Genomic DNA, 115,343 nt, shown 5'->3' with positions numbered 1-115,343 from the left:
GTCCAGCCGTTAGCGGTCCAAATACGGTACAGTTTCTTGTACCGCAGAATCGGGTCAATCAGCGCCCAACGCTTCTCCCGCTGCGCCGGAATCGCATCCGCCCAACTCTTCAACTCCCACGAGCGCGTCGACTTCACCGACACCCCCGCAGACTGCAGAGCACGCAAAAGATCCTGCGGCGAATCCGGGTTCAACGACGGCATAAACAGCATGCGCTGAATCTGCTCCGCCAACTCCTGCATCTTCTGCGGACGCTCCCCAGGCGCCGGGCGCGGACCCAACAACTCGCACAGATGCTCATGATGCGCCTGCACATTAAACGGGATGCCGTAATAGCCAATCTCAGCCGCCACCAACGCGCCGGCAGACTCAGCCGCCGCCAAAAGACGTAGCCGCTCCGGGTGCCTCGACGCACCGATAGCGCGCGCCTGCGCCAGCCACTCACGCATCAGCACACGCACCACCGGATGCTCCGGCAGCAGAGTCACCGGGCCCGCCGCCAACTGCTGGGCAAAAGGCTCATGGGGTGCCGCCTCCAGGAAATCGGGGGAGGAATCTGCAGAGGAATCGGCGGGTGCGGCGGAAGAGGTGGCGGGGGCACTCAAAAAATCAGCGCCGAACAGCTCCTCCTGACCCTGAATCTGCCGCGCCACCGGCAGATACCCCTGAGGCTCCACCGCCTCACGCAGATCAGCAAGATCCAGCACCGGGCTGTACTCCACAAAATCGCTCGGATGCGTAGCGGCAGTCGCCAAAATTCGCTGCACCAGACGCAAATCATGGCACAGATGCACCCGCACCCCGCGGTGCAGAAGCAGCGGGTCAACGTGGCGGGTATCAGCCCAAATCCAGCGCGGAAAACGCGCCTCCGCCGACTCGGACGCCTGACGCTCCACCTCACGCACATACGCCGGAAGATTCGCCGCACTCACCCGGTCCGCACGCGTAATCCGCGGAATAAAGGTCGGGTCCTGCAACTGCTCAGCGGTCGGCGCCGAAAAATGAAAAGCACCCCACGACGTCACCGGCTGGGCACCGCGCGGCGAAGCACCCGCGGCAATAGCCGAGGTGACCGGGTGCGCGGGGGTGCCGGTCTGGGCGGTAATACCCGCGCCGGTGGCAGGACTGAGTAGAACGTACATTCTTCCATTATCGGTGACCGGGTGCGAAGGCGCGCGGTTTGCGGATGAGCGGGCACGGGATACGTGCGAAAAGTACTGTGGGTGCGAGAGGGCAGAACGCGCCGCGGTTTGTCATAAAAGCGCCGGATGCGTGCGTTTTGTTCGTTTGGGGCGCGTGCATCGTGGATATTTCGGGGTGCGCGAGGAGTTATCCACAGAACGCTCATTCTCTTAAAAATTTAGGATGGGCGCAATGCTCTCCTAGAGCCATGAACCCCACCAGAAATCCCGCCAGCAACACCGGTAGTCCCAATGGCTACCCGACCAGCGCCGTGCAGAATCTAAGCACACAGAGTCCAAGCACGCAGGTGCAGGGAACGAATCGACTGGGTGCGCAGAATGCAGGTGCGCGCTCACTGCCCGCCCTGCTCATCCCCGAAGACTACCGCGCCCGCGCCGTCGCCCTGCACGCCCGCGAGCTAATCCTGCGCTCGCCGCAGATGAGCGCTATCGCCCTGAACGGTTTTAGCGGTGGTTTTAGCGGTGGATTTGGCGCCGGGGTTGAGACGGCAGCGGAGCGCGCGCCCGCAGAGGGTGTAATCGCCGCGGGCAGCGCAAACACTGCGAGTGCTGCGGACGGTGGACTGCTCCAGGAATCCCAGCCCCTCCGCGAGATTCTCGAAAATGCCGTGGACGAGGCAATCTACGCCATCGACGGCGGATGCCAGGGGAATGCCTGGGGGAACGCGAACGCAGAAGGAACGGGCGCAGACGGAAGCAATGCAGCGAAGCTCCGAAAATTCCGCGCCAAAGCTGCGCCGTCCGCGCCCGCCTCCTGGAGCTACCCCAGCGTGGAATACGTGCCCGTCAACCGGCAGACCGCGCTGCGCTACCTCGCCGCGGAACTTTACGGCCTCGGCGTCCTCGACCTGCTCCTCGACGAGGGGCAACGCGCCGGAACCATCACCGATATTTACGTGAACTCGCCCTGCGATATCTGGGCGGGCATCAACGGAACCACCCGCCCCGTAGCGCTGAGCCTCGGCAATGAGCGGCGCGTGCGTGACCTCGCCGAGCGGCTCATCCGCAGGCACGGCGGGCAGCTGGACGCCGCGCATCCGGCGGCTGACATTAGCGACGAGCATGGTAGGCGCATCCACGCGATTATCCCGCCGCTGAGCGAACGCACCCGGCTCTCCGTGCGCCTACCCGCCCGCGAGCGCCCCACCCTGGCGCAGCTGCAGGCCGCCGGGCTGTGCGATGAGGCGACCGCCGCCTACCTGCGCCGCATGATTGCCGAACGCCGCGGGTTCCTCATTAGCGGCGGCACCGGCACTGGCAAAACCACGCTGCTCAACGCTCTGCTGGGTCTGTGTACGCCGCAGGAGCGCCTCATTTTGCTCGAAGATACCCCGGAACTTGCGCCGCAGCATGAGCAGGTAATCGCCCTCAAAACCCGCGCCGCGAACTCCGAGGGTGCCGGCGAAATCGGGCTGGGTGAGCTGATCGTGCAGGCGCTGCGCATGGGCCCGGATCGGCTCGTGGTGGGTGAGTGCCGCGGTGCGGAGGTGGTGCACCTGCTGACCGCCATGAATACCGGTCACCGCGGTGCTGGAACGACCCTGCATGCCAATAGTGCGCAGGCGGTGCCTCTGCGTTTGTGTGCTCTGGGTGCGCTCGCCGGACTGGATAGTAGAACGGTCGCTCTACATACGGCGACGGCTTTTGAACGCATTATCCACCTGGAACACCGGGACGGTCGCCGCCGCATCGAGGGTATCTACAGTCTGCACCCCGCCACGCAGGGGAGCGAAAAGTACCTGCAGGTCAGGCGTATTTCTGTCGAATCCAATGTTGGGTACTAGCCCCCGAAATGGGGGAAACGGAAAACGTGAAAGGAGGAAGCAATGAAGCAGAAAGAGAAGAGTAATGGAAGCCCTCGCGGACGCTGGGCTGAGTGCTGGGTTGAGCGTATCGCCGGGCCCGCCAGTGCCGAGGAAATGCGCATGTGGCCGCTCATGTTGCGCACCCTCGCGCTGAGCCTGCGCGCCGGTATTCCTCTGCAGGAAGCGGTGCACGCCAACCCGGGCTCCAGGCAACTCGGGGAGTCCGGGCAGTTCGGGGAGAACGAGCTGGTGCAGGGTGCGGGGAAAACGCACGCGAAGAAAACAACCGCCCGGAAAAGCACCCGACTCCGACGAGCGCGAAGCTCCTCGCCGCTCTCCGAAGACTACGGGCAGAAGCGGTGCGCCGAAGATATTCGCCGCTTCACGCAGGCGCTCGCCACGGTCACCTCCTGGGGTGCCCCAGCGCACCTCGCCTGCGCCCAACTGCTCGAAAACAGCGCCCGGATGCGCCCGCACAGTCGCGAGCGCCTGCACGACCTGCAGCTGAGCCTTCGTATGAGTGAGAGCGCCGGCGCGCCGCTCGCCACGAGCCTGGAACGCGCCGCCGAACACGCCGAAGAACGCATTGATGCGCTCCTGGGTAGGCAGAGCGCCCTCGCCGCACCGCGCGCCACCGGCAGAATCCTCTCCTGGCTGCCGTTGCTCGGCCTGGGTCTGGGTGTGCTCATGGGAAGCGACCCCGTGGGCGTGTTGACCGGCTCCATTCTCGGGGCGCTTACCGGCTTGCTCGGGTTGGGGCTCGCCTTTGCCGGGCGACGCTGGACCGCCGTGCTCGTGCATCGGGCTGAGGTGGAAAGCGCGGCAAGTAGTGGAGCCGAACAAACCTCGAACGTGCCGCCCGTCGATACCGCCCTCGTGCTGGAACTACTCGCCGCGCAACTACGCGCCGGGCTCGCACCGCTCGCCGCCCTGGGCACCCTCGCCGAGGCGCTCAACAGCCGACCGCTACACACGGTCTGCCAGCGCCTACAGATGGGCAGCGGCTGGGGGAGCGCCTGGTCGGGCTCCGCGGCGGGAACCTTCGGTGAGCTGCGGGATGCGCTCGCCCCCGCCTACACGGGCGGCGCACCCAGCACGGCGCTACTGCTCTCCCTCGCCGATGCGCACCGCCTCAGCGAGCGCCGCGCGGCAGAACGCGCCGCCGGAAAGCTCTCCGTCGCGCTCGTGGTGCCCCTCGGGCTGTGTTCGCTACCCGCCTTTATCTGCCTGGGTATTGTGCCCATCCTCATTTCGCTGCTACCCACGCTGACTGGCTAAAGAACCAAGCCCATAAGCGCTGTTGACTAGCTGAAATGCCGAAAAGTTTAGACCCTCGCTCTGCGCCTCGAAGGCAGAAGAGCACCCACCCCGCCCCGAATGACCGGGGCGCAACGAAAGGAAAACCAATGACGAACACCCTCTGCGAAGCAATCCGCCACGACCTGCACCCGGGCGATGCCCCGATTACTGCCCCGGTCGGCGCACCGCGTGAAATTCAGGCTCACGCACCCGGTGCTGAAGCGCAGACCATTCTGGGTCCCGTACCGCTGTCCGTTGCCATTGCAACCACCATGAAGCAGCTGCGCGAAGAATGCCCCGAGCTTTTTACCGATGTTGAACTTTTCACCGGCGCTGAGCAGAAGCATGCCGACCCTAGGATTGACCCCGCCGAAATGGAGATGGATATGAACACTGACCGCCTGAGCCCCGAGCAGGCGCTGACCATTGCCCGAGCGCTCGCCGAGGGCTGCACCCTGGACGAATGCGGCGCCACCTGCCGCAGCCTGGGTGAGCACGCGCCCGGCTGTGCCGAATACGTGCCTGCTGAAGGCGATGAAAAGACGCCCGCTGAGTATGCCCCGGCGGGTGATCCGGAGGAGGGCGCCTCCACCGCGGAGTACGGCATTGTGATGCTTGCGGCGGTCGGCTTTGCTGGTCTGCTGGTGCTGATTCTCAAGTCCGATGAGGTGCGTTCCATGCTCCTGGATATTGTGCGTAATGCGCTGTCTATTGCGGGCAATACGGGACTGCTCTAGCGCTTTTGAAAATTCCATCGTGGAGTTTTGCTCTAGATGCTATGCACCCCGAAAAATGAGGCAAGAAAGGAGGAATAAAGAATGAATGCTCATGTGAATTTGGGTGCTTGGTGGCATGCTCAATCCGCAGGTAAAACCGGGGCGGAATCGGTGCCCGATACCCCGCACGAGGACGCCGCAGAAGAGGGTGTCATCACCGCCGAATTTGCGGTCGCCCTACCCGCCGTGACGGTGGTGCTCGCCCTCTGCCTGGGCGCCGCCTCCACGGGGGTTGCGCAGCTCAAGGTGGAGGAATCCGCGCGAACGGCTGCCCGCGCCGCCGCCCGCGGAGATTCCGAGGCGCAGATTCGCTCCGCCGTCAGCCGCATCGACCCGGCGCAGAGCGTGCAGATTTCCGTTTCTCCTGATGATGTAGCCGCGGCAGAGGAGGGGCGCGCCTGGCAGGTGCATGTGCGGGTGAGCCGTCCCGCCCCCGGCGTGATTGGCTCGGCAACCGGCTGGGTGCTGCGGGCGGATGCCCACGCCCGCGTTGAAGGCGGCGGCGAAAACGATGCTGAAAACGGTGCGGGTCATGAGGGTGAGTAGAGCCGCTATGCATCCCGCCCCGAAAACAGCCTCCGAGAATCAGTGCCCCGAAGAGGGTAGCGGCACCGTCCTCGCCCTCGCCATTATTGCCGCGCTACTGGTGGTGACCGTGGTGATTGCCGGGCTCATCGGGGTGGTATCCGCGAACCGCAGGGCTTCCGCGGCCGCCGATCTGAGCGCGCTCGCGGCGGCGGACGCCTACCGCGGGCTCACCGAGGGGGACCCGTGCGCGGTCGCGGCAAATCTTGCCGAACGCCACGGTGCGCACCTGGAATCCTGTACTTTTCCGGATCGCCCCGAAACGGTGGAGGTGACGGTCGCCGTCCCCGTCGCAGGACCCATGGGCATGCTGGGGCCGGCGAGGGTGCGTGCCCGCGCCGGGGCTGAGCGCCCCGAAGAAGAGTATGCCGAAGAAGAGCACGCCGCGGCGGGCAATGCGGAGGAGCTGAGCCCCGATGAGGTCGCCGAGCTGGAGGAAGAGCTGGAAGCTGAGCAGGACTCAGCGCCCGAACCCTCCGAACCAGAGAACCCAGCCGACTAGGCTATTTATGCTCATCGGGAGTTCTCATCCCAGCACGCCCTACGCCTCCGCCATACTCCGCAGCATCGCCGTTAGTAGCGCCCGCGCGCCGTGCTTGCTGAGCGGCTCGTTACGTTTGCTGTGTATAGATATTTTTTGCATCTTTTTGGGTATATAAAGATATTAAAACGTGATTTAATATACAACGGTTTGAGAGGAGAGTATATGCTGTAACACTAAGTCATATTTGGTTTACTGCTAGGGTTGTAAGCCAGCCTAGAGGAGGCATGACCAAAATACTGGATGTTTTCACTGCCGTCAGGATAGACTCAGAGAGTCATATTCATAGGAAGGAGAACCTACAGTCATGGCTAGAGTCGAAGCCGAGACTGACATCTGGGTCAGTGGTCTCTTCAAAGAGGCAAATATCGTCGCGAGCCCCCAGGGGAGCGGAATTAAAGAAATCAATGATGCTCTTAAAACAGCATCAAAAAAACTTAACGGACAACACGGCGCGCCGGACTTTATCGGCGTTTCGAAAGATTTTCTTATCGTTGTAGAGAATAAGAAGTCCATAAGAGAGCATGAAAATCGGGGATCTGATGGTGCCCTGCTTACTGAAGCAAGGTCAATTGAAAAATATGCACTAAACGGTGCGTTGCATTATGCTAAAAACCTCGCAAAGAATACATCTTTCAACAAAGTATTTGCCCTTGGTGTTTCAGGTGACGGTAAGCAGCATCGGATTTCTCCAATTTTTGTAAATGAAAGAGGAGATTATAAAGAATTGGAAGAGATAGAAACATTTGTATCTTTTAGCCCACAGAATATTGATGAATATTATATGCGTGAGGTGCTGGAAGAGGACACTAATTATGACCTTGAGACTCGTCAACTAATTTTGGATGCAGCAACTCTTCATGAAGACTTGCGAGCATATGGAAGTATTAAAGATACCGATAAGCCCCTTATTGTTTCTGGAATCTTGCTTGCGCTGCGCGAAATTGAATTTGGAAATTTCGATATCGATAAACTTGTCGGAGACGAGGAGGTGACTGATGGTAAGAAGATTTATGATGCAATTGAAGCCAATCTAAAGCGCTCGAATGTATCTCCAGAGGTAAAGCGCGATAAAATGCTGACTCAGTTTCGTGTTATTACAGACACGGAGATGATTAACGTAAAAAATGATACGCTCGGCATGACTCCCCTTAAGCACTATACGCGGTTCCTGTACGAAAAAATTTATACGAGCATACGCTTTAGTAAAACTTCTGAAGACATTTTGGGTCGCTTTTATGGTGAATTTATGTCTTATTCTGGTGGAGATGGGCAATCGCTAGGTATTGTCCTTACTCCACGTCATATCACGGATCTTTTCTGCGAGCTTCTAGATTTATCAGTAGAAGATAAAGTCCTTGACCCAACTTGTGGTACGGCAGGATTCTTGATTGCAGCCATGCGAAATATGCTGGATAAAGCGTCTAACGATGCTCAGCGAAATAGTATTCGTAAGAAGCAGTTGATCGGCATTGAGTCCCAGTCTTATATGTTCACTGTGGCTACCACAAATATGATTTTGCGTGGGGATGGAAAATCAAATCTTGAGAATGTTGACTTCCTTGCTCAAGCTCCATCTGTTCTGCAACAAAAAGGATGTACTGTGGGTATGATGAATCCTCCATACTCTCAAGGAAGCAAGGCTCACCCTGAACAATATGAAATTAAATTTACAGAACATCTTCTTGACAGTTTGGTGGAAGGTGGACGCGCTGCTGTAATTATCCCGCAGTCTGCCTTTACTACGTTGTCAGCAGATCGCGACAATATGCTTAAAAAACATACTCTGGAAGGCGTTATTAATCTGCAGAAGGATACCTTTTATGGTGTAGGAACTGTTCCTTGTATTGCTATTTTTACTGCCCATGAAAAGCACCCGAGTGGCAAGAAAGTTAAGTTTATTGACTTTACTGATGACGGCTATAAGGTCTTGAAACATAAGGGCCTTGTTGAGACTGCTGTGGCAAAGGACCGGAAACAGTACCTGCTTGATGTATGGCATGGACGTATCGAAGCGCCGAATAAATTTATCGTATTGGCTGAAGTGAAGCCGGGAGACGAATGGCTTCATTCGTACTATTATTTTAACGATGAGATTCCCGCAGTTGCTGATTTTGAAAATACTATCGCTGACTTCTTGACTTTTGAGGTCAATATGATTTCTCATGGGCGTGGTAATCTTTTGGGGTCAATTTTTTCTGATGAGGTAGAAAATAGCAAGGAGAAGAGCTAGAGTGGCTTCTAAAGCAGATATTTTAGAAAATCAAAGGTGGAAAGTTTTTAAATTCTGCGGTGAAGGGGGAGTGTTTGATTTACGCTCTACTTCCAGTGGGTTGGATTTTGATAAATCTGATATTTCTAAAAAGGAAGTTCCATATATTACTAGAACGGCTAACAATAATGGATGGAAGACTGAAATATCTCTGAGTCAAAATGCTGCTGTGGAGCTTGATCCGGGTGACACAATTACCATTGGTCTTGATACGCAAACTGTTTTTTACCAGCCTCGAGAGTACTATACTGGACAAAATATTCAGGTTATATCACATCCAAGGCTGAATAGAGTGACTGCAATGTTTGTAATACCAGTAATTCGAAACCAGGTCGAAAAATTTACCTGGGGAGCTAATGGTGCTACTCTTGGTCGTTTGGAGCGTAGTAATATAATGTTACCCGCCGATGAAAATGGAGAACCTGATTGGGATTTTATGGAATGGTATATCAGTAATATTCAGGGTGAGAAAATTAAAGAAATTATCCGGTTTTATGAATTTAAACTTAAAGAGATGGATGCACCTGAAGAGCTGGTGCAAATTGAGAATTGGGGGGAATTTTCTCTAGGGGATATATTTAAGTTTATTAGGAGGACTTCTGTCCCTATGAATCAGCAGACTGTTGTTTCCACTGGTGGGACAAACTATGTTGCTGCAACTAATCGAAATAACGGCGTAAGTAATTATGTGAAGTCAAATCCTAATATTGAGTATCCAGGGAATACTGTCGTTTTTGTTCGTAATGGTGAGGGGTCTATGGGGTACTCTGTTTATAAAAAAGAGTCTTTTATTGCCACCTCAGATGTAACGGTGGGAACTTCAAAGTATTTAAATGAGTACAATGGTAAATTTATAACCACGATTGCTGACCGTGTTCGTAGTAAATATAATTATTACTACAAGAGAAGTGCTAAGCGTCTTAAGGCGGAGATATTGACACTTCCGGTCGATTTGGAAGGTAATGTTGATTGGCTCATTATGGAGGAGTATGTAAAATTTTTGGAGTCGCAAAAAATTATTGAAATATTAAAACATCTTCGCTCTCTGGTATAGGGAAATATAATTTAAATATTAATGTGATTCATCCTTTCAAATTACTCAAGAGTAATTTGAAAGGATGAATTATTATATAAATAAATGTGGAATGTTATTTGTTTTTAGAAGGAATTCAAGACTTTTATAAGCTCATATTCCGCAGCATTGCCGTTAGCAGCGCCCGCGCGCCCTGCTTGCTGAGCGGTTCGTTGCGGTTACCGCACTTGGGCGAGTGCACGCAGGAGGGACAGCCGTTTTCGCATCCGCAGCTTTCAATCGCTTCGAGGGTGGCGCTCAGCCACTGCGCAACCGCGTTGAAGCCGCGCTCGCTGATGCCCGCGCCGCCGGGTGCGGCGTCATAGACGAAAATGGTGGGCCTGCCGGTGTCCACGTGAAGCAGCGTGGAGAGTCCGCCCAAGTCCCAGCGGTCGCTGGTTGCGATGAGCGGCAGTAGTCCGATGGCGGCGTGCTCGGCGGCGTGCAGGGTGCCGGGGCCGTCCTCTTCGGTCACACCCGCGCCGAATAGGTAGCTGGGCTCGAAGGTGAACCAGACCGCCTCGGTCATGAGCACTTCCGGCGGCATGGGTTGCGCCTCTTCGCCCAGGTATTCGCCGCCGTAGACGGAGAAGCGCCGGTAGCCGGTGACCTGGTCGGTGACCTGAACCTGCCCGCGGTGCATGGTGAGCGGGGCGAGCTGCTGTTCGCTGGGAACAGGCTCGCCAGGAGCAGGCACACCGGGAGCAGTCTCACCGGGAACCGCATCCCCAGCGGTGTTTTGCGTACCGTAGCTGACCCGCGCACGCTCCGCCAGAATACGCACCTCGGTGCTCTCAATGGCGCGCGTGTAGTAGTCCGGGTAGACGCGGCTGAGCAGAATCACGCGCTCGCCCTCGCTGAGGGATTCGACCACGTACTGCGCGCTCTGGTGAATGTAGATTGCGCCCGGGTGCCCCTGGCTCATGGCGTGCGCGGCGTCCATGGTGCCAACCAGGGTGCCGTCTTCGGCGTCGATGAGCTGGTAGGGTCCGCCGCCGGTACCGCGGATATCGACCAGGTCGGCGGCTGATTCTGCGTGCGTCCAGTACCAGCCGTCTGGGCGGCGACGCAGGTACCCCTGCTGCACCAGCCGATCCAGCAGTGCGGCGGTGTGCGGCCCGAACAGGCTCAGCTCTTCGGTGCGGAGGGGTGCCTCCTGCGCGGCGGCGCACAGCTGCGGGGAGAGCACGTACGGGTTGGTCGGATCGAATACGGTCGCCTCAACCTCCTGCCCGAAAATTGCCTCCGGGTGGTGCACCAGGTAGGTGTCGAGCGGGTTGTCGTCGGCAATGAGCACGGCGAGCGCGTCCTGACCGCTTCGACCCGCACGGCCCACGCGCTGCATGAAGGAGGCGCGGGTGCCCGGCCAGCCCGCCACGAGTACGGCGTCCAGTCCGGAGATGTCGATGCCCAGCTCCAGCGCGGAGGTGCTCGCCAGGCCGAGCAGTTCGCCGTTGCGGAGTTTGCGTTCGAGTTCGCGGCGCTCTTCGGGGGTGTATCCGGCGCGGTACGCGGCGACGCGGTGGGCGAGGCCCGCCTCCACCTCGTCGAGGTAGCGTTGGGTCTTTTGCGAGAGGATTTCTACGCTGCGGCGCGAACCGGCGAAAACCAGGGAGCGGGTGCGGGAAAGTACCAGGTCGGTGAGCATTTGCGCGCCCTGCTCCACGGGGGAGACGCGGCGCGGCGCCTCCTGCTCCGCCTTCGACTGGACCGCCTGCTGCTGGGTGCTGCGGGCACCCTTGGCGAGCTGATCGTGCGCCTTGGGCGGCATGAATTCGGGCTCCCAGAGCGCGACGGTGGTTTCACCGCGCGCGGAGGTGGACTCGGTAATGGCGGTGACCGCCTGCTGCGGCACGCCAATGAGCTTGGAGAAAGACTCGACCGGGTTGGAGCTGGTCGCGGAGGCGCCGTAGAACACGGGCACGGTGCGGTAGAGCGCGCAGACGCGGCGCAAGCGGCGCAACAGATTGGCGATGTGCGCACCGAAAACGCCGCGGTAGCTGTGCGCCTCGTCGAGCACCACGTAGCGCAGTCCGCGCAGGAAGGACGCCCACTGCCGGTGGTTGCTCAGAATCGAGTAGTTGAGCATGTCCGGGGTGGTGAGGATGAAGTTGGCGTGTTCGCGGATCCAGCGGCGTTCGCCGACGGGGGTGTCACCGTCGTAGCTTGCCGCGTGGAGTCCGGGCAGGTTGTAGGAGGTGAGGGCGGTGAGCTGGTCGGCGGAGAGTGCCTTCGCCGGTGAAATGTAGAGAACGTTCGCTCTATTATTAAGGTTTTCCGCCCCGGAATACGCGGAAGTTGAGCTCGCCGGCTCACCGCATGATGCACGATAAATAGCGTCTAGAGTGGGCATCAGGTAGCTCAGGGTCTTGCCCGAGGCGGTACCGGTCGCCACAATCACGTGCCCGCCGCTACCGGTACTCTCGCTGCCGGTACTCTTGGCGTCTTCGGAGTGCGCGGGAGCCCCAGCCGCAACGCGCCCTGCCTGCCAGCCGTAGCGCGCCGCACTCGCCACCAGCGCCGCATCGAGGCCCGCGTGGGCTGCGTTCGCCGCCTGCACCTGGTGGGCATAGGGCTCGGCAATGCCGAGCGATTCAAAAGCCTCCACCACACGCGGATGCAACCACTGCGGCCAGGGCGCGTAGCTCGCCTCCCTGGCGGCAATGGTGTGAATATGGGTCACCTGCTCGGGCAGGGTTCCGGTGCGTTCCGCCTCCGGCAACAGGGACGCCAGCACTTGCTGTGCGCTCGCGGGTAGCTCGCGGTAGCGTAGCGTTTTTGGGCGCGCCGCAGACTGCCCCTGCTCGTGCCGGTGTGTGGGTAGCTGTTCGGGGTGCTGGTTGGTGTTCTGCGAGGAGGTGCTGTGCGGCATGGGTTCCATTGTAGAGCGGCGGGCTACACTCCGACCTGCCGCCGGTCACTCGCTACCCTGAACGCCGGCTCCGAATCCGGCTCCGAACCCGCTCGGATCCTGCCCCGACCCTGAGCCTAACCCCGCCCCAGCACCGCTTCTGTACTGCCGACCCCGTAGTCAGCGCGCACATATCAAAAAATTTGCATGCTTTAGACGTATATGACGATAAAATAGTTTCGTGGCTCAAAATAAGATTATTCTGTATTACCAGTTCGCCCCCATCGCCGACCCGCAGGCGGTCATGCTCTGGCAGCGTGCCCTCTGCGAGAAGCTCGGCCTGCGCGGGCGCATCCTCATTTCCAAGCACGGCATTAACGGCACCCTCGGCGGCGAAATCAACGCGGTCAAGGCGTACACCAAGGAAACCCGCAAGTACCCCGGCTTCAAGAACATGGAGTTCAAGTGGTCCGAGGGTGGCGCGGAGGACTTCCCTCGCCTGTCCGTGAAGGCACGCGACGAGATCGTGGCTTTCGGTGCTCCCGACGAGCTGCAGGTGGACGAGAACGGCGTCGTTGGCGGCGGCGTGCACCTGAAGCCTGAAGAGGTCAACAAGCTTGTTGAAGAGCGTGGCGACGAAGTGGTCTTCTTCGACGGCCGTAACGCGTTCGAGGCGAAGATCGGCAAGTTCAAGAACGCTATCGTTCCCGACGTGCGCACCACCCACGACTTCATCCGCGAAATCGAGTCCGGCAAGTACGATCACATTAAGGACAAGCCGGTTGTCACCTACTGCACCGGCGGTATTCGCTGCGAGATTCTCTCCGCGCTCATGAAGAACCGCGGCTTCAAGGAGATCTACCAGATCGACGGCGGTATCGTGCGTTACGGCGAGAAGTATGGCGATAAGGAACTGTGGGAAGGCTCGCTCTACGTCTTCGACAAGCGCATGCACATGGAGTTCACCCCGGACACCGTCACCATCGGCAAGTGCGAACAGTGCGGCGCCCCCTCGAACAAGTTCGAGAACTGCTCCAACGATTCCTGCCGCGAGCTGGTTCTGCTCTGCCCCGAGTGCGCAGCTGATGACGCGAAGCGCCACTGCGTGCCCGAGTGCTCGGTGGACCGCGAAGCAGCTAAGGCGAACGCCTAATGGCGTCCGCTAAGGGTGGCGCGGTTCAGATTTCTGAACCTCGCATTGAGGAGCACCCGGGGCTGGTCGTTGCCGGCGTTTCGCAGGTGTTCCCCCTGGATGGCGACTTCTCCTCGCTGTGGGATGAGCTGAATCAGAAGGCGTCCCCGGCGATGCTGGATGTTCTGAACGTGACCCAGTACCTGGGCGTGTGCACTCAGCCGAACCCGAAGGGTCAGGTCCGCTACACGGCGGGCTTCCTGGTGTCGGAGCCGGCGAGCGCGGCGAAGCTTGGTCTGGGCGTGCTGGAGTTGCCTGCGAGCACCTACGCGGTGGTTGAGGTGACCGGCCCGATTTCGGAGTCCATTCCGGCTGGCTTTGCGAGCTTTGAGGAGGCGTTCTTCGCGAAGAATCCGCAGTACCGCCCGGTGGGTGGCCTTGAGGTGTACGGTCGCGGCGATATGCAGGCGGCTGATTACCGTATGGAGCTGTGGGTTCCGCTGGCGAAGCGTTCCTAGGGCGGTTTGTTTCTGCTGTTATGGCTACAGTTTTTGCTGTTGATTAGAAGGGCCCGGCAGTGCGATGTGTTCGTGCTGCCGGGTTTTTCTGTGCCCTTTTGCGCCCATACTTTGCACCCATACTTTGCGCCTATATTTTCGCCAGTATTTTGCGTCAGTATTTGTGTTCCGGCGGGCGGGTGTGCCGTGAGGTCGGGGGAGTGGTGCTCTTTGTGTAACACCTCGAAACAAATACTTGACATGTAAAGTATTTGGGTTTAGATTTAAACCACCAGCCCGGCACTACACGAGTCCGAGCGCAACCCACAAAGGAAAAACCATGAACACCCCCAACAACCCCGGCACTCCGCAACTCGACGAATCCATCCGCATCAGCCACCTCGAGCCCATGCGCGGCGACGAGAAGAAGCTCGGCTTCCTCTCCTTCGGCCACTGGGCTGAGGTCCCCGGCTCCCGCGTACCCTCCGCCGCAGAATCCCTGCACCAGGCAATCGACCTTGCTGTAGGCGCCGAAGACATCGGACTGGACGGCGCGTTCTTCCGCGTGCACCACTTCGACCAGCAGCAGGCAACCCCCTACCCGCTACTCTCTGCAATCGCCGCCAAGACCGAACGCATCGAGCTCGGCACCGGCGTGATTGACATGCGCTACGAAAACCCGCTCTACATGGCAGAACTTGCCGCCATGGCAGACCTCATTGCGGCGGGTCGACTGCAGCTGGGTGTCTCCCGCGGCTCGCCCGAATCTGTCATCCGCGGCTTTGAGAGCTTCGGCTACTACCCGGCAGAAGGCGAAAACGAGAGCGATATGGCGCGCCGCCACCTCGACATTTTCCTCAAGGCAATTGAGGGTGAGGGCATGGCGCCCAGCGCTCGCGTGGCGGGCAAGTACGCCCCCATTCAGCCGCAATCGCCGGGTCTGCGCGACCGCATCTGGTGGGGCGCAGGCACCGATAGCACCGCCGTGTGGACCGCCCAGAAGGGCCTGAACCTAATGTCGTCAACCCTGATGCTGGAAGATAAGGGCATTCCCTTCGACCAGCAGCAGGCGCAGCAGATTCGCCTTTTCCGCTCCGAGTGGGTGAAGGCGGGTAATTCGGGTGTTCCGCGTGTTTCGGTCTCCCGCTCGGTGCTGCCCGTTATCGACGAAACCTCGGCGCGCTACTTCGGTCGCCGCGCCGCGGAGGACTCGCAGGATTACACCGGCATTATTGACAGCAGCTTCTCCCGCTTTGGTCGCAGCTATATTGGCGATCCGGCGGACATTGCCGAAGAGCTCGCCCGTGATGAGGCGGTCCAGGCGGCAGATACCGTGCTGTTGACTATCCCGAACCAGCTGGGTGTGGACTTTAACCTGAAGATGCTTGAGGCAATCGTGAAGGAGGTCAAGCCCGTGCTGACCACTAAGTAAAGGCCCTGAGGTGAAGACCCCGCAACACCTTCTGCGCCAGCAGGGTTTCGCGCCAGCGTGCCGCCGTCGCTTCCGTGATGGGCGGTGGTCGCTGATGAGCGCGAACTCTGCCGCCTCCCGAGGGCAAGGGTGCGGAGCACGTGCGGCAGCCCGCACAAGTGGACAATTGGTCAGTTATCACTGTATAGTCATCGTATGCTGACTATTGCTTCACGCCTCGACGTCATGAACCGGCTCGGCCGCGCCATGGCCGACCCGACACGTTCCCGGATTCTGATGACCCTCCTCGGCGGCCCGAGCTATCCAGCCGTGCTCTCGCGCGAGCTGGAGCTGACCCGCTCGAACGTGTCCAACCACCTGACCTGCCTGCGCGATTGTGGAATCGTCGTCGCCGAGCCCGAGGGCCGCCAGACGCGCTACGAGATCGCCAACCCGCACCTCGCCGCGGCACTGACGTCCCTGATCGACGTCACGCTCGCGGTGGACGAGGCCGCGCCGTGCATCGACCCGGCATGCTCGGTGTCGGGCTGCTGTGGAACGGCGGCGGGAGCATGAGCGAGACCCTGACCACCGCGCGCCGCGCGATGCTGCACCGGCGCGTCCGCTTCATCGTCGGCTTCACGATCACGTACAACGTAATCGAGGCAATCGTCGCAGTCTGGGCAGGTGTCCTCGCCTCGTCCGCGGCGCTCATTGGCTTCGGGCTCGACTCGGTTGTCGAGGTACTCTCGGCCGCGGCCGTCACCTGGCAGTTCACCCGCAAGGACCCTGAGCGGTGGGAAACGGTCACCGTCAAGGCCATCGGCATCGCGTTCTTCGCGCTGGCGGCCTACGTCTCGATTGACGCGGTGCTGGCCCTGGTCGGCCAGGAGGGCCCCGACCGCAGCCCGCTGGGTCTCGGTATCACCGCGCTGAGCCTGGTCGTCATGCCTCTGCTGGCGTGGATTGAGGTCCGCACCGGGCGGGAGCTGGGCTCCAAGAGCGTGATGGCCGACGCCAAGCAGCTCATCCTGTGCATCTACCTCTCCGGTGCAGTGTTCATCGGCCTCGTCCTCGACAGCCTGTTCGGCTGGTGGTGGGCTGACTCGGTCGCGGCGCTGGTCGTGGCGGTGCTCGCGGTGCGCGAAGGCCTGGAGGCCTGGCGCGGCGACGTCGAGTCGCCGTTCGAAGTGCTAGAGGACCTCGAAGACGACTGACCCGTCACCCGACGATGAAGAGCCAGTGCTTGCAACCCAGACATGCGCTACGAAAACCCGCTCTACATGGCTGAACTTGCCGTCATGGCCGATCTCATTGCGGCGGGTCGACTGCAGCTGGGCGTGGACTTCAACCTGAAGATGCTTGACGCCATCGTCAAGGAGATCAAGCCCGCGCTGACCACCAAGTAAAGACGCTGGCCATCAAGTAAAGACCGCGTGCCAAGCTGTTTCCGGCGCTCTATAACGCGCTGAGATGCTTGAGCCCACACAGCTTGAGCCATGCATACAGTAAGGCCCCGGCAGGTACCCGCAAGGGTTCCGCCGGGGCATTACTATGCTCACGTTTTTAGAAATCTTTCGTCTTTTCCCAAGGCTCAATAGAGCCCGGAACCACCTCAAACAGCGGATGCGCACACGCCGCCAACTCGCCGCGCGCGGCGAGGCGCTCGCGCAGCTGGTGCTCCCACTCGGGGTCACGCCCAGCCACCTTGTGCTGCAGGAAGGCGAGCTCGTACTCCAGCTGACCGAGAGGCACAGGAATCAGCGCGACCGAAGCGTACGGGTTTTCTGCCTTGTCAGTGCAGCTTTTGCCTACGCTTTCGTCTGCGCCATCTTCGCCCGTACCAATCAGCGCACGGTTGAAAGAATAGCCGCGGGCATCCGCCTCATCCGCCAGCCCGGACAGGTAGGCGGCAACCGCCTCCAACGGGTACGGATGCGCACGAAAACGAATCAGCTGCGGATGGTTCGTGTACCCGCGAGTCAGACCCCGCAAAACCTTCTGCGCCAGCAGGGTTTCACGCCAGCAGGCGACCAGAGCGCGCCGATCGAGCAGGGAAGGGTGAAGGGACCAAATACGCACGCTTAGCCCTGCTCTTCTGCCGTGTTTGCGGCAGTCGATTCTGCGCCCGCGTGCTCGTCGCTAAAGTGCAGGAAGCTCTTGAGTACCAGCTCGCGCACCGCGTGCAGCAGGGTATCGCGCGGATGCTGTTCCTGAGTTCCGCGCGCCGCGGCGGCAGCCTCGTCGTATTCGGGCCAGGACAGCAGCATGGCAAGAGCCGCCACAATCTGACCCACGGCAAGCTCACCATCGCTCGCCGACGCAAAGCCCGCCGTCTCGGTGGAGAGTAGCTGGGTGCGGCACAGACCCGAACCGGCACGCAGCAAAATGACGCTGGGGTGCTCGGCACCGGGGCGGCCGTGGCGTTCCTCGGTGACGTCCTCTGCGACCTCCAGGTGCGCGGCGAGGAGCGCCTCATCGTCCATGGCGGCGAGGCGGTCGTAGCGGCGCACGGACTCGGTGAGGGCGCGGGCGATGGGCTGCTGAATCGGGTAGGTAATCTCCTCGAAACGCTGCAGGGGCTCGGTCACGCCTGCCGCGGTGGATTCGCTCGGGCGGCGCAGCCAAATCATGCCGAACCCAATAGAATGAACGTTCCGGGAAGCGAAGTCGTTCAGGTACGCCACGTAGGTCTGCTCGTAGTGGCTGCGGTCGCGGTTCTCGCTCGCATCCTTCAGCCAGGTCTCCGCGTAGGAGGCGGGGGTCAGCGCTTCACGCTGAATAAACCACGCCTCGGCGCCGCCGTCGGCAACCCAGACACGCGGGCGCTCATCCCACGGACGCGGTGCTTCCGGGTCCTTAGAATCGCGAATAATCTCCCAGTTGCCCAGCATCTGCGCGCGACCACCGGGCACCAGCACCGACGGCAGCTGACGCACCATCGTGCTCACAATTTCGTCACCGGGCAGACCGCCGTCACGGTAGGTGAACTGTTCCTCGGCGCTCTCACCGGCAACGCGCGGGGTAATCACGAACGGCGGGTTCGACACCACAAGGTCGAAAAGCTCACCGGCGACCGGCTCCAGTAGGGAACCCATGCGCAGGCTCACGCGCGCCTGCGGGTTCTGCGGATCAATATTGAGCGTCTGCGCGTTCAGCAGCAGGGTAAAACGGGTGAACGCCAGGGCACGCTCCGAAATATCGGTGGCGGTCACGTGCTCGGCGTGGGCGAGCAGATGGAAGGTCTGAATACCGCAGCCGGTGCCCACATCCAGGGCACGCTTGACGGGGGTGCGCTCGGTAATCTGCGCCAGAGTCAGGGAGGCGTGACCAATGCCGAGCACGTGATCCTTGCGGAGCACTCCGGGGCGCTGATGCGCGCCCAGGTCGGCGGCAACAAAGATTTCGGTGCCGTCATCGGCGGCGTGCGGGCGCAGGTCAACGCTCGCGGTCCAGCGGGCAGAATCAGCCGCATCGCGCTCAATCAGCGCGGCATCCGCAAAATCCTGCAGGGTATCTGCGAAAACCTCGGCTGCCTCCGCCTCGGTGAGCGGGCGAGCCAGCAGGAAAAACGCCAACAGACGCGCCAGATTCTTCTCACCCGCGCTGTAATCACCGCGCAGAATGTGCTCCACACGCCACAAGCCCGGAACCACCTGGTCACGAGCCATCGCCTCAGCCGCCTCAACACCGAGCAGCTCCTGCACAGCGTCATAGCTGTAGTTCAACGCCAGCAGGCGTTCACGGATGCGGGTCAGGCGGGCATAATCATCGCTACGGGGAGCATCCGCAACGGCGGCGTACTCGGGAGCGAAAGTGGCGGCAGAAATAGTCATGCACACCATTCTACGCACCCGCCGCATCTGCCCGGGCGCGCCCACCGCGTATAGGCGGCAGCGCAATGACACAGCTCCGACCCACCCACTGACCAAAACCGTCATCTGCGCAAGAGCGCCCACCCCATCGCATACACTGAAACCATGAGTAACCTGTACCCCGATGAAAGTATCAGCGTCGACAAGTGCTGGGAGCGTCTGCACGCTAACACTCTCGGCCGCCTCATTCTCACTGACGGACAGCACGTCGATGTGCTGCCCGTGCTCTACGCCGTCGCACACCAGGGCGACAAGCAGGAAATCTACATCCGCACCACCCGCGGCAACAAGTTCTCCTCCGTGGTGGTCAGCCGCCGCGTCGCCTTCGAAATTGATGAAACCCTCGAAGACGGCATCCGCTCTGTCATCGTGGTCGGTATCGCCCACTGGCTACCGCCGGAAATGACCCCGCAGATCGTGCGCACTTTCGACCTGCCCGACTCCGAAACCCACGAAATGCAGTGGGTGCGCATTGCGCCGCAGACCGTGTACGGCCGCGAATACCCGCTGCTGCCCGCATACCTGGACGGCACCCACCCCGACTCTGACACCCTCACCAGCTAGAAACGCAGGTGAGCGGGTGCGGTGCGCCCCAGCAACCGCCCCCATGTATCCCGTGCACACACCACCGCTCCGGTACCGTATGATGTACCGAGTACCCTGCGCACTCGTGCAAGCTCAACACGCCCGGTCCTCATCAACCAGAACCGGGCCAGCTCGCCTCGCGCCGGGTTCCGTGCGCTCGCCGCATGAAACGAACCGAGCGCACCACATCAACCCAACATAAACTACACCCCCACCGATCACCTCACCCGCGTACAACCACACCCCGCCGGCGCCCACAAGCGCCCGCGTAGGTTATGGTTGAATACGTAGCTTTTCAACACACAGATAGAGGAGTGCCGTGCCCGCTCAGGCAAAGACCGGAAAAGCCCTGCTGATTGTGGAGTCTCCCTCCAAGGTCAAAACCATTAGCAGCTACCTCGGCGAGGACTACCTCGTCGACTCGTCCATGGGCCATATCCGCGACCTTCCGCAGCCCTCCGAACTGCCCGAAAACCTCAAGAAGAGCCCCGTCGGCAAGTTCGCTGTCAACGTTGAAGAGAACTTCGAACCCTACTACGTGGTCAACCCCGACAAGAAGAAAAAGGTCGCCGAACTCAAGCGCAAGCTCAAAGAAGTAGACGCGCTCTACCTGGCAACCGATGGTGACCGCGAAGGTGAAGCCATCGCATGGCACCTGAAGGAAGTCCTCAAGCCCAAGGTGCCCGTCTACCGCATGACCTTCCCCGAAATCACCCGGGAAGCCATTCAGCGTGCCTTCGGCGAACTGCGCGACATCGACCTGCACCTGGTCGACGCGCAGGAAACCCGCCGCATCCTCGACCGAATCTACGGCTACGAAATCTCCCCCGTGCTCTGGCGCAAGGTCGGCCGCGGCCTCTCCGCAGGCCGCGTGCAGTCCGTCGCAACCCGCCTCGTGGTTGAGCGCGAACGCGAACGCATGGCATTCGTCGCCGCCAACTACTGGGACCTGTCCGGACGCTTCCTGACCGTAGCCTCCGAAGGCTTCGACGCCAAGCTGGTCGCCGTAGACGGCAACCGCATCGCCACCGGCAAGGACTTCGCCGACGACGGCACCCTCAACACCTCCAAGGTCACCCACCTGAACGAGGAAGCCGCCCGTGCGCTCGCCGCAGCGCTGCAGTCCGCCGCGTTCTCGGTACGCTCCGTTGAGACCAAGCCGTACAAGCGCCGCCCGGCAGCGCCGTTCACCACCTCCACCCTGCAGCAGGAAGCCGCACGTAAGCTGCGTTTCTCCTCGCGCGTGACCATGCAGGTGGCGCAGCGCCTCTACGAAAACGGTTACATCACCTACATGCGTACCGACTCGGTGGCGCTGAGCGAGCAGGCTATCTCTGCCGCGCGCCGCCAGGCATCCGAGCTGTACGGCGCCGAGTTCGTGCCCTCCGCACCGCGCGTGTACACCTCCAAGAGCAAGAACGCGCAGGAGGCACACGAAGCAATTCGCCCCGCGGGTGACACCTTCCGCACCCCGGACGCTGTGCGTGGCTCCCTGTCCAACGACGAATTCCGCCTCTACGAGCTGATCTGGAAGCGTACCGTCGCCTCCCAGATGGCTGACGCGACCGGTTCTACCGCCTCCGTGCGCCTGGGCGCCGTGGCATCTAACGGTCAGGATGCCGAGTTCGCTGCATCCGGTACCGTCATCACCTTCCGCGGCTTCCTCGCCGCCTATGAGGAGGGTGTTGACGCATCCCGCGTGGCTGAGCGTGAGGCGAAGGACGCTGAGAAGCGCCTGCCGAACCTGACCACCGGCGAGGCGCTGACCGCCGAGGCGATTGAACCCGCCGGCCACGAGACCCTGCCGCCCCCGCGTTACACTGAGGCGTCCTTGGTGAAGACCCTGGATGAGCTGGGCATTGGCCGCCCGTCCACCTACGCGGCGGTTATTTCGACCATCATGGACCGCGGATACGTGAACGTTCGTTCTGGTTCGCTGATTCCGTCCTGGACCGCGTTCTCCGTGGTGCGCCTGCTCGAATCCAGCTTCGGCCCCTACGTGAACTACGAGTTCACCGCGCAGATGGAAGAAGACCTCGACCGCATCGCACGCGGTGAGGAGTCCCGCGTGGAATGGCTGGGCGAGTTCTACTTCGGCGGCGGTTCCAAGCGCGGCCTGAAGCCCATCGTCGACAACCTCGGCGAGATTGACGCCCGCAGCATCAACTCCATCCCGATCGCGGACGGCATTGTGCTGCGCGTGGGCAAGTTCGGCCCCTACCTGGAAGCCGAAGGCACCCTCGACACCGAGACCGGCGAACTGACCGAACCGGTCCGCGCGAACGTACCCGCCGACCTGGCACCGGACGAGCTGACCGAGGCGAAGGCACGCGAACTGCTCGAACAGGGCAAGTCCGACGGCCGCGTGCTCGGCGTTGACCCGGTCTCCGGCAACCAGATCGTGGCACGCGACGGCCGCTACGGCCCCTACGTCACCGAAGTTATCGAAGAGATGACCGAGGAGCAGATTCAGGCGTACCTGGACGCGCAGCCGACCGAATACTACAAGAACGGCAAGCCCAAGCCGAAGAAGAAGCCGAAGCCCGCTAAGCCGCGCACCGCGTCCTTGTTCAAATCCATGGACCTGGCGACCGTGACCCTGGAGCAGGCACTGCAGCTGATGAGCTTGCCGCGCGTGCTCGGTACCGATGCTGAGGGCGTGGAAATCACTGTGCAGAACGGCCGCTTTGGCCCGTACCTGAAGAAGGGCACGGACTCCCGCTCGATTGGCAGCGAGGACGAAATCTTCACGATTACGCTGGAGCAGGCGCTGGAGATTTACTCCCAGCCGAAGCAGCGCGGTCGTGCGGCGGCTAAGCCTCCGCTGGCTGAGCTGGGCGTGGACCCGGTTAGCGAGAAGAAGATTGTGGTGAAGGACGGCCGCTTTGGCCCGTACATCACCGACGGTATTACGAACATTACGGTTCCGCGTGCGGAGTCGGTCGAGTCGCTGACCCACGAGCGTGCGGTGCAGCTGCTGGCTGACAAGCGCGCGAAGGGCCCGGTCAAGCGTAAGACCGCCGCGAAGAAGACCACGACAGCTAAGAAAACTAGCACTGCGAAGAAAACTACGACTCGTAAGACTGCGGCGAAGTCTACTACCGCGAAGAAGACGACCACTCGTAAGACCGCGGCAAAGAAGACCGCCGAGTAGCTCTTCTACCTAAAGGCGCAGGATACGTCCCGAACCCCTTAGCGGGGTGGGGCGCCTCCTGCGCCTTTTGCGTGCTCGGGGGAATATTTGTGCCTGTGTTGTGCGCGCGAAACCGGTGCGCGCTTTTTAGGCTTGCGCTGTGCTGATGCTGGGCATCCGCCCGGATTGTTTGCGGAGTGAGCCGCGCCTCTGACAGACTGGAAGAGGCGCCGCACCTGCGGTACCGCACACAGACGATATCCCGCCGCGGGGCGGGGGAGGGGAGCGCATCGTGCGCCTGGGAGTTCTGGATGTCGGGTCGAATACGGTCCACCTGCTACTGATTGACGGCAGCCCTGGAGCGCGCCCCGAACCGTACGCGTCGCACAAGATTCCGCTGCAGCTCGTGCAGTACCTCGACGCTGAGGGCAACATTTCGCAGGAGGGCGCGGACGCGCTGACCCGCTTCGTGACTAGCGCCCGCGACTTCGCGATCGAGAATGAGGCGGAGGACCTGCTGGCGTTCTCCACGAGTGCTATCCGTGAGGCGGGTAATGGTGCGGCAGTGCTACATCAGGTGCGTGAGCAGACCGGCGTGAGCCTGAACGGTATTTCGGGTGATCAGGAGGCGGCGATTACGTACTTTGCTGTGCGCCGCTGGCAGGGCTGGGGCGCGGGCCGCATCCTTGATTTTGATATTGGTGGCGGCTCGTTTGAGTTTTCGACGGGTACGAATGCGTTGCCGGATGCGGCGATGAGCGTGCCGTTGGGTGCGGGCCGTTTGACGCGTGAGTTTTTTGATGAGCAGCCTCCGAAGCCGAAGCAGGTGAAGCGTCTGCGTAAGTATGTGCGTGAGCAAATCGTCCCGGTAGCGGAGAATCTGCTGCGTTATGGTGCGCCGGATATGACGGTGGGTACGTCGAAGACGTTCCGTTCGTTGGCGCGTATTTGTGGTGCGGCGCCGTATTCGGCGGGCCCGCATGTGAAGCGTGAGATGCATCTGCAGGATTTGCGCCTGTGGACTCGTCGCATGGAGGCGATGACGGTGTCTGAGCGTAGCGATTTGCCGGGTGTTTCGAAGGCGCGTGCGGAGCAGATGCTGGCGGGCGCTATCGCGGCGGAGGCTGCGATGGAGGCGTTTGGGATTGAGACGATGCGCGTGTGCCCGTGGGCGCTGCGTGAGGGCCTGATCCTGAAGCGTATTGAGCATCTGGCGGAGGGTACGGGTACTCCGGTCAACCCGAAGACCCTCCTGGGTGCGTAGAACATAATGATGAACCCCGCAGGCTGGTGCGTGTAATGGGCACCGGCCTGCGGGGTCACCGCTTTTCTTGTATATAACCCGCCGACAAAGATGTAGGAAAGGAACAATCACCGATGAAAATCCAAGAAGTTATTGACGAAGTCAATGAAGCCTGGGGCGAAGAGCACGAAGAAAAACGAAAAAAGATGCTTAGGAATAACGTATTTCTGATGCCGGGAGTACTAATTATTCTTGTCTCGATTGCTTATCTTTTTCCGTTGGTAATAATTGGGGCAACGTTTATTTTTTCATCTAATAGAACTTTTGATTTATCTTATGGGATAATTTCTGTGTATTTTAATATACCATATTATGTATTTGATCTTCGTGTGGGTACTATTGTATCCATTGCAAGTATTCTTTTAAGCCTGTATGTAAGTGTTGGGAAATATGCAGATGGGGCTGAAGGTGTATACGCTGAAGCTCGGCGTGCCGCATATCGACAGTTTGTGAAAATTGTCGGATTTATTATTTTTGTGGCGTTTATAATCAGCTTTTGGCATGGTCTTCTTGCTGGGTATCTCAAAGGCGAATCATTTGCTCCAGAGTGGTTTTTTCTACCTAGAGAGTGCCCTGAATGGGGCAGGTTGATGGTGCCAGCAGATATGGATTTATCGAGATATGGAGAAATGCCTTTATGGATTCTTATATTCTTTGCATGGGTCACTATCTCTTCTGCGTTAATGTTAACATACAGCGAAACAGATATTTTGATTCATAATGTTTCTAAGATTCGTAAATATAACCAAGGTGTAGTTCGTGATAATCACTCCGTCTTAAAGGCTTACTGTTTGGCTGAAGAAGCTTTTAACTATCCGGAGAAAGACTGTTTCACAAAAAATCTTAAGGATAGGTTTATTGGTAACTCTCAGAGAAGAAATCCTCTCCTTCCATCGCGATATTCATACTCTGGGTTTAGATTTAAAACTAATCTCAGTGGATTTCTTTGGAATACATCCATTATTAAAATGGTTTATGGGTTGCTGTTTATTTTGTGTATTTCAGGGGTCGTTTCGTCAATTTTATCTTTCCAGTATATTAGGGCTGGCTGGAATTTGGGTCTAATATTTATAATATTTGCCTGGGAATCAATATTCTTGTTCTTGGATGTTAATTACGTGTATAAAGGGGTATATAAGTCTAGGATGAAATACCTTTCGAGACAAGAAAAAGCTCGTGAGCGGGTCGATTTCTATGGAATTAGCGGTTTAAATGTATGGGTGCTAAGAATAATCCTGATCGTACCGGTGGTTTCTGTTTTTGGGTATCTCTTGTGGGTGGCTTTCACTGTGGGGCCGCAGTATCATGTTTGGAGAAATGAAGTTATTACTATAGTTTTGATTGATTCTGTGCTTATATTTTTTCTATACATCTTTTTCTTTAAAATTAAGCGTATTCTACAGATGTCTATCGAGTGTGAAATTCGAGCATGTATGTTGCAAGAGTTTAAGGAATCTATCTGTAATCCAGGCAGTGAACCGAGTGAGGAGCCAAATTATTTGCTTATTCCATATTTTTATTATTTGATGTTAGATGTTGAAAAAATTTACTCTGATTATAAATCTGAACACGGGGATAAAGGATTGAATGAAGGACGCAATTCATCTTCACGTGATTAAGTTTTATCTATTAATAGGTGTATATTGAGAATTTATATTTATTTGGGAAGTCTTAACATGGATAATCTATTGAAGTATATATAATTTTTTCTTTGGGTAAAATTTTTGGAAGAATAGCAGAGATAATAAATTTTCTCTGTGATAAGTGGGAAACAAAGGTGTAAGAAAGGAACAATCACCGATGACGAACCAACTACTGTTAGTGCAGGTGCTAGCTGAAGGATTCAGCTGGGATTATCTCTGGCATTGGACCCATGACCCGGATATTTGGAAGGCTATTATTCCCGCCTCTGCGACCGTTATTGCTTCGCTGATTGCTATTATCGGCGTTTGGCTGACAGCTCGTCGGACAACGCAACAGATTGAGCTCTCCAAACAGGGAACACCACCAGAGCTAACTCGTTATATAACATGGGTTGAAGCATCCGAAAAATATAAAAAGCTCATGGAATTTGAGAAGGGCAATAGTTTCGAAGGTTCCGAAAAGGAATATAAAGAAATTAAAGCATCCCGAAAGGCTGCTCTTCAGCGAGCTATATGGGAACGAAAGGTGATTTCTGCCTGTCCTGATATTCATGTACAGAAGCGAATTCTGAACATCCCTTATGTAATTCTACTAGGTAAGAAAATCGATTTCTTTTCATTGTGGCCCTGGCTTAAATCTAGGTTTGTGAAGATTCTTGAAGGTATGTTCTCTGTTTTTATTTCAATATGGCTAGCTGTGATACTTATTGAGTATTTTCAGGGTGTAAAAAATAAGCAAGATTTTTTTGTTAACGTGTTTTCTTTTGCGGTTACTACATATATCTTCGGTTATGTTTTGACCCTTCTTTCTGTAGAACATGGAGAAATGGATGCTGAATATCACTGTATTCAAATACGTATCGCAGAGACTGGCTCAAAGGGAGAAGAGCTAACTGGTTCTTTTTCAAGATATGTCGCAAATAGACGTCGAGTACGTTTCGCTTTCTCAAAGAGTGAGTATCGTGAATGGATATATTATCCAGGGTTTTCACTTCGGGGAAGACCGATTTGGCGATTTGTTATTCCGGTAACTCTATTTATCTATAATCTATTTCCGATTTATTGGGTTTTATGTCTCTTTAGTTGGGGTAAGTACGGGGAATGGAAAATGTATGGAGCGTATCGCCCCAGTGTTTTCGGCCTTGACGAGGAAGAAAAATCGAAGCGAGAATTATGGACTAAGCTATCCGAATCATTAAAAGGAAGAGTAAGAAGATTCAATAAAAGGGAAAAATAAAACGATATAAATAGCATCCTTGCTTGAGAGTTGAGAGTTGAGAGTTGAGAGTTGAGAAGCCACATGTGCTTCGAACAGCCACATCATAGGTGGCTTCTGGAAACACATGTGGCTTCTCGCTATGGGGGGCAGTTGTAACTCGCGCAGAATTTGTGCCATGGTTTAGCGTCTTCTGCCATGGTTTTTAACTACGACCAAAGACACTAACCTATGGCACAAATCCGTAACCCATGACCGGATCCCCCTTTGCGCCAGGCAGATGGGCGGGAACCGGTTATGATTTAGGTTTTTTGGTGATGGGTTAGTGACTTTAGGCTGGGGTTTTAACCATCGCTAAAGACGCTAAGCCATGACCGAAATTGCTAAGTCATTACCGAATTTCCACCCGCACCAAGTAACCCAAACGAAACAAGAACGGGCTTGGACGCGCATGCATCCGGGGCAGACCCCTCGTTTCTTAGGAGGATTTTATCGCCATTTTCATCTAATTGCAGAGGATATAATTAACAGAGAGAACAGGCGGAGTATACTAAAACATAGCAGAACTTTTTCGCAATAAAATTTAGTGGCGTGACAAGAGGAATAATCTCACGAGAGACTATTGGAGGTATCGATGGCTTTTCTAGGCTATAACAAAGACGAAAAGTTAGAATTTAACTATAAGAGGGCCTGCGGGTTGTGGCTGATTGTGGTGGCGGCAGTTATAGCAATAGCCACGTTGGTCGGAGGAAAACAAATAATAAACATGCAAGTATTCAGCATTGGATACGTCGTCAGTTTTTTCTCAATCAACATGAACAAGAAGGTGCTAAATAGACTATCCGATGGCCCTTCGAGCGAATTTCAAAAGAAAGTATCCTCGCGTTCCGTTATTCTATTATTTGTTTTAATGGTTTTGCTGGGCGGCCCATTCTTCGCAACTGAAAATTGGAGACTGATTTGGCTTGGAGCGCTGATGGCAACCGCGCTGCATTTCTTCCCATACTATTTTGTGCATGGAAAGTCAATGATATACCTGGGGCTCGCCTGTGCCATCAACGTGTTTGCAGGATATATTTTTACCAACATCCCGCTAGGGGTCATCGCATATATCGACGCGGCAATTAAGCTCGTATTCGGAATCTATCTGCTATTCCTTTCAAAGCCCTCAAAGCAAATTTAAGACAGTGCTTCGGCACAACAAATCAGAGCGGCCCCGGACGCACACACGCATCCGGGGCCGCCCGCCACCTGTCAGAATCTACTTCTTAGCACCAAACGCCCGCGTCCACGCCCAGCGGGTCAGCACCGCCGTACCCACCGCAACCGCCATCGGCAGCCACGCACTCGCACCCTGACCCGTAAAACCAATCAACAACGTCAACGCAGACAGCGGCGCATTCATCGACACACCCAAAAACGCCGCCGTACCCGTCAACGCCGCCGCATACAACACCATCGACGCGCCACCCGGCACCCCGCCCAAACCCGGGAATACCCACAGCACCAGCGCCGCCACACAAAACGCACCCGCCGCACCCAACGCCAAACCCGGCGTCAACGTACCGCCATAAGAACCGAAGCGCAGACTCAACACCACCACGGCAGCCTTCGCAACAGCCAACGCCAACACGTACACTGCCGCCGCCGCGGTCAAACCGCCCGCCGCCGCATCCAACGACACATTAAACGTGTGCTGAGTCAGCAGACGACCATTACCCAGAATCTCCGGAAGCCACAGCGAAACCACCGCGACCAGCGCAAACGCCACAGGAATACGCCACAGAAGAGAACGATCCTTCGCCTTCAACTTCTCCGCACGCTGCGACAACGCCCTAAAACCCAACGCCAACGGAGTCAACACCACACCCGTCAGCGCCGCCACCGTCAGCGTCGTCGCATCCAACGGAAGCTGCGGCACCGGGTACGTCGGCTCATTGACAATCACCAGATTCGCCGTGACCGTCGCCGTCCACACCGTCACCGCACCCACATACAGCGACCGCAGGCTCAAACCAACAGCCATCGCCTCCACAAGGTACACCACGCCACCAATCGGCACCTGATACACCGCCGCCAAACCGGACGCCGCACCCGCCGCCACCAGCAGACTACGCTCACGAACACCCAACAGCGCGGCACCGTCAGCGCCCACAAAACCAAGACGCTCCAGCAGATTCGAGGTACGGCCAGCCGCCAAAGCACCCAGCTCACGAGGCGCGACTTCCTTACCCACAGGAGAGCCCGCACCCACAGCAACGATCTGAATCACCGAATGCGAAATCTGCCGCCACAGCGACGGGGTACGGTCCTCCTCGGTAGCACCGGCAATCTGCGACTTCACGCCGACCACACGCCGCCCACCGGACTGCAGGTAGTACCACACCAGCGCCACAAACGGGCCCAGAGCCGCCAAAACCAGGGCACGACGCGCCGGGTCAGCACCATCAGTCACCATCGGGTGATGCCCCTCAGCCTGACCGAAAGTTAGCTCCTGCATAAAGTCCAGAACATAATGCAGAGCAATCGCACCCAAGCCGCTGAACACACCCGTGACCAGCGCGGCAAGGGTCAGCCCCAGCAGGAGGCGGAACGAAAAAGAACGGAAACCCGCAGGGTTCTGCGGGCTATTCGGGGAAGAATTCGAGGAAGAACCAGTATGAGAAGACATAGAAAAATTTGTGTGTTGCGTGCTGTGTGGTTTGAAGGCTTCATGCCCGGCACAAACTGCCGCGGGTGAAGCTGCTTTCATTCTACGCCCGCAGAATTACGCCCTCCCCGGCATGCCAGAACGTGAGAAGCGGAGCCTCGCGCATTGGGTTGCGGAGCATGAGGTGAAGCCGCCGCCCAGAAAACGCGGAAGAAACACGAGCCAGGTCAGATGCCCGTAGCCGCACCCGCTATGCTGGAAGGGTACGCCTCCATGCGCCCGCCGTGCACCGAACAGTAGCCCCCGGAACACACCGGCGGCACGCCTGCCGGCACCCGGCGCAGGCACCCCATTAGGAAGGATCAACGATGACCGCAACTATTGCTTTTCTCGGCACCGGCTCCATGAACGGCTCCATCGCCGCAGGTCTGCTCGCCGCAGGCCACGACCCCGCCCACATCCGCGCCACCGTGCGCAGTGAAGAATCCCGCGCCGCCCTCGCCCAGCGCCTCGGTGACAAGGTAGAAATCATCACCACCGGCGGCGAAGCTGACGGCAACCACAAGGCAACCGCCCACGCGGACGTCGTGCTGCTTGGCGTGAAGCCCTACGGCATCGTTGAGCTCGCCCGCGACATCGCGCCCGCCCTCGCACCGAACGCCGTCGTGGTGTCCGTTGCGGCTGGCGTGACCCTTGAAACCCTCGCCGCTTGCCTTCCCGCAGGTCAGCCCACCGTTCGCTGCATGCCGAACACCCCCTCCTCCGTGGGCAAGGGCGTGCTCGCCATCTCCACCACCGACACCGTGAAGGACGAGCAGAAGAAGCTCGTCGAAGAGGTCCTGGGCACCGTCGGCACGGTCGTTGAGGTGCGCGAAGACCAGATGGACGCGGTCACCGCCGTCTCCGGCTCGGGCCCGGCATACGCGTTCCTACTCGCGGAGGCGATGGCAGCCGCCGGCGAGAAGCTCGGCCTGGACGCAGACACCGCCCTCAAGCTCGCCAGCGCAACCGTTGCCGGCGCGGGCTTCCTGCTCGACACCAACCCGGATGCGCCCGCCCTGCGCCGCGCCGTGACCAGCCCGAACGGCACCACGGAACGTGCGCTGAACACCTTCGTGGACGGCGGCCTCTTCCAGCTGACCGAGCAAGCGATGCGCGCCTGCGCGGAACGTTCGGCAGAAATGAGCCAGCTGTACACCGCTGACGAGGACTAATCGGCGGGGACTAATACCGTCTGGCAGTATCCCTCTGACTAGGTGAAGCTACAGAGAAACAGCCTCCTCCCGGCAGAACGGGAAGAGGCTGTTTTTCTATTTAACGCTTATGTTCAAACGCGTGCCGTTCAGCGCAGGCTCCTCAAGGCGGCGAAGAAAAGTGCTCTTAGGGGCGCGCCGCAAAACGCTCGATTAGATCCACCTGACCGGACACAATCAGAATGTCACGCGAGTGAATGCGGGTGGTCGCATCCGCGTAGGTGAAGTCCTCACCGGGGGACTTGATACCGACCACGGACACGCCGTACTTGGAACGGATATCCGACTCCGCCAGGGTGAAACCGTGGGTTTCCTTCGGTGGGCGCATCTTCGCAATCGCGAAGTCGTCATCAAACTCAATGTAATCCAGCAGTCGACCCGAGACCAGGTGCGCGGCGCGGCGGCCGGCGTCCGCCTCCGGGTAGACCACGTGGTGCGCGCCAATACGCTCCAGAATCTTGCCGTGCGCGGGGGTAATAGCCTTCGCCCAAATACGCTCCACACCAATGTCCACGAGGTTCGCGGTAATCAGCACGGACGCCTCAACGGAGGTACCCACACCCACCACAGCGGAACCGAAATCATCCGCACCCAACTGGTGCAGCGTGTCGATATCGGTCGCATCCGCAGAGACCACGTGGGTCAGCACGCCGGACCACTTCTGCACCAGCTCGGGGTCCTTCTCAATGGCAAGAACCTCCTTATTCTGCAGGCGCAGCTGGGCGGCGACTGCGGAGCCGAAGCGTCCCAGGCCAATCACGAGGACGGGGGCGTTATGTGCACTAGCCAATGGTGGGCCTTTCTTCGGGGAACTTGTAGAGGCGGCGGCGTGAACGCAGCGCCAGGCCGGTCGCGGCGGTTGTGGTGCCCACACGGCCAATGAGCATCAGGCCGCTGAGCACGTAGATACCCGCCGGCGGCAGGCTGGAGGAGAGACCATTCGAGAGGCCGCAGGTCGCGAAGGCGGAGATGACCTCGAAAATCACTTCCTTGAGGTCCGCACCGCTAATAATCAGAATCGATGCGGCGCCGACACCTACCACGGTAGCACCCATAACAATCACAGAGATAGCAATGCGCAGGGAGGATTCGGGGATGGTGCGGTTGAACGCGACGACCTTCTGGTCACCGCGCGCCTCAGCAAGAATGGACAGGGCAATCACGGCGATGGTCGTGACCTTCACGCCACCCGCGGTCGAGCCGGAGCCGCCGCCAATGAACATGAGCATGTCCGTCAGGAGCGTGGAGACGGGGGTAATGCTGCTCATGTCGACCAGGTTGAAGCCGCCCGAACGCATCATGACGGAGGCAAAAATGGCATTCAGAACCTTGTCACCCGCAGAGTAGTCGCCGATGGTGGCGGGGTTATTCCACTCGAAGAGGCCCCAGAAGAACGCGCCAAAAGCGAAGAAAAACAGGGTCGTGACGGTGGTCAGCTTCGCGGTGAGCGACCAGTGGCTGGGGCGGAAAGGATGATGCTGAATCGCAATGAAAACGGGGAAACCGAGCGAGCCCAAGAACACCGCAACGCAGATAGGCACGAGCAGGAAGAGATCGTGGCCGTAGGGCACGATGCCGTCCGAGTGTGGGGTGAATCCGGCGTTATTGAACGCCGAGATGGAGTAGAAGATGCTGTGCCAAATCGCCTGGAACGGGTCTTCACCCAGGGTGAGGAAACGCGGAATCAGCACGAGGGCAATGATCGCCTCAATAGAGAACGAGGCGTAGGAAACGCTCTTGACGATGCCACCGACCTCGCCAAGGCGGCTGATATTCAGGTCTTCCTGCGCGATGAGCTTGGTGCGCAGGCCCATCTTACGGCCGATAGCCAGCGCCAGCAGCGAGGTGATGGTCAGGGTACCCAGACCACCCACCTGGCATGCCACCAGAATCATTGCCTGCCCAAAAGTAGACCACTGCTCGGCGGTGGAGACGGTAGTCAGACCGGTAACGGTCACCGCACTCGTAGAGGTAAAGAACGCGTGGTGGAAGGGCGCGGGCTGACCATCGTTAGAAGAGATGGGTAGCAGCAGGGTGAGCGTGAAGAAGATGATGACCAGGAAGAACGCCGTGATTGCGGTACGCGAGGGGGACGCAAGCACGGTCACATCGATGAAGTCGCGGAACCGTTCGAGGGTCTGCAGATTGAAGCCAATGGGCGCACGCTTGCGCTGAGTCTCGGAGTCATCGCTGGCGTGGTCGCGCAGGGCGGGCAGGCGGTCAAGATCAATGCCGGGCACACTCGTGAGGATGCTCAGGTTCTCCGCCTCGAGGCGGTCGCGTCGGCTACGGCGGACCTGCTGCTTTTGAGGTACGGATGTGGTGCCGCTGAGGGTTTCCCAGCGGCGGTTGAGCTGGCCCTGGGGGTGGTGGTGTCGGCGCCGGGTGCGGCGGAGTATGCGTCCCATGCGCCTCCTTCAGCTGGTCTGGGTGTCGGTGTGTTGGGCGGCGGATATGTGCCTGTTTTGACGCCTTCTAGTGTATCGCGCCGGGTGCCTACTGAGGGGGTTGAGGCTCTGGTGGTTTGGGGGTAAATATGTGAGCTTGGAGAAGGCGTGCGGTTGGTTTTGTGGGTGGAACCACGAAAACTATATATTCTGAATTAGCTATATAAGTATTGAGGGTCTGGGTGGCTCGCATATGCCTAGGATGAGATACAGGAAATCTCCACGAGATGTGATAGGCACTTCATGCTTTTCTCCCCTTCAGTGCTTCATATTGAGGTAGCATTCAGCGGTCTTTCAGAATTTTTGAAGGTAATTTCCGTATCAGCCTCATTCTAAGCTTGAGGCGTCACTTTATATGTCATAATCGCTATATGCATTCTGATGTTTTTTCTGTCATCGCGGATCCGACTCGCCGCCGAATTGTGCGTATTCTCGCTGAGCAAACCCACACGGTGGGTGCTGTGGTTGAAAAGCTGGGCATGAGCCAGCCGACCATTTCGAAGCACCTGAAAGTCCTTCGCGATGCAGATGTGGTCTCCGTGACCGTGGAGGGGCAGCGTCGCCTCTACTCCCTGAACCCGGATGTATTCGCCACTGTGACCGAGTGGATTAACGAGACCGTTCAGATTGCACGCCAGTCCAGTCAGGCGCATGTGCCCGTGGCGCTACCCGGTGGTGCCACTGCGCCGGCTGAGAACAAGAGCGCGGACAAGGTGCCCGAGAAGGCTGTTGCCGAGAAGCCCGCTGTTGAGAAGGTGGCGGCTGAGAAGCCCGCCGCTGAGACCGAGAAGAAGGTTGCAGAGGCTCCCTCCGCTGACGTTTCCTCCACTGAGGCATCTGAAGCCCTCTTGGTTGAGGCTCCTTCCGCTGAGGAAATTGAGCAGGCGCGCATTCAGCGTGCCCGCGCACAGTACCTGACCCCGAGCGCACGCATCTACTCGCGCCCCGCGGAGCATGCTTCTGAAACCGCCACCTCCGAGGCGGCTACTTCTGCACCCGCTGAGAAGGCTGAACCCGTTGCACCCGCCGCAACCGAAGAGGTTGTGGAGCGTACCCCGATGCGCCCCTTTACTCCCGCATCCTACGGTTACGATGTGGGGGCTACCCCCGCGGCGTCCGCAACTCCCGCTCAGCCTGCCGCTGTGTCTTACGGTATTGACCCGGCTGCGGTTGTGGGTGGCTCGATTCAGCCTATCGCTGTGACCCCCGAAGCTCCTGCTGCCGAGGAGCCCGCGGTGGCTGAGAATGCGGTCGAAGAAAAGCCCGCGGAAAAGGCTGAGGAGAAGACCTCGGTTGAAGAAAGCGTAGCTACCGAGAAGCCTGCAGCTGAAGAATCTGCACCCGAGAAGGTCGCTGCAGAAGAATCTGACAAGGCCGAAAGCAAGTCTGACACTTCCTCTGAGGAGACCGAGTACCAGACCATGCCCGCCTACGATTCGGTGTACCGCCCCAGCGTTGAGACGACCAACGCTGAGGCGAAGGACACCCACCGCGGTGGTCTCTTCGGCTTCCTGCGTGGTCGCCGCCGCTAAGGCGCGCCCTGAGCCGCAACCTCCGGCATAACCCATCGATAAAGCACACACACTCTCACTCACCTTTATCTAACCGAAAGACGCATTCACGTGGCTATTCATCGTAAAATTCTGCGCTGGCTCGAGAACGAACTGTTCGAGGGCAATATTCAGCTGGGTCAGGACCTGCCTAGCGATAGCGAGATTGCGCGCGCTATTGGTGTGGGTCGTTCCCGCACCCGCGAGGCTCTGCGCACCCTGGAAGATATGGACCTGGTGCAGCTGTACAACGGCCGCGGCAAGGAAATGCTGGTGCACTTGAGCGATGAGCCTGCCGCTGCTGCGAGTGCCGCTCTGCGCCTGCACATGTCCAGTTCGCGTTACCCGACTCGTGACCTGGTGCAGACCCGTATTCTGCTGGAGAGCTGGGCGATTGCGCGTATTGATCCGAAGACGGCATCTTTTGCGGAGATGGACGAGGTCCTGGCGCAGATGGAAGACTTCGACCTGTCGATTCGTGATTTCTTGGAGCTTCTGCTGACCTTCCACCACCAGGTGATGCGTTGCGCCGGTAACGAGCTGCTGGTGGGTCTGCTCGCGTCGGTGCGTCAGCCGAGCTTTGAGTCGATGCTGTCGCTGGTGGGTCGTATGCCGCTGTGGAGCAGCGCTGTGGAGCGTCTGCGTGCTGAGAGCCGCGCTATTGCTGAGGCGCTGAAGGCAGGCGACGCTGCGACTGCTCGCGCCATGGTGATTGGTCAGTTGCGCGGCATGTATGCCGATGCCGGTATTGACCTGGAGCAGGAGGCGACCTCGGCGAATGGTCTGCCGGGCGAGCCGATTGCGTCTGAGTTTGCGCCGGTTGATGTGGATGAGTTCGCCGCAGATGACTTTGATGATCTGCTGCAGGATGACCCGTCTTTCGCTGATGCGGAGGCTCTGCCCGCCGCGGATGCGCCTGTTGCGGCACCCGCTTCTGTGGAGCCTGCGGTTGAGCCTGTTCAGGTTTCTGCGCAGTCTTCTGCCGTGGAGTACACGGTACCTGAGGGCCATATCCTCTACATTGAGGAGACCGTTTCTGAGGCGCCCGCTGAGCGCGTTTCGGCTGACGAGTCTGCCGAGGTTCCTTCTGTCTCTGAAGCTTCTGACAAGACAGAACACGCCGTTCCTGCCCCCTCTCAGCCCGCACCTGTTGCGGCTCCCGCAGCCCCCGTGCAGCCTGCCGCTCATTCGGTGAGCGCGGATGTGCCGCTGAGCTTCGGTACCCCGCGCCGTAGCACCTCGGTATCGCAGGTTGCCCCAGTTGCTTCTGTGGCACCGGTTGCTTCTGCGGCGGCTAGCTCCCAGACTCTCGCTTCCCAGCCCTTCAGCTCCCAGACTCCTAGCGGTCAGCTGCCGAGCGTCCCTGCCGCCTACGCGCAGGAAGAGGCGGAGGGCCCCGCGAAGGTTCTGCGCGCCTCCACGGCGGCTCCGCGTCGTCGTAGCGGTCAGATTGTTTCCCCGGTGCGCGCGACCATCATTAAGCCGGTGGATCGTAGCAAGGTGCTGACTGCGCCTGCTCGTACCGCGCGTCCTGCGGCTGTTGCGGTGCCTGTGGAACCTGAGTCTTCTGAGAAGGTTCTGCGTGCCCCGACGCGCCAGGAGGAGCCCGCTACTCAGACGGCTGAGCCTACCCGTCTTGAGGCGGCCGCGACCATCCACGACACTTACGAGAAGCTTCCTCATGAGGAGCCGGTGCAGGAGCGCCGCGGCATCTTCTCGAAGATGAAGCGTTTCTTCGGTGTGGATGTGTACGAGCCTGAGCACGATGAAGCCCAGGAGAGCCCTGAGAAGGAGCAGGCTGTGAAGGCTGAGACGAAGCCCGAATCCCAGCCTGAGCAGCCCGTCATTGACGAGGAGGCGCTGGCTCGTGCCGAGGCTGAGCGTGCTGAGCGTTTGAAGGCGCTGCACGCGGCGGCTGAGGAGAGCACCGCTGAAGAGGTTTCTGTAGAAGAGCCGGTTGAAGAACCCGCTGAAGCTTCTGAGCCCGCGCAGGAATCGGCTGAGGTTGCCTCCGAGGCTGAGGAGAGCACTTCTGAGGGTGCTGTAGCTTCTTCCGGTTCGGTGCTGTCTCATGGCCGCGGTAAGGGCTCGAAGAAGTCGAAGAAGAAGCGCCGCTAGGGCTACCGAATCCCTATTTCGCCCCGATATACCCCGGATATACCCGTGGGAAAAGCGGAATTTCAGGGAAAAACTCCTGAAAAGCCGCTCTCGAATGGTGAAAATGGGGGTAAACCTAGTACTCTAGGTAGGTAGCGCTCTAAAACGCAAGGGTATTTCTGTGCCTAAAATGCGTTTTGGATCGGTTATACCGGTATAAATATCCCCGGGTAGCTACCGAGTCGAATGGCTCGGCCGGGTACGAGTAAAGTGAGGAAATCCTATGGGTTCCGTTATCAAGAAGCGCCGCAAGCGTATGTCCAAGAAGAAGCACCGCAAGCTGCTTCGTAAGACCCGCCACCAGCGCCGCAACAAGAAGTAAATAGACTTCTTTCGCCCCGCCCTCCGTTTGGAGAGGCGGGGTTTTTGCGTTTTGAGGGGTTATCTGTGGGTCACCTGTTTGGGGTGCGGCGCGCTATCTGAGAGACTGGGATTATGACTGAAACTTCCACCATTAAAGTTCACCTCATGCGTCACGGCGAGGTGCACAACCCCGAGCGCATTGTGTACGGTCGTCTGCCCGGCTACCGTCTGTCCAATAAGGGCCAGCAGATGGTGCGTCTGAGTGCTGAGGAGTTCGCGGCTCGTTCTGAGCGAGGCGCCCGTTTCGTGCACCTGGTCTGCTCGCCGTTGCAGCGTACCCGTGAGTCTGCCGCCCCGGTTGAGGAGCTGCTGGGTCTGACCGCGCAGCCGGATGAGCGCGTCATTGAGGCGGATAACTATTTTGAGGGTCTGCACGTGAACGCGCAGGAGCTGCTGAGGAACCCGCGTCACTGGACGAAGCTGTACAACCCGGCGCGCCCCTCCTGGGGTGAGTCGTACCTGGATCAGATTCGCCGTATGGCTGCGGCTGTTCAGGATGCGGCGCGTACCGCCTACGAGCGCGGCGGCGAGGGTGCGGAGGCGATTATTGTGTCGCACCAGCTGCCGATTTGGATTACTCGCCTGGGCGTTGAGGGTCGCATGCTACAGCATGACCCGCGTGCCCGTGAGTGCAACCTGGCGTCGATTACGACTCTGGCGTTTAGCACCACTGATTTTGAGCATGAGATGCCGCATTTTGTGGGGTATTCGGAGCCTGCGGCGCCGCTGTACGGTGGCGTGATTCAGCTGCCCGGTAGCTAAAACATCCGGTAGCTAGTTCCTGAAGCTGTTTTTGAGCATAGTAAGAGGCTGTGAGCCCATCCGTTACGGATGCGCTCACAGCCTCTTGCTGTAAACCTTGAGGGGCGCACGAGCTGCAAACCTAGCTGTCCTGACTAGTTCTGCCCGTTACCCTGATTCGGTGTGCCGTCCTCGGGATCCTTAAGCTCAGGATCCTTATAATCAGAATCCTGCTTGTTGTTCGAATCTGCTTCGCGGCTGCGGCGTTCGCGTTCTGCTTTTGCTTTGAGCCAGCGCAGGTACTCTTCGTCGTCGTCGGGGGAAGACACCGAGGGCGCCGGGGTGCTGCGTCGCTGACCGAAGCCGGGGCGAGGAGCGCCTGCTGCGGGCTGTGCTGCGGGTTGTGCCTTGGGGCGGCCCAGGATAAGCCACATGAGCGGGCCCACCAGGGGGAAGAGTAGGGTGACGAGAACCCACAGCCACTTGGGCAGGGTGCGCGCCTCGTGTGCGGGGGTGCGGACGGCGTCCAAGAGGGTGTAGAGGGTCAGCCCCACGATGAGGGCGGCGCCGCCAATAATCAGCATGGCTCGAATCATAAGCACTACTATGACATACCGCCGCATTATTGCGGAACTGTGAACCGGGTGCCCGCCAACGGCGTAATGGCGCGATAATCCGGCGCAGATTTGTACGTCGGCTTAGTAGCCAGTCTTAGCATCCGGTCTTAGTAGCCGGTGAACACCTGAACCTCGTGGCTAATAATGTCCAACGAGCCCAGCCACACGGCGAGGGCAAGAATCACGGAGTACACGAGCGCCACAATACCCGCCTGCTTGAGCACGGGAATCAGGTCGCGGCCGCCGCGCGTCCACACAGTCACGCAGGAGTGGATGGTCGGGCCGACCAGCAGGAAGATTAGCAGGAACCAGGGGTTCTCATCGAGCAGGAGCACACCCAGGCCCAGTGCCAGCGCCATCTCCACGATGTAGGTGATGCGCGACCAGCGTTCGCCCAGGCGGACCGCCATGGTCAGCTTGCCCGCCTCAATGTCGGTGGGAATGTCACGCACGTTATTCGCCATGAGCAACGCACAGGAAATCAGACCAATGCCGATAGCACCAACCCAGCCGAGCAGGGTCAGGGTGTGCGCCTGCGTGTAGAGGGTGCCCAGGGTCGCAACCAGACCAAAGTAGATGAAGACGAACACGTCGCCCAGGCCCATGTAGCCGTAGGGGTGCTTGCCGCCGGTGTAGCCCCACGCCGCGAAGACGCTGGAGGCACCAATCGCCAGGAACCACCACTGGTTCGCCAGAGCCACCAGGGCAAGACCGGCAAACATCGCTAGACCGAAGCAGGCGAAGGCGGCGTACTTGACGGAGCGGGGGCTTGCCACGCCGGAACCGACGAGGCGTAGCGGACCCACGCGGTCTTCGTCGGTGCCTTTGATGCCGTCGGAGTAGTCGTTGGCGTAGTTCACGCCGACCTGTAGGAAGAACGCGACGAGGAACGCCAAGAACGCGTAGAGCGGCTTGAATTCGTTGATCTCGTAGGCGGCAGCTGAGCCGGCAATAATGGGGGCGACGGCAAGCGGCAGGGTGCGCAGGCGAGCGCCTTCAATCCATTGGGCGGCAGTTGCCACGGGGGTTCCTTCCGGGTCTAAGTGCGTATGATGCGTGGGTTTTGTGCGTGACGGTCAGAGCGTGCGTGCGGGTGCGTGTACGGGGTGAAAACCCGCGGATGAGCCTGCTTTAGCCCTGACGATAGTCTCTGTCCAGGATACTGTATATTTCTGCGCGGTCCGGTTTGCCGGTGCTGGTGAGCGGGAAATCCGGCAGGATGCTCAGCTGCTTGGGTGCTGCGGGTGCACCGAGCTTTTCGGCGCAGCGGGCGCGCAGCAGGGTGCAGAGTTCTTCGGTGAGGGCGGGGCTCATGCCGTTGCCTGCGGCGGAGGGTGCCAGCGCGGAGGACACCAGCGTGACTGCGGCGGCAATGGCGGTACCCCAGCGGGCATCGGGCAGCCCGACCACGCAGGCTTCACGTACGGCGGGGTGCTCTTCGAGGACGGTTGCCACTGCGCGGGCGGAGATTTTTACGCCTCCGCTGATGAGTACGTCGTCGCTACGGCCGAGCACCTGCAGGCGCGGCTCACTACCGTGCGTAGCACTGTCGGGGCCGTTTGCGGGGCTGAGCAAGCCGTAGTCGTCGGTACGGTACCAGCGGGTGCCGTCGGCGGCGGTGAAGAAGTGCTCGGCGGTGCGGGCGGCGTCGCCAATGTAGCCGCTGGCGAGGTGCGCTCCGCTGATCCAAATACGACCCACCTGCACAGACTCTTCATTCGCCGACTTCCCCTCAATATCCGGCACGGCGGGCATACCTTCTTCGGGGACGAGCTCCACCCGCACGCCGGGCAGTACGGAGCCGGAGTAGACGCATCCGCCAGCGGTTTCGGCGCTACCGTAGGTGGTCACCGTGTTCAGCCCCAGGGCGGTGGCGGCGGTGAGCAGGTCGGCGCTGGCGGGGGCGCCTCCAAGCAGGATGCCGGTGAAGGAGCCGAGCGCCTCGTGAATTTCAGCGCCCAGGTGCGGATCGGCGTCCGCGCTTTCGAGCAGTTTATGGAGCTGGGTGGGTACCAGGGAGATAAACCGGCGTGCCGAGCTCATGTGCTCAACCGCCTGCAGGAAAACTTCGGGGCTAAAGTGCACGGGCTCAATGACGGAGCGGGCAATGACCGGGGCGGTACCGGCGAGTACGGAGCGGGCGAGTACCTGCGCGCCGGCAATATAGTGCGCCGGAAGAGCCAGGAGCCACTGCGATGCCCCATCGGAGTTTGAGCCGAAGAAGCGCTCGGTGGCTGCCGCACTGGCAGCAAGAGCTCGCGCAGTCAGTGCGGTGCGTTTAGGGGTTCCGGTGGATCCGGAGGTGCCCACCACCAGAGCGATAAGCTCCGCACCCGCAGCCGCATCGGCATCCGCCGCGTACCCGTCCAGCAGTTGCTCAAAGGCACTCAGCATGGCGTGCGGGTCGGCAGGCTGATCGGCGCGCACCTGTACCGCCTGTGGGTGCAGGGCAGCCTCCTGCGGGGCGGGGGAGGGCACGAGCCCGAGTACGGGGGTGTTAATCATGGCTAAATCCTTAGCGGCTGTTTGTCGCGGCTACGTGCTGTCATGCGCCGGTGTCATATGCCGGTGCGGCATCAAATGCGCCGGAGCCGGATTCTTAGCTGAGGTTCTCAGGGTTGAATCCGGCTCCGAGCCTATGCATCTGAAACTACTTCTGTAGATGGGGCTGTCTCTTAGAAGTAGTAGGGGTAGTTGGACCAGTCCGGGTCACGCTTCTGCAAGAACGCGTCGCGACCCTCCACAGCCTCGTCGGTCATGTACGCCATGCGGGTTGCCTCACCGGCGAAGACCTGCTGGCCGAGCATGCCGTCATCAGGCAGGTTGAAGGCGTACTTGAGCATGCGGATTGCCTGCGGGGACTGGCGGGCAATGTGCGCCGCGTATTCCAGGCCCTTGTTTTCGAGCTCTGCGTGGGGGACTACGTCGTTGACTGCGCCCATTTCGTACATGCGCTGTGCGTCGTATTCCTTGGCGAGGAAGAAGATTTCGCGGGCGAACTTCTGACCCACCTGGCGTGCGAGCAGCGCCGAACCGTAGCCTGCGTCGAAGGAGCCGACGGTTGCGTCGGTCTGCTTGAACTTGCCGTACTCTTCGGAGGCGATGGTCAGGTCAGCAACTACGTGCAGGGAGTGGCCGCCGCCTGCAGCCCAGCCGGAGACGAGGGCGATAACGACCTTGGGCATGGTGCGGATGAGGCGCTGCACTTCCAGGATGTGCAATCGGCCTGCGCGTGCCGGGTCGATGCTTTCTGCGGTGTCGCCGCTGGCGTAGTGGTAGCCGTCGCGGCCGCGGATGCGCTGGTCGCCGCCGGAGCAGAACGCCCAGCCGCCGTCCTTGGCGGAGGGGCCGTTGCCGGTGAGCAGTACGGTACCTACGTCGGAGGTCATGCGGGCGTGGTCGAGGGCGCGGTAGAGTTCGTCCACGGTGTGCGGGCGGAATGCGTTGCGGACCTCGGGGCGGTCGAATGCGATGCGCACGGTGGGCAGATCGCGTAGGATTTCGCCGTTTTCGTTGCGCTCAACCTGGCGGTGGTAGGTGATGTCGGTGAAGTCTTCGAAGCCTTCGACGACGCGCCAGTCGGCGGGGTTGAAGATGTCCGAGACCTTTTCGGGAAGTTGTGCAGTCATAGACCCTATTCTACGTTGCCCGGGCGCTGTCTGAGGCTGTGAACTTGGTTGCCCGGTATAGCGAATCAGGTTGCCTAGCATAGCGAATCAGGTTGCCGAGCATATAGGAAGGCCCGGACCGCGTGTGTGCGGCCCGGGCCTTAGAGATTGGGTAAGGAACCTTACCCAGTCTTGGTTACCTAGGGGCTACTTGACCTTTGCGAGCTCTACCGCGCGGTCGAACTCTTCGTCAATGACCTGGTTCTTCTTGTAGGTGACCAGGGAGACGATGATTGCGACCAGCAATGCCGACGCGAAGCCGGGAACCATTTCGTAGAGCACGGACTTCAGCGGGCTCTGGCCCCATGCGAATGCCACAACGGCACCGGTAATCATGGAGGCGAGTGCACCCTGGGTGGTCAGCTTACGCCAGTAGAGGGAGAGCAGAACGGTCGGGCCGAATGCCGAACCGAAGCCCGCCCACGCGAATGCGACTAGCTGCAGAATCGAGCTGTTCGGGTTCCACGCCAGGGCACCTGCGACCAGTGCCACGATTGCCACGCCTGCACGGCCGAGCCACAGGGACTTGGAAGCGCTGAGCTTCTTCGAGGAGAAGATGCCGTAGAGGTCCTCCACCAGAGCGGAGGAGCACACAATCAGCTGCGAGGAGAGGGTGGACATAATTGCCGCCAAAACCGCCGCCAGAATCAGACCGGCGATGAAGGGGTGGAAGAGGATCTGCGAGAGGTCCAGGAACACGGATTCTGCGGTTTCGGGGTTGGTGAGGGACGCCTCGGGGTGGCGTGCAAAGTATGCGATGCCCATGAACGCGCCGCTCAGTGCACCGAACACGGTCAGGACCATCCAGCTGATGCCGATGCGGCGGCCGGACTTAGCGTCTGCGGGGGTGCGCATCGCCATGAATCGCACGATAATGTGCGGCTGGCCGAAGTAGCCCAGACCCCACGCAAGGGACGAAACAATACCGGCGAAGGTGGTGCCCGCGAAGATGCTCAGCGCGTCGGGGCGTACCTGGCTGATGGACTCAACCACGGGGCCCACGCCGCCGAGGTCAATGATGGTGATGACCGGAACGGCGATCAGCGCTGCGAGCATGAGCAGACCCTGAACCATGTCGGTGTAGGATGCGCCCATGAAGCCGCCGAAGAGCGTGTAGAACACGGTGATGCCTGCCAGCAGGAGCATACCGGTGTGGTATTCCTGACCGAAGGAGGACTTGAAGAACAGACCGCCGGACACCATACCGGAGGAGACGTAGAAGGTGAAGAACACCAGAATCACGACACCGGAGACGATGCGCAGCACGCGCTTGGTGTCCTTGAGGCGGTTGCTCAGGAAGACGGGGACGGTCACTGCGTCGCCTGCTACTTCGGTGTAGCTACGCAGTCGCGGTGCCACGAACTTCCAGTTGCACCATGCGCCGATGGTCAGACCGACGGCGAGCCATGCCTGGGAGAGGCCGCTGAGGTAGACGGCGCCGGGCAGACCCATGAGGAGCCAACCGGACATATCGGAGGCGCCTGCTGAGAGAGCGGCGACGGTGGGGGAGAGCTGTCGCCCGCCCAGCACATAGTCGTCAAGACTGTTGTTTTTGCTATTTGCCCATAGGCCGATCGCAATCATGGCAACAAAATAAATCGCCAGCGCGATGACCTGGTATGTACTCGCGGCCATAATGTTCCTTCTCTCCTGGTGATAGTGTGCGCCTGTGTGTATTTATGCGCTACCCCATAACTTTATGAGTGGCATAGGATACAGTCTAGGCTCTGAAGGGCTGAAAATAAAGTCTATTTGACGCTAAAGAGCGCGAGTCTATGGAATAAATATGTATTTGCTGTGTAAATCATATGGTTGTACACGTGGGGTGCTGTGGGAGCATGTGCGAAAAAGTGCCCGAAAAACCCCTGAAATTCAGGGTTTCGGGCACTTCGGTGCAAGAGATGCAGTTTAAAAGCAACGCAAACGTTCAGAGCCGTATGCATCTGAAACGAATTAAACGAAAAATTTAAAAGCCGTTCGGAGTGTTGAACTGTTACACGACAAAGTCACAGAGGCTTAGAGATCCCTCACGACCCACGGCTCAGTAGCCATACGAGCAGGGTCAAAACGCTCCAAAATCGCCGCCGCATTGGGCACTGGAACATCCGCAGAATGGGCAGAGCCATCAGCGTCGTACACCGGAATAGACGCGGCAATCCACCCCAAAATCGTCGGAATCTCAACGCCCGCCTCACGCAACTGCGGTAGAGTCACCGCACCGTCACGCTTAGCGAGTCGCTTGCCCTTCTCGTTCAGTGCCAGCGGCACGTGAGCGTAACGCGGCTGCGCCAACCCCAAAAGCTGCGCCAAATACGACTGGCGGGGCGCAGAAGGCAACAGATCATCGCCGCGCACAATCTGCTCAACCCCCACAAAGGCGTCATCCACCACGGAGGTCAGGTTGTAGGCGTAGGTGCCGTCATTACGCACCAGCACAAAATCATCCACCAGCCCCGTGTAGGCACCATAAAAATCATCCTGCACGGTGTAGCTCGTGCACTCGGCGCGCAGGCGCAGAGCCGGCGGACGCTGGGCGCGACGCTCCTCTCGCTGCTCCTCACTTAGGTTGCGGCAAGTACCGGGGTAGGCGCCCGGTGCACCGTGCGGGGCGCTCGATGCCTCCTGAATTTCGCGGCGAGTACAGAAACACTCGTAGACGAGTCCCGCCTCGCGCAGCTGTGCAACCGCCTGCTCATAGGCGGCAAGGCGCGTGCTCTGATACAGAACGCTCGCTTCCTTGCTCTCGGTGCCTTCGCCGCCCTCGATGCGCTCTGCTGAAGCGCCGGGGCTCGCATCCCAATCCAGGCCCAGCGCTGCCAAATCAGCAATCTGGCGTTCCGCCGCGCCCGGGCGCACACGATCCAAATCCTCCACGCGCAGGTAGAAGGGCTTGCCGCCGCGGCGCGCCATAGCCCACGCCAAAATGGCGGTACGCAAATTACCCAGGTGCAAATCACCCGAGGGGGAGGGAGCGTAGCGTCCGGTGCCGCTGGGGAACGGGTGTGCCGAAGTATGAGCGGCTGAGACGCTAGAAAAAGAGCTGGAGGGAGAAGTCATACTCCTATCCTATAGGGCGCGAATTTCTGGTTCCTGCTCAGCTCCTTCACTGAATCCTCACTGACTCCTAACCGGCGCTGGATTAGTCGGGGGAATAGGCTATCTGGCTAATCAATCTGTGGAGGTTGTCAAGCATCACGTATCAGTTGTCCGTAGAGGCCGAATTGTGCAGAATGATGCACTTTTATCCCCTTAGAAGCGTGCAATAGTGCAAAAATATGTTCTCCAGAAGGCCGAATAGCCCCTCAGTTGCCAAAAATTACAGTAGGGTTGTATCTATGGCTCGTACTATTGAACTCGCAGACGGCGTGTACCGTATTGCGACCGACAATTACCGACTGAACACCGGACTGGTCCTCGGACTGGAACGGGCACTTGTCGTGGATACCGGCGCAGGTCCCCGTCAGGCAACCGAAATTTATGATGAGGTTCGCCGTCTCACGCGCCTTCCTATCACCGTCGTAAACACTCATGGACACTATGAGCGTTTCTTCGGTAACGATGTTTTCGCGGCAATGGGTGCCGAAGAATTCTGGGCGCATCCTCGCGCCGCGCGTGCAATTCGTAAATACGGTGAGGCGCAGCGTCCCTACGTCGAGACGCTCGAACCGGAAATGGCGCACCACCAGGGTGCAGCCACCGATATTATTGTCCCCAACCGCCTGGTCGCCAACAGCGGTGACGGCATTACCTTTACCCCCATTGACCTGGGTGAGCGTAGCGCAACCCTCATGTACATGGGTCCCGGCCACACCGACGGTGACATTCTGGTCGGCATTGAAGATGTGCTCTTCATGGGCGGTCTGATTGAAGAGGGTACCGACCCCTACTTTGAGGATTCTTTCCCCGACCGTTGGATCGATACCCTCGGTGCGGTGCTCGAATTTGATCGCTACCGCGTGTTCGTGCCCGGTAACGGTGAGCCGGTGGACCGCACCTTTGTGGAGCGTGAGCGTAACACCATGGTGACCGCTATTGAGTCGATTCGTTCCTCCACTCTGGACCGTGAGGATGAAGCAACTACCGCGGCAATGTATAAGTTGCCGTATGCGCCGGGTGCGACTCGCTTCCTGCTGGATCGTTTGGCTCAGCTGGAGAACGCACCGGTGGCGGCGTACCTCGATGCGGAGCACCCGGATACCAGTGGTTTCACGGGTCCGATTACTCTGGGTCAGGCATCGTACTAAACCCCGTATGCAATATGCATCATGGGGCATAAATACAGGTGAGGGCTGGTTTCTGTGATAGAAACCAGCCCTCACTTTTTATATGCCCTTAGCTGTTTACCTTCAGCGAGGTGACGTTTTTAGCGCTGAACGTACTGGGCGCGCATTGCCTCGCAATCAGCCTTCAGGGAGGCGGGAACCTCGCCCATTGCCTCGCACAGCTGAACGAAACGGTGGCGCCAATCCAGATGCTGCAGCGCCTGACGGATCTGCTGTTCACCCTGCTCCGGGGTCCAACGTGAAGCAGCCTCAGCAACCTGCGCGAGGCCCGCACGAGCATCCGCGTGATCAATGTCGATGGTCGCGCCATCCCAAAGGATCTCACGTACGGTGGTGGTGTTAGGTACCTTGCCGACAACGGTCACACCCGAAGCCAGCGCATCGGTCCAACGGCCGGTGATGTACTCCTTGGTCGGGTGAGTGTAGGGGGCGGGGCTGACCGAGGTGGAGAATGCCAGCAGGAACTTCGCGCGGTTCAGCGAATCCTGCAGATGCTGAGCCGACTCGCGGTCATTTGCACCGAAGGGCGGGCGGCCCTCAAAGCTCAGACCCAGCTCACCGGCAAGGGCGGCGGTCGCCTCGTCATCTTCGTAGGCGGCAGGCTGACGGCCCACGCGCAGCAGGTCGGTGCTCTTCGACTCCAGCGCAACCAGACGGTCGTTGAACTTGCTCCAAACATCCGCGCCCCAGGGCAGAACGCCGGGGTTCTTCACGCCCGCGGCAGTCCAGGGCTGAACGTCGTCAACATCCGCAACGAAAATGCGGTCGTAGGTGGAGGACTTCGCCACCGCGGGAATACGGTCATCCCAGAAGCTATCAATCACCCAGCCGTAAATCGCGCCGTAGCGGCGGAACGCGAAGGAACGCTGCGAAATGGCGTAAAGCTGACCGGGGTCAGACGCAATCACCAGGCAACGCTTAGAGCCACCCTTAATGCGGGGCAGGCGTGCCAGAAGCTTGGTTTCCTTGCTGAGGGATGCGCCCACATCTACGGTGTGGACGGTGCCGCCGGTGTAGCGGGCGAGAAGCTCCGCCATGGCGTGTACGGGAACCCAACCGGCTCCGGAGGGGACGGCAACAATAATATCGAGTGAGCTCATGAGAATCCTTGGGAACACAGCCCGCCGTATGCGCCCGGCTTACCGGGGCAAAACCCCGGGGCGCAGGCGGTATGCATCAGTGGCAAGACCGTGAATGTTGATCAATGATAGATATGGTGCCTCACCTGAGCAGGCGCGCAGAAAACGCGAAGGTAGCGGCGAGTGAAACCGCTACGACCGGCTAGCTTTTAGCCACGAAGGGCTACGGCACAGGTAGTTTTTAGTATATCGGTGAACCCCGCGTACGGGGCTTAGCCCACAGCCTTTGTGTGCGGCTTTAGGGTGTGTGAATGCGCACCTCAATGCCCGATTCGGTACCAAAACCGGCAGCCATACGCGCCAGATCAGTGTTCGGGGCGGCAGCCACCGTGAAGAAACGGTCTACAGCGGCGGTGAACTGCGCCTGACGAGCCATATCGCCGTGTTCAAGGGTCGTGAAAATACCGCCGCCGGCATCGTCAAAGACCTCAATGCGCAACTCAGGTAGGAGCTCCGTGTTCGGCAGGTTCAGCGACGAAACATCGTGCTGGAAAGTCAGGTCACCGCACAGCAGAGTCACCGGCAGGGCGGCACCACCAACGACCGGGCGGGAGTTCTCATCCACACCGGCAGGGTAGTAGCCCGACAGGGACACGCCAATAGCGGTCGCAATCGTACCGTCGATACCGGCAAGACCGCGGTTCGCAAACACGCGCGCGGGGGCGGGCTCACCCAGGGCGGGGGCCGCCGCATCCAAATCACGCACAAGGTTAGAGGAGCCCAACACCATGAGGCGACGCTGAGCCACCGCATCCTTCCAGACGCGGCGTGCGTAGGAGCGGCCAGCGGTACGGTTGCGGTAATCGGTGTAGTCTACGGAGCTCTCAGCTTCGGGATGCTCGTATACGGCAATGGCGCGCAGGCACTCATCCTGCAGCTTGCGGGCGGGCTCAACCCATTGATCCAGCCAGCTGAGTCCGTCAACGAGCTCATCAGCGGTAGTAGAGGATGCGCACGTAAACTCGGCAAGCTCGTGCGGGGTCGACAGCTCCACGAAGGAGCGGGCGCCCGGCTCGTACCAGCTGGCGCGGCGAGGGGCATAGAAAGCGCACTGAATATCCGTGCGTTCGAGCAGTGCCGTAATCGGGCGTGAGAGCGTCGGGTGTCCGAAGAGCACTACACGTTCAATCTGCGCGGCGGGCGCGAAGGACTCATCGCCGAGCAGCTGCGGATAGTGGGGGATAGAGGTCACGCCGTGGCGCGCCTCGGAGGAAGGCTCAGCGAACAGCGGCAGGTTCAGCACACGAGCGAACTCCGCGGCGAACTCACCGGCACCATCAGCGGCAACCACCACGGTGCGGTGCGCCGGGGTGAACTCCGCCAGGTCAGCCTGCGCCTCCAGGGAATCCAGGAGCCAACGCTGCTCAGCGCTGGAAAGTCCCGAACCCTCGGCACGGGCGGCGCGGGCGCGGCCCTCAGCCTGCGGGTCGTAATCCTCCAGCAGGCTCTGCGCCCACTGCGGAAGCATCTGCGCAAAACGACCCGAGGGGGTCAGCGGCGTATCAAAACAAATGTTCAGGTGCACCGGGCCAATCGGCTCAGCCGACTGCTTGCGCCAATGCTCGGCGCTACGACCGGTCAGCGCGTTCAGGCACGCCGCAAAAGCCTGAGTCTGCTCGCCCTCAACCTGCTCGGGGTAGGAGGTCAGATCAGCTTCAGCGCGCACAAAAGGATGGAAGAAACTCGCCTGGCGGGTCGTCTGATTCACGCCGCTACCGCGCAGACGCTCCGGGCGGTCGGCGCTCAGCACCGCCAGAGGCACGCCGGCGTGGTACGCCTCCATGACGGCGGGCATGTACTCACCCAGCGCCGTACCGGAGGTGCACACCAGACCCACCGGCTGACCGGATGCCTTCGCAATGCCCAGAGCGGTAAAGGCTGCACTTCGCTCGTCCACACGCACGTGCGCAATCAGGGCGCCGGCTTCAGCGGCGGCGGCAATAGCGTACGCAAGAGGTGCACTGCGGGATCCCGGAGACACGACAACATGCCGCATACCGGCACGAATCAGCGAATCGAGCACGGATACTGCGGTGAGCATGGCGGGGGTTGAGCGGTTTTCAGTCACCGTACCATTCTAATGCCGCGGGCTTTTTCCTTCAGTTTTGGTTACCCTTCACGACCTCATCGTTGCAGTGCTAACCGTTACAGATCAGCGGCGCGTTCCAGAACGCGGTAGCAGGCGGTGACGCGGTCCACCCACCACTGGCGGGTCTGCTCATCGGTGGCAAGACGCTCCAGACGCGGCGGACTGGGGGTGATGGCGCGCAGGTCCATGAACCCATCGCGGGCGATGAGCGACTCATCGGTGACGTCCTCCGCCATGAGGGAGACCGTGCCCAGACCACACCCGTACCTCAGCGTGGGCAGGGAAGCCGCCAGGGATGCACCGGTGGCAATGCCGACCGAAGACTCCAGAGCGGAAGAAACCACCGCCGGAAGCTGCGCCTGCTCCACCAGGGCGAGGGCACGGCGTACGCCGCCCAGCGGCGCCGCCTTAATAACCATCAGGTTGGCGGCATTCGCGCGAGCCACCTTCAGCGGATCCTCCGCCTTACGAATCGACTCGTCCGCGGCAATGCGGGCGGGTAGCCCCTCCTTGGCAATGGCGTAGCGGAGCGCCGCCATATCCTCAATGGTTGCTACCGGCTGCTCGGCGTAAATAATGCCGTACTCGCAGAGCTTGCGCAGCGCCTCAAGGGCACCGTCGAGGGTGTAGCCCATGTTCGCATCCACCTTCAGGCGCGCATTCGGGAGCGCTTCTCGCGCCGCCGCCACGCGGGCAATATCATCGGCGAGGCTCTGGCCCTTCTCCGCCACCTTGATTTTGAGTTCCTGAATCTCACCTTCGTACTTGGCGAGCACCTCCGGCACACGCTCGGCGGGTACCGCGGGCAGGGTCGCATTCAGCGGGATGCGCGTACGCACCGGCTCCGGTGCGGGCAACCACGCCGCCTCCAGCGCGCAGGCAAGCCACGCGGCAGACTCCTGCGCACCATACTCGAGGAAGGGCGCGAACTCACCCCAGCCGTGCGGGCCGCGAATCAGCGCGCTCTGGCGGCTATTGACCCCGCGGAAGGTCACGGTCATCGGAATTTCGACCGTGAAAAGGTTCTCCAGAACCTCCTGCAGGGGCGGCAGGGAAGTGTTCGTGAGGCGAAAACCGTAGCCGAGAGGCGGCACGCTCATGCTGGTATTCAAGGTATCTGCCCTTCTTCGATGCGCTATGAGCTCACCATAGCATTCCGCTCTGATGCGGGTGCGCTCGCAACCCGTTTCGCATTCTCTGGAAACTCTCAGGTTGTGGTCGAAAAAACTTTAGTTTTTCATAGCTTAACCTGGAATAGTAGATAGTTATTCGCCCGATGACTCGAACGATGTTACGCGCGATGCGGCAGCTTGGGGGCTGCCGCTTTGACAGCGGACATCGGCGGGCTCGGGGATATCTAACAGACATGAAGGCAAGAAGGTACGAAGGGCTATGAAGAAGAAAACACCGGCAAATACATCGGGTTCGGAAAACTCCGGTTGGGAGAGCTCCGAAAAGCTTGATGCTACCAGTGTGCTTCGCCCCGCTGACGTGCATGCAGCCGCCGCTGATAACGCGCCGACTACGGTATTTTCCTCTGATGAGACGCAGGTGCTCTCCGATTATCAGGACGCTACCCAGGTGCTCAACGCCCACGAGACTGTTGCGTCCGCTGATTCTGAAGACTCTACGGAAGTTATTGGCGCGACCCGCCCTTTGCCGCGCGCCTACCGCGCCCCCATTCAGATACCCGAGACGATTCCCTCCGCTCAGGAGCGCGCCTCCCAGGGGAACTACATCGCGGATGAGCCGATGCAGGCTACGCGTCGCCTTGACCCGCCGAGGCCTCCCGTAAGCGGTTACCCGCTGAACGCCAATATGGGCGCGGGACACATGGGTGCTCCTCAGATGGGTGCTGAACAGATAAGCGCCCAGCAGCCGCTTCCCCAGCGTGTGCCGCCGCAGGCGCCTCAGCAGGTACCTCAGCAACCTGTGGCTTATCCCCCTGAGGCGTATCCTGCCGCGGCTTATCCGAACGGTGCGTATGTTCAGACCGGTCAGGTTCCCGTGGATGCTTCGGGCCGCCCAGTGAATCGTCCAGGTGAGGGAGAAATCATGCATCTTCCGAGTACCGGCGTTCTGATGCGCCACATTATGGCGCTGCTGTTCCTGGGGCTGTCTCTGTACGGTGCGTTCGCGTTCTTTATTTATACTGCGACCGGCCAGCAGGTTGATGAGCAGGCGTACACCGAGTATGCGCATCAGTTCAAGAGCTACCGCGGCCCGACCCTGACGGCGCTGGATTCTTTGCCCACGATTGTTGGTGTGATTGCGGTGCTGGGCTTGATTGCGGTGCTGATTTGGAAGCACCGTTTCTTGCCGTCACTGCTTGGTGTGCTGGTGGGTGCTGCGGCGGTGACGAGCACGTACCTGCTTAAGCACTACCTGATCGTGAAGCCCGACCTGGATGTTCAGGAGGCGCTGAGCAACTCGGCGCCCAGCGGCCACACAACCTTCGCGGCGGCGGCGGGTGCGGCGCTCTTCCTGGCGGCGCCTCGTTTCTTGCGGCCCACGGTGGCTCTCTGCGCGGCATTGGCGACCTGCCTGACGGGTGCCTCCACGATTATTAACGGTTGGCACCGCCCGGCAGATGTGGTGACCGCTATTCTGGTCACCGCAATCTGGACCGTTGTGGGTATGGGCGTGCTGCGTTATGTGCGTCCGGCAGATTTTGCGGTGCCGGCGCGTGGTGGTTTGGTGCTGGTGCCGTTGATGACGATTGCGACGCTGTTCCTGTCGTTCTGCGCGGTGATCCTGTATCTGATTGCGATTTTTGCGCCGATTCCCGGCGGTGCTTTTACCGCGGCGACCTGCATGATTATTGCGGTGAGCTTTGGTACGACGGCGTTGATGGTGAACCTGTTGCGTCCGCGTAATAGTAATCGCTCCGCCTATTCGAAGGTGTGGAGTTACCAGTAGATGTTATTCCCTTCCCTGCTCGGGGTGTTTTAGTTCGGTGTGAGCTGAGGCATTGTCCCGGCGCGGGGAGGGGAATACAATATAAATAATTTAGTATTTTAAATACCAAATATAGGGAGGGGGTTGCGCACCCCCTTTCACTCACCCCTGAAGAGAAAGGTGCGTACCATGGCAGGTACCCATGAAGGCCGAGTCCTCGTATTCCCCCAGCTCACCGAAGCGCTGACCCCCTTTGAAGATAAGCCCCAGGCTCGCAAGATTGTGGACGCCGACGGCGGCAATCTGACCCTCATGGAGCTGGCGGCGGGCCAGTCCTGGCACGAGCACCACAGCGTGCACCCGATTTTCGTGCAGGTGCTCAAGGGCGAGGTGATCTTCCACGTGAAGGACCGCGATATTACCCTGGTGCCCGGCAAGCCGATTCACGTGACCGCCAAGCTGCTGCACTCCCTGCGTGCCGTGAAGGACTCCACCCTGCTGGTGACCATGCTGACCGGTGAGTCGCACCCCGAACCCAAGGTCAACATTGACGTCGAAGAGGTCTAAAAAACTGACCCAAAAAGCTCGCCGCCGCATCTGCACCGGATGCGGCGGCGAGCTTTTTATCTGCTTTTCGGCGCTCACATATGCCGGCGAGAATACCCTCACGCTACGCCCTGAGCTTTCTGCACGCCGGTTTAGCCCGCGCGGGCGTACCCTGAGAAGTACAGTCCCTAACATTCCAGGGAGCAACCCGAAAGGTTACGCAATGCCCAAGTCCCTGCAACGCCCCGTTGTTCTTCTCACCGGCGCCAGCTCCGGTATCGGTTACGATGTGGCGCCGCTACTGGTGCGCTACGGCTACACCGTCTACGGTGCCGCTCGCCGTGTTGAGAAGATTGAAGAGCTCGCCTCCGAGGGCGTGAGAGCGCTCAGCATGGACGTTACCGATGAGGCCTCCATGGAAGCCGCCGTGCGGCATATTATTGACGCAGAAGGCCGCATTGACGTGCTCATCAACAACGCGGGCTACGGCTCCTACGGCGCCATTGAAGATGTGCCTATCGACGAGGCACGCCGCCAGTTCGAGGTGAACCTCTTCGGTCTGGCGCGTCTCACCCAGCTTGTGCTACCGCATATGCGCGCACAGGGTAGCGGGCGCATCCTGAACATCTCCTCGATGGCGGGGCGCATTACCATGCCCCTCGGGTCCTGGTACCACGCCACCAAGTACGCCCTCGAGGCGTTCAGCGATGCTCTGCGCATGGAAGTTGCAGAGTTCGGTATTGACGTGATCATTATCGAGCCCGGCGGCATCAAGACCCCCTGGGGGCTTATCGCGGCAGACCACCTGGAAGAATCCTCCCGAAACGGCGTCTACGCGGCTCAGGCACAGCGCGTTGCGGCAAATATGCGTAAGCTCTACTCGCCCTCCTCCAACCTCTCGGAGCCTAAGGTTATCTCTAAAACTATTCTGCGAGCCCTGGAGGCGCGCCGCCCCAAGACCCGCTACCTCGTGGGTTTCGGAGCCAAACCCTCCGTGTTCCTGCATACCGTGCTGCCGGACCGTCTCTTCGACAAGGTGGCGCGTCGTATCTTCTAGGGCCGGAACAGCCTCGAACTAGAGCATTAAAAAGCGGGCGGTGCTGCGCGAAACAGAATGTTTCGTACAGCACCGCCCGCTACGTTTTTCAAGAGCTAGTACTAGTCTACTACGGCGTGGGTCGGATCGAGCACGCGCGCCAAGAACGCCTGAGTACGTTCGTGCTGGGGGTTGCCAATCACCTGATTGGCGGGGCCCTCCTCCACGACTACACCGTCAGCCATGAAGACGACCTTATCGGCGACCTCGCGGGCGAACGCCATCTCGTGGGTCACCACGATCATGGTCATGCCCTCGTCGGCAAGGTTACGCATAATGCTCAGAACCTCGCCCACCATCTCCGGGTCGAGCGCACTGGTCGGCTCATCGAAGAGCATCAGGTCCGGGTGCATGGATAGTGCACGCGCAATAGCCACACGCTGCTGCTGACCACCGGACAGCTGAGCCGGGAAGCGGTCTTCCTTGCCCTCCAGACCAACCTTCGCCAGCTGCTCGCGGGCAACCGCCTCCGCCTCAGCCTTGGAGCGGCCCAGAACCTTAATCTGAGCGATCGTGCAGTTATCCAGAATGTTCAGGTGACCGAACAGGTTGAACTGCTGGAACACCATACCCATGTGGGTACGCACGCGGTTAATGTCTACGTCCGGGTCGGTGACCTCGGTATCGCCCACCATGATGGTGCCGTCGTTCGGCTCCTCCAGCAGGTTCACGCAACGCAGCAGGGTGGACTTACCGGAACCCGAAGGGCCGATGAGGCACACGACCTCGCCCGGCTCGACCTGCATGTCGATGCCCTTGAGCACCTGAACCTTGCCGTAGGACTTGTGCAGGTTAGAAATGCGCACCGAGGAGGCGGCCATGGATGAAGTTGAAGCAGTCATAGTATCTTCCGTAATCCGTATCTGTCGTTGCGCTTACTTGCGGCCGGTCAGCTGGGTGCGGCGCTCAAAGTATGCGGAGAGCTGGCCCAGCGGAACAGTGATAATCAGGTAGCACAGGCCAGCAACCACCAGGGGAGTCAGGCCCGCGTTTGCGGCGGTCAGGCCTTCACGACCGAACTTTGCCAGCTCGTACTGCGAGACGGTTACGCCCAGCAGGTACACGAGGGAGGAGTCCTTGGTCAGCAGGATAACCTCGTTGGTCAGCGGGGGCAGAACCACGCGGAACGCCTGAGGAATAATGATCGAAATCATCGCACGGGTGTGGGACATGCCCAGCGAACGTGCTGCCTCCATCTGCCCCTTCGGGATCGCCTGCAGACCCGCACGCAGAACCTCACTAATGTAGGCTGCCGAGACCATACCCAGCGACAGGGTCACCGGAATCAGGTTATCCACGAAGCGAATCTTGAATGCCAGCGGAATACCGTAACCGAACGCGAAGAAGACCAGCAGCGCCGGGATACCGCGGAAAAGCTCCACGTACAGGGTCGCAATCCAGCGGTAGGGCGCGATGGAGGAAATACGCATAAGCGCCAGCAGCAGACCGCCGGAGAGGCCCACGATAAAGCCCAGGGTGGTGTACAGCAGGGTGTTCTTCAACGCCACGGTAATGACGTCGGGGAACTGCTGCGCCGCAACGTCCAGGTTGAATACCTGCTGGCTGAGGGTCTTCCAATCAGCCAGAAGAATGGCTGCCAGAGCGATAACTGCCAGAAGGGCGTACTGTGCGTAGCGGAAGAGCTTCTGCTTCTGACGGGGTGAGAGTTTAGAGGACATGCGCTTTCTTATCCATGTGCTGTTCGGTCAAGAGCGTTCTATGCGCTCACAAGGGTGAAGGCTGGAGGTTCCCCCAACCCAAAAGTATTAGGGTACTCCTGAATTGGGGGAGGGGCTAACCGGCTAGATGCTTAGGAAGCAGAGGAAGAGGCGCTCGCGGAGGAAGTGGCACCAACCCACTTAGCCTTCATCTTGTCGAGCTCGCCGTTCTTCTTGAGCTTGTCGATGGTGGCGTTAGCCTTGGTCAGCAGCGCCTTGTTGTTGGAGGAAACCGCGGCGGCAATCTGCTCGGTGTTCTCGGAATCCTGGTAGGCGATCTTGAAGGAGTCCGGGTCGTTGGTCAGTGCCTCAGAGACCACGGAGAGGTTCGCTGCGACTGCCTTGACCTGACCGGTCTTCAGGGCGGAGAACATGAGGGAGGTGTCTTCATACTGGATGACCTCGGCGCCGTTTTCCTTGGCGTAGGTTTCACCGCTGGTTGCCTGCTGGGCACCAACAGCCACGCCCTTCAGATCTGCTGCGGAGGTGATGGAGGAACCTTTGGGAACCAGGATTGCCAGGTTGTCGTCGAAGTAGACGGTGGTGAACTCCATCTTGCTCTTACGCTCATCGGTCACACCGATACCTGCCAGGGCGATATCGCACTGACCGGTGGCCAGGCCGGTGCCGGAATCCAGGCCCTCGAAGCTGATGGAGGTCAGCTGAGCCTTCACGCCCAGGTCGGAGGCGATAGCGTTGGCAATGTCTGCATCCAGGCCGACGATGGTGCCGTTCTCTTCGTATTCGAAGGGCTTGTAGGGGGTGTTGGTGCAGACGCTGAGTACGCCGGACTTGACGAGGCTGACCTCGCCGTTGGCGTCGGAGTTCTCGTTCGCGGTGGAGACGCAGCCGGTCAGTGCCAGGGGCAGTACTGCCAGCAGTGCGAGGGGCTTGAGGGATGCCTTCTTGAGGATTGCGGTGTTCATGATGTTCTCCTGTGTGAGGTGTGTTCTATGAAATCTATGGTCTATTGTGCGCCCCCATGTTAAAAAATGCAAGCATATACATAAATATTCATAAATTTTTGCTGAATATGCATAAATTCACCCTCGGGCAATGAATAAAACCCCGAACAAGCCGCTCAAAAATCACCCCGACGCGCACATTAGCGCGCCACATGATGCAACTACGGTTCACCCAACTATCGAATCCCCTAACCTCCATGCCACAATTGAGAGCGTGAACGCAGAGAAGAACACCCGCGCAACTCGCGCAACCCTGGACAAGAAAACCGGCGACATTGCCGCCATGTTTGATACCGTCGCTGAACGCTACGACCTCATGAACGGCATTCTCTCCCTCGGCCAGCACATCTACTGGCGTAAGCAGGCTGTCGCCGCCGTTGACGCACACCCCAGCCAGAAAGTACTGGACGTAGCCGCAGGTACCGGCGTCTCCTCCGAACCCTTCGCCGACGCAGGCGTAGACGTCATCGCGGCAGACCTCTCCGAAGGCATGCTCGACGTGGGCCGTCGCCGCCGCCCCGACATGACCTTCGTGCAGGCAGACGTCACCGCACTGCCCTTCGAGGATGAAACCTTCGACGCGGTCACCATGTCCTACGGCCTGCGCAACGTCGCCAACTACCCCAAGGCACTGAGCGAAATCTACCGCGTGCTCAAGCCCGGCGGACGCATCGTCGTCCTCGAGTTCTCCACCCCGACCTTCGCCCCCTTCGGCGCGGTCTACAAGAACTACATCATGAAGGCAATTCCGCCGATTGCCCGCGCGATCTCCTCCAACCCCGAATCCTACGAATACCTCGCCGAGTCCATCATCGCCTGGCCCAACCAGCAGGAACTGGCACAGAAGTTCAAGGAGGCGGGCTTCACCACCGTGCAGTACCGCAACCTCACCGGCGGCATCGTCGCCATTCACCGCGGTTTCAAGCCCGAAGCACACAACGCATAGACACCGCGTTCACACACCACCGAAGACACCAACACCAAGAAGATAGAAGACACCGTGAGCAACGCAGAGCAGCCCATTGCCGCAACCGACCTGCTGGGAGACCTCGACCTGAAGCTTCCCGCGGGCTTTGAACTCATCGCCGCCGACCCCAAGCTGGGTCCGCAGATTCTCTCCTCCCTGGCGCGTATTGAGGAGCGCCTGGCTGAGGCCATCTCCCAGACCGACCACCTGGCGGATGTCGCATCTCGTCACCTGCTCTCCGCGGGCGGCAAGCGCGTGCGCCCGCTGCTGGCGCTGCTCTCGGCAGCTGTCGACGGCGAAATCAACGATGAGGTCATCGAAGCCGCCGTGGTTGTTGAGCTGACCCACCTGGCAACCCTCTACCACGACGACGTCATGGACGATGCCCCCAAGCGCCGCGGTGTGGACAGTGCCCAGATGATTTGGGGTAACTCCGTCGCAATTCTGACCGGCGACCTAATCTTCTCCCGCGCGTCCCTGTTGGTGTCCGAGCTGGGTACCCGCCCCATGAAGATTCAGTCCCAGACCTTTGAGCGTCTGGTGCTCGGCCAGCTCTTCGAAACCACCGGCCCCCGCGAGGGACAGGACCTGCTCGACCATTACATCGCGGTCATCGAGGGTAAGACCGGCTCCCTGATTGCTGCAGCCGGCGAGTACGGCTCCCTGCTTTCGGGCGCTTCCGAAGATGTCATCTCCATGGTCAAGGCGTACGGCGAACTGGTCGGCGTGGCATTCCAGCTGGCTGACGACGTGATTGACATTGTCAGCGACGGCAAGACCAGCGGTAAGACCCGCGGTACCGACCTGCGCGAGGGTGTTCCCACCCTGCCGACCATCCTGCTGGATCGTGCGGTAGCCGCCGGTGACGAGTCCGCTGTAGCGGTTCGCGCCCTGCTGGATGCAGACCTCAGCTCTGACGAGGCGCTGGAGACCGCAGTGGAGGCGCTCGCCGCCCACCCGGTCACCCAGGAAGCATGGCAGATTGCTTACGACTGGGCGGATCGTGCGATTGCCGCGATTGCTCCGCTGCCCGAGTCGACCGCGAAGGCTGCGTTGGAGTCTTTCGCTCACGCTGTGGTGCACCGCGAAGGCTAAAACGCCTCGCCGTGTAGCGCATGCTTGAAAACTTTCACGTTCAAGCGTCTCATACTTCAAAACCCCCGCTGAATCTACCCGGATTCGGCGGGGGTTTTCTGTCTTTAGGCTAGTCAGCGCCGGTTTTTGGGAGAGCTAGGTGCAGTCCCTGCCTCCCGAAAAGTTCCGTATGCTGGGGTCTCCTTGACCGCCATATGCCTTTAAGGTAAACCTTATAGGCATGCCTGAGGTGCACATCCACCCCTCAAGCCTTCGACGGCTCCCACGCCCAACCTGTGTTGGAGAGCCGTTTACTATTTCTGGACGCGAGCAGAGCCCAGCCATCCGACGGGTTATTCTCGCACCAACCATCCGCGTCCCCACACATTCGAGGTTTACAACTATGGGAGCATCTACCCCTAAGGCGCCCGCAAAGCGTGAAGGCTTCTCGAGCCGTCGCGTCTTTATCTTTGCCGCCATCGGTTCTGCTGTTGGTCTGGGCAATATTTGGCGTTTCCCCTACATCGCATTCGACAACGGCGGCGGCGCCTTCATGATTCCCTACATTGTCGCTCTGCTGACCGCCGGCCTGACCTTCCTGTTCTTTGACTACGCGATTGGTCACCGCGCGCGTGCGTCGTCCCCGCTGGCTTTCCGCCGTCTGAACCGTAAGACCGAGTTCATCGGCTGGTGGCACATGGGTATTAACTTCGTGATTGCTATCTACTACGCCGCTATTGTGGCGTGGTCGCTGCGTTACATGGTTTTCTCCTTCACCAACGCGTGGGGCGATAACCCGAAGGCGTTCTTCCAGGGCGAGTTCCTGAAGGTTGCAGACACCCCCGGTGTCTCCCTGGACTTCAACATGAACGTCCTGATTCCCATGATTCTCGTGTGGGGCGTGCTGCTTGCCGTGATGGCTCTGGGCGTTCAGAAGGGTGTGGGCGCTGCCAACATCGTCTTTATCCCGCTGCTGCTGGTCATGTTTGTCGGCCTGGTGATTTACTCGCTGACCCTGCCCGGCGCTATTGATGGTCTGAATGCTCTGTTCACCCCCAGCTGGGATTCCCTGGCGAACCCGGACGTGTGGGTTGCTGCGTACGGCCAGATTTTCTACTCGCTGTCCATTGGCTTCGGCATTATGATTACCTACTCCTCCTACCTGAAGCCCAAGACTGACCTGACCGGTTCCGGTGCTGTGGTTGGTTTCGCAAACTCCGGTTTCGAGCTTCTGGCTGGTATTGGCGTGTTCTCGGCTCTGGGCTTCATGGCTCAGGCTGCCGGCACTCAGGTGAGCGAGGTTGCGACCAGCGGTATTGGTCTGGCGTTCATCGCGTTCCCGACCATTATTTCTCAGGCACCCGGCGGCGTGCTGATCGGTATCCTCTTCTTCGGCTCCCTGCTCTTTGCTGGTTTCACCTCCCTCATCTCGATTCTTGAGGTGATTATTGCGGGTGTTCAGGATAAGTTCGCGACTTCGCGTCTTGCTTCCACCGCTCTGGTGATTATTCCGGTTGCCGTGATTTCGCTGCTGCTGATGCCGACCACCACCGGCCTGTACGTGCTCGACATTCTCGATAACTTCGTGAACCTCTTCGGTATTCTGGCTGCCGGCCTGTGCGCCATCATCGTTGTGGCGTACGTGGTGCGTGCGCTGCCCGCCCTGGCCGAGCACCTGAACCGTTACTCCTCCATCAAGGTTGGTAAGATTTGGATGGCTCTGCTGGCCGTCGTGACCCCGCTGGTTCTTGGCTACTCCCTGATTCAGAGCGTCATCAAGCTGATTCAGACTCCGTACGAGGGTTACCCGGCAGATATGCTGGCCATCTTCGGTTGGGGTATGAGCGCGCTCCTGCTGGTCGGCGCGATCGTTGTGTCCCTCTTGCCCTGGTCGAAGAAGTCTCGTGCCGCTGAGAAGCCTCCGGCACCTCCGGTGATTGCCGGTCAGGTGGAGCACGACCATGTCGATACGACCATTACCCGTTAGGAGCCCTCATGTCTATCTCTGCAATTGTGATGCTGATTGTGGCCATCCTGATTATCTGGGGTGGCCTGGGCCTGGCGATGCTGAACCTGCACCGCCATCCGGACCTGGATGCCCTGGACGAAGCGGCTGAGGCTCAGGGCTCCGAGCTCTAGAGCGTAAACGCGAAATACGGTGATGCCCCGCCGGCTTATAGTTGGCGGGGCATCACTGTATTCTATGCGTGTGTTGAGCGTGCTGAAGGGACAGAACGGGGGAGGGAACTACTTGTTCTCGGAGCGCTGGGTTTGCTCCTGCTCTTCCAGAAGAATCTGCGCATCCTCAGCCTGTACGTTTTCCGCCTGAACCAGCGGAATCATGCCGGTCTCCGGGTCCGATAGCGCGGAAGCGCGGTAGGAGCGGGAGGCGCGTAGCGCATCCACCGTGAAGATGATGAGCGCAATCCAGATGAGGCCCAGGCCCAGCACCTTATCGGGGCTCATGCGCTCGTGCAGCACGGTGATGGCCAGAACAAACTGGATGGTCGGGCCCAGGTACTGCACCATGCCGATGACCGAGAGCGGCAGGGCCTTGGTAGCCGCCGCAAAGAGCATGAGCGGCACAACGGTGACCACACCGGTGGAAGCCAGGAGCCAGAAGTGCCCGGCACCCTCGCTGAAGAGGGTCATCTGACCCTGCGCGTTGAGGACGAAGAGCGCAATAACGCCGAAAGGAGCCAAGATTAGCGTCTCGAGGGACAGCGAGACGATGGGGCTCACCTCGTGGGCGATACGGGCCTTGAGCAGACCGTAAATACCGAAAGTAAAGGCCACGCCCAGGCCGGTCCACGGCACCTGCCCGTAGATAAGGCTCATCATCAGCACAGCGATACAGGAAATCGCCACCGAGACCCACTGCGCGGCGCGCAGCCGCTCCTGCAGAAAAATCACGCCCAGCACCACCGAAACCAGCGGATTGATGAAATATCCCAGCGACACATCAATCGTGTGGCCGGTCGTCGTCGCCACCACGTAGATGAGCCAGTTTGCGCAGATGAGAATGGAGGCGGCCGTCAGCACCAGCATGATGCGGCGGTTCCGCAGGGTTCGGCGGAAGTCGGCGGTTGCCCGAACAAGAGGTAGCAGCAGGGCGCAGAAGATGAGGGAGAAGACCACTCGCGCCACCACGATTTCGATAGGACCGGCGGGTGCCATGAGCACGAAGTACAGGGGGAGCATGCCCCAAATGAGGTAGGTGCCGATGATGGTGATAAACCCGTTGCGGGTGGTGTGCTTCTGCGTTTCTGACATGATTTCTTCTGACCTGATTCTTCTGATCTGATTCTGCGGTTACGTTCTTCTTTAGCTATTCATCGGGATGCGCCGGTGGGGTGCCCATCGGGGTATCAACGCGCACACTACTGTACCCGATACGGGGGTAGCGTACGCTAAAGACGCCACAGGCGCGGTACCACGAGGATACCGCGCCTGAAACGTCGCTGCGTATTCGGTTTAGAGGCCGAAGAAGCGGGAGAAGAAGCCCTTCTTCTTGGGCTGCTCTGCCTCGCGGCGTGCAGTTTCTTCCTGCTCGCGGCGGGCTGCCTCTTCGTGCTCTGCCTGCAGGTCGGGAGCTGCGCCAGCGTTGCGGATGGGCTCCACGTGCTGCTCCTCGTACTCTGCGTGCTCTTCGTAGTGCTCGGCCTCGGCGGGCTGCTCAGCAACAGGCTCAGCTGCGACCGGCTCCTCAGCGTACTCGGCGGAAGCCTCAACGGTCTCGTACTCGGGCTGCTCGGCCCCGATGGACTCGTCGGTGTAGACGCGAGCCTGCTCGGTCTCTTCTGCCTCGTACTCGCCGGGCAGGGTCTCCACGGTGACCAGGCCGGGCTCTGCGTGCTCTGCCGGTTCCTGATCGAAGGGAGCCTCGTCTGCGGGGTAGAGGTTCTCGGTGCTCTCGACGCCGGGCACCTCGGTCTCTGCGACCGGTGCGTGCTCTGCGATTTCGACAGCGCGCTCAGCCTCAGCCTCGGCACGTGCGGCGGCGCGTTCTGCCGCCTCCTGCTCACGCTGTGCGTTCTGTGCGGCTGCCTCAGCGGCTGCCACGCGCTCAATCTCGGTGCGCAGGGCGGCGAGGGATTCGCGGCGCTGAGCGGCAGCGGCTGCGCACTGCTCCAGAACCTCGGGGCCAACCTGAGGCTCAGCCTGCTCGATGCCGCTGATTCGGCCGTCGTCGAACCACAGGCGCAGCGCGCCGTCGGTTGCGGTCAGCACGGCGGTTGCCTCGGTGTCCCAGGCAATGTGGAAGCCGCGCTGCTGAGCGTAGGAGTCCACCGCCAGAACCTGGTTGTGAATCTCTTCGCTCTGCAGGGTCTTCGCGATGACACGGCCGATACCCTTGTAGGTCGGTGCCTCGAGGGTCAGCTCAGCACCCTCCAGCAGGGTCCATGCGCGCACGCCAGCACCCGCGGGTAGCGGGTAGTGTGCGTACAGGCCGCTGATGGTCTTGGTTGCCAGGGTGAGTCGGCGTGCCAGGGACTCGGAGAGGGGCAGTTCGTCGGTGGTCAGCTCGGTCAGGCCGTCACGCTCACCGGCTTCGCGCGCCTGAATAGCGGCAGAAACAACGGAGTCGGGGAAGTAGCCCAGCTGCTGCCAAGACCAAATCCAAGTACCGCGGTTCTCGGATTCGGTGCCCAGCAGGTGCGGCTTGAGCGAAAGCGGGGGCGTGGTCTCAAAGTCCAGAGACTGGGAGGTGAAGTCCACGTTCCACTCGGAGGTACCCACAAGCTCAGCGAGTCGAGCCTGGTACTCGGTGGAGATAAAAATCGATGCGTCGATAAGGTCCTGCAGAGAATTCGTCATGCTTCAAGATTATCAACCTTTTAGCGTTCACTATGCCGTGTATCCCCGGTTTCGGGGTGCGCTTTAGGCGTATTGGACGTTAAGAGGGTCGAATGGGCCGCCTAGAGAGGTTCAGGGGAGAGGTAGAGCATATATCTTTCGGCGTAAACTATCTGCGTGGAGTGCCCGTGTTCGTTAGAATCGAAGAGACGGCTTCTTCCGGCACCCTGTAAGCCGACACTACGACCGAACACGGATGCCTCCAGCCGCGCCGTATTCACACTCAAGGATGTATGAACTATGACTGAACCCCGCCTCGCCGAGACGAGTAGCCGCGCCGCGCGCATCCAGGACGCGCTGAACAACATTGGAAGCTGGCTGCTGGATGTCGTTAGTGTTGACCCCGGCTGGAGCGAAATGGTGCTGGACGTCAAGCCTCTAGCAGGTCAGATTTTTGTGCGCGTGCGTGAATTCCGCGACGGTGAAGAGTTCATTGGTACCATCGGCCCGCTCAAGGACGGCTCACCCATTATTGCTGAGGTCCGCAAGCTGCAGCGTGCCGCCTACGACGGCAACCGCGGCACCTGGTTCACCGCCTCCATCGTGGTGGCGGCTACCGGTTGGCCCAACCCGCAGTTCAGCGTGGGTGCCTCCTATAACCGTGATGATGAGCCCGCCAGCTGGAAGAACGAGGGTACCCTGACCGCAACCGACGTGCGTGAGCACCTGGCTGAGTTCCCGCGTGACGCATCGCGTATTCCTCAGTGGGCTCGTGAGCGTATGGAGGGCCGTGCCCGCCACTCTGCCGCCGCGGCGCTGTCTTCGAGCGAGCACGAGATTCCGAACCCCTACCTGGTCGCCGCCCTGGAAACCTTCCGCAACGATGTGCAGGAGCGAACCCTCATTAACGTGGTTCGCACCATGCTCGGCGGCGACGTTCTGCTGGATGCGACCGGCTCCCTGCTGATTCCGTCCGAGACCGACCCGATGGGCCCCGAATCGGTGCTGACCCACCAGGTCATTCGTATGCCCGAGACCGGCATGCAGGCGCTGTGCGTTTTCTCCTCCTCTGAGCACATTGGTAAGAGCTACGTGCGTCAGGAATCCGAGGGTGACGAGCTGATTCTGCGTGAACCGGCGATGAAGGTCTTCATCGACTTCCTCAGCAATGAGGCGCTGGATCTGATTGTGGTTGACCCCGGCACCGACCACGAATGCTACATTGAGCGCGCTCAGGTGCAGTGGATTGTCACCTCACCCCGTAATGACGGCGCGAAGATGGCGCTGACTCAGGACAACATGCAGATGCTGCTCGGCTCGCTGGTATCCCCGGCGTCCGTGCTGCTGGTGGGTGTTGACCCGGCTGACCCGTCCGGTACCTCCTTCGTCTTTGACCCGGATGAGAACGGTAACCCGCAGAGCCTGCTGGTGTTCACCTCGCCCATTGAGATTGCGGCACTGGATCCGCATATTGAGGTGCGTTCGGCGAACGCCCTGGATATTCTGCGTTACGCCCTGGAGATTGGCGCCCCGAGCGTGAAGGTGAACGCGATTAACCCCTCCACGGTGCTGACTGCGGCGCAGATCCGCGAACTGCTGGAGATTGTGGGCTCGCAGCCCCCCATGGGTGCTTAAGCTTCTCTAAGCTCCTGTATTGAATACTTAAACCGTTGAGGCGGCGACACGAGTTGTGTCGCCGCCTCAACGGTTTAAAAGCTCTCATGACCGAGCCTGCCCGGATTCCCAGGCTATAGGGTTATGCCGCCAGGATGCGCGCTGCCGCTTCCTGCTGGGTGCGGGCGAGTGCTGCCTCCTGCTCGGTCTGGCAGTCTACGCACACGCCCTGGTAGAGCACGTCTGCGCTGAAGAGTGCCATGCCGTGAAAATCGCTGGGGGTCAGGCAGGGTGCGGAGCCAACCGCGCAGTCCACGTCTTCGACCTTGCCGCAGCGTACGCAGAAGGCGTGGTGGTGGTTGTCGCCCGTGCGGGTTTCGTAGAGGGCGGGGGTTCCCGGCGGCTCGAACTTACGCAGCAGGTCGATATCGGTCAGGTCGGCAAGAATGACGTAGACCGACTGAACCGTGATGGCGGGGATGCGCTCGCGGACTGCCTGCACGATGGTGTCGGCGGTGGAGTGCGGGTGTTCCTGCACTGCGTGGAGTACGGCGAGGCGCTGCTTGGTGACGCGGCGGCCTTTGGTGCGCAGACCGGTGGTCCATGCTTCTTCGAGCTGTTCGGGGCTCATTGCTGAGAGCAGGGGCAGGCCGGTGGTGTGGGCGCAACCGGTGTTGTGATGGTCTGGGCTATGGGTCTTCTTCGTATCGGAGGTTGTCATTGCGTCGGTCATAGGTTTAAGTCTACACGTTATTATGAGAAATTCATCATTATTTTATGAAAAGCTCATAATAAGCCGGGAGGGTGTCCCTTTCATCCACTCTGTGGCGCCCCTCCTCACCCCGGCCTCGGGTGTGAAGAGATGCCGTACAATCAAAGAACCTAGAGTACCCGTACCGACGAGCATCATCAAGGAGGATAGGGCCATGGCGTACGACTTCACAAACCCCATCTACATTCTGCTGATGATTCTGCTCTTTGGTGTGCCCATCGTGACCCCGGTGATTTACGGTCAGTACCGTAGCACCACCACCGGCTTTGACTTGGAGGGTCAGCTGATGCTCGGCCTGCTCTTCATCCTTTTTCTGGGTGCTTACGGCACGATTCTTCTTCTGGGTATTTTTCCGACTGCTACGGCGCAGGTGCTGGAGCAGGTGCCCCTGGTGAATATCCCCGGCGCCATTCCCTAGTTCTTCTCGCACTTTCGGCGTCTGGGTGACGCTCTGGGTGAATCCGCGCGCCATAAGGTGCGCCCGCGGGTGCTTGCACGTATTCTATAGAGTCAAGTACACGCTGTACGCACTGACCTATTTGCTTAGGAGGATACCCATGCACAGTCATAACAATGGACTGAAAACTGCCCTGTTGATGTGCTCCATGGTGGGCATGATGCTGCTCATCGGTGGTCTGCTTTCGGTGAGCTTCCGTACCTCCATTTTCATCTGGATTATGGGCCTGGTGAGCTTGGGTTCGGTGGCGTACACCTACTGGAACTCCGATAAGCTCGCCCTGCGCTCCATGAATGCGTACCCGGTGAGCCGTGAAGAGGTCCCGGTGCTCTACGACATTGTTGAGGAGCTTTCCTCCCGTGCGGGTCAGCCCATGCCCGCCCTCTACGTGGCGCCGACCATGACCCCGAATGCGTTCGCGACCGGTCGTAACCCGCAGAACGCCGCGGTGTGCTGCACCGAGGGTATTCTGCAGCTACTGGATGAGCGTGAGATGCGCGGCGTGCTCGGCCACGAGCTCATGCACGTGTACAACCGCGATATCCTCACCTCGTCGGTGGCGGCGGGTATTGCCTCCATCATCGGTACGGTCGCGCAGTTCCTCTCGTTCGGTGCGATGTTCGGCGGTTCCAGCCGCGACGGTGAACGCTCGAACCCCATTGCCATGTTCGTGATTGCCCTGCTGGCTCCCATTGCTACGCAGGTCATTCAGATGGCTATTAGCCGTACCCGCGAATTTGATGCTGATGAGGACGGTGCACGTCTGACCGGTGACCCGCTGGCTCTGGCTTCGGCACTGCATAAGCTGGAGAGCGGCGTGTCCATGTATCCGATGGACCCGAACAACCGCAACACCGAGGCGGCGAGCGCCATGATGATTGCGAACCCCTTCGGCTCGCTGAAGAACATGCTTTCGACTCACCCGCCGATGGATCAGCGTATTGCGCGCCTGCAGCAGCAGGCTCGTGAGATGGGTCAGTACTAAGTCTTTTCTCTGCTGAATCATTCGGGTACTAATATGACGCTGTATGAGTATGGCCCAGCGTGACGATTGTGACCCGCGATGACGGGTTGGCAGACAAAAAATCCTCGGGGTGGCTACTGTGGAAGTAGCCACCCCGAGGATTTTGCGTATAGGCTTCCTAGGCGCCTCCCTCACCCATCACTGGGGGGAGTGCCGCCTGAGCTTAGCGGTAGTTGACGAACTGCAGGTCAATCTCAAGGTCGGCGGACTTGAGCATTGCGATAACTTCCTGCAGATCATCGCGGGACTTGGAAGAGACTCGCAGCTCATCACCCTGGATGTTTGCCTTCACGCCCTTGGGGCCCTCTTCGCGGATCATCTTGGAGATCTTCTTTGCCTGATCCTGCGCGATGCCTTCCTTGATGGAGCACTCGATGCGGGTTTCCTTACCGGATGCGTAGGGCTTGCCGGAGTCCAGGGACTTCAGGGAGATGCCGCGCTTGACCAGCTTGGACTGGAAAACGTCCAGTACTGCTAGGGCGCGCTCTTCGGCGTTTGCCTTGATGAGGATCTTGTCGCCGGAGTAGTCGATTTCTGCACCAACGCCGCGGAAGTCGTAACGCTGGGAGATTTCCTTCTGCGCCTGGTGCAGTGCGTTGGAAACTTCCTGCTTGTCCACCTTGGACACAATGTCGAATGACGATTCGCTAGCCATGGGCTTTCCTTTCGTGAATGAGGTGCTACTGGCACCGGTTAGTACTAGCCTACCGGGTTGGGGCTCTTGTTCACAGCTAACTACCAGAAATACGGGCCTGTTTTACAGGCGCCACTAACCTTAAAAGAGGACAATAGAAATATGACCACTCCTAACCTGTCCGCAACGGACCTGCGCACGAGCGAGGAAGCTCGCGACCTGCAAACCCTCCTTTTCATCGACCTGCATACCTCTCTGGGTGCTGAGCCCGAGGGTATTCCTGAGGCGGAGCGTCTCAACGAATCTGACCACCACGAGATTCATCTTGATCTGCACGAGGAAGATGCTGAGCCTTCTCCCTTTGACGGTATCGGTATCACTCTGACGGAACCTTCGCTGGTGGCGCGTTTCCGTGGCGTTCGCCGTGACCTGGAGCGTGAGATCGCCGGTGACATGTGCACCGTGGAGCAGGCGCGCCGCTACCTGGAGCACCTGGAGATCGTGCTTCTGCTCGAGCAGGACGGCGACACTCCGTCCCGCTCCTTCTAAAACTGCTGTAGGCGGTGGCGCTTTATTCACGGTTTTATTTCGTGAGGTGAGAGCGCGGGCGCTGCAATAGATATGTGCGGTAGATATGGATGCGCGATGAGCGTGCGCTCTTGGCTCTTTGGTGACTTGGGTGGCGAGAAACGATAAATACAGCCAGAAATATAACCTTCGTCACAAAACCCTGCGTGAAGTGTACAAGTCCCCAAAACTGCTGTAGAGTAGTCTCTGTTCGCGTGAGCGAGCAACTAGCACCTAGCTAGGCGGCAGGTTACCCGAGCGGCCAAAGGGGGCTGACTGTAAATCAGCTGGCACTGCCTACGGGGGTTCGAATCCCTCACCTGCCACAAATAGCCCGGTTACGAAAGTAACCGGGCTTTTGTGTATCTAAAACCGGTTTCTAAAACCAAGGGCGGCGAGGCACAGTCGCGCTGAGCATCTCGGCAAAACTCTTATACGGCACTCTTGTGCGGTTTGTACTCGCCGGTCGTTCCACCCGCCGGATGTGGCGCCTCCGCGGCCCGTTACAGGCACCTCGCTGGAGCCTCCGCGACACGCCCATGAACCGGCAGAATTAGCCGCGGAAAGAGCCAACTATGACGGTAAGTTGTCATATCTTTCACAATGTTTGAATCCCAGGGCGAACAATTCGCGATTGGGGTCTAGAGGGTGTAGCTTTATCTCATGGCTACTATTGAAATTACTCAGCAGAACCTGACTGCTACCGTCGAGAGCAACGACATCGTCTTCCTGGACTTCTGGGCAGACTGGTGCGGTCCCTGCAAGCAGTTCTCCCCCGTCTACGAGGCGGCTTCGGAGAAGCACACCGACATTGTTTTCGGTAAGGTCGACACCGAGGACCAGGGCCAGCTCGCTCAGGCAGCAGGCATCACCTCCATCCCCACCATCATGGGCTTCCGTGGCGGTATCCTGGTTTACCAGCAGGCTGGCGCACTGCGCGAAGACCAGCTGGAGACCGTGATCGGTTCGATTCGCGAGCTCGACATGGACAAGGTCCGTGCAGAGATCGCAGCAGCAGAGGGCTCTGCAGAGAAGAAGTAAGCTCACCACCACAAAAGAGCTTGAACGGGGCGCACCCGCCGGTACAACCGGTAGGGGCGCCCCGTCCCTTTTAACCTCGTTAGGGTGCGTTAGCGGTCGCGATGATCCTCAATGGTCATACGCGCCCCGTAGCGCTGCTTTGAGAAGCCAGAGGCGTGCATGAGCCGCACCAGACGTTGCCGATGCGGGCTGTAGGGTGCGAGCAGGGCTAGCATGCCCGCATCGTCGGTGCGCTTGCCGGTGAACAGCTCGCCGACCGCGTGCGCCAGGTGGTAGTCGCCTACGCTGATGGCATCCGGGTGCCCGCACACGCGCTGCAGAGCCTCAGAAATGCTCCACGGGCCCACGCCGCGCACCGTGTGTAGGCTCCGCGCCAGTAACGCGATGTCCCCGCTTGCCGCAATATTCTTGAGAGACTCGGCGGAACGGGCGTAGGCGTACACGGCGTCGTAGCGGCTTTTATCCACGCCCGCCCGATGCCAATCCCAGCTCGGAATCGTCGCCAGGGTTCGGGCGGTCGGGTAGACGCGCATCCCATCCGGCTGATGCCCCAACCCGGTCGACGGGGCGGGGGAGCCGTACTTTCGCAGAACCCAGCGCAGGGTTCTGAACGCCTCGGTCTGGGTGATGCGCTGCTCCACAATGGCGTTGAGCATCTGCCGGTCCAGCTGACCGGAAGCGCTGAGGCGGAGCCCCGGATTCTGTCGCCACGCCCGCTGAACACGCGGCGGAAGATCCTCAAAAGACGACAGCGCGCCGAAATGTTCGGCGGGGTCGTGCAGACCCAACCAGTACGTCATTTCCTGCGCCAGCGCCTGAAGGTCGGCTCGCACCTGCATCTGCTGGTCGGCGGCGGTGTAGGAAGCCCAGATGCGAATACGTACCGGGCGCATCAGTAGACGATGCAGGGCGGGCAAAGCCTCGGGAAGCTTGGTTGCCTCCGCAACTCGTTCGACGTACAGCACCGCCGGGAACTCGTGAAACGGCGTGCGAGCCGTCACCCAGATTCGCTCAGCACCATCCGCGCGGCTCAGCGCACGATACGAAAGATCCTGAGCACCGCGGCGCAACGATCCCAAAGTCTGCGCCAACTGCACCGGAACCTGCGGCTCAATCACGACCTCGCACGCCTCGGGTGCCAGAGCCCCCGGAAGAACCGAAGCCGCGGGGGAGAGAGTACGAACCTGAACGCGCGGCTGATGAGGAACGGTAGGCTCCTGAAGAATATCCGCGAGCGCCGGGGCATAGGGCACACCAGCAGCCGCCAGAGGATTCCGGGCGCGCTGAACACCCACGCCGGGGCTGCCGTTCGGGGATGCAGGAGGAATCGTACTCACCTCACCAGTCTATGCCCTCACCCAACGAGGTGCCCCCGCCTATACCCCGTCTATGACCACCAGCCTAAGAACATCAGCATAAGAACATCAGCTCAAGCGGCAGAAATACTCGGCAGGGCAGGTACACCGCTAATGCGATACCCTAAAAGGTAGAGCAAAAACGAACGCAAGCGCAGTCGTCGTCACGGCACAGGCTGCGCGTTCCGCCCCGCTCACAAGGGCGCCCACGCCCGGACACGCACCCCGGACATCACCCCGAGAGAAGGACGCCTATGGCACCGGAAGCACATGACGCACCCTCGATGACTGACGCACCTGAAAAGAACGGCACCGCTACAGGCGCGCGCCGCCAGCGTACCCAGAAAAAGCCGCGTCAGTCCTTCACGGAGCGCGTCAAGAGCATCCGCCCTCTCGAACTTCTGCCCGGTCTGCTCCTCGCCGCCGCCGTTATGGCGCTGTACACCTACTACTCGCTTCAGCAGATGAAGCACTGGGTGACCCCCTCCTGGGACCTGGCAATCTTCACCCAGATGGCGCAGGCGTACTCGCACTTCTCCGTGCCCATCGTGCCCATTAAGGGGCCCGACTTTAACCTCTGGGGCGACCACTTCCACCCGATTCTGGTGCTCCTCGGTCCCGTCTACGCGCTGTTCCCTTCACCGACCACGCTACTGGTCGTGCAGAACGCCCTGGTCGCTTTCGCAAGCTTCGCGATTGTGCGTTTTACTCAGCGTGCCTTCGCGCTCGGCCAGAAAGCTGAACTCGCTGCGACCGGTACCGCTGAACCCGCTCAGAACGCCAAGCCCGCAAAGTATCAGGGCGTTATTCCGACCATCACTGGTCTACTGCTCGGTGCCGGCTTTGCCCTCAGCTTCGGCGTTCAGCAGGCTATCGCCGCCCAATTCCACGAGGTTGCCTTCGCCGTGCCGCTGCTCGCCATGAGCCTCGGCTACCTGGTGCTCGCCTCGCGTGTGAGCGGCACCGAACGCGCACGCTACCTCGCCTACGCCTGCTGGTGGTCCCTGCCCATCGCCTTCGTCAAAGAAGATATGGGCATCACCGTCGCAGCTATCGGCCTCATTATCTTTATCCGCACCGGCTGGCTGAGTACCGCCGTTGACATCCTGATGCCGCGTCTCTCCGAAGGCACCCCCGCTCCCATGCGCACCCGCATGCAGCAGCTCTACTCCTCCTGGGCGCGTACCCCTGCCGTTGCTGAATCCACCATGGTCATGATTTGGGGTGTGTTCTGGTCGGTTGTTGCTATCTACGTGATTCTGCCCTACTTCAACAGCGGCGGTAACTTCGACTACGCCGACAAAGTGAACTTCTCCGCAGCCCTGGGCGACCCCTTCGGCTCGGTCCTGCAGATGCTCGGTAACAACACCAAACTGGCAACCCTCGGACTGCTCCTGATGACCGGCGCGCTCCTCTGGGTCATTTCACCGCTGGCGGCAATTGCCCTGCCGACCCTCGCCTGGCGACTGCTCTCCACCATGGAGTCCTACTGGGCAAGCACCTGGCACTACTCGCTCGTGCTCATGCCGGTCGTCTTCCTCGCCCTGCTGGACGCCGTCCTGCGTGTGCGGTACGGCGTGGTCCCCGCCGCGATTCCGGTACGCTCGGCCGCGCGCGCAACCGATAGCGCCTCCACTCAGGAAGCTGCCGCACCCGCTGCCCCCGGTCGCCTGAGCACCCTGGCACGCCGCATGCCCGTATGGGCTCTGCCCGCCGTGGCGCTCTTGCTTGCGGCGTCCCCGATCTTCGTCGCCGGCTCCCAGCAGCCCCTCGCCTCCCTGAGTAACGCACAGTTCACCGCCTCCGCTCTGACCACCACCGACCAGATGAAGCAGGACGCCGTGCAGAAGGTACCCGAAGGGGTAACGGTCGCATCTGACCTGTCGATTCTGACCCAGCTAATCCCCGGCCGCACCGTCTACTGGATCGGCCACACCGGTGAACCCGCCCCCGACTACGTGGTCATTGACCGCAAGAGCAACTCCTGGGGTGGCAACCCGCCGACCAACGCCGCACAGTACGCGGCTGACCGCTACGGCCACTCCTACGCTAAGTACGCGACCGTCGGCACGATTGATATTGTGCGACGCGTAGACTAGCCCTTCGGTTTAACTTCTCAATGAGCACCCACCCTCCGAAAGTGAGGGTGGGTGCTCGCCTTTAAGAGATGAGGTTTTAAGCACCTTTTTATAGCCCAGGCGGGGACCCTACTGTACACTGGATAGAACACGGGAACCCCCGATGAAGGTCTTGTGCGCACCCGGCACCCAAGGTGGTGCTGGAATTGTAGGTGCGCCGTACTCACCATCACCGATTGATACGCCCCATAAACTTGCGGTTCACACCGTACACGCGGGCTTCTCTTAACGATCTCTGGTCCAGCGTCTTTGCTGCGTCTGCTGTAACAGACACACCACCGCCGTAGAGCGGGAAGGCGAACCACCAGGAATACGTGACATTGCATGTGAGCATTACCCACCCTGTACACCCCTGAATCACAGGGACTACTGTGCGCTGAGCGCAGAGTACGAGCAGGCGTGCGGATAATGTGCCGAGAAATTCAAGACCACCCCCAGCAAAAGCCGCTACCCGCAGCATCCGCAGAACACCTCTGCAGAATGCGCCGGTAACGGAGGACCCCTGGACGTTCTACTCCCCAGGGGATGATGTGTGGCTGGGCCGTGAAGGGGACACCCGGTAAGCGCCGAAAAGCGTGCGCTTCCACCCCTACCGTATAGAGGAAAAATTGACTGAGAATACTGCTACCCCGGCCGAACTGAACGCCGAGGCAGAGACCGTTGTGACCACTGAGAACATCACCGAGAACACCGTTGAGAGCCCTGCTGTAGAAGCAGAAGAAACCACCGCAGAAGCTACTGCAGAAGCACCCGCCGAAGAAACCGCCGACAAGGCTGAAGAAGAAGGCGTACGCTTCACCGATCTGGGCCTGGACGCTCGCGTCCTGGCAGCTCTGGAAGAAGTAGGCTACGAGAAGCCGTCCCCCATCCAGGAACAGACCATCCCGCTGCTGCTCGAAGGCCACGACGTGGTCGGTCTGGCACAGACCGGTACCGGTAAGACCGCAGCATTCGCGCTGCCGGCACTGTCCCGCATGGCTGAACTCGCCGACATCAACGGCATCTCCCGCGACACCCAGGTTCTGGTCCTGGCACCCACCCGCGAGCTGGCTCTGCAGGTTGCAGAAGCCTTCTCCTCCTACGCAACCCACATGGAGGACTTCACCGTTCTGCCCATTTACGGTGGCTCCCCCTACGGCCCGCAGCTGGCCGGTCTGCGCCGCGGTGCGCAGGTCGTCGTCGGTACCCCCGGCCGCGTGATTGACCACCTCGAAAAGGGCTCCCTGGACCTGTCCAACCTGCAGTACCTGGTACTGGACGAGGCAGACGAAATGCTGCGCATGGGCTTCGCCGAAGACGTGGAGAAGATCCTCGAAGGCACCCCCGACAGCAAGCAGGTTGCACTCTTCTCCGCAACCATGCCCAACTCGATCCGCAAGATCGCTCAGCAGTACCTGAACGACCCCACCGAGATCCGAGTCAAGGCTAAGACCACCACCAGCGCAAACATCACCCAGCGCTACATGCAGGTCATGCACTCCCACAAGCTGGACGCAATGACCCGCGTGCTCGAGGTGGAGAACTACGACGGCATCATCGTCTTCGTGCGCACCAAGAAGGAAACCGAGGAAGTTGCCGACAAGCTGAAGGCACGCGGCTTCGCGGCAGCAGCTATCAACGGTGACATCCCCCAGCAGCTGCGTGAGCGCACCGTTGACGCCCTGCGTGACGGCCGCATCGACATCCTCGTGGCAACCGACGTGGCTGCACGTGGCCTGGACGTTGAGCGTATCTCCCTGGTCGTGAACTACGACATCCCCCACGACACCGAGTCCTACGTGCACCGCATCGGTCGTACCGGCCGTGCAGGTCGCGAAGGTGCCGCAATCCTGTTCGTCACCCCGCGTGAGAAGTACATGCTGCGTCAGATCGAGAAGGCAACCCGCCAGAAGGTCGAGCCGATGCACATGCCCACCGCAGAGGCAGTGAACGAGACCCGTAAGCAGCGCTTCGCACAGCAGATTACCGAGACCATCGAGTCTGAGGACCTGAGCTTCTTCCGCCAGATTATCGAAGACTACGAGAACGAGCACGACACCACCGCTGAGGACATCGCAGCCGCACTGGCTGTTATCGCCCAGCAGGGTCGACCCTTCTTCCTTGACGAGGAAGAGGACATCGCACGCAACTCCCGCCCCTTCTCCGACGACGATTCGGACCGCGGCGGCCGCAAGGCAAAGCGCGCACACAACGACGAGGGCATGGTCAACTACAAGCTGAACGTTGGCCGTTCCTCCCGCGTGACCGCAGGCGCTATTGTGGGTGCGCTGGCTAACGAGGGCGGCATTAAGGGCTCCCAGATTGGCTCCATCGACATTCGCCAGCACTTCACCATTGTTGGCCTGCCCGAGGACCTGCCCCGCGACTTCTTCGATCGCCTGCGCGACACCAAGATCGCTGGCGAGTTCATCAACATCCGCAAGGACAACGGTCCCAAGGGTGGCGGACGCGGCTTCGGCGGCGGCCGTCGTGAGGGCGGCTACCGTGGCAACCGTGAGGGTGGCCGCGACTTTGGCGGTCGCGATAACCGTCGCGAGGGCGGCTACCGCGGTAACCGTGACGGTGGCCGTGACTTCGGTGGCGACCGCGACTTCAAGCGTGGCAGCCGCGATTTCGGTGGCAAGCGCAATGACCGTGACTTCGGTGGTCGCGACTTTGGCGGCCGTGATAACCGCCGCGAGGGTGGCTACCGCGGTAACCGCGATGGTGGCCGCGATTTCGGTGGCCGCGATAACCGCCGCGATGGCGGCTACCGCGGTAACCGTGACGGTGGCCGTGACTTTGGCGGCCGCGGCAAGCGCTACTAAGATTCCGGCTAAGCCTGGATTTGCGGTATGAGGGGCTTGCTGAGGCTATCGGCTAGCAGCCTTGTCATCCGCATGTGATTCAAAGACCGGCAGGGGAGTGATGAGCTCTCCTGCCGGTCTTTTGTATTTGTGTGTTGATGTGTTTGCGTCAGCTGTTGCGGTGGTGCCTGGTCATTAGTGGGGCGCCTGGTCAAAGCTGGGCTCTCGTGCGGCAGCGTGGAGAACAGGAAAACATTAAATGTGGTGCATGCCATAGCTTCTCCGCTTGCGAGCGTTCTTGAAGACCTGTATAGTTTTACCTGTTGCCCCGATAGCTCAGTGGTAGAGCGCCATCTTGGTAAGATGGAGGTCCCGGGATCGATTCCCGGTCGGGGCTCTCTCATTAATTCATGCGAGAGCACGTATTAATGATGTGGCGGTGTAGCTCAGCTGGTTAGAGCGCACGACTCATAATCGTGAGGTCGACGGATCGAGCCCGTCCACCGCTACGCCCCGATAGCTCAGTGGTAGAGCGCCATCTTGGTAAGATGGAGGTCCCGGGATCGATTCCCGGTCGGGGCTCAGATAAGCCTGTCTCTTCGGAGGCAGGCTTTTTTGTTGCCCAATTTTGTGTACTTAAAACCCGGTCTGCAGGCGCTCAGCGCACGGCTCCAACGTCGAGTAGAGCTTACCGGGTAGAGCATGCCGGGTAGAGCAAAGCCCCCGAGAAAAACTCGGGGGCTTCGTCTTTATGCTCTTACAAAGGCATTTCTTGCAAAGGCGCTAGGAGGCGCGGCGCACCACCGGCAGCTGGGACAGCAGCTCGTAGGAGCGCAGGCGGTCCTCGTGCTCCCACGCCTCGGTCATGACGATGAGCTCGTCAGCGCCCGTGCGCGCCACCAGGTCCTCAATACGAGCCTGCGCGGTGGCGGGAGAGCCTACGATTGCTTCGGCGGTCATACGTTCAATGTGCATCTTCTCCGCCTCGGTCCAGATGGTGTCCATATCTTCCACGGGAGGTGCGAAAGACAGATTGCCGCGTACCACGCCCAGGAAATGCTGCTGCTGGGTCGTGTACAGGTAGCGTGCTCGCTCGTCGGTATCGGCGAGCATTGCGGTTGCGCCCACCATGACGTAGGGCTGTTCCAGATGCTCCGAGGGCTTGAAGTTTGCGCGGTAGGTGTCTACCGCCTCCTGTAGCATCGCGGGCGCAAAATGCGAAGCGAACGCGTAGGGCAGGCCCAGCTGCGCGGCAAGCTGCGCACCGAACAGGGACGAACCCAGAATGTACAGGGGCACCTTCGAACCCTGACCGGGAATGGCGTGCACGCGGTGCATGGGGGAGGGCTCGCCCAGGAAACGCTGTAGCTGCTGCACCTCGGCGGGGAAGCTCATGGCGGCAGAATCGTCGCGGCGCAGAGCGGAGGCGGTCATCGGGTCGGTGCCGGGTGCGCGGCCCACACCCAGGTCAATGCGACCGGGGTGGAACGCGTTGAGGGTACCGAACTGCTCCGCCACCACGTAGGGTGCGTGGTTAGGGAGCATAATGCCGCCTGAACCCACGCGAATACGCTCGGTTGCGGCGGCGATCTCCGCCATGACCACGACGGTCGCCGAGGACAGCAGGGAACCGGCATTGTGGTGCTCGGCGACCCAGAAACGCTCGTAGCCGAAGGACTCAGCCGCGCGGGCGGCATCGATGGTGTTGAGCATAGTCTGGTGCTGACGCTGATCGGGTCGATGCGGCATCAGGTCAAGCACCGAAATTTTTACACTGGAAGACACAATTTTTCCTTCTGAAATAGATTGCGGGTACCCACTCAGCCTACGCCTGCTCAGGCTGTAGGGGTAGGGGTGCGCCGGGCATCTTCGCTAGTAGGTAAAAATGCGACGAAATACTGCACGGCTACATTCCGGTTGCCTGCATGCCGGCTACCTGCATAGTGGTCTGTCCACTCTATGCGTTCGAGCTGAACACTGTGCACAAGAGCGGTAGACTGAAATCATGAGCATTAACCCTGAGATTGTGGGCAGGGTCTACCCGTCCGAGAACACCTACGTTGTCGGTCGTGAAAAGATCCGCGAATTTGCCCGAGCAGTTCACGCAGAAAACCCCCTCCACCACGACGTTGAGGCAGCCCGCGCGGCAGGGTACGCAGATGTGATTGCCCCGCCGACCTTCGCCATTATCCTGGCGCAGGCAGCTGACGTGGCACTCATCAACGACGATTCCGCCGGTATTGATTTCTCCCGCGTGGTGCACGCCGACCAGCGCTTCACCCACCACCGCCCCATCGTTGCCGGTGATGAGCTGCGCACCGAAGTTCACGTGGACTCCGTGCGCGTGATGGGTGCCGGCGCAATGCTGACCACCCGCGAAGAAATCGTTGACGCGCAGGGCGAGCCGGTCACCACCTGCATTTCTTCCCTGCTGGTTCGTGCTGAGGAGGAGAACTAATGGTGCGTTTTGAAGATCTTGAAAAGGGCCAGGAGATCGGTTCACGTACCGTGGAGCTTTCCCGCGCTTCGCTGGTGCGTTACGCTGGCGCATCCGGCGACTTCAACCCGATCCACTGGAACGAGCGTTTTGCTCAGTCGGTGGGGCTGTCCGGCGTGATTGCTCACGGCATGCTGACCATGGGTACCGCTGTGCAGCTCGTGAGCGACTGGGTGGGCGACCCCGGCGCGATTGTCGACTACCAGACTCGCTTTACCAAGCCCGTTCCCGTGGCGGATGCGCCCGGCGGCGAAAACCCCGACACCCCCACGAACGCCCTGACCATTAGCGGTAAGGTGGGTGCCCTGAACGAGGAGGAGCGCACCGCCCGCATTGACCTGACTGTCACCGCTCGTGACGAGGAAGGCAAGGAACAGAAGGTTCTGATGAAGAGCCAGGCTGTGGTTCGTCTTTCGGCGTAGTCTCTTGGCGTAGAGTTTCTGCGCTCGCAGATAGCTTGCGTGAAGGCCTCGGTGCTACCCGATGCGGTGGTGCCGGGGCTTTTGCGCGCTCACCGATTTTGTGCGCTTATCGGCGGGGTGGTGGCGTTTTTCTGAGAAAGGTGCGGCGGAAAATGAAGGCAAAATCACCATAAGGTTTTCGTGACTTTAACGCATGGTGGGTGTCGACCCCGCACAACGACCGGTATTCTTAACCTATGACTGAAAAGCTGTTGAGCGAACTGACCACCGCCCAGGTAGGCGGCCCCGCTAAGACCTACGTCCGCGCCACCTCCGAAGCAGAAATTATCGAAGCAGTCTCCGCTGCAGACGCCTCAGGCGAACCCGTCCTCATCGTGGGCGGCGGCTCCAACCTGCTGGTTTCCGACGAAGGCTTCAACGGAACCGTCGTGCACATCGCCTCCGAAGGCGTAGAGGTTCTGCCCATCCCCGCATGCGGCGGCGCAAACGTGCGCGTACAGGCGGGCACCATCTGGGATGACTTCGTCAAGCTCAGCATCGAGAACGAATGGGTCGGCCCCGCGGCCCTCTCCGGCATTCCCGGTACCGTGGGCGCGACCCCCGTGCAGAACGTCGGCGCGTACGGCGTTGAGGTGGGCGAATTTATCGCCTCCGTACGCACCTGGGACCGCGAAAAGAACACTCAGAAGACCTTCGCGAGCGCAGACCTGCGCTTCGGCTACCGCGACTCGGTACTCAAGCGCGCAACCGTCAACGGTTCGCCCCGCTACGTGGTGCTGACCGTTGATTTCCAGTTCACCCTCGGTAGTCTGTCCTCCCCGATTCGTTACGCTGAGCTGGCGAAGAGCCTGGGCGTTGAGCCCGGTCAGCGCGCCGAATCCGCCCTGGTGCGCCAGAAGGTGCTGGAGCTGCGCGGCTCCAAGGGCATGGTGCTCAACCCCGAGGACCGTGACACTTTCTCCACCGGTTCCTTCTTCACCAACCCGATTGTTCCGCGTTCTACTCTGGAGTCTCTGCCCGAGGGCGCCCCGAACTTCCCGGTGGTTGTGAAGACTTCCCCGTTCACCGCCGGTGTCGAGGACCCTGATCACGTGAAGCTTTCGGCTGCTTGGCTGATTCAGCATGCAGGCTTCGATAAGGGCTTCGGTCTGGAGGGTGAGTCCCGCGAGATCGCTCAGGGCCGTGCAAGCCTGTCGACCAAGCACACCCTGGCGATTACGAACCGCGGCGGCGCCTCCGCTGAGGACATTTTCGCGATTGCCCGCGCCGTGCGTGACGGCGTGCGCGAGCGTTTCGGTCTGACCCTGGTTCCCGAGCCTGTCGTGGTCAACGGCGAAATCTAGATTCTCAACTTCTCGCCTTTCGTAGCGTGAGGACGCATAGAATAAACACTTCAGAATAAACGCTTCGGGCGGTCTCTTCATCGGGAGACCGCCCGAAGCGTTGTATTGACCCGCTGAGCTAGTGGCGAGGCGAAGAGACGCGCGCCTGCCCCGGCAGGTACGGCCTGCGCTTGGGCGCTGTGCGCGTTGCTGCCAGGGGAGCGGCGGGTAGGTGCTCCATCAACACCTGAACCGCCAGGGGAAGCTTCTGCGGCGGGCTGGGGGCGTGGAAAATCGGCTTATGGCGCGTGGGCCGGTAGGGGTAGTATTCCGCGTCCTCGCTGTGGGACCAGACAAGGTTGCCGAACTCGCCGGGAACGGGGGAGAGCACGTTGGCGTAGTAGGCGCGTGCCTGCAGGTCGGTGCGCTCGGAGGTGCCGGTAGATACGTTGCCGGGCACGCGGTCCTGCTCGATGACGAGGGCGCGGACCATGCCGCCTACGGTGCTGACCGCGTTCACGTGTAGGGCGAGCAGGTCCCCGTCCTTGTGATCGACCTGTACCTGCCCATCCGCAAGGATTCGGGCGCCCATTGTGATGCTGCTGGCGATTCCTTCGCAGAGGGCGCGGATGAGCGCCATACGTGCCGGGTAGAGGTCAGCGATATCCCAGCCGATGAGGGCTGCGGAATTGCCCGCGTACTCCTCACAGGATTCGTAGGAGGCCACATCCACGTAGCCGCGGGCGATAGGCTCATGGTCGTAGGGGCGGCCGTCGCGCTGCTCCCAGAAGCTGAGGGCGGTGGCGGTGAAGACCGCTTGACCGTCGCGCACGGCGACGCTGAGTGTGAAGTCCTGCGGGTAGCCGTTCTTGCTGCGCGGGCGCAGGGGAACGGCTCGGGTGTATTCGGTGAATTCCTCGGGCCAGTCCAGGTAGTAGCTCATTCGTGCCCCGTCGCTACGGTGCACGGTGAGTTCTCCCGGTAGCAGCATGGCTTCGGGCACACCACCGGCGCGTTCGGCGGCGTAGTGTTCGCTGACGGGCCAGGGGTTGAACTCCGTGCGGTAGGGGCTGGAGAGGAAGGAATCGAGCATAGACGTTATCCTCTCATAGTTTGAGGTTTTGGTGCATGGATATGCGGCTTTTATGACAAATGAACTGTCCCCTCTGAATGCTCGGAAAGAGTGTTCAGAAGGGACAGCTCATAGTGTGGGGTGGGCGGCTCGTTTAGAGGGACTCGCCGCGGCGCTCAGGTAGCAGGAACACGGTGGTTGCCGCTACCAGGAACGCGGTGGAGAAGAGCGTAAAGAGCAACGGGGTTCCACCGAAAGCGACCAGCGGCGGCACAATGAGCGGCGCCGCGATGGAGGCGATACGACCAATACCGGCGGCGGCACCGGTGCCGGTTCCGCGCAGGTGGGTCGGGAAAATCTCCGGGCTCAGGGCGTAGAGGGCGCCCCACGCACCGAGGTTGAAGAAGGAGAGCATGCAACCGGCGAGGATGATGAACACCTCGGTGTGCGCCATACCGTACCCAGCCGCTGCGAGGGCGGAGCCGAGCAGGAATGCGGCGAGGGTTGCGCGGCGGCCCCACTTTTCGATGAGGTAGGCGGCGACCGCGTAGCCGGGCAGCTGGGCGAGGGTCATGATGAGGGTGAACGCGAAGGACTTGACGAGGCTGAAGCCCTGGGCGCTCAGCAGAGTCGGGATCCAGATGAACGCGCCGTAGTAGGAGAGGTTGATGCAGAACCAGATGACGCACAGGGCGATGGTCTTGCGGCGCTGACCGGCAGCCCAGATGGAGTGGACCTTGGCGGACTCGGCGTTGTCGGCGCTTTCTACGGCGCCGTGCTCCGCGGAGTCCTCTGTCTTCTTAGCGTTGGGGAAGAGAGAGGGGGACGCCTCGAAACGCTCGACGACGCGGCGCGCATCATCGTGCTTACCGACGGATTCCAGGAAGCGCACGGACTCGGGGGTTCCCAGGCGAATCACCAGCGAGTAGATGGCGGGGACCAGGCCGATGGCAAGCGCCCAGCGCCAGCCGTTTGCCTGGGGAACAACGAAAGTACCGATGAGCGCGGCGAGAATCCAGCCGACAGCCCAGAACGCCTCAAGGGCGACCACGACGCGGCCACGAATAGCGCGCGGCGAGAACTCAGAAATCAGGGTAGATGCCACCGGCAGTTCCGCGCCCAGGCCCAAACCGACCAGGAAGCGGAAGATGAGCAGTACACCCAGGGAGGTGGCAAGCGCGGAGGCGCCGGTCGCCAGACCGTAGATCAGCAGGGTGAGCGCGAAGATGTAGCGGCGGCCGAGCTTGTCGGCGAGCAGACCGCCGAAGGTTGCGCCGAGCGCCATGCCGGCGAAGCCGATGGAACCGAGCCAGGAGGCTTCGGTGGGGCTCAGATGCCATTCCTTGATGAGGGCTGCCATGACGAAGGAGATGAGGCCGACGTCCATGGCGTCCAGTGCCCAGCCGAGACCCGAGATGCCCAGGAGCTTGCCGTGGGCGCGGGTGAAGGGGAGGTTTTCGAGGCGCTCATTGAGCGTGGGAGGTGCCGTGCGTTCCGCGGTGGATGCAGTGGTGCTGGCGGGCGCAGCGGCGTTGGTGCGGTGTGAGTCCGTCGATGCGGGACGTGAGGAGGACACGGTAGTGGGTCGCTTCCTTAGTGTTTAGGCACAAGTGCCGGGTGAATTGTTCCATTACAGTGTATAAAGGTACTTTCGACTTGAACACTATTGAAACGAAAAAACTTTGAAATGACGAAAAAATCTCAACATGAAGAAATCTTTCACAGCACCCACCCAGCGGCGGGTGCTATTCTCTAACCACCGCCGCCTGGTGAAACTCACCTACGGCACGTTTGGAAGGACCAACCCTGAAAACCCTCGAAGATGAAGTCAAGGAAAGCGAAACCAGTCGCTTTCACCGCTGGCTCGAAGCCCGCAAGGAGCGCATGCATGCGCATCCGGTCATGCGTCATCTCTACAAGCCCCTCGTCATCGGTGTGGGTGCCTTCTGCTTTATTGCCGGACTGATTATGCTCGTCACCCCCGGTCCCGGCTGGCTGTTCATCTTCATTGGCCTGGGCATCTGGGGCACCGAATTCACCTGGGCACGCCGCGCCAATATTTTCATGAAGCACGTGGTGCTCACCGCCTGGTACCGCTACCGCGCCTGGCGACAGCAGCGCAAAGAACGCAAAGCCGCACGCAAGGCAGAACGCAAAGCCGCCGCCGCGAACCAGCGATAACCAACGCTAACCCGGCTCGCGCTCAGCCCGCACAAGCTATACCCAGACACAGAAAGCCCTCGCTCCCATCCGATAAGGATGGTAGCGAGGGCTTTTATATAGGCTTGTCAGTGAGCTTTAGAGCTTGCCAATAGCAATCTGCAGCATACGGCGAATCGGCTCAGCAGCACCCCACAGCAGCTGGTCACCCACGGTGAACGCGCTAATGTACTCGGGGCCCATAGCGAGCTTACGTACGCGGCCGACCGGAATCTCCAGAGAACCGGAAGCAGCCACGGGGGTCAGCTGCTCCATGGACGCCTCACGCTCGTTCGGCACGAAGCGAACCCAGGGGTTATCCTCGGCGATGATGCGCTCGATCTCCTCCAGCGGCAGGTCCTTCTTGAGCTTGATGGTCAGCGCCTGAGAGTGCGAGCGCATCGCAGCGATACGGACGCACAGACCGTCCATGGTGATCTTGTCATCTTCGGAGCGGCCCAGAATCTTGTTGGTCTCAACCTCAGCCTTCCACTCTTCGCGGGACTGGCCGTTACCCAGATCCGAGTCGATCCAGGGAATCAGGGAGCCGGCGAGCGGCACACCGAACTGGGAAGAATCCAGCTCACCGGAGCGCTGCTTAGCAAGGATCTTGCGGTCGATGTCCAGAATTGCGGATGCGGGGTCGTTCAGCTCCTCGGAGACCTCGTTGCCCAGGTCGCGGAACTGCGCGAGTACCTCGCGCATGTGGCGGGCACCGCCGCCGGATGCAGCCTGGTAGGTCATGGAGGTTGCCCACTCGACCAGGTCGTTCTTGAAGAGGCCGCCCAGGCCCATCAGCAGGCAGGAGACGGTGCAGTTACCGCCGACGAAGTCCTTCACGCCGGATGCCAGGCCGCGGTCGATGACGTCGCGGTTAATGGGGTCCAGCACGATGATGGAGTCATCGTTCATGCGCAGGGTGGAAGCGGCATCAATCCACAGGCCGTCCCAGCCGGCTGCACGCAGCTTCGGGTGCACAGCCTCGGTGTAGCCACCGCCCTGAGCGGTCACAATAATCGAGTGCTTACGCAGCTCATCAATGTCGTATGCGTCCTTCAGCTCGGACGGCTCAATTACGCCGTCGAAGGTGGGCGCAGCGCCACCAACATTAGAGGTAGTGAAGAAGACGGGGGTAATGCCCTCGAAGTCGCCTTCCTCAACCATGCGCTTCATGAGGACGGAGCCCACCATGCCGCGCCAGCCAACAAAACCTACAGAGTCACCGGGATTAAAGTTCATGGTTCCCAGTGTACTCTCAGGCTGGCGGGTGCGGACTAACACCGTACAAAAAATTTGATATTCGGAACGGGATACCGTGTGAAGAGGCGGGGTTTATTACCGGGGCACCGGGAGGCGCATTAAACACTCAAGCCCGCGGTACTCCGGGTGGAGCAACCGCAGACTTGAAATGCATGTCTATATCAGCGAGTGAATGAGGGAAGCTTGAACTAGATACGTTCGAGCCGCTGGAACGAGAAGTACATGGGGTTCTTCGTGCCCGACTCATCGATCAGGTAGCCCTTCTCGCTATTTTCCCAGGCACTCTCGGAGGTGACCCGCCAGCACCCGTTCGGGGAGCTGCCCTCGCAGTTACCCGCAGAATTTGCAAGCTGCAGTTCGGGCGCTCGCGTATCGCCGGTAATCTCGTTGCCTTCCTGGCAGTAGAAGAGGGTCCGCTCCACCGTCTTCACCCGACCGAAGGCGGGCAGATTGGTGCGGGAGAGCGCCTCCGCGTAGACGGAGCCGCCACCAAGAATCCAAGCATCAACTGCGGCGGTATCTGCCGGGGTAGCTTCGACCGGCGCGCCCACGGCGTCACGAGCCGCGTACAGCGCCGCATCCAGCGAAGGAACCCACAGGGCGCCATCACGCTCTTGCGCCTCGGCCACAGAACGGCTAATCACAATATTCGTACGGCCCGGCAGAGGGCGAAAACGCGGCGGGAAGGACTCCCACGTGCGGCGACCCATAATCACCGGAGCACCCAGCGTCACCTTCTTGAAATGCACCAAATCCTCCGGGACGCGCCAGGGCATATCCCCGTCACGACCAATGATGCCGGCATCGGTTTGAGCCCAAATAGCACCCAGACGATACATCATGCCTCCTAGAACTACCTACAGTTAGACCGCAATCGGTGCGGCAATACCGGGATGGTGCTTATAATCCACCAGCTCAAAGTCTTCATACTCGTAATCGAAGATAGAAGGCTTCTTGGTCTTAATAACCAGCTTCGGGTACGGGTAGGGTTCGCGCGGCGGGTAGGGGTTACCCTCCGGGTCGGTGCCGTAGCCCAGCTGCTTCTTCACCTGCTCCAGGTGGTTCGAGTAGATGTGGCAGTCGCCGCCGGTCCAGATGAACTCGCCCGGCACCATGCCGACCTCTTCAGCAATCAGGTAGGTCAGCAATGCATACGAGGCGATGTTGAAGGGCACGCCCAGGAACATGTCGGCACTACGCTGGTACAGCTGGCAGGACAGCTCCTTCACACCGTCCGGACGCTCGTACACGTAGAACTGGAACAGCGCGTGGCAGGGCGGAAGCGCCATGCTATCCACCTCGGCGGGGTTCCACGCCGAAACAATATGACGGCGAGAGCTCGGGTTGTTCTTCAGAGACTCAATAACCTTCGCAATCTGGTCAATCGTGCCGCCATCGGGGGTCGGCCACGAACGCCACTGCACGCCGTACACCGGGCCCAAATCGCCGTTCTCATCAGCCCACTCATCCCAAATGGTCACGCCGCGCTCCTGCAACCAGCGCACATTCGACGAACCGCGCAAGAACCACAGCAGCTCAATAGCAACCGACTTGAAGTGCACACGCTTGGTGGTAATCAGCGGGAACGACTCACGCAGATCAAAACGCATCTGACGGCCGAAAACACCGAAGGTGCCGGTGCCGGTACGGTCGGAACGCTGCGCATCCGCCGTAATGGCGTCCTTGTTCTCCTCGAGGATTTCGCGCAGAAGATCTTCATAGGGCGTGGGGATTGCGTGAGTCATAAGAAAAACCTTGAATCCTGTCAGTAGACGTGAGAGACGGCAAAGAAGCAACCGCCCCTCTATTGTAAAACCCGCAAACGGGGTGCAGGTAGAGCAAACGCGTTGAGCATAAAGCCCAGCGCGCTCGCCGTTAGAAGATAAAAGATATGGATGCTAGTCCAGTGCCGCGCGTACACGCTCCACCGAGACAATACGCGGGTCATCGCCCTCGGTCACCTGCAGGACCAGGGCATCGCCGGGCTCCAGGTACGGGTCCTCAGTCGGAAGGACCTCCGCGGAACCCTCAAACAGGTACTCGCGCAGAACATCCATCACCTGCGGCAGTACCGGGCGGTGGGTGCACAGCAGGGATGAAGAATCCTTATCGAACAGCGAAGCCACCACGCGGGCAGTACGCGCCGGGTGACGCTGAGCGCCAGCCTCCGACAGGGACTTCTTCTCCTTCACCGACACACCGTAATCCACCGAGTACGGGGTCACCGTCTGAACGCAACGCAGCCACGGGGAAGAAATAATGCGGCTCGGAGCCCACGCCGCAAAGAGACGGCTCGAAGCCAGCGCCTGACGCTTGCCGGTCGCCGCAAGCGGACGGTCATCCTCAGCGGCAGCCCAGTTTGAACGCGGCTTAGCCTTCGCGTGGCGGGCAATCAGCACCGGGCGGGTGCGCAGCGCATCCGCCTCAGCCAGAGCCTCCAGGGACTCCAGGGGTGCCAGGTCGTCCTCGTTGGTCAGAAGGGCGCGAGCAACCTCGGTGGATACCCAGCGCAGCTCATCCACTTCACCCTCATCCGCCAGGGCGCGGGAGCCTTCCGGAAGCTCAGCAGACCAGTAAAAAACATCCTTGGGACGGCCGCCCACCGGGTAGGAAGTCACCGCCAGGGGCACACCCAAAACAATCTGCAGGCCGACCTCTTCGCGAATCTCGCGAATAGCGGTCTCCGCCAGGGACTCGCCCGGATCCTGCTTGCCCTTAGGCCAGGACCAGTCGTCATAGCGAGGGCGGTGAATGATCAGAACCTCAAGCGCACCATCGCGCATGCGCCAAATCAGTGCGCCAGAAGCAACAATATCCGCAGTGTTCGCGGGGGTGCGGTCAATGCTGTTGACCGCGTCAAAACGTCGTGCCGAGTAGTAGATGGAGGGGGAATCCAGCGGTGCCATATCTCTCTCTGAACCTCTTCGCTAGGCTTGCGCACAATGCCAGAGGGCACCATGCTCCGCGTCTAATTGTAGGCGAGAGAACGGTCAAGTTGTAATCTCAACGTAACCTGTTGTTCACTTTTGCGCTAAGTGCACTAGTCCACCGCACGTTTTTACACGACACGCGGAAAACCCCGCCTGACCCACGCCATAAAGCGCGAGAACAGACGGGGTTCACGACCAGAAATCACCGGTAGGTCAGCGGCGAAGTCTTAGACCTTATCGACCACGTTCTTACGGGAACGCGAGCTCAGGTAGTACGACTGCACGTCCTGCAGCGGGTTGCCCTGATCATCGGTGTCGTGGCGGGTCCAGTTGCCCTCAGAATCCAGGTGCCAAGTACGCGAAGAATCACTCATGTAGATGGTGAACATGTCACGCAGGTACTTCACGTGGCGCGGATCCTTCACCGGCACGAGCGCCTCAATACGGCGGTCAAGGTTACGGTGCATCATGTCGGCAGAGCCAATGTAGACGATCGGATCGCCGCCGTTCTCGAAAGCAAACACGCGCGAGTGCTCCAAGAAACGACCCAACACCGACCGGACGCGAATATTCTCGCTCAGACCCTTAACGCCCGGACGCAGAGCACAAATACCGCGAACCACCACATCCACCGGCACGCCAGCCTGCGATGCGCGGTACAGCGAATCGATTACGGCCTCATCCACCATGGAGTTGCACTTGATCTGAATCTTCGCCGGGCGGCCCGCCTTGTGGTTCTCAATCTCCTGATCGATGCACTCAATCAGGCCGCTACGCAGAGTACGCGGCGCCACCAGCAGCGACTGGTAGTTGGTCTTCGGCGCGTAACCGGACAGCTGATTGAACAGGCGGGAGACATCCTCACAAATCTGCTCGTCGCAGGTGATGATGCCCAGATCCTCGTAGAAACGAGCGGTCGACGGGTGGTAGTTACCGGTACCAATGTGCGCGTAACGGCGCAGGTGGTTACCCTCGCGGCGCACCACCAGCGACAGCTTGCAGTGAGTCTTCAGACCCACGATGCCGTACACCACGTGCACGCCGGCGCGCTCCAGCTTACGGGCCCACGAGATGTTGGCTTCCTCATCAAAGCGAGCCTTAATCTCGACCAGCGCCACAACCTGCTTGCCAGCCTCAGCCGCCTCAATCAGCGCATCCACGATGGGGGAGTCGCCACTGGTGCGGTACAGGGTCTGCTTAATCGCCTGAACACGCGGGTCAGCGGCAGCCTGAGCCAGGAACGCCTGCACACTGGTTGCGAAGGAATCGTACGGGTGGTGCAGCAGCACGTCGTGGTCGCGGGCGGCAGCGAATACATCCGCGGCCTTCGCGGTCTCGGTGGCGTTGAGCCAGCGGGAGGTGTGCGCAATGTGCTTGGGGTAGTGCAGAGCCGGGCGGTTCGCACGAACAATCGCACTCATACCGCGCAGATCCAGCGGAGCCGGCAGACGGTACACCTCAGACTCGTCAATGTTCAGCTCAGAAATCAGCAGATCCAGGATGGTCGGGTTGATGGTGTCCTCAACCTCCAGACGGACCGGCGGACCGAAACGGCGGCGCAGAAGCTCCTTCTCCAGGGCCTTCAGCAGGTTCTCTGCATCGTCCTCTTCCACCTCAAGATCCTCGTTACGGGTCACGCGGAAGACGTGGTGCTCCACGACCTCCATGCCCGGGAAGAGGGTGTCCAGGTGCTCAGCAATGATGTCTTCGAGCGCAATGTAGCGGCTCTCGCGGCCCGCAGTATTAGCGGCGCGGGAACCATCCACAGAGACCATGCGGTCCAGCTGATCGGGCACCTTCACGCGGGCGAACAGCTCCTTGCCGGTCTGCGGGTTACGCACCAGCACCGCAAGGTTCAGCGACAGACCCGAAATGTAGGGGAAGGGGTGCGCCGGGTCAACCGCCAGCGGGGTCAGAATCGGGAAGATGTCCTGCATGAACTCCTGACGCAGGCGCTGCTTAGCGTCCGCATCCAGGTCGTCCCAACCGACAATGCGGATGTTCTGCTCCTCCAGAGCAGGCAGAACCTGGTTGTGGAACACATCGGCGTGGCGCTCCTGCAGCTTATGGGCACGCTCAGCAATCTCTTCCATCTGCTCCTCGGGGCTCAGGCCCGCCGCCGAAGGAACCGCCAGACCGGTCGCAATGCGGCGCTTCAGACCCGCCACACGCACCATGAAGAACTCGTCCAGGTTAGACGCCACAATCGACAGGAAGTTCAGACGCTCCAGCAGGAACAGGTTCGGGTCCTCCGCCAGCTCCAGCACGCGGGTGTTGAAGTCCAGCCAGCTGCTCTCACGGTCGAAGAAACGCTCCGGGCCGAACTCCTCTTCCAGACTGAAGTAGGAGCGCTTCTCGCCCTTCTCAATGCGGTCGCCGCGAGACTCGGCACGCTCAATCTTCGAAATATCGTGGCCGATATGAATGACACCGGTCATGGGTGCCGGCTCAGACGGCTTAGGCTTAGGCGCCTTATTCAGGCCATTGGGGGCGGGTACCATACTGTACTTGCCTTTCTGATCGGGGATAAGTCGTGAAGAAGCACGCCAACTGTGGCGCACCAAAACTAGGCGGCAGGCTCAGCCTGCTGGGCGGGGGCGTACATGCGGTCAACCGTCGCCACACCAAAGCCCAAGGAAGTGTACAGGGCGTAGGCGGCATCATTATCGGCGTCCACGTACAGATCAATGGCGCGCAACGGCTCGCCGTTCTCGTCTTCAGCGCAGGCGAGGTACGCCAGGGCGCGCAGGGTGAGGGTTCGGCCCAGACCGCCTCCCTGAGCCTGCGGGTTCACGCCCACCACGTAAATCTCGCCGGAGGGGGACAACTCGCCCTGCTCCTGACCGGTCGGGATTTTCGTCCAGGTGAACGCCGCAATAGCGGAATCATCATCCACCTCGGAGGCGATGAAGAAACCCTCGGGACGGAACCAGGGGGAGCCGGTGCGCTCGCGCAAATCGGCGAGGGTGAGCTTGCCCTGCTCGGGGTGGTGCGCAAAAGCGGCGGCGTTTACGCGAAGCCAGGGGAATTCGTCCGCTCCGGTGAAGGTGCGCATCCGCAGGTTCTCGGGGAGGGTTCGCGCATCGGAGCGTTCCACGAGCTCTTCGCGGGTCTGCGCGTCCAGGGGCAGAACCATCTTGTACAGCACACGTACCGGCTCGAAACCGTGCAGGGTCGCGAATGCGTGGGCGGGGCTTTCAATGCCGGTGTCGGTGGCGCTACCGTGAACCCAGAGGCGGTAGCGTACGGCGTCTTCACCCAGCTGGCGGACGGCGTGGTCGAAGAATGCGCTGCCGGCGCCTCGTCCGCGGTATTCGGGTGCGACGGCGGCCTCAATCACGCCGGTATCTTCGTCATGGGTGGGGGTGAGTGCCACGAAGACAGCAGCGATAGTGCCGTTGTCCTCGGCGACAAAGAAACGCGGAGGGGTGAGGGTGCTTTCGCGTAGCGCCTTGCTCAGCTCGATGCGGGTCTGCTCGGAGAACGCCGAAACGCCGTCGTGCTTGGCAACCGCCTGGGCAAAGGAATCGAATCGTTCCAGCAGCTCTTCGGTGAGCTGCGGTTCCGCGTAAACAAGGGAGCTTTCAGCGGGCAGGGTGGAGGGATTGGGTGTCTGACTGTGTACCATCATCGCCTTCTTTCGTAGCCTTCTGATTCAACTCTACCGGGGATGATTGCTCTTTGAAGAGTTTGCTCTTCGTCTTGGGCGAATATGACAAGAACCGGAACATTTACACATTCTGGTACCTGGTTCAGCGGCGAGTCTACTCGAGAACGGGCACACCAAAACAGCGGTTGGTACCGCAAAATTTAGCGGGTGCTGTTGAAGGAATAGCCCACGTTACGCACGGTCGAGATCATCTGTTCGTACTCGGTGCCGAGCTTGGAACGCAGACGACGCACGTGCACGTCCACGGTGCGGGTGCCGCCGTAGTAGGAGTCGTAACCCCACACTTCAGAGAGTAGCTGGGCGCGGGAGAAGACGCGTCCGGGGTGCTGGGCCATGAACTTGAGTAGTTCAAACTCTTTGAAGGTCAGGTTCAGCGCCGCGCCGGAAAGGTGTGCCGAGTACGCCTGAGTGTCAATGACAAGGTTGCCCGCGCGCACGATGCGCTCTTCGGAGCTTTCTTCTTCCGCAGCTGCGTCGCTCTTGATGGCCAGGCGCAGGCGCGCATCCATTTCGGAGGGGGACGCCTGGTCAGAGACGATATCGTCCACCTGCCAGGAGGCGGCAACCGCCGCCATGCCGCCCTCGTTTAGGAGTGCGATGAGCGGCAACTGTACACCGGCTGCGCGCAACAGCTGGGCGCATTGGCGTGCCTTGACGAGGGCGGTGCGGGCGTCAACCATGAGCAGGTCAAAGGTCTCGGATTCGAGAGCGGTGTGGGCGGTGTCGAGGGGGAAGACGTGTACCTTGTGGCTGAGCAGGCTCAGCGAGGGGATCATATCCTGCGCGGCGGTGTCGCTCATGAGCGCAATACGGTACACACCCTCTCCTTTCCCATGTATTTTTCGTGTATTTCCCGTGTAAAACTTTTGGGCTCTTTCTAGTGTACTCGCCAGGCTGTGACGCGGCTGTGGGCGCCGGTGTAGACCGGGCCGAATATCGTATTCCGGACTGTTCGTACAGGCTTCTCAGATGGCTATGATGGGGCACCTACCCGGATTCTGCGGGGCTATTATTTTGCTGGTGCCGGGCGGGGCGTATGCCTGTTGGGAATCGTGCTGTTCACTATGTTTCTGCCGCTGATTCTGCGCCCTTTCGGGGCGGGTCTATGGTAGGTTTAAGGCATGGAAAACAATCTTATGGCTCTTGAAGCTCTCTTCATGTCGCTGATGGCTATCATCTCCGTGTGCATCGGTATCGGTGCATTCGCAGTGTTGCGTGGCCTCTTCAGCGGCCAGAAGTAGTCTTCCCGCACAGAGCAGAAGCATCGCCCACACAGGGCTTTAGGCGGTCGTACGGTTCGTACCGCCTCGCCAATGACGGCGTGAACCCCCACCCGGTCCCCTCCGGTTGGGGGTTTTCTATATGCCCGGTACTGGGCTGGTAGGAAGGCCATCCCGTGCCGAGGGCGAACGAACAGGGCGCTGGCCCGCCTCCGGGTACTAAAATGGGAGGTATGGCTATTGAAATCCCTACCAACCTAACCCCTGAACTTGTTCCCTTCGCATGGTTGCTCGGCACCTGGGAGGGTACCGGAACCATGTGGTACGAAGGCCAGGAGAACACCCCCTTCGGCCAGATCATTACTTTTGAGCAGGATGGTCTGCCCTTCATCGAATACCGCGCTGAGTCTTTCCTGCTCGACGACGAGGGTCAGAAGCTGCGCCCCATCACCGTTGAGACCGGCTTCTGGCAGATTGACCGCCCCCTGACTGACGCCGACGGCGGCTTCGGTATCGTTCCCAAGGACGTTATTCCCGCCTTCGCTGACGCGGCAAGCGTAGAGACTCTCCGCAATGCCGACGACGGATTCTCCCTGCTGGCGACCATTGCGCACCCCGGCGGTATTAGCGAAAACTACGTGGGCATGGTCAAGGGCCCGGTCATTCGCATGCAGACCGGCAACCTGCTGCGCGACGATATTTCTCACGACTACGCCGGCTCCGTGCGCCTGTGGGGCCTGGTCAACGGCAACCTCATGTGGGACTGGGAGGTCGCAGACGCTGAGGGTAAGCTGCACAAGCACGCCTCCGCTGAACTGCGCAAGACCTCCTCGATGACCGGCGATTCCCTGGGCACTTCGATGTTCGGTTCCCTGGATGGCGAAGAGCCCACCGGCGAGCCCGGCTCCGAGCCCACCGCCTAATAACTAACTTGTGTCTGCCCCGCCGGTCGGCGGGGCAGACTCTTTGCGTGAAAGGTGCACCTTCCGTGACTGAATCTTCGCTTGAAGCGCCTCAGGCTGAGGCACCCCAGCCCGATGCCGCCCGCCCGGTGAGCCCCCTGCTGAGCCTGCACGGCGCTTTTGCCGCCTCCGGGCTGGATGCCGGCGTCGCCGCACACTACGGCAACCCCATGCTGGAGCAGCGCGCCCTCAGCTTCGACCGCTCCGCCGAGGCAAGCGAACCGCTGGTGCTAGTGGACCGCTCCTCCCTGGGCGTGGTGCGTGTTGAGGGGCCGGACCGCCAGACCTGGCTGACCTCCATCGCCTCGCAGATTCTGAACGGTATGACCGCCGGGGAGAGCCGCGAGTTCCTGCTGCTTTCCCCTCAGGGCCGCGTGGAGTACGCACCTGCCGCAATTGAAGACGGCGAGGCACTCTGGCTGATCGTGGAGGGCAACCAGGCACAGCCGCTGACCGATTACCTAAACCGTATGAAGTTCATGATGCGCGTTGAGGTGCAGAACCTCAGCGACGAGTATGCGGTACTGGAGAGCGCCCGCAACCCGATCCAGCAGGACGGCTCGGTACATCCTGCGCTCGCTGAGGGCAAGCCGCTGGTGTGGGAGGACCCTTGGCACACTCCGGCACCGGGTAGCTACCGTTACGATGAGGCAGGCGATGCTCACCCGGGTGCGGACTACGTGCGTTTCTTGAGCATTGTGCCGCGCTCTGTTCTGCCCGCCCTGGCTGAGTCTTCGGACGCGCGTTTTGCGGGTCTGTGGGCTGCGGAGGCTCTGCGTATTGAGGCGTGGCGCCCCCGCTACGGCACCGAGGCTGACGATAAGACCATCCCCCAGGAGCTGGATTACACCCGTACGGCGGTGCATTTCGATAAGGGCTGCTACAAGGGTCAGGAGACGGTGGCTCGCGTGCATAATCTGGGTCGCCCGCCGCGCCGCCTGGTGTTCTTGGATATTGACGGTTCGGAGCACACCCTGCCGGCGGCAGGTAGCGAGCTATTCGTGGAGGGCAAGTCCCGCCCGGTCGGTCGTATTACCTCGGTGGCGTTGCATCACGAGGCGGGCCCGATTGCTCTGGCTGTGATTAAGCGCGGCGTTGACCCGCAGGTGCCTTTGCGTGCGGTTGATGGCGGCGACTTCCTGCCCGATGGTTCGCCGGCGCCGGCGACCGAGTACGCGGTGGCTCAGACGACGGTGGTTTCGCCGGAGTCCGGTGAGGTGGCGCGTCGTTCTTTGGCGGGTCAAGACTTCTTGAAGCGTTAGAGCATCTGGCTACCCATATAAAACCGCGGAGGCGGACACTCGTTGTGAGTGCCCGCCTCCGCGGTTTTAGTATGAGTGCTCAGCGAGCTTGCTGAGCCTGCGGGGTTTAGCGGCCGAAGAGGACGGCTGCTTCTTCCCAACGTTCCTGAGGTACGGACTTCAGACCGTCCAGTGCCTCTTCGAGGGGTACGTACTTGATCTCGGTGCCCTGCACGGAGACCATCTTGCCCCACTGCTTCTGAGCGACCATGTCGACTGCGCCCATGCCCAGGCGGGTTGCGAGCACGCGGTCGTAGCCGGTGGGTGCGCCACCGCGCTGGATGTGGCCCAGGATGGTGTTACGGGTCTCGACGCCGGTCATCTTCTCGATCTCGTGGGTGATGTACTCACCGATGCCACCGAGGCGGGGACGACCGTCCTTTTCGGTACCCTTATTTGCCATGACGTCGTCGAAGCCTTCGGGGATGAAGCCTTCAGCAACAACAACCAGGGGAGAGCGGCCGCGGTCGTGTACTTCCTTGACCCATTCAGCAACCTGCTCCATGGAGACCTTGACCTCGGGGATCAGGATTGCGTGTGCGCCTGCAGCCATACCGGAGTGCAGTGCAATCCAGCCGACGTGGCGGCCCATGACCTCTGCAACCATGCAGCGGTGGTGCGATTCACCGGTGGTGCGGATGCGGTCCATAGCCTCGGTTGCGATGGACACTGCGGTGTCGAAGCCGAAGGTGTAGTCGGTTGCGCGCAGGTCGTTGTCAATGGTCTTGGGGACACCGATGACGGGCAGGCCTGCGTCTGCCAGGCGCTTTGCGCCTGCGAGGGTGCCTTCACCGCCGATAGCGACGATTGCGTCGATGCCGTGGCGTTCCATCATGATTTCGATGTTTTCGGGGCCACCGTTGGGGCCGTCGAAGGGGTTGGTGCGGGAGGTACCGATGATGGTGCCGCCCTGGGCTGCCAGGCCGCGGACCTTCTGACGGGGCAGATCCATGTAGTCGCCTTCAACGACGCCGCGCCAGCCATCACGGAAGCCGACGAACTCGTAGCCGTACTTCTTGACGCCGTTGAGGACAGCGCCGCGGATGACAGCGTTCAGGCCGGGGCAGTCGCCGCCGGAAGTAAGCAGACCGATCTTCATATTGGCTCCTAATGTCTGCGCGTTTTAGGTGTTGTGCGCGCGTGTATATAACTATGACCTCCACGAATTCGGCACGCGAATGTTCGCCGGTCGGGAGGTCGTTCTCTTGGTCTCTATTTTAGCGATGTTTGGGTTGTGTGGGTAGTGGTGGAAAGCCGTGGGAACGCCGGTTTTGGTGCTGAAAAGTTCAGGTTTTTAGTACCTGTATGTTTGGGTTTGAAATACAAATAGCCGCCCTTTCCCACCTATGGCACCGAAGAGGCGAATGAGGCTTCCTCACATCTGTAAAGATGCGGGAAGCCTCATTCGTTTTAAAAATATTTTTAAATATTTGTGGGATTCTCCGTTTTTAGGGCAAAAAACGGTCAATAGTCCTGTGATTGATCGTTTCGTACCGGTTTATCCCACGTCTGAACCGCTTCCCACGGGGTGAGTTGCAGGTTTAGCAGGCGCGCTCAGAGGGGGACGGAACTAGTCGCGTGCCTGACCGAGGAACTTCTGCAGGCGTGCCAGGCCCTCTGCCAGGTCCTCGTCACTCAGAGCGTAGGAGAGGCGCAGGTAGCCGCTGGGGCCGAATGCCTCGCCGGGAACTACGGCAACCTCAGCCTTTTCGAGGATGAGCTCGGCGAGCTCTGCGGAGGTCTGGGGGCGTACGCCCGCGATTTCCTTGCCGAGCAGTTCGCGTACGTCCGGGTATGCGTAGAACGCACCGGTGGGTACGGGGCAGTGCACACCGTCAATAGCGTTCAGGCCGTCGACGATGGTGCGGCGGCGGCGGTCGAAGGCGGCGTGCATGATTTCCACGTCGTCCTGCGGACCGGTCAGAGCGGCAAGAGCTGCGCGCTGGGCGATGTTGTTGACGTTGGAGGTCATGTGGGACTGCAGGTTGGAGGCTGCGGCGATGACGTCGCGCGGGCCGATCATCCAGCCCACACGCCAACCGGTCATGGCGTAGGTCTTTGCCACGCCGTTGAGGATGACGCACTGGTCTGCGAGCTCGGGCACTGCCTTCAGGATGGAGACGGATTCGGTGCCGTCGTAGGTGAGGTGCTCGTAGATTTCGTCGGTCAGCACGAAAATGCCCTTGGCAAGTGCCCATTCGCCGATGGCGCGGGTTTCTTCTTCGGTGTAGACGGCACCGGTCGGATTGGACGGGGAGACGAAGATGAGTGCCTTGGTGGCGGGGGTGTATGCAGCTTCGAGCTGCTCGACGGTTACCTTGTAGTGCTGGTCGCTACCGGCGAAAACCTCGATGGGGTTACCGCCGGCCAGGCGGATGCACTCGGGGTAGGTGGTCCAGTAGGGTGCGGGCAGCAGTACGTCGTCGCCTTCGTCGATGACGGTTGCGAATGCCTGGTAGACCGCCTGCTTGCCGCCGTTGGTGACGATGACCTGTGCGGGGTCAACCTCTACACCGGAGTCACGCAGGGTCTTTTCGGCGATGGCCTTCTTCAGTTCGGGAAGGCCGGAGGCGGGGGAGTAGCGGAAGTTCTTGGGATCGTTGAGCGCTTCGCGTGCTGCGTCCACAATGTGCGCAGGGGTGGGGAAGTCCGGTTCGCCTGCGCCGAAACCGATGACGGGGCGTCCCTGAGCCTTGAGTGCTTTTGCCTTTGCGTCGACGGCGAGGGTTGCGGAGGGTGCGATGGCACCGATGCGGCTTGAAATACGCGCCATGGGGCTCTCTTCTCTTTCTTCGTGTGCGCTGCCGGCGTGAAGTCGACAAAGATGTAGGTGATGGGAATGCGCATGTGGGACCATTCGCGCGTGATGGGCGCGGGTGTGAGCGTCGTTCCTTGTTATAGGATACGGTCCACTAGTAGTGATGCGGAACCCCTCGTCAAGGTATCTCAAGAGGTTTTTCGAAAAAATATTACATTCTGAAGTTGCGTCGGCCCCGAAAGATGGTTTACAGTTAGTTCTGCACCCGCAAGGGTGTAATTGTTTGCCCCTCTAAAGCCCACGGCTTGCGAGGCAATAGAGGAGTGAACGAGTGAGAAGCAACTCTCACGCCTGAAGTTAACGCTTCAAAGGGTGGTGGCTCAATTGGTAGAGCAGCGGTCTCCAAAACCGCAGGTTGCAGGTTCGAGTCCTGTCCGCCCTGCTTTTATTGCCTCAATAAATAATTTGTACGCCCGCACTCCGGGCGTACTTTTTTAGACTCAGAAAGGGGCAGAAGAAATGGCATCGTCTGCTACCGCCGAGAAGGTTGTTCAGCCCGGCGCATCGTCGAAGAGCGATAAGAAGCTCGGTTTCTTCGGCCGTATTTTTGCATTCCTCCGTGAAGTTTTTGCGGAGTTGAAGAAGGTTACTACTCCCACCGGACGTGAACTGGTTGGTTACTTCTTCGGAGTTCTGTTCTTCGTCGTGGTGATGCTCCTTCTTATTTCTGGTCTGGATTATCTTTTCGGCCAGGGAGCATTCTGGATTTTCGGTAACGGAACCATTCAGCGTAACTAGTACAGGCTGCATCCTTATCTGGGGTGCCCCATCAGTGATTCCCCTCAGCGCATTGGCGAGTGGGAGTCCCCTCTAGATGATTAACGATAGAAAGTAGGAGCGACGTGTCCGAGCAGGAACTGGTATCCGAGATTGAAGAGGTCGAGGTAGCCGCTGCTGAGGCTACTGAGGAGTCTGCGGCTATTGAGCAGCAGGCTGAGGAAGCTACCGAGGCTGTCGAGGTAGCTGAAGCAGCTGCTGAGGCTGCTGAGGAAGTCGACGCTCTGGAAGAATTCAAGTCCAAGCTGCGCCGTCAGATGGGCGACTGGTACGTGGTTCACACCTACTCCGGTTACGAGAACAAGGTGAAGACCGGTATCGAGACCCGTATCCAGAATCTGGAAGCTGAAGATGAGATCTTCGAGGTTCAGGTTCCCATGGAGACCGTGGTTGAGTTCAAGAACACCGTGAAGAAGACCATCCGCCGCGTGCGTGTTCCCGGTTACGTTCTGGTTCGTATGGAACTGACCGACCACTCGTGGGGCGTTGTCCGCCACACCCCCGGTGTGACTGGCTTCGTGGGTCAGGATGCGTACAACCCGGTCCCGCTGCGCATGGACGAGGTCTTCGACATGCTCCTGCCGGTCTTCGAAGAGCAGCAGCAGAGCCAGGGCCTGCCTGTTTCTAAGCCCGTTATCGAGTCCGACTACACTGTGGGCGAGAACGTCCGCGTGAAGTCCGGTGCTTTCGAGGGTATGGACGCTACCGTTTCGGAGATTAAGGGCGAGTCCCAGCAGATTGTCGTGATGATTTCCGTCTTCGGCCGCGACACCCCGGTGACCCTGAGCTTCACCGAGATCGAAAAGATTTAACGCTTCTAGCGTGTGAATATGAGCCTCGCACTTCGGTGCGGGGCTCATATTGCGTATGGGCTTCGTGAACTGTGCGAGCTGTGTGGGTGGGGTTTACTCTTTCTACTAGCTGGCGCTGGATTAAGTCGCTGATTAACGCTAGAATGTTGGTTTGTGTATGCGCATGTCACGCTTTCATGCGGATGCACGGGTGACCGCGCCACGGTCACCGTCTTGCCGGCGTACGCTCCTGTGCGTCGGTTCCCAGCTAAGAAAAGGACCCTACATTGGCTCCCAAGAAGAAGGTCACTGGCCTCATCAAGCTGCAGATCCAGGCAGGCGCCGCTAACCCGGCTCCCCCCGTCGGCCCCGCACTGGGCTCGCACGGTGTGAACATCATGGAGTTCTGCAAGGCATACAACGCTGCAACTGAGTCGCAGCGCGGTAACATCATCCCCGTTGAGATTACCGTCTACGAGGATCGCTCCTTCACCTTCATCACCAAGACCCCTCCGGCTTCCCAGCTGATCAAGAAGGCTGCTGGCGTTGCTAAGGGCTCCGCTGTTCCTCACACCACCAAGGTTGGCTCGCTGACCGAGGCTCAGGTGCGCGAAATCGCTGAGACCAAGATGCCCGACCTGAACGCAAACGACCTGGATGCAGCATCCAAGATCATCGCAGGTACCGCTCGTTCCATGGGTATCACCGTCGAGTAATTTCGGTTCGCCGAATAGCCGAGTAATCGGCACCGTAGATTTTTCTACACAGAACTTGTAAATGCCCGTCGTATGGACGGGATGTGGCAGAGCCGAGCGCGGCTCACGAGACCACAACTGCATAAGGAGAAAAGCAGATGGCAAAGCGCAGCAAGGCGTACAAGGCAGCTGTAGCCAAGATTGAAGAGGGTAAGCTCTACACCCCCGCTGAGGCAGTTGCCCTGGCGAAGGAAACCTCTTCCACCAAGACCGACGCAACCGTTGAGGTTGCAATGCGTCTGTCCGTTGACCCCCGTAAGGCAGACCAGATGGTTCGCGGTACCGTGAACCTGCCCCACGGCACCGGTAAGACCGCTCGCGTGGTCGTTATCGCAGCAGGCCCCAAGGCTGCTGAGGCTGAGGCAGCTGGCGCTGACTACGTTGGTTCCGACGAGCTGATTGCAAAGATCGCTGGCGGCTGGACCGACTTCGACGCAGCGGTTGCAACCCCCGACATGATGGGCAAGGTCGGCCGCCTGGGTAAGATCCTGGGTCCCCGTAACCTGATGCCGAACCCCAAGACCGGTACCGTGACCATGGATGTTGCAAAGGCTGTTGCAGACATCAAGGGCGGTAAGATCGACTTCCGCGTTGACCGTAACTCCAACCTGCACTTCATCATCGGTAAGGCTTCCTTCACCGCTGAGCAGCTCGAGGAGAACTTCCAGGCAGCTCTGGAAGAGGTTAACCGTCTGAAGCCCTCTTCGGCTAAGGGTCGTTACATCTCCAAGGCAACCGTTGCTACCACCTTCGGCCCCGGTATCCCCGTTGATCCGGCTGCCGTTGCTGCCTAAGGTATGCACCTGTAGCTTCTAGCATTCGCTAGTGATCGCCCCCGACGTTTAGGCGTCGGGGGCGATTTTTTGTGCATGATTTTGTCTGTGTGAAGATTCAAGACACAGCGTTAAGATTCAAGACATTGCGTGAGCGGTGTCAGTTAAAGTACGTCACGGACTTCCAGCTTTTATAGGCTTAAAACATAGAATGATTTTCGAGCTCCCCGGTTCCTTGGGCCTTGTCCATGCCCGGGCACCGTCGAAACAAATACACGGGGTTGCACGCCCCTATTCTGCCCTACAACCATGAGAGGTAAAACCTAATGCCTTCTTCCCTCCAGAGCGAGCAGAGCGCCCGCCGCGGCCTCAGCGTGCCGGTCAATTATTTTGCGGTGGCGCTGGGCACCGGCGCATTGGGTGCCGCTTGGCGTACCGGTGCGTCGAAGGGAATGGCGCCCGATTGGGTGGGCGAGAGCATCCTGGCTTTTAACGCCGTGGTGTGGTTGCTCCTTATGGGTTTTCTGGTTCACGCGGTGGTGAAGTACCGTGCGTGGGTGCGTGGTTTTTGGGAGCATCCGGCGCGTACCTGCTTCTTTTCGCTGATTCCGGCGACGACCGCGCAGGTGGGTGCGGCTCTCTACCCCTATGCTGAGGCTCCGGCTCTGACCCTGGTTGTGCTGGGCGGAGTGGGGCAGCTGTATTTCGCTTCTCATCGTATCGCCGGTACGTGGCGTGGCGGGTATGCTCCCGAGGCCGCCTCGCCGGTGCTGTACCTGCCGACTGTGGCGACAAATTTTGCGACCGCTACGGCGATGGGTTTTGTCGGATGGCGCGATATGGCGATGCTCTTTTTCGGTGCGGGCCTGATTTCGTGGTTCAGCATCGAGGCTGTGATTCTGAGCCGCTTGCGCACCCTGACTCCGCTGCCTCAGGGGGAGCGCGGCATTATTGGTATCCAGATGGCACCGCCTTTTGTGGGTGGTAACGCGTACTTGGCGGCTAATGGCGGTACGGTCGATTGGTTCTTCCTGGTGTTGACGGGTTACGGCATTCTGCAGCTGATTTTCCTGATGCGTTTGCTCCCTTGGACGCTTGAGGGTGGCTTCTCGATGAGCTTGTGGGGCTTCTCGTTCGGCATGGCTTCTATGGTTGCGAGCGGTATTCGCTTGACGGCAGCTGGCTCGCTGGGATTGGTGGGGCCTGTCTTGACGGTGGTGGGTACGGCTTTCCTCATCTTCCTGTGGGCGGGCACGCTACATCTGGCGTTGAAGGGGCGTTTGCTGGTACGCCCGAGCTAGGGGGCTCACATGAAACTCTGGTACGAGGCTTGCGCACCGTTTTATGAAGGCGCTTATCTTCTGCGCCCGTGCCGGACGTGAGTTTCGGTGATAATGGGGGAATGACTTCTGCATCCTATTCTTCTGCCGCGGCGGAGCCCTTTGAGGGACTGCGCATTCGAGGCGTCGCTAAGACCTTCGGCACCGATACGACGGTTCTGAACGAGATTGACCTGGATGTACACCCCCGCGAGATGATTTCCCTCGTGGGTTCTTCGGGCACGGGTAAGTCCACTCTGCTGCGCATTATTGCCGGTCTGGAGGAGCCGAGTGCGGGTCGGGTGACCTATGCCGGTCAGCCTCTGGAGCGCGGTTCGGTGGGTGTGGTTTTTCAGCGTCCTATTCTGTACCCGCACTTGAGCGTGAAGGACAATATTCTGTTCCCGACCCGGCTGAGCGCGTTCTCAGGTGGGGTCGATATGGACTACTACCGTGAGCTACTGGAGGCTCTGAAGCTTGAGGGGTTGGAGTCTCGTAAGCCTTCGCAGCTGTCGGGTGGTCAGGCGCAGCGTGTGGGTATTGCGCGCGCTTTGATTCGTCGTGCTCCGGTGGTTCTTTTTGATGAGCCCTTGGCCAGTGTGGATGAAGAGATGAGCGCGAGTATTCGTGCCGATATTGTGCGCCTGCACGAACGCTATGGTTTTACGGGCCTGTACGTGACCCATGATCAGAATGAGGCGCTCATGCTGGGGCAGCGGGTGGCGGTCATGGATGCCGGTTACCTGGTGCAGGTGGATACTCCGGAGCGCCTGCTGGCCCATCCGCATACTCTGCAGGTGGCGAAGCTTTTGGCGGCGCCCGCGCTGAACCTATTGGCTCTTGAGGACTCGGAGTTTCTTCCTGCCGGGTGCGAGTTGGCTATTCGAGCAACCGCGTTGCATCCCGTGGCGGCAGATACCGCACACGCCTTTTCGGTGCAGGTACTCGGTCACCGTTACCTAGTGGGCGGCATGCTGTATCGTGGGCGTCTGCTGGAGGCGCTCCCCCTGCCTTTGAAACCCGAGCGGGCTTCTGTGGGAGCTGAGCTGAGCGCCCAAATGTATGCCCGAGTGCGTGCGGGTCAGGAGGTAGAGTTCTTTATTCCCGATGCGCAGGGCCCCATCTTGAGCGGTGCATCCTTGAGCGTGGGGGAGCGGGTGTACCTGGGGGTGGCTGCTGAGCGTTGTTTCTTGTTCTCGGGCGGAAAGCGTTTTTACCTCTAGAACACGGTTTGGGCCTGTCGGCCGGACCTTTCAGACGGGAGAAAGAGCGGGGTTAATCGGCTTAAAGAGGGGCTTTAAGTGATTAACCCCGCTTAATCACGTTTTTAACTTGCGACTCGGGCTTTAACCTGAGATGATGAATGAACCAAAGACCGCCGGTCTAGAACTATGTCCTTTATCGCCACCTCGATGGAGACGAAGAACAGAGTTCTGATAAGAGCAGATTTCACTAGAAATCGCCGCCCGCGTAGGTAACTCGAAGTGAATAGCCGTTGCCCTCATTCAGGGTGCCGTCTATCGTGCCTCGTACGCCTACGCGTCGGGGCATTTTTTATTGCTTGCAATAAATGCTTCGAGGCTCTACCGGCGACCTTACAAGAATCGGAAGAAGGAACTACCATGGCGACTCAGGAAAAGATCGCTGCAGTATCCGAGCTGAAGGAACTCTTCGAAGCTTCGAACGCAGTCATCCTGACCGAATACCGCGGTCTCACTGTTGCACAGCTCAAGGAGCTGCGCCGCGCACTCGGTGCAGAGACCGAATACGCCGTGGTGAAGAACACGCTGGCTGCTATCGCAGCTAAGGAAGCTGGCATCGACGCATTCGAAGGCCACCTCCAGGGTCCCTCCGCACTGGCATTCATCAAGGGCGACCTGATTGATGCTGCTAAGGGCCTGCGTGACTTTGCCAAGGCTAACCCCCAGCTGATCGTGAAGAACGGTTACTACGAAGGTGCCGCTCTGACCGAGGACGACGTCAAGCGCTACGCTGACCTGGAATCCCGCGAGGTTCTGCTGTCCAAGGTTGCAGGTGGTGCAAAGGCTACCATCGCACGCATCGCACAGGTTGTGGACGCACTGCGCGTCAAGCTGGAGGAGCAGGAAGGCGCAGCTCCCGCTGCTGCCGAGGAAGCTTCGGAAGAGGCATAAGCCCCTTTCGTGCTACTGCACCAGCGCTGAGATATTCAGCAGCGTGAACGCGAATAGCGTGTAACGCACCCTAAATTTGACCGACCCTTTCGGGGTGGGTACTGAAGATTTACACCGCGGGCGTCAGCCCGCACCAGATAGTGAAGGAGCCAAACAATGGCTAAGCTGTCCATCGAAGAACTCATTGCAGCATTCAAGGAACTGTCCCTCGTTGAGGTTTCCGAGTTCGTCAAGGCATTCGAGGAAGAGTTCGACGTCACCGCAGCTGCTCCCGTTGCAGTTGTAGCAGGCGGCGCAGCAGGCGAGGCTGCTGAAGAGAAGTCCGAGTTCGACGTTGTCCTGGAGTCCGCTGGCGACAAGAAGATCGCAGTGATCAAGGAAGTTCGTGCCCTGACCTCCCTCGGCCTGAAGGAAGCAAAGGACCTGGTTGACGGCGCTCCCAAGACCCTGCTCGAGGGCGTTTCCAAGGAAGACGCTGAGAAGGCTAAGGAGCAGCTCGAGGCTGCTGGCGCAACCATCACCCTCAAGTAATCGACTTCTTCTCGATTCTTACGCGGGCGGTGCATCCATTGGATGCGCCGCCTCGCGGCATTTAACGGCCCCGAACCCGCCCCGGCATGAAGACTGGGGGAGGTCCGGGGCCTTGTCGTATCTGCTCTTTTCTCCTGTAGCAAACGGCGGGCTCGCCTAAGCTGTGGCTAGTTGCCTGTAGAGGCCGCTGTGACCGCCCTGTGCTTCGAATAAGAGAGGCTGAGAGCACTGTGGTTCCTCTCTCCTAGAGCCCGGCAACGGGGGAGAGGTGCCGTATGATGGGATGAGACAACCCAGACATTCCTTTGCACGAAAACGGATAGACATGAGCGAGCAGAAGAAAAAGAAGAAGAGCGCAACCGAGCGACCCGCCCGCGACTTGGCGGCTGAAGCACAGCAGATCCTGGATGCCTTCGGCGCTGGCGTGCGTGAAGACCGCGACTACCCGGCACTGCACCTGGCACCTCCGGTAGGTCGCCTGAATGACCCGAACGGCCTGGTCTTCGACGGTAAGCGCTACCACGCCTTCTACCAGTACTCGCCCCTGCACCCGGAGCGTATGGTCTACTGGCGCCACGCCGTGAGCGAGGACCTGACTCACTGGACTGATGAGGGTACCGCCCTGGTTCCCGATAGCCGCTACGATTCGCACGGCTGCTACTCCGGATCCGGCATTAAGGTTCCCGGCGGTTTTGAGTTCTTCTACACCGGTAACGTGAAGGACGAAGAAGGCAACCGCGAAACCTACCAGATTCTCGCAACTGCGGGTGAGGACGCGAAGCCGACCCGTCAGCTGCCCCCGCTGATTTCCGGTCCCGAGAAGGGCTACACCGCGCACTACCGCGACCCGCACGTCTTTGAGCGTAACGGCGAATGGTGGATGGTCATCGGTGCTCAGCGTGAGGATCTGACCGGCGCCGTGGTCGTGTACACCTCCGCCGACCGCCGCGAGTGGACCTTCCGTGGCGAGCTGGGTATCAAGGACAAGAGCCTCAAGGGTACCTACATGTACGAGTGCCCCTCCCTGCTGAGCATGCGTGATGAGCTGACCGGCGAAATCCGTGACGTGCTGATTTTCAGCCCCCAGGGCATGCAGCCCCTCGGCGAGAAGTACAACAACATTTTCCAGAGCGGCTACATTGTTGGTTCGCTGGATAACGAGACCCTCAAGTTCACCGTGGAGACCCCCTTCACCGAGCTGGATGCAGGTTTCGAGTTCTACGCACCGCAGACCATCTCCGGTACCGGCCTGACCGCTGACCCGAAGGCACCGCACACCGTGAGCGGCGATGCCCCGGTGATGATTGCGTGGCTGGGTAACGCTGACCAGGACGATCTGCCCTCGTGGAGTCACCGCTGGGTGCACATGTTCACCTACCCGCGTGAGCTGCACCTGCGCAACGGCAAGATTTTCCAGCGCCCGGTGCCGCAGCTCAATGACGCGATGGAGATGAAGCCGCTGTACCGCGAGGAGGAGAAGGGCAAGCTCGTGGAGCTGAAGAACGCCCTGACCTTCCGCCTGCGCGGCCGCGTGAACGTCTCTGATGAGCGCGTGAAGCTGAAGATTAAGGACACCCACGGCGTGGCACTGAGCATCGTCCTGGATAAGGACTTTGTGCAGATGGACCGTGGCGGTACCCGCTACACCGAGGGCGGTAGCCTGCGCCGCCGCACCCTGAAGCGTTCGAAGATTCGCGAGTTTGACCTGCTCGTGGACGGCTCGGCAACCGAACTGTACGTGGGCGGCAAGCTGGTCGCATCCATGGGTGCTGAGGTCATGACCGCTCGCACCTTCTTCAAGGGCGATAAGCGCCGCGTCCGACTGACCGGTGGCGAGGTGCTGTCCCTGGAGTACGGCCGCCTCTAAGCCGTTTTCTAGGCGCTGGTTCTAGGTGCTGGGAGCTGCCCGCACGGGTGGTTTTACGGTAATTTCTGAATATGTCTGAGGGCTCACTCTCCGTGTGGAGGGTGGGCCCTCGCTTTTAAGAACTTTCCCGTGATACCATGTTTTACATCCGATATGTCAAACGTATGACATATGCATGACATGCACACACAGACATATCTCACCTCATTCACAAAGCATCATCCGGTGGTGCTCCAAACAAAGGAGAGCGAGCGTGGACCACAAGTCAGTGGCACAGCGCGTGCTGAAGGACGTCGGTGGCGTCGGCAACATCCTTGCTGCCGCGCACTGCGCAACCCGCCTTCGCCTCGTCCTGAAGAACCAGGACAAGGTCGACCAGGCAGCAATCGACAACGACGAGGATCTCAAGGGTAGCTTCCTCAACGCTGGCCAGTTCCAGATTATCGTCGGCCCCGGCGACGTCAACGAGGTGCACAAGCACCTGATTGCCGCTGGCGCACCCGAGGCATCCAAGGATGACCTCAAGAGCATCGCCGCGAAGCAGGGCAACATTGTCTCCCGCTTCATCAAGACCATTGCCGACATCTTCGTGCCGCTGATCCCGGTGCTGGTCGGTGGCGGTATGCTGATGGCACTCAATAGCCTCCTGACCTCTAAGGGTATTTTTGGTCCCCAGGCAGTTATTGAACTTTACCCGGAATGGGCTGACTTTGCGGACATCGTCAACCTGCTCTCCGCAGCTCCCTTCGCCTTCCTGCCCGTGCTGGTTGGCTTCTCCGCCACCAAGGTCTTCGGCGGTAACCCCTACCTGGGCATGACCATGGGTGCCGCAATGGTGTCCCCCGCCCTGATGAACGGCTACAATGTTGCTGCCTCTCTGGCAGGTGCCGAGGGTAGCGACCCGATGAAGTACTGGAACCTCTTCGGTCTGCAGGTCCAGCAGGCGGGCTACCAGGGTACCGTGCTGCCCATCATGCTGGTTGCCTTCATCCTGTCCCACATTGAGAAGTTCTTCCACAAGGTCCTCAAGGGCACCATCGACTTCATCTTCACCCCGACCCTCACCATCCTCATCACCGGCTTCCTGACCTTCATCTTGGTCGGCCCGCCGATGTTCCAGCTGGGTACCTGGCTGGGTGAAGGTATTAACTGGCTCTACACCGTTGCTGGCCCGCTCGGCGGTCTGATCTTCGGTACTTTCTACGCATTCATCGTGATGACCGGTATGCACCAGGCATTCCCGCCCATCGAGATGAGCCTGTGGGCAACCGGCGGTTCCTTCATCTTCGTTGTTGCCTCCATGTCTAACGTTGCTCAGGGCGCTGCCGCAGCCGGTGTCGCGCTGACCACCAAGAATAAGAAGATCAAGGGTATTGCTTCGGCATCTGCACCCTCTGCATTCCTCGGCATTACCGAGCCCGCAATGTTTGGTGTGAACCTGGCTCTGCGCTGGCCCTTCTACATTGCAATCGTCTCCGCGGGTATTGGTTCGATGTTTACTTCTATTCTTGGAATTAAGGCGGGTAAGCTTGGCGCCGCTGGTTACCTTGGCTTCCCCTCGATTGAACCGACTGTTGGCGCTGGTATTCCTGGCTTCTTCGGCTGCCTCATCCTGACCACCGTCATCGCTTTCGTTGCCTCCTTCATCTGGGGCAAGAAGGTCGAGGCTGGCAACACTGAGGAAGCTGAGGCACCCGCTGCAGCTGCTCCTGCTCCCGCTCCTGCTGCCACCGCAGCCGCTCCCGCTGCTGCTGTAGCAACTGAGGCTGGCGAGAGCGTCGAAATCGGCTCCCACATGGTCGGTTCCGTGGTTCTGCTGGCTGACGTCAAGGACCCCACCTTCTCCTCCGGCGCACTGGGTGCAGGCACCGCAGTGGAACCCACCGAAGGTAAGCTCTACGCACCGGCTGACGGCAAGATTACCGTTGCATTCCCCACCGGCCACGCATACGGTCTGCGCACCGAGGATGGCCTGGATCTGCTGATGCACATCGGCATGGACACCGTTGAACTCGACGGTAAGCACTTCGAGCCCAAGGTTGCTAAGGGTGACACCGTCAAGCGCGGCGACGTCATCGCCGAGTTCGATATTCCCGCCATTAAGGCTGCCGGTTACCCGCTGGCAACCCCCATGGTAATCACCAACTCCAAGAAGGCAGCTACTTCGGTTGAAGATGTCCAGGCTTCGGGCGCATCTGTGACCAACGCAGATTCGCTCCTGAAGGTTGCACTGAAGGCAAAGGCTAACGCATAGTCTGCACTCTTAGTGAGTAGATAACCTCAACGTGATGTACACCCCGTACCGCTCTTCCTAGAGCTGGTGCGGGGTGTTCAATTTTTCCTGCAAAAGCGTGAAAAAAGTGTGTGAATAAATATGCGTAAAAATTATGCATAATGGTGCAATATAAGCCGACACACATTTAATGCATGACCATGAAAAATGTATTGATAAGGCACAATTTATTAGCCAGGAGTGAATAATCCAGCTAATATTTATGTATACTTTCAAGCTTTTGTAAAGGGTGAATATGACCTTAGCTTCCTATACTGTCCGCACCGCCGAGCCTCATGAATATGCTGACGCGCTCGAAGTGCTGATTGCCGCATTCGACGGTGACCCCGCCATGATGGCAGTCATCGCGGGCGGTAGCCGCCGACAGGAGCTCGCCAAGCTCCGCGCCATTATGACCCTGCAGGTCTACGGCAACTTCCAGGACCGCGGACGCATCGACATTGGCATCGACGAATCCACCGGCAAAATTGTCGGCGTCTGCCTCTGGAGCACCCCCGAATCCCACGAAGGATCCTTCCTCAACGAACTCAAGCAGGTAGGCGCCTACTACAAGGCTCTCGGCTGTAAAACCCTGCTGCGAGCCATCACGATGGAGCTGCATCTGCTCAAGTACCGCCCCGCGTACAAGCACTGGTACCTCTTCAACATTGGTGTTCTCGAAGAGTACCGAGGTCGCGGTATCGGCTCGCAGCTACTCGACTACGGTACTGAGCGCATCGGCGACTACCCCGCCTATCTCGAAGCGTCGACCTACGATAGCGCACGCCTCTACGAGCGCCGCGGATTCTTCTCCCTCGGCCCGCTCCACGGAATCTTCTCCAAGGCACACGCCGTCGGCATGGTCTACCCCGGCACCGGTCCCACCGAGATTGTGCAGCGCACCTCCTAAACTTCCGGACGCGCACAAAACCGATAAATGTATATGCAAAATCCGCCCCACCGTGAGCACTCGCACGGTGGGGCGGATTTTTATCGTCAGAAGAGGAGCCTCTTATTGGAGCTCGTCCGGGGCGGAGGTGTCAGGCTGGATCTGATCCAGATCCGGGATAGAACGCACCGTAGCCCCCAGATGCAACTCAACGGGGAGCACATCCTCGGGCTGGGTAATTGGGGGAGTGGCATCCTCGGGGGAATCCTCCTGCTGTAGCTCAATGAGCTCCAGCAGACGCTGCGCGGTACGCTTCGCCATGCCCTCAATCGGCTGAACCACGGTCGCCAACTCCGGCATGAGCAACTGAACGCTCTGCGTGCCATCGTAGCCAATCACCTGGAAATCCTCAGGAACGCGAATACCGCGTGCGCGCGCCCAGCCCAGCGCCAATGCGGCGTAATTATCGTTGGAAGCGAAGACCGCATCCACCGGCTCCGGGCTATCGGCGCGTTCGTCGAGGTAGCGGTAGAGCACCTCACGCTTAATGCCCAGGGAGGGGCGGAAGCCCAGCTCCAGGAACTCCGGCATGAGTCCGGCTTCGAGCATTGCCTCGCGGTATCCGCGCTGACGCTCATTGTGCTCACCCAGGGTCGACGTCACGTGCACAATATTCTGCGCACCCGTGGCAATCAGATGCTCCGTGGCGGCGCGGGCGCCTCCGTAGTTATCGGAGCGGACATTCGGGTAAAAGCCGCTTTCGAGGCGATCCACGGTCACCAAGGGAGCCTGGGCGTGCGGAATATTCACCAGCGCGTCAGAGTGCGCGCCGCTGATAATGCCGTCCACCTGGTTGGAGAAAAGCATCTCCAGGTAGCGCTTTTCCTGCTCGGGGTGGTCATCGCTATTGCAGAGAATGACGCGGTAGCCTGCCTCGGCAAGGTAACTTTCGAGGCGGTACACCATCTCCCCGTAGAAGGGGTTTGCGACCGTGGGGAAGATGAGGCCCACCATCTGCGAGCGCTGACCCTGCAGGCTGCGGGCGATGGCGTTGGGTCGGTAGCCGAGTTCCCGCATTGCCTCGTGGACCTTGGTGCGGGTGCTTTCGCTCAGGTAGCCGCGGTTATTGAGCACGCGGGAGACCGTGGTGGGGGAGACTCCCGCCAGGGCCGCAACATCGCTGAGTTTGGGCTTAGCCACGGAGGCTCCCTTCGGTATGCTAAACGATTGACATATCTCTCTACTATACCCCGACCGCATACCTCATAAACATTCCAACGAGGGAAAATAGCGCCTTACTACAGCACCGGAATAATCGGAACCCGAGCCCCCACCTCATGAGCGGAACCCCGAACCGAAGAATCATCCAACACCGCGCAGTGAGTAGCCGCCGCCAACGACGACAGCATATGCGACGCAGACTTCGGCAGAGGATACGCCACACCATCACGCACCGACACAGGAAGCAGGCGAGCCCCCGCCGGCTTACGCAAAGTATCAACAGGCTCACCCAGAACCGCAGAATCCAGCTCCGGCAGAGGCATATCCCTCATACCAGCCAGAAGCGGCGGCAAATACGAATACAGGGCAGTGTAAGCCGCCAAAGGATTACCCGGCAGACCCAACACAAAACGCTCACGACCCGAATTCGGGCCAGTCTCCGGAACCGGCAGGCGCGCAGCCAGCGCAGGATGACCCGGACGCACATCCACCGACTCAAACAGATACGTCGCACCCATATCGTTGAGCACCTTACGCACCAAATCAACACCCGAGGTGCTCGACCCACCCGTGAACACCAGCACACGAGCCGTCGACGTGGACAAGAACGTGCGGAACTCAGACTCAACATCCGCCAGGCGAATCGAAGGGCGCGCCTCACAGCCAGCAGAAATAATCGCATGCTCCATAAAGCCGCCAAAGGCATCACGCACCTGACCCGGCGCAGGCACACCAAACGTAATGACCTCATTACCCGTAAACGCACAACGCACCGGAATCGGCGCATACACCGGCAACTCATCAAAACCATTCGTGCCCAAGAACGCCGCCATACGCGCAGAAATGCGGTCACCGTGGCGCGCCAACAGCTCGCCACGCTCCAGCTCAGCACCGGCATGGCGAATATCCGCACCCGGCGCCGGAGGCTCAAAACCTTCCGCCATATCCAGGTAATGAATGCTCGACGCAGTCTCCAAATGAGCGCTCACGCCCGGACGCGAAGAACCCTCAGCACCCTCATACAGGCGGGAATGCTCCTCACGCACAATCGCCTCAGCACCCTCCGGGATCAAACCACCCGTCAGAATCGGAGTCGCCTCACCCGGAGCAATCGGCACCGTCAGACGGTGAATATTTGCGCGAGAATCCTCCGGATACGCCGGGGTCACCAGACGCCACGGAGGCGCACCCGCCACAGCATAGCCGTCCATCGCCGAAGAGCTGTAGTGGGGCACCGGCATCATCGAATAAACGTCGTCCGCCAAATAGTGGCCAATCGTCGCCAACAGCGGCAAAGACTCCGTCTTCACATGGTGAGCAATCTCCAGACCCTGCTCATGCAGAATCTGGCGGGCCTGTTGCCACGAAACAGAAGGAATATGGTGAGACATCGTACCTCGTAAAAGTGTGTGCGGGACGCGCAACAGCGCGCGAGCTCAAAAACATCGCCCGGTCGGGCGTTAAGAACTGAGACCTACCACTAGGGTACTCGTAGCTTGGCAACTAGCGCTCCCGCGCGCCTCAGCTGCTGATAACCCCGTGCTAATAACTCGACCAGAGCGAGGTCGTATAGCCGAGAGCCTGCGCCTGCTCCCACGTATCAACATCGGCGGTGTCAGCGGCAGACATCTCCACCGCCGCAGGGTTCAAACGGCGCAAAAAAGAACGAACAGAAGCGTCGGTCGTGCCGGTCGAAAAGACCGAACGGATCGCCTCAAAGCGGTAAATACCCACCAGCGGCTGATAGATGCCCTCAGAGACACCCCAGAAGCCCTCAGAAGCTTCAGAGTCACTGGGCGCTTCAGAACCGGTGGGGGAGAGGGTAGCCGCTACCTGCTCAGCACTTCGTGCCGCGGCAATCAGCTGCTGAACCGCCGGAGCAATACGCGGAGTATCCACACCCAAAATCAGGCACCAGCCCGGCAGCGGGACCTGCGAGCGCTCGCAATCCGCCGCAATACACTCCAACCCGGCGTGAATCGCCGCGGCAGGACCCGAAAACGGCGGATCCTCACGAGTACGCAACACCCCGGTAGGCAACGGCAAGCTCTCAGGACCCACCACCACACGCGGGGACGCGGCGGCCACCGCCTCCAGGGCGCAATCCAGCAGGGTGCTCGTGCCATCAGACAGGGACGCCTTCGGTACGTGGTTCAGGCGGCGAGAAGCGCCTCCGGCAACAACGACCGCGGCGCACGAAAAATCACCCTCGGCAGGGAGCACGGAATCGGGCATCTTATCCGCCGGCATTATCCACCCGCAAAGGGAGGCAGAACGTCCACACGGTCGGCATCCTGCAGGGGAGCCTCCGCCTCCGAGCGGGCACCGTTGACCAGGAACGAGCACTGCTCCATCACCTGGGCAAGAGTCAGACCAGAAGGAGTCGTACCCTCCAGGGTCCGACCCAGGTGCTCAATGAGCGCGCCAAGAGTCGCGGACGGCAGCTCAGCCAGAGGCACCGACAGCTGCGCGGTACCCGCCGCAGAACGCGCGGCAGCGAAAAAATGAACCTGCATCATGCTCCTCAAACCTTGAATAGGGATAGCCGAAAGCCAGGGGCGTCAGGTGCCAGTAAAAGACCTTGTCCCACGCATATCTGGCTGTACATTCGGCTAATAAATAGGGTAGCTTCTTAGCCACCAATAGCGCTCATCGAGCGGCTCGCCTTCGCGAACTCCTCAATATCGAAGTCAGCGTCTTCCTTACCGTGGGCGCGCGGCTTAAACCACATGCCCTCACGCCAGCGCAGAGCCAGCTCCTTATCGTCAGCGCCAGAACGCAGAAGCTGCATCAGATCAGTCTCGGTATCGGAGAACAGGCAGGAGCGGATCTTACCGTCCGCCGTCAGACGGGTACGGGTGCACGCATTGCAGAACGACTCCGTCACCGACGCGATAATGCCCACGCGGCCCAGCGACTCGGTACCGTCAGCCGGGAAGCCCGCCTCATCCAGGGCAGTACCGAGTGGGTACACCTCCCACAGCTGAGCGGGGGAGTCACCACGCGCCTCAGCCACCGAACCCAGGACGTACTCAGCCGATAGCTTCTCGCGAATCTCGGCGGCAGTAATCGTGCCCTCGCGGGTCCAACGGTTATCGGCATCCAGCGGCATCTGCTCAATGAAACGCAGCTGATAGCCGCCCGCCAATGCCCAGCGCAGAAGCTCCGGAGCCTGATCATCGTTCAGGCCCGGCATCAGCACAGCATTAATCTTGATGGGCCACAGGCCAGCCTCAGCAGCGCCGTCAATGCCCTTCAGCACGGCGTCGAGCTTATCGCGGCGGGTCAGCTCGGCAAAGGTCTCACGGCAAATCGTATCCAGAGAAACATTGATGCGGGTCAGACCAGCCTCCGCCAGGGCGGCAGCACGCTTCTCCAAACCAATACCGTTCGTCGTAATAGCAAGCGGAATATCCGGATGCGCCTGATGGATGCGGGAAATAATGTCCACCAAATCGGCGCGCACCAGCGGCTCACCACCGGTAAAGCGAATCTCCTCCACGCCCAGCTCAGTAATCGCAATATCGGCAAGGCGCGCAATCTCCTCGGCGGAGAGCAGATTCTCCTTCGGAAGCCACTGCAAACCATCCGCCGGCATGCAATAAATGCAACGAAGATTACATTTATCGGTCAGAGAGATACGCAGATCCGTCGCCACACGCCCCCAACGGTCCAAGAGCGGACCGCTGTTCGTAATATTAGGGAGCTTACGCGCAGG

General features: G+C 59.8%; 96 protein-coding genes, 5 tRNA genes and 1 pseudogene (2 of these 102 cut by a window edge). 61 read left to right on the top strand and 41 right to left on the bottom strand.

The features are described from left to right. Window positions 1-1,142, bottom strand: partial view of a bifunctional 3'-5' exonuclease/DNA polymerase gene (locus tag RWZ58_RS01885; protein WP_314657018.1) — the 5' portion only. 865 nt of this gene lie to the left of the window's left edge; 1,142 of the gene's 2,007 nt are visible here — the first part of the coding sequence; its start codon is at window positions 1,140-1,142; the stop codon falls past the left edge of the window. Window positions 1,143-1,390: 248 nt separating this feature from the next. Between RWZ58_RS01885 and RWZ58_RS01880 the strand changes: the two genes are divergently transcribed. The 7 genes from RWZ58_RS01880 (at window position 1,391) to RWZ58_RS01850 (ending at window position 9,534) form a co-directional block, all read left to right on the top strand. Then, window positions 1,391-2,986: an ATPase, T2SS/T4P/T4SS family gene (locus RWZ58_RS01880; RefSeq protein WP_314657016.1), complete on the top strand. Its 1,596-nt coding sequence runs from the start codon at window positions 1,391-1,393 to the stop codon at window positions 2,984-2,986. 42 nt (window positions 2,987-3,028) lie between these two features. Next, a complete protein-coding gene (locus RWZ58_RS01875) occupies window positions 3,029-4,285 on the top strand; it encodes a type II secretion system F family protein (RefSeq protein WP_314657014.1) in 1,257 nt (418 codons plus the stop codon). 128 nt (window positions 4,286-4,413) lie between these two features. Further along, window positions 4,414-5,043 carry a DUF4244 domain-containing protein gene (locus RWZ58_RS01870; RefSeq protein WP_314657011.1) on the top strand — a complete coding sequence of 210 codons (630 nt, stop codon included), beginning with the start codon at window positions 4,414-4,416 and terminating at the stop codon, window positions 5,041-5,043. 81 nt (window positions 5,044-5,124) lie between these two features. Then, the gene (locus RWZ58_RS01865; protein WP_314657010.1) at window positions 5,125-5,628 is read left to right on the top strand and encodes a TadE family type IV pilus minor pilin; all 504 of its coding nucleotides are present in this window, start codon (window positions 5,125-5,127) and stop codon (window positions 5,626-5,628) included. Between the two features lie 7 nt (window positions 5,629-5,635). After that, complete coding sequence (locus RWZ58_RS01860; RefSeq protein WP_314657009.1) at window positions 5,636-6,169, top strand: Rv3654c family TadE-like protein; 534 nt, start codon at window positions 5,636-5,638, stop codon at window positions 6,167-6,169. A gap of 346 nt (window positions 6,170-6,515) precedes the next feature. Continuing rightward, window positions 6,516-8,441: an N-6 DNA methylase gene (locus tag RWZ58_RS01855; protein ID WP_314657007.1), complete on the top strand. Its 1,926-nt coding sequence runs from the start codon at window positions 6,516-6,518 to the stop codon at window positions 8,439-8,441. A gap of 1 nt (window position 8,442) precedes the next feature. Further along, a complete protein-coding gene (locus RWZ58_RS01850; RefSeq protein ID WP_314657006.1) occupies window positions 8,443-9,534 on the top strand; it encodes a restriction endonuclease subunit S in 1,092 nt (363 codons plus the stop codon). A 124-nt stretch (window positions 9,535-9,658) separates the two neighbouring features. Here RWZ58_RS01850 and RWZ58_RS01845 read toward each other — a convergent pair whose 3' ends face one another. Beyond that, the gene (locus tag RWZ58_RS01845; protein ID WP_314657004.1) at window positions 9,659-12,433 is read right to left on the bottom strand and encodes a Zn-binding domain-containing protein; all 2,775 of its coding nucleotides are present in this window, start codon (window positions 12,431-12,433) and stop codon (window positions 9,659-9,661) included. 211 nt (window positions 12,434-12,644) lie between these two features. On the opposite strand from RWZ58_RS01845, the gene RWZ58_RS01840 reads away from it, so the two are divergent. From RWZ58_RS01840 to RWZ58_RS08700, 6 genes and pseudogenes are all read left to right on the top strand, one after another. Then, entirely contained in the window at window positions 12,645-13,556 is a 912-nt protein-coding gene (locus tag RWZ58_RS01840; protein WP_070665991.1) for a rhodanese-related sulfurtransferase, read from the top strand. Further along, window positions 13,556-14,053, top strand: a complete 498-nt coding sequence (locus tag RWZ58_RS01835) for a GyrI-like domain-containing protein (protein WP_314657003.1) — start codon at window positions 13,556-13,558, stop codon at window positions 14,051-14,053. Before RWZ58_RS01840 ends, RWZ58_RS01835 begins: the two co-directional genes overlap by 1 nt. Before the next feature lie 319 nt (window positions 14,054-14,372). After that, on the top strand, window positions 14,373-15,464 hold the full coding sequence (locus RWZ58_RS01830; protein WP_314657001.1) for an LLM class flavin-dependent oxidoreductase: 1,092 nt from the start codon (window positions 14,373-14,375) through the stop codon (window positions 15,462-15,464). 195 nt (window positions 15,465-15,659) lie between these two features. After that, the gene (locus tag RWZ58_RS01825) at window positions 15,660-16,019 is read left to right on the top strand and encodes a helix-turn-helix transcriptional regulator (protein ID WP_254755868.1); all 360 of its coding nucleotides are present in this window, start codon (window positions 15,660-15,662) and stop codon (window positions 16,017-16,019) included. Further along, on the top strand, window positions 16,016-16,660 hold the full coding sequence (locus RWZ58_RS01820; RefSeq protein ID WP_049331681.1) for a cation diffusion facilitator family transporter: 645 nt from the start codon (window positions 16,016-16,018) through the stop codon (window positions 16,658-16,660). The genes RWZ58_RS01825 and RWZ58_RS01820 overlap by 4 nt, the downstream gene beginning before the upstream one ends. 39 nt (window positions 16,661-16,699) lie before the next feature. Beyond that, window positions 16,700-16,786: pseudogene (locus RWZ58_RS08700) on the top strand (luciferase); the annotation flags it as partial. A 223-nt stretch (window positions 16,787-17,009) separates the two neighbouring features. Here RWZ58_RS08700 and RWZ58_RS01810 read toward each other — a convergent pair. Then, a complete protein-coding gene (locus tag RWZ58_RS01810; protein ID WP_314656997.1) occupies window positions 17,010-17,525 on the bottom strand; it encodes a pyrimidine dimer DNA glycosylase/endonuclease V in 516 nt (171 codons plus the stop codon). Between the two features lie 2 nt (window positions 17,526-17,527). Further along, window positions 17,528-19,279, bottom strand: coding sequence for a methyltransferase (locus RWZ58_RS01805; protein WP_314656996.1), 1,752 nt, complete (start codon window positions 19,277-19,279; stop codon window positions 17,528-17,530). Between the two features lie 144 nt (window positions 19,280-19,423). On the opposite strand from RWZ58_RS01805, the gene RWZ58_RS01800 reads away from it, so the two are divergent. From RWZ58_RS01800 to RWZ58_RS01775, 6 genes are all read left to right on the top strand, one after another. Further along, window positions 19,424-19,882 carry a pyridoxamine 5'-phosphate oxidase family protein gene (locus RWZ58_RS01800; RefSeq protein ID WP_303975570.1) on the top strand — a complete coding sequence of 153 codons (459 nt, stop codon included), beginning with the start codon at window positions 19,424-19,426 and terminating at the stop codon, window positions 19,880-19,882. A gap of 340 nt (window positions 19,883-20,222) precedes the next feature. Beyond that, a complete protein-coding gene (gene topA, locus RWZ58_RS01795) occupies window positions 20,223-23,057 on the top strand; it encodes a type I DNA topoisomerase (RefSeq protein WP_314656995.1) in 2,835 nt (944 codons plus the stop codon). A 271-nt stretch (window positions 23,058-23,328) separates the two neighbouring features. Further along, on the top strand, window positions 23,329-24,300 hold the full coding sequence (locus RWZ58_RS01790; RefSeq protein ID WP_314656993.1) for a Ppx/GppA family phosphatase: 972 nt from the start codon (window positions 23,329-23,331) through the stop codon (window positions 24,298-24,300). A 113-nt stretch (window positions 24,301-24,413) separates the two neighbouring features. Then, complete coding sequence (locus tag RWZ58_RS01785; RefSeq protein ID WP_314656991.1) at window positions 24,414-25,958, top strand: hypothetical protein; 1,545 nt, start codon at window positions 24,414-24,416, stop codon at window positions 25,956-25,958. Between the two features lie 181 nt (window positions 25,959-26,139). Further along, window positions 26,140-27,219: a hypothetical protein gene (locus tag RWZ58_RS01780; protein WP_314656989.1), complete on the top strand. Its 1,080-nt coding sequence runs from the start codon at window positions 26,140-26,142 to the stop codon at window positions 27,217-27,219. Window positions 27,220-27,832: 613 nt separating this feature from the next. Continuing rightward, window positions 27,833-28,381, top strand: coding sequence for a DUF6609 family protein (locus tag RWZ58_RS01775; RefSeq protein ID WP_314656988.1), 549 nt, complete (start codon window positions 27,833-27,835; stop codon window positions 28,379-28,381). 78 nt (window positions 28,382-28,459) lie between these two features. Here the strand turns inward: RWZ58_RS01775 and RWZ58_RS01770 are convergent, their stop codons facing one another. Beyond that, the gene (locus RWZ58_RS01770; RefSeq protein WP_314656987.1) at window positions 28,460-29,869 is read right to left on the bottom strand and encodes a chloride channel protein; all 1,410 of its coding nucleotides are present in this window, start codon (window positions 29,867-29,869) and stop codon (window positions 28,460-28,462) included. Between the two features lie 347 nt (window positions 29,870-30,216). On the opposite strand from RWZ58_RS01770, the gene proC reads away from it, so the two are divergent. Continuing rightward, window positions 30,217-31,062 carry a pyrroline-5-carboxylate reductase gene (gene proC, locus RWZ58_RS01765; protein WP_314656986.1) on the top strand — a complete coding sequence of 282 codons (846 nt, stop codon included), beginning with the start codon at window positions 30,217-30,219 and terminating at the stop codon, window positions 31,060-31,062. Window positions 31,063-31,228: 166 nt separating this feature from the next. Here proC and RWZ58_RS01760 read toward each other — a convergent pair whose 3' ends face one another. Together RWZ58_RS01760 and RWZ58_RS01755 are read right to left on the bottom strand one after the other, a co-directional pair. Further along, on the bottom strand, window positions 31,229-31,891 hold the full coding sequence (locus RWZ58_RS01760; protein WP_005504725.1) for a TrkA family potassium uptake protein: 663 nt from the start codon (window positions 31,889-31,891) through the stop codon (window positions 31,229-31,231). Continuing rightward, the gene (locus RWZ58_RS01755) at window positions 31,884-33,509 is read right to left on the bottom strand and encodes a potassium transporter TrkG (protein WP_314656984.1); all 1,626 of its coding nucleotides are present in this window, start codon (window positions 33,507-33,509) and stop codon (window positions 31,884-31,886) included. The genes RWZ58_RS01760 and RWZ58_RS01755 overlap by 8 nt, the downstream gene beginning before the upstream one ends. Before the next feature lie 410 nt (window positions 33,510-33,919). Here RWZ58_RS01755 and RWZ58_RS01750 point away from each other — a divergent pair, with 410 nt between their 5' ends. The 4 genes from RWZ58_RS01750 to RWZ58_RS01735 all read left to right on the top strand — a co-directional run bounded on the left by RWZ58_RS01750 (window position 33,920) and on the right by RWZ58_RS01735 (window position 38,380). Continuing rightward, entirely contained in the window at window positions 33,920-35,080 is a 1,161-nt protein-coding gene (locus RWZ58_RS01750) for a metalloregulator ArsR/SmtB family transcription factor (RefSeq protein WP_314656982.1), read from the top strand. Window positions 35,081-35,170: 90 nt separating this feature from the next. Beyond that, a complete protein-coding gene (locus RWZ58_RS01745) occupies window positions 35,171-37,216 on the top strand; it encodes an FCD domain-containing protein (protein ID WP_314656980.1) in 2,046 nt (681 codons plus the stop codon). A gap of 262 nt (window positions 37,217-37,478) precedes the next feature. Continuing rightward, on the top strand, window positions 37,479-37,577 hold the full coding sequence (locus RWZ58_RS01740) for a 30S ribosomal protein bS22 (protein WP_005504750.1): 99 nt from the start codon (window positions 37,479-37,481) through the stop codon (window positions 37,575-37,577). Window positions 37,578-37,690: 113 nt separating this feature from the next. Next, window positions 37,691-38,380, top strand: a complete 690-nt coding sequence (locus RWZ58_RS01735) for a histidine phosphatase family protein (protein ID WP_314656978.1) — start codon at window positions 37,691-37,693, stop codon at window positions 38,378-38,380. 134 nt (window positions 38,381-38,514) lie between these two features. Here the strand turns inward: RWZ58_RS01735 and RWZ58_RS01730 are convergent, their stop codons facing one another. The 6 genes from RWZ58_RS01730 to gluQRS all read right to left on the bottom strand — a co-directional run bounded on the left by RWZ58_RS01730 (window position 38,515) and on the right by gluQRS (window position 45,701). After that, window positions 38,515-38,955 (bottom strand): PLD nuclease N-terminal domain-containing protein, encoded by a 441-nt coding sequence (locus RWZ58_RS01730; protein ID WP_298699946.1) that lies wholly within the window; start codon window positions 38,953-38,955, stop codon window positions 38,515-38,517. 128 nt (window positions 38,956-39,083) lie between these two features. Beyond that, entirely contained in the window at window positions 39,084-39,998 is a 915-nt protein-coding gene (locus RWZ58_RS01725) for a 1,4-dihydroxy-2-naphthoate polyprenyltransferase (RefSeq protein ID WP_314656976.1), read from the bottom strand. Window positions 39,999-40,107: 109 nt separating this feature from the next. After that, a complete protein-coding gene (locus RWZ58_RS01720) occupies window positions 40,108-41,481 on the bottom strand; it encodes an AMP-binding protein (protein ID WP_314656975.1) in 1,374 nt (457 codons plus the stop codon). Between the two features lie 170 nt (window positions 41,482-41,651). Beyond that, a complete protein-coding gene (locus RWZ58_RS01715) occupies window positions 41,652-42,605 on the bottom strand; it encodes a 1,4-dihydroxy-2-naphthoyl-CoA synthase (RefSeq protein ID WP_070633744.1) in 954 nt (317 codons plus the stop codon). Window positions 42,606-42,791: 186 nt separating this feature from the next. Next, a complete protein-coding gene (gene putP / locus RWZ58_RS01710; protein ID WP_314656974.1) occupies window positions 42,792-44,279 on the bottom strand; it encodes a sodium/proline symporter PutP in 1,488 nt (495 codons plus the stop codon). A gap of 381 nt (window positions 44,280-44,660) precedes the next feature. Beyond that, window positions 44,661-45,701: a tRNA glutamyl-Q(34) synthetase GluQRS gene (gene gluQRS / locus RWZ58_RS01705; RefSeq protein ID WP_314656973.1), complete on the bottom strand. Its 1,041-nt coding sequence runs from the start codon at window positions 45,699-45,701 to the stop codon at window positions 44,661-44,663. Between the two features lie 278 nt (window positions 45,702-45,979). Here gluQRS and RWZ58_RS01700 point away from each other — a divergent pair, with 278 nt between their 5' ends. After that, complete coding sequence (locus RWZ58_RS01700; RefSeq protein WP_314656971.1) at window positions 45,980-46,888, top strand: MBL fold metallo-hydrolase; 909 nt, start codon at window positions 45,980-45,982, stop codon at window positions 46,886-46,888. 119 nt (window positions 46,889-47,007) lie between these two features. On the opposite strand, the gene RWZ58_RS01695 is transcribed toward RWZ58_RS01700, so the two are convergent. The 3 genes from RWZ58_RS01695 to RWZ58_RS01685 form a co-directional block, all read right to left on the bottom strand. Next, window positions 47,008-48,027, bottom strand: a complete 1,020-nt coding sequence (locus RWZ58_RS01695) for a glycosyltransferase (protein WP_314656969.1) — start codon at window positions 48,025-48,027, stop codon at window positions 47,008-47,010. 277 nt (window positions 48,028-48,304) lie between these two features. Beyond that, the gene (gene menD, locus RWZ58_RS01690) at window positions 48,305-50,134 is read right to left on the bottom strand and encodes a 2-succinyl-5-enolpyruvyl-6-hydroxy-3-cyclohexene-1-carboxylic-acid synthase (protein WP_314656968.1); all 1,830 of its coding nucleotides are present in this window, start codon (window positions 50,132-50,134) and stop codon (window positions 48,305-48,307) included. A gap of 77 nt (window positions 50,135-50,211) precedes the next feature. Next, window positions 50,212-51,255: an o-succinylbenzoate synthase gene (locus RWZ58_RS01685; protein ID WP_314656967.1), complete on the bottom strand. Its 1,044-nt coding sequence runs from the start codon at window positions 51,253-51,255 to the stop codon at window positions 50,212-50,214. Between the two features lie 292 nt (window positions 51,256-51,547). On the opposite strand from RWZ58_RS01685, the gene RWZ58_RS01680 reads away from it, so the two are divergent. From RWZ58_RS01680 to RWZ58_RS01670, 3 genes are all read left to right on the top strand, one after another. Beyond that, window positions 51,548-53,074 (top strand): phosphatase PAP2 family protein, encoded by a 1,527-nt coding sequence (locus RWZ58_RS01680; protein ID WP_314656965.1) that lies wholly within the window; start codon window positions 51,548-51,550, stop codon window positions 53,072-53,074. Between the two features lie 168 nt (window positions 53,075-53,242). Further along, window positions 53,243-53,620, top strand: coding sequence for a cupin domain-containing protein (locus tag RWZ58_RS01675; RefSeq protein ID WP_049327511.1), 378 nt, complete (start codon window positions 53,243-53,245; stop codon window positions 53,618-53,620). 202 nt (window positions 53,621-53,822) lie between these two features. Continuing rightward, window positions 53,823-54,656 (top strand): oxidoreductase, encoded by an 834-nt coding sequence (locus RWZ58_RS01670; protein WP_314656962.1) that lies wholly within the window; start codon window positions 53,823-53,825, stop codon window positions 54,654-54,656. Window positions 54,657-54,757: 101 nt separating this feature from the next. Here the strand turns inward: RWZ58_RS01670 and RWZ58_RS01665 are convergent, their stop codons facing one another. The 3 genes from RWZ58_RS01665 to RWZ58_RS01655 all read right to left on the bottom strand — a co-directional run bounded on the left by RWZ58_RS01665 (window position 54,758) and on the right by RWZ58_RS01655 (window position 57,339). Continuing rightward, complete coding sequence (locus RWZ58_RS01665) at window positions 54,758-55,537, bottom strand: amino acid ABC transporter ATP-binding protein (protein ID WP_314075159.1); 780 nt, start codon at window positions 55,535-55,537, stop codon at window positions 54,758-54,760. 33 nt (window positions 55,538-55,570) lie between these two features. Next, window positions 55,571-56,374 carry an amino acid ABC transporter permease gene (locus RWZ58_RS01660; protein ID WP_070629955.1) on the bottom strand — a complete coding sequence of 268 codons (804 nt, stop codon included), beginning with the start codon at window positions 56,372-56,374 and terminating at the stop codon, window positions 55,571-55,573. 131 nt (window positions 56,375-56,505) lie between these two features. Then, complete coding sequence (locus tag RWZ58_RS01655; RefSeq protein WP_298699974.1) at window positions 56,506-57,339, bottom strand: ABC transporter substrate-binding protein; 834 nt, start codon at window positions 57,337-57,339, stop codon at window positions 56,506-56,508. Between the two features lie 253 nt (window positions 57,340-57,592). Here RWZ58_RS01655 and RWZ58_RS01650 point away from each other — a divergent pair, with 253 nt between their 5' ends. From RWZ58_RS01650 to RWZ58_RS01635, 4 genes are all read left to right on the top strand, one after another. Then, entirely contained in the window at window positions 57,593-58,324 is a 732-nt protein-coding gene (locus RWZ58_RS01650; RefSeq protein WP_314656959.1) for a demethylmenaquinone methyltransferase, read from the top strand. A 54-nt stretch (window positions 58,325-58,378) separates the two neighbouring features. After that, window positions 58,379-59,440 (top strand): polyprenyl synthetase family protein, encoded by a 1,062-nt coding sequence (locus RWZ58_RS01645; RefSeq protein WP_313969467.1) that lies wholly within the window; start codon window positions 58,379-58,381, stop codon window positions 59,438-59,440. Window positions 59,441-59,822: 382 nt separating this feature from the next. Continuing rightward, window positions 59,823-61,406, top strand: a complete 1,584-nt coding sequence (locus RWZ58_RS01640; RefSeq protein ID WP_314656957.1) for a sodium-dependent transporter — start codon at window positions 59,823-59,825, stop codon at window positions 61,404-61,406. An 8-nt stretch (window positions 61,407-61,414) separates the two neighbouring features. Then, window positions 61,415-61,558 (top strand): methionine/alanine import family NSS transporter small subunit, encoded by a 144-nt coding sequence (locus RWZ58_RS01635; RefSeq protein WP_080974908.1) that lies wholly within the window; start codon window positions 61,415-61,417, stop codon window positions 61,556-61,558. Window positions 61,559-61,666: 108 nt separating this feature from the next. Here the strand turns inward: RWZ58_RS01635 and rarD are convergent, their stop codons facing one another. Both rarD and RWZ58_RS01625 read right to left on the bottom strand, forming a co-directional pair. Then, window positions 61,667-62,692, bottom strand: a complete 1,026-nt coding sequence (gene rarD, locus RWZ58_RS01630) for an EamA family transporter RarD (RefSeq protein WP_314656955.1) — start codon at window positions 62,690-62,692, stop codon at window positions 61,667-61,669. Between the two features lie 201 nt (window positions 62,693-62,893). Then, the gene (locus tag RWZ58_RS01625; protein ID WP_314656953.1) at window positions 62,894-64,237 is read right to left on the bottom strand and encodes a DUF6882 domain-containing protein; all 1,344 of its coding nucleotides are present in this window, start codon (window positions 64,235-64,237) and stop codon (window positions 62,894-62,896) included. Between the two features lie 279 nt (window positions 64,238-64,516). Here RWZ58_RS01625 and RWZ58_RS01620 point away from each other — a divergent pair, with 279 nt between their 5' ends. Then, window positions 64,517-65,851: an SseB family protein gene (locus tag RWZ58_RS01620; RefSeq protein WP_314656951.1), complete on the top strand. Its 1,335-nt coding sequence runs from the start codon at window positions 64,517-64,519 to the stop codon at window positions 65,849-65,851. Between the two features lie 121 nt (window positions 65,852-65,972). On the opposite strand, the gene RWZ58_RS01615 is transcribed toward RWZ58_RS01620, so the two are convergent. Beyond that, window positions 65,973-66,563 carry a Fur family transcriptional regulator gene (locus RWZ58_RS01615; protein WP_314656949.1) on the bottom strand — a complete coding sequence of 197 codons (591 nt, stop codon included), beginning with the start codon at window positions 66,561-66,563 and terminating at the stop codon, window positions 65,973-65,975. Between the two features lie 193 nt (window positions 66,564-66,756). Between RWZ58_RS01615 and RWZ58_RS01610 the strand changes: the two genes are divergently transcribed. Together RWZ58_RS01610 and htpX are read left to right on the top strand one after the other, a co-directional pair. Next, window positions 66,757-67,020 (top strand): hypothetical protein, encoded by a 264-nt coding sequence (locus RWZ58_RS01610; protein WP_303949388.1) that lies wholly within the window; start codon window positions 66,757-66,759, stop codon window positions 67,018-67,020. Between the two features lie 139 nt (window positions 67,021-67,159). Continuing rightward, on the top strand, window positions 67,160-68,044 hold the full coding sequence (htpX, locus tag RWZ58_RS01605; RefSeq protein WP_314656948.1) for a zinc metalloprotease HtpX: 885 nt from the start codon (window positions 67,160-67,162) through the stop codon (window positions 68,042-68,044). Between the two features lie 202 nt (window positions 68,045-68,246). On the opposite strand, the gene RWZ58_RS01600 is transcribed toward htpX, so the two are convergent. After that, window positions 68,247-68,738: a YajQ family cyclic di-GMP-binding protein gene (locus tag RWZ58_RS01600; RefSeq protein WP_005504808.1), complete on the bottom strand. Its 492-nt coding sequence runs from the start codon at window positions 68,736-68,738 to the stop codon at window positions 68,247-68,249. Between the two features lie 141 nt (window positions 68,739-68,879). Here RWZ58_RS01600 and RWZ58_RS01595 point away from each other — a divergent pair, with 141 nt between their 5' ends. The 3 genes from RWZ58_RS01595 to RWZ58_RS01585 all read left to right on the top strand — a co-directional run bounded on the left by RWZ58_RS01595 (window position 68,880) and on the right by RWZ58_RS01585 (window position 70,325). Then, on the top strand, window positions 68,880-69,266 hold the full coding sequence (locus RWZ58_RS01595; protein ID WP_070846795.1) for a hypothetical protein: 387 nt from the start codon (window positions 68,880-68,882) through the stop codon (window positions 69,264-69,266). 262 nt (window positions 69,267-69,528) lie between these two features. Next, window positions 69,529-69,610, top strand: a tRNA-Tyr gene (locus RWZ58_RS01590). A gap of 337 nt (window positions 69,611-69,947) precedes the next feature. Further along, window positions 69,948-70,325 carry a co-chaperone YbbN gene (locus RWZ58_RS01585; RefSeq protein ID WP_049353817.1) on the top strand — a complete coding sequence of 126 codons (378 nt, stop codon included), beginning with the start codon at window positions 69,948-69,950 and terminating at the stop codon, window positions 70,323-70,325. 89 nt (window positions 70,326-70,414) lie between these two features. On the opposite strand, the gene RWZ58_RS01580 is transcribed toward RWZ58_RS01585, so the two are convergent. Further along, window positions 70,415-71,662 carry a 3-methyladenine DNA glycosylase gene (locus RWZ58_RS01580; protein ID WP_314656945.1) on the bottom strand — a complete coding sequence of 416 codons (1,248 nt, stop codon included), beginning with the start codon at window positions 71,660-71,662 and terminating at the stop codon, window positions 70,415-70,417. Window positions 71,663-71,934: 272 nt separating this feature from the next. Between RWZ58_RS01580 and RWZ58_RS01575 the strand changes: the two genes are divergently transcribed. From RWZ58_RS01575 to RWZ58_RS01555, 5 genes are all read left to right on the top strand, one after another. Next, window positions 71,935-73,779, top strand: a complete 1,845-nt coding sequence (locus tag RWZ58_RS01575; RefSeq protein WP_314656944.1) for a DUF2079 domain-containing protein — start codon at window positions 71,935-71,937, stop codon at window positions 73,777-73,779. A gap of 647 nt (window positions 73,780-74,426) precedes the next feature. Next, on the top strand, window positions 74,427-76,625 hold the full coding sequence (locus tag RWZ58_RS01570) for a DEAD/DEAH box helicase (protein ID WP_314656942.1): 2,199 nt from the start codon (window positions 74,427-74,429) through the stop codon (window positions 76,623-76,625). Between the two features lie 304 nt (window positions 76,626-76,929). Continuing rightward, a tRNA-Thr gene (locus tag RWZ58_RS01565) sits at window positions 76,930-77,001 on the top strand. Window positions 77,002-77,039: 38 nt separating this feature from the next. Further along, a tRNA-Met gene (locus tag RWZ58_RS01560) sits at window positions 77,040-77,113 on the top strand. Window position 77,114: 1 nt separating this feature from the next. After that, window positions 77,115-77,186: transfer RNA gene (locus tag RWZ58_RS01555), tRNA-Thr, on the top strand. A gap of 201 nt (window positions 77,187-77,387) precedes the next feature. Here the strand turns inward: RWZ58_RS01555 and RWZ58_RS01550 are convergent. Further along, window positions 77,388-78,389 carry an LLM class flavin-dependent oxidoreductase gene (locus tag RWZ58_RS01550; protein WP_314656939.1) on the bottom strand — a complete coding sequence of 334 codons (1,002 nt, stop codon included), beginning with the start codon at window positions 78,387-78,389 and terminating at the stop codon, window positions 77,388-77,390. A 220-nt stretch (window positions 78,390-78,609) separates the two neighbouring features. On the opposite strand from RWZ58_RS01550, the gene RWZ58_RS01545 reads away from it, so the two are divergent. The 3 genes from RWZ58_RS01545 (at window position 78,610) to RWZ58_RS01535 (ending at window position 80,866) form a co-directional block, all read left to right on the top strand. Then, window positions 78,610-79,062, top strand: a complete 453-nt coding sequence (locus RWZ58_RS01545; protein WP_314656937.1) for a MaoC family dehydratase N-terminal domain-containing protein — start codon at window positions 78,610-78,612, stop codon at window positions 79,060-79,062. Next, a complete protein-coding gene (locus RWZ58_RS01540; RefSeq protein ID WP_049353811.1) occupies window positions 79,062-79,523 on the top strand; it encodes a MaoC family dehydratase in 462 nt (153 codons plus the stop codon). The genes RWZ58_RS01545 and RWZ58_RS01540 overlap by 1 nt, the downstream gene beginning before the upstream one ends. A 236-nt stretch (window positions 79,524-79,759) precedes the next feature. Then, entirely contained in the window at window positions 79,760-80,866 is a 1,107-nt protein-coding gene (locus RWZ58_RS01535; protein WP_314656935.1) for a UDP-N-acetylmuramate dehydrogenase, read from the top strand. Window positions 80,867-80,984: 118 nt separating this feature from the next. On the opposite strand, the gene RWZ58_RS01530 is transcribed toward RWZ58_RS01535, so the two are convergent. Both RWZ58_RS01530 and RWZ58_RS01525 read right to left on the bottom strand, forming a co-directional pair. Then, window positions 80,985-81,938: a histidine kinase gene (locus RWZ58_RS01530; protein ID WP_314656933.1), complete on the bottom strand. Its 954-nt coding sequence runs from the start codon at window positions 81,936-81,938 to the stop codon at window positions 80,985-80,987. 133 nt (window positions 81,939-82,071) lie between these two features. Next, window positions 82,072-83,493, bottom strand: coding sequence for an MFS transporter (locus tag RWZ58_RS01525; RefSeq protein ID WP_314389487.1), 1,422 nt, complete (start codon window positions 83,491-83,493; stop codon window positions 82,072-82,074). A 215-nt stretch (window positions 83,494-83,708) separates the two neighbouring features. Between RWZ58_RS01525 and RWZ58_RS01520 the strand changes: the two genes are divergently transcribed. Then, window positions 83,709-84,098: a PGPGW domain-containing protein gene (locus RWZ58_RS01520; RefSeq protein ID WP_049360511.1), complete on the top strand. Its 390-nt coding sequence runs from the start codon at window positions 83,709-83,711 to the stop codon at window positions 84,096-84,098. Window positions 84,099-84,215: 117 nt separating this feature from the next. Here RWZ58_RS01520 and asd read toward each other — a convergent pair whose 3' ends face one another. The 7 genes from asd to RWZ58_RS01485 all read right to left on the bottom strand — a co-directional run bounded on the left by asd (window position 84,216) and on the right by RWZ58_RS01485 (window position 92,794). Next, window positions 84,216-85,355 carry an aspartate-semialdehyde dehydrogenase gene (gene asd, locus RWZ58_RS01515; protein WP_314656931.1) on the bottom strand — a complete coding sequence of 380 codons (1,140 nt, stop codon included), beginning with the start codon at window positions 85,353-85,355 and terminating at the stop codon, window positions 84,216-84,218. Between the two features lie 209 nt (window positions 85,356-85,564). Further along, entirely contained in the window at window positions 85,565-86,215 is a 651-nt protein-coding gene (locus RWZ58_RS01510) for a dihydrofolate reductase (protein WP_314657042.1), read from the bottom strand. Between the two features lie 24 nt (window positions 86,216-86,239). Continuing rightward, window positions 86,240-87,121, bottom strand: coding sequence for a thymidylate synthase (locus RWZ58_RS01505; protein WP_049341085.1), 882 nt, complete (start codon window positions 87,119-87,121; stop codon window positions 86,240-86,242). Between the two features lie 153 nt (window positions 87,122-87,274). After that, a complete protein-coding gene (locus RWZ58_RS01500) occupies window positions 87,275-88,282 on the bottom strand; it encodes an NUDIX hydrolase (RefSeq protein WP_314656928.1) in 1,008 nt (335 codons plus the stop codon). A gap of 251 nt (window positions 88,283-88,533) precedes the next feature. Continuing rightward, a complete protein-coding gene (locus RWZ58_RS01495) occupies window positions 88,534-90,807 on the bottom strand; it encodes an RNA degradosome polyphosphate kinase (protein WP_314656926.1) in 2,274 nt (757 codons plus the stop codon). A 65-nt stretch (window positions 90,808-90,872) separates the two neighbouring features. Beyond that, on the bottom strand, window positions 90,873-91,937 hold the full coding sequence (gene mshD / locus RWZ58_RS01490; RefSeq protein WP_314656924.1) for a mycothiol synthase: 1,065 nt from the start codon (window positions 91,935-91,937) through the stop codon (window positions 90,873-90,875). 179 nt (window positions 91,938-92,116) lie between these two features. Next, on the bottom strand, window positions 92,117-92,794 hold the full coding sequence (locus tag RWZ58_RS01485; protein WP_294455534.1) for a response regulator transcription factor: 678 nt from the start codon (window positions 92,792-92,794) through the stop codon (window positions 92,117-92,119). Window positions 92,795-93,429: 635 nt separating this feature from the next. Here RWZ58_RS01485 and RWZ58_RS01480 point away from each other — a divergent pair. Both RWZ58_RS01480 and RWZ58_RS01475 read left to right on the top strand, forming a co-directional pair. After that, the gene (locus RWZ58_RS01480) at window positions 93,430-94,119 is read left to right on the top strand and encodes an FABP family protein (protein ID WP_314656922.1); all 690 of its coding nucleotides are present in this window, start codon (window positions 93,430-93,432) and stop codon (window positions 94,117-94,119) included. 65 nt (window positions 94,120-94,184) lie between these two features. Beyond that, a complete protein-coding gene (locus tag RWZ58_RS01475; protein WP_314423265.1) occupies window positions 94,185-95,420 on the top strand; it encodes a folate-binding protein in 1,236 nt (411 codons plus the stop codon). 106 nt (window positions 95,421-95,526) lie between these two features. Here RWZ58_RS01475 and RWZ58_RS01470 read toward each other — a convergent pair whose 3' ends face one another. Continuing rightward, entirely contained in the window at window positions 95,527-96,558 is a 1,032-nt protein-coding gene (locus RWZ58_RS01470) for a 6-phosphofructokinase (RefSeq protein ID WP_005504866.1), read from the bottom strand. A gap of 471 nt (window positions 96,559-97,029) precedes the next feature. Next, the gene (locus tag RWZ58_RS01465) at window positions 97,030-98,232 is read right to left on the bottom strand and encodes a pyridoxal phosphate-dependent aminotransferase (protein ID WP_303943577.1); all 1,203 of its coding nucleotides are present in this window, start codon (window positions 98,230-98,232) and stop codon (window positions 97,030-97,032) included. Window positions 98,233-98,586: 354 nt separating this feature from the next. Here RWZ58_RS01465 and RWZ58_RS01460 point away from each other — a divergent pair. From RWZ58_RS01460 to RWZ58_RS01405, 12 genes are all read left to right on the top strand, one after another. Next, window positions 98,587-98,659 (top strand) — tRNA-Trp (locus tag RWZ58_RS01460). Between the two features lie 77 nt (window positions 98,660-98,736). Further along, on the top strand, window positions 98,737-99,015 hold the full coding sequence (secE, locus tag RWZ58_RS01455) for a preprotein translocase subunit SecE (RefSeq protein ID WP_303936053.1): 279 nt from the start codon (window positions 98,737-98,739) through the stop codon (window positions 99,013-99,015). A gap of 104 nt (window positions 99,016-99,119) precedes the next feature. Beyond that, complete coding sequence (nusG, locus tag RWZ58_RS01450; RefSeq protein ID WP_049338063.1) at window positions 99,120-99,866, top strand: transcription termination/antitermination protein NusG; 747 nt, start codon at window positions 99,120-99,122, stop codon at window positions 99,864-99,866. A 266-nt stretch (window positions 99,867-100,132) separates the two neighbouring features. Beyond that, the gene (rplK, locus tag RWZ58_RS01445) at window positions 100,133-100,561 is read left to right on the top strand and encodes a 50S ribosomal protein L11 (protein WP_005504870.1); all 429 of its coding nucleotides are present in this window, start codon (window positions 100,133-100,135) and stop codon (window positions 100,559-100,561) included. Between the two features lie 137 nt (window positions 100,562-100,698). After that, window positions 100,699-101,394 (top strand): 50S ribosomal protein L1, encoded by a 696-nt coding sequence (gene rplA, locus RWZ58_RS01440; protein WP_005504876.1) that lies wholly within the window; start codon window positions 100,699-100,701, stop codon window positions 101,392-101,394. Window positions 101,395-101,699: 305 nt separating this feature from the next. Next, on the top strand, window positions 101,700-102,674 hold the full coding sequence (locus RWZ58_RS01435) for a TDT family transporter (protein ID WP_314656920.1): 975 nt from the start codon (window positions 101,700-101,702) through the stop codon (window positions 102,672-102,674). 101 nt (window positions 102,675-102,775) lie between these two features. Beyond that, window positions 102,776-103,915, top strand: coding sequence for an ABC transporter ATP-binding protein (locus RWZ58_RS01430; RefSeq protein ID WP_314656917.1), 1,140 nt, complete (start codon window positions 102,776-102,778; stop codon window positions 103,913-103,915). Window positions 103,916-104,314: 399 nt separating this feature from the next. Next, window positions 104,315-104,845, top strand: a complete 531-nt coding sequence (gene rplJ, locus RWZ58_RS01425) for a 50S ribosomal protein L10 (protein WP_005504882.1) — start codon at window positions 104,315-104,317, stop codon at window positions 104,843-104,845. A 156-nt stretch (window positions 104,846-105,001) separates the two neighbouring features. Next, entirely contained in the window at window positions 105,002-105,376 is a 375-nt protein-coding gene (gene rplL / locus RWZ58_RS01420; RefSeq protein WP_314656915.1) for a 50S ribosomal protein L7/L12, read from the top strand. Between the two features lie 325 nt (window positions 105,377-105,701). Further along, window positions 105,702-107,243, top strand: a complete 1,542-nt coding sequence (locus tag RWZ58_RS01415; RefSeq protein WP_314656914.1) for a glycoside hydrolase family 32 protein — start codon at window positions 105,702-105,704, stop codon at window positions 107,241-107,243. A gap of 253 nt (window positions 107,244-107,496) precedes the next feature. Then, window positions 107,497-109,497: a glucose PTS transporter subunit IIA gene (locus RWZ58_RS01410; protein ID WP_314656913.1), complete on the top strand. Its 2,001-nt coding sequence runs from the start codon at window positions 107,497-107,499 to the stop codon at window positions 109,495-109,497. Between the two features lie 274 nt (window positions 109,498-109,771). Further along, window positions 109,772-110,425 (top strand): GNAT family N-acetyltransferase, encoded by a 654-nt coding sequence (locus RWZ58_RS01405; RefSeq protein WP_314656910.1) that lies wholly within the window; start codon window positions 109,772-109,774, stop codon window positions 110,423-110,425. A 102-nt stretch (window positions 110,426-110,527) separates the two neighbouring features. Here the strand turns inward: RWZ58_RS01405 and RWZ58_RS01400 are convergent, their stop codons facing one another. The 5 genes from RWZ58_RS01400 to moaA form a co-directional block, all read right to left on the bottom strand. Then, window positions 110,528-111,604: a LacI family DNA-binding transcriptional regulator gene (locus tag RWZ58_RS01400; RefSeq protein ID WP_314656908.1), complete on the bottom strand. Its 1,077-nt coding sequence runs from the start codon at window positions 111,602-111,604 to the stop codon at window positions 110,528-110,530. A gap of 98 nt (window positions 111,605-111,702) precedes the next feature. Further along, a complete protein-coding gene (locus RWZ58_RS01395; RefSeq protein ID WP_314656906.1) occupies window positions 111,703-113,016 on the bottom strand; it encodes a molybdopterin molybdotransferase MoeA in 1,314 nt (437 codons plus the stop codon). 151 nt (window positions 113,017-113,167) lie between these two features. Beyond that, window positions 113,168-113,875, bottom strand: a complete 708-nt coding sequence (locus tag RWZ58_RS01390) for an NTP transferase domain-containing protein (RefSeq protein ID WP_314656905.1) — start codon at window positions 113,873-113,875, stop codon at window positions 113,168-113,170. Continuing rightward, complete coding sequence (locus tag RWZ58_RS01385; protein WP_070846811.1) at window positions 113,875-114,141, bottom strand: MoaD/ThiS family protein; 267 nt, start codon at window positions 114,139-114,141, stop codon at window positions 113,875-113,877. Before RWZ58_RS01385 ends, RWZ58_RS01390 begins: the two co-directional genes overlap by 1 nt. A 116-nt stretch (window positions 114,142-114,257) precedes the next feature. Beyond that, window positions 114,258-115,343 carry the 3' portion of a GTP 3',8-cyclase MoaA gene (moaA, locus tag RWZ58_RS01380; RefSeq protein ID WP_314656903.1) on the bottom strand. It continues 126 nt past the right edge of the window, so only the last 1,086 of its 1,212 coding nucleotides appear in the window; its start codon lies off the right edge, out of view; its stop codon occupies window positions 114,258-114,260.

This window comes from uncultured Rothia sp. (genome assembly GCF_963544205.1).
Lineage (GTDB): Bacteria > Actinomycetota > Actinomycetes > Actinomycetales > Micrococcaceae > Rothia.
The sequence above is the reverse complement of the archived record's forward strand: the minus strand, read 5'-3'. Positions and strand labels throughout refer to the sequence as shown.

Excerpts from the sequence above, each read along its gene's own strand:
- RWZ58_RS01880 (WP_314657016.1), top strand. The coding sequence starts at position 1,391 with ATGAACCCCACCAGAAATCCCGCCAGCAACACCGGTAGTCCCAATGGC.
- RWZ58_RS01875 (WP_314657014.1), top strand. The coding sequence starts at position 3,029 with ATGAAGCAGAAAGAGAAGAGTAATGGAAGCCCTCGCGGACGCTGGGCT.
- RWZ58_RS01870 (WP_314657011.1), top strand. The coding sequence starts at position 4,414 with ATGACGAACACCCTCTGCGAAGCAATCCGCCACGACCTGCACCCGGGC.
- RWZ58_RS01865 (WP_314657010.1), top strand. The coding sequence starts at position 5,125 with ATGAATGCTCATGTGAATTTGGGTGCTTGGTGGCATGCTCAATCCGCA.
- RWZ58_RS01860 (WP_314657009.1), top strand. The coding sequence starts at position 5,636 with ATGCATCCCGCCCCGAAAACAGCCTCCGAGAATCAGTGCCCCGAAGAG.
- RWZ58_RS01855 (WP_314657007.1), top strand. The coding sequence starts at position 6,516 with ATGGCTAGAGTCGAAGCCGAGACTGACATCTGGGTCAGTGGTCTCTTC.
- RWZ58_RS01845 (WP_314657004.1), bottom strand. The coding sequence starts at position 12,433 with ATGGAACCCATGCCGCACAGCACCTCCTCGCAGAACACCAACCAGCAC.
- RWZ58_RS01835 (WP_314657003.1), top strand. The coding sequence starts at position 13,556 with ATGGCGTCCGCTAAGGGTGGCGCGGTTCAGATTTCTGAACCTCGCATT.
- RWZ58_RS01830 (WP_314657001.1), top strand. The coding sequence starts at position 14,373 with ATGAACACCCCCAACAACCCCGGCACTCCGCAACTCGACGAATCCATC.
- RWZ58_RS01825 (WP_254755868.1), top strand. The coding sequence starts at position 15,660 with ATGCTGACTATTGCTTCACGCCTCGACGTCATGAACCGGCTCGGCCGC.
- RWZ58_RS01820 (WP_049331681.1), top strand. The coding sequence starts at position 16,016 with ATGAGCGAGACCCTGACCACCGCGCGCCGCGCGATGCTGCACCGGCGC.
- RWZ58_RS01805 (WP_314656996.1), bottom strand. The coding sequence starts at position 19,279 with ATGACTATTTCTGCCGCCACTTTCGCTCCCGAGTACGCCGCCGTTGCG.
- RWZ58_RS01800 (WP_303975570.1), top strand. The coding sequence starts at position 19,424 with ATGAGTAACCTGTACCCCGATGAAAGTATCAGCGTCGACAAGTGCTGG.
- RWZ58_RS01785 (WP_314656991.1), top strand. The coding sequence starts at position 24,414 with ATGAAAATCCAAGAAGTTATTGACGAAGTCAATGAAGCCTGGGGCGAA.
- RWZ58_RS01780 (WP_314656989.1), top strand. The coding sequence starts at position 26,140 with ATGACGAACCAACTACTGTTAGTGCAGGTGCTAGCTGAAGGATTCAGC.
- RWZ58_RS01775 (WP_314656988.1), top strand. The coding sequence starts at position 27,833 with ATGGCTTTTCTAGGCTATAACAAAGACGAAAAGTTAGAATTTAACTAT.
- RWZ58_RS01770 (WP_314656987.1), bottom strand. The coding sequence starts at position 29,869 with ATGTCTTCTCATACTGGTTCTTCCTCGAATTCTTCCCCGAATAGCCCG.
- proC (WP_314656986.1), top strand. The coding sequence starts at position 30,217 with ATGACCGCAACTATTGCTTTTCTCGGCACCGGCTCCATGAACGGCTCC.
- RWZ58_RS01755 (WP_314656984.1), bottom strand. The coding sequence starts at position 33,509 with ATGGGACGCATACTCCGCCGCACCCGGCGCCGACACCACCACCCCCAG.
- RWZ58_RS01750 (WP_314656982.1), top strand. The coding sequence starts at position 33,920 with ATGCATTCTGATGTTTTTTCTGTCATCGCGGATCCGACTCGCCGCCGA.
- RWZ58_RS01740 (WP_005504750.1), top strand. The coding sequence starts at position 37,479 with ATGGGTTCCGTTATCAAGAAGCGCCGCAAGCGTATGTCCAAGAAGAAG.
- RWZ58_RS01735 (WP_314656978.1), top strand. The coding sequence starts at position 37,691 with ATGACTGAAACTTCCACCATTAAAGTTCACCTCATGCGTCACGGCGAG.
- RWZ58_RS01730 (WP_298699946.1), bottom strand. The coding sequence starts at position 38,955 with ATGATTCGAGCCATGCTGATTATTGGCGGCGCCGCCCTCATCGTGGGG.
- RWZ58_RS01720 (WP_314656975.1), bottom strand. The coding sequence starts at position 41,481 with ATGATTAACACCCCCGTACTCGGGCTCGTGCCCTCCCCCGCCCCGCAG.
- RWZ58_RS01715 (WP_070633744.1), bottom strand. The coding sequence starts at position 42,605 with ATGACTGCACAACTTCCCGAAAAGGTCTCGGACATCTTCAACCCCGCC.
- putP (WP_314656974.1), bottom strand. The coding sequence starts at position 44,279 with ATGGCCGCGAGTACATACCAGGTCATCGCGCTGGCGATTTATTTTGTT.
- gluQRS (WP_314656973.1), bottom strand. The coding sequence starts at position 45,701 with ATGACTTCTCCCTCCAGCTCTTTTTCTAGCGTCTCAGCCGCTCATACT.
- RWZ58_RS01700 (WP_314656971.1), top strand. The coding sequence starts at position 45,980 with ATGGCTCGTACTATTGAACTCGCAGACGGCGTGTACCGTATTGCGACC.
- RWZ58_RS01695 (WP_314656969.1), bottom strand. The coding sequence starts at position 48,027 with ATGAGCTCACTCGATATTATTGTTGCCGTCCCCTCCGGAGCCGGTTGG.
- RWZ58_RS01685 (WP_314656967.1), bottom strand. The coding sequence starts at position 51,255 with ATGAGCGTGCCGCCTCTCGGCTACGGTTTTCGCCTCACGAACACTTCC.
- RWZ58_RS01680 (WP_314656965.1), top strand. The coding sequence starts at position 51,548 with ATGAAGAAGAAAACACCGGCAAATACATCGGGTTCGGAAAACTCCGGT.
- RWZ58_RS01675 (WP_049327511.1), top strand. The coding sequence starts at position 53,243 with ATGGCAGGTACCCATGAAGGCCGAGTCCTCGTATTCCCCCAGCTCACC.
- RWZ58_RS01670 (WP_314656962.1), top strand. The coding sequence starts at position 53,823 with ATGCCCAAGTCCCTGCAACGCCCCGTTGTTCTTCTCACCGGCGCCAGC.
- RWZ58_RS01665 (WP_314075159.1), bottom strand. The coding sequence starts at position 55,537 with ATGACTGCTTCAACTTCATCCATGGCCGCCTCCTCGGTGCGCATTTCT.
- RWZ58_RS01660 (WP_070629955.1), bottom strand. The coding sequence starts at position 56,374 with ATGTCCTCTAAACTCTCACCCCGTCAGAAGCAGAAGCTCTTCCGCTAC.
- RWZ58_RS01655 (WP_298699974.1), bottom strand. The coding sequence starts at position 57,339 with ATGAACACCGCAATCCTCAAGAAGGCATCCCTCAAGCCCCTCGCACTG.
- RWZ58_RS01640 (WP_314656957.1), top strand. The coding sequence starts at position 59,823 with ATGGGAGCATCTACCCCTAAGGCGCCCGCAAAGCGTGAAGGCTTCTCG.
- RWZ58_RS01635 (WP_080974908.1), top strand. The coding sequence starts at position 61,415 with ATGTCTATCTCTGCAATTGTGATGCTGATTGTGGCCATCCTGATTATC.
- rarD (WP_314656955.1), bottom strand. The coding sequence starts at position 62,692 with ATGTCAGAAACGCAGAAGCACACCACCCGCAACGGGTTTATCACCATC.
- RWZ58_RS01625 (WP_314656953.1), bottom strand. The coding sequence starts at position 64,237 with ATGACGAATTCTCTGCAGGACCTTATCGACGCATCGATTTTTATCTCC.
- RWZ58_RS01620 (WP_314656951.1), top strand. The coding sequence starts at position 64,517 with ATGACTGAACCCCGCCTCGCCGAGACGAGTAGCCGCGCCGCGCGCATC.
- RWZ58_RS01615 (WP_314656949.1), bottom strand. The coding sequence starts at position 66,563 with ATGACCGACGCAATGACAACCTCCGATACGAAGAAGACCCATAGCCCA.
- RWZ58_RS01610 (WP_303949388.1), top strand. The coding sequence starts at position 66,757 with ATGGCGTACGACTTCACAAACCCCATCTACATTCTGCTGATGATTCTG.
- htpX (WP_314656948.1), top strand. The coding sequence starts at position 67,160 with ATGCACAGTCATAACAATGGACTGAAAACTGCCCTGTTGATGTGCTCC.
- RWZ58_RS01600 (WP_005504808.1), bottom strand. The coding sequence starts at position 68,738 with ATGGCTAGCGAATCGTCATTCGACATTGTGTCCAAGGTGGACAAGCAG.
- RWZ58_RS01595 (WP_070846795.1), top strand. The coding sequence starts at position 68,880 with ATGACCACTCCTAACCTGTCCGCAACGGACCTGCGCACGAGCGAGGAA.
- RWZ58_RS01585 (WP_049353817.1), top strand. The coding sequence starts at position 69,948 with ATGGCTACTATTGAAATTACTCAGCAGAACCTGACTGCTACCGTCGAG.
- RWZ58_RS01575 (WP_314656944.1), top strand. The coding sequence starts at position 71,935 with ATGGCACCGGAAGCACATGACGCACCCTCGATGACTGACGCACCTGAA.
- RWZ58_RS01545 (WP_314656937.1), top strand. The coding sequence starts at position 78,610 with ATGAGCATTAACCCTGAGATTGTGGGCAGGGTCTACCCGTCCGAGAAC.
- RWZ58_RS01540 (WP_049353811.1), top strand. The coding sequence starts at position 79,062 with ATGGTGCGTTTTGAAGATCTTGAAAAGGGCCAGGAGATCGGTTCACGT.
- RWZ58_RS01535 (WP_314656935.1), top strand. The coding sequence starts at position 79,760 with ATGACTGAAAAGCTGTTGAGCGAACTGACCACCGCCCAGGTAGGCGGC.
- RWZ58_RS01530 (WP_314656933.1), bottom strand. The coding sequence starts at position 81,938 with ATGCTCGATTCCTTCCTCTCCAGCCCCTACCGCACGGAGTTCAACCCC.
- asd (WP_314656931.1), bottom strand. The coding sequence starts at position 85,355 with ATGAACTTTAATCCCGGTGACTCTGTAGGTTTTGTTGGCTGGCGCGGC.
- RWZ58_RS01510 (WP_314657042.1), bottom strand. The coding sequence starts at position 86,215 with ATGTATCGTCTGGGTGCTATTTGGGCTCAAACCGATGCCGGCATCATT.
- RWZ58_RS01505 (WP_049341085.1), bottom strand. The coding sequence starts at position 87,121 with ATGACTCACGCAATCCCCACGCCCTATGAAGATCTTCTGCGCGAAATC.
- RWZ58_RS01500 (WP_314656928.1), bottom strand. The coding sequence starts at position 88,282 with ATGGCACCGCTGGATTCCCCCTCCATCTACTACTCGGCACGACGTTTT.
- RWZ58_RS01495 (WP_314656926.1), bottom strand. The coding sequence starts at position 90,807 with ATGGTACCCGCCCCCAATGGCCTGAATAAGGCGCCTAAGCCTAAGCCG.
- mshD (WP_314656924.1), bottom strand. The coding sequence starts at position 91,937 with ATGATGGTACACAGTCAGACACCCAATCCCTCCACCCTGCCCGCTGAA.
- RWZ58_RS01480 (WP_314656922.1), top strand. The coding sequence starts at position 93,430 with ATGGCTATTGAAATCCCTACCAACCTAACCCCTGAACTTGTTCCCTTC.
- RWZ58_RS01470 (WP_005504866.1), bottom strand. The coding sequence starts at position 96,558 with ATGAAGATCGGTCTGCTTACTTCCGGCGGCGACTGCCCCGGCCTGAAC.
- RWZ58_RS01465 (WP_303943577.1), bottom strand. The coding sequence starts at position 98,232 with ATGGCGCGTATTTCAAGCCGCATCGGTGCCATCGCACCCTCCGCAACC.
- secE (WP_303936053.1), top strand. The coding sequence starts at position 98,737 with ATGGCATCGTCTGCTACCGCCGAGAAGGTTGTTCAGCCCGGCGCATCG.
- rplA (WP_005504876.1), top strand. The coding sequence starts at position 100,699 with ATGGCAAAGCGCAGCAAGGCGTACAAGGCAGCTGTAGCCAAGATTGAA.
- RWZ58_RS01435 (WP_314656920.1), top strand. The coding sequence starts at position 101,700 with ATGCCTTCTTCCCTCCAGAGCGAGCAGAGCGCCCGCCGCGGCCTCAGC.
- RWZ58_RS01430 (WP_314656917.1), top strand. The coding sequence starts at position 102,776 with ATGACTTCTGCATCCTATTCTTCTGCCGCGGCGGAGCCCTTTGAGGGA.
- rplJ (WP_005504882.1), top strand. The coding sequence starts at position 104,315 with ATGGCGACTCAGGAAAAGATCGCTGCAGTATCCGAGCTGAAGGAACTC.
- rplL (WP_314656915.1), top strand. The coding sequence starts at position 105,002 with ATGGCTAAGCTGTCCATCGAAGAACTCATTGCAGCATTCAAGGAACTG.
- RWZ58_RS01415 (WP_314656914.1), top strand. The coding sequence starts at position 105,702 with ATGAGCGAGCAGAAGAAAAAGAAGAAGAGCGCAACCGAGCGACCCGCC.
- RWZ58_RS01405 (WP_314656910.1), top strand. The coding sequence starts at position 109,772 with ATGACCTTAGCTTCCTATACTGTCCGCACCGCCGAGCCTCATGAATAT.
- RWZ58_RS01395 (WP_314656906.1), bottom strand. The coding sequence starts at position 113,016 with ATGTCTCACCATATTCCTTCTGTTTCGTGGCAACAGGCCCGCCAGATT.
- RWZ58_RS01390 (WP_314656905.1), bottom strand. The coding sequence starts at position 113,875 with ATGCCGGCGGATAAGATGCCCGATTCCGTGCTCCCTGCCGAGGGTGAT.
- RWZ58_RS01385 (WP_070846811.1), bottom strand. The coding sequence starts at position 114,141 with ATGCAGGTTCATTTTTTCGCTGCCGCGCGTTCTGCGGCGGGTACCGCG.